Origin of the sequence: Pseudoalteromonas sp. SWYJZ12, assembly GCF_015864395.1 — a bacterium.
Lineage (GTDB): Bacteria > Pseudomonadota > Gammaproteobacteria > Enterobacterales > Alteromonadaceae > Pseudoalteromonas > Pseudoalteromonas arctica.
In genome coordinates, this window is record NZ_JADYXH010000018.1 from 1 (window position 1) to 85037 (window position 85037).

Below are 85037 nucleotides of genomic sequence, written 5' to 3' on the forward strand. Positions count from 1 at the left end.
TGAAGGTCTTCGTTTTGCTATCCGTGAAGGTGGTCGTACTGTAGGTGCTGGTGTTGTAGCAACTATCGTAGCGTAATAATTAACTTTAAAGTTAATTGTTAGAAAAAGGTCACTTAGGTGGCCTTTTTTAATGCCTGAAGAAAAGTGTCATATGAAGGTGGCGCTCTTACCTTAGGCGTAGGTGCTTTGTAGCAACGTTCAAAGCGTAATAATTAACTTTAAAGTTAATTGTTAGAAAAAGGTCACTCAGGTGGCCTTTTTTAATGCCTGAAGAAAAGTGATTTGCTCCTAGGTATAGCTTTATTGCCGTAGCTTGGGTTGAGTTTTACGAAACCCGAGGAAAAAGGTTGCTGAAAATAACTGAGCTCTTAGATATAAAAAAAGCACGGCTAGGCCGCGCTTATATTGAGTTAGCTCTTGGTCTTTTAGCCAATTACTAATATATGATAAAAGCTTTAATGCTTTTTCGCATACTCTTGCGCTTGTTTTAAAACTCTTAATAAATTACCGCTAAGAATCTTTTTAATATCTTTGTCGCTGTAATCTCTGTCCATTAAACCTTGAACAAGATTAGGGTAGCTAGATACATCTTTTAAACCGATAGGTAATGAATCACCAACTCCGTCATAATCAGAGCCAATACCTACATAATCAATACCAATTAGCTCAACTACGTGATCAATATGGTCAAGCACCTGCTCAAGACTTGCAAATGGATACGGGTTTTTAGCGCGGTACGCAGCATCAAAATCTTTGCTTAATTTAGTGCCGTCTTTTTTAACGGACTCTTTTGTGCTTTTTAACTGCTTGCCCCAACTGCCTGCTTTAGCGGTAACAAAGCTTGAGCCAAAGTTAATTTGAATAACGCCGCCATTTTCTTTAAGTGCCAATAGCATATCGTCATTCATATTACGCTCAAAGCCAGGCGTGTATTTACGAAGTGATGAATGTGAGGCAATTACGGGTGTTTTAGATAGATCCATAACCTGATAAAACGCATCATCAGAAATATGCGATACATCGATTAGCATACCAATATTATTCATTTCAGTGACAAGCTCTTTACCAAATGGGCTTAAGCCTTTCCATTTACGGCGTATATCGTAAGACGAATCCGAAATATGGTTGCTTTGCGAGTGCGCTAGCGTAATGTAGCGAATGCCACGGTCGTAAAAGTGCTGAAGGTTTTTCATATCCCCTTCAATAGGAGAGCCGTTTTCCATACCCATGGCTATAGAAAGCTTACCTTGTTTAAATTGCTCTTCTATATCAGTGCTTGAGCTAGCAATAGCAAACTTATCGGGTGCGCGCTGGGCTATGGCTTCCATACTATCAATCATTTGATTGGCTAGCTGGTAGCTTTTTCCTTTACCTTCAAATTCCAAATGCGCAGGAATATAAATCGACATAAATGGGGCATTTAAACCGCCTTTTACAGCGCGAGGGTAGTCAAAATCGCCATCAGTTGTCGCTTTAGTTACATCAACCCAGCTTTCGTGAATTCGATAAGGTACGTCGATATGGGTATCAATTAAAATGGTGTCTTTAGCGAGTTTAATTGCCTTGTCAGATGCTGTTATTGTTTGTTCTGCTTGGGCTTGGCTAGTTAAAGCTAGTGATATGGCTACCACTAGAGTGCTGAGCTTTATCATGTTTTGGCTCTTTGGGTAAAAAGCCATTGTGTACGTTCAATTCAAAAGTTACAAGTACTACACCTTAATCAAACGCCTCTGCTTGATGCTCTTCACTTTGCAGCGCTTTAAATTCGCCCTTAGAAATAATAGTAACTGACTCATGTAATTCAGAGAAAAACACCATCGCTTCACCATTTTTAAGCTGTAGCTTAACTTGGTTAACTTTAGATTCGATGCTTGCTTCTACTTCGCCATAATCGGTGCCTTCGCGCAGTACATAGCTTTCTATTAGGTTGTATAGTGTATCTTTATCGAGTTGTTCAAAAGGGATAATCATAATTACTCTTTGTTTGCGTTGCCTAAAACATGTTGCCCAAAATAGCATGGCACGGCTTTCTCTAACCAAAATATAGGCTTAAACGGATTTTTACCGCTAATAAAACCAACATGTCCGCCTTTGTCAGAGATGCGCAGCGTAACATGCTCACTTACGTCTTGCCTACTTGGTACGGCCTTAATTGAGAGCATAGGGTCGTCTTTGGCATGAATAATAAGTGTAGGTATAGCGATATCTTTTAAGTACGGCATTGCACTGGCTTTGCGATAGTAATCGTGTGCGTTTTCAAAACCATGCAGAGGGGCTGTTAACTGATTATCAAACTCTAATAAATCGTCAATTTTCATTAACTGTTTTGGTGTTAGTGAAATTTGCTGCTTAATTTGTGGCAGCTTTCGCTGCATTGATTTTTTCATGCGATCGAGCAGATATTTTTGGTAAATTTTACCTAAGCTTTTACGAATAACATCGCTTGATGACGACAAATCATAAGGAGCAGATACCACCGCTGCAGCACTTAGTGGGCATGCTTGTGATTGTTCACCTAAGTATTTGGCCAGTACGTTACCGCCTAACGAAAAACCTACAGCGACCATAGTGCGCTCAGGGAATTGCAGCTTTAAGTGATTTATAAAAAAGGCTAAATCGGCGGTGTCACCGCTGTGATAAGCGCGAGGTAGTCGATTGACTTCAGTTGAGCAATTTCTAAAGTGCATAAGCACAACTGCATAACCTTGCTTTTTTAACGCCTTCATCATGCCTTTGGCATAAAAGCTATTTATATTGCCTTCAAGGCCATGTAAAACAACGGCAAGTGGAGCGGTTTCGTTATGTGGAAGTGACCATGCGAGCTCAATAAAGTCACCATCAGGTGTATCAAGTTGCTCAAGTTCGTAGCGAGTGTGGTGAAATGGGCGGAAAAAACGCGGCATTATGGTTTGAACGTGACGATTGGTCATCCACCATGCTGGTTTGAACTGAGAGATCATGTTTGTACTACGCACTTTGTATTAAACGAAAAGCTAGTGTACCAAATTTTTCGCTTCAGAAAATAAAAAGCGCCTAACTAGTAAACTAATAAGGCGCTTTAGTGCGTCGTGCTTAATTTTGTTCGGGAATTTCTGCATCATGTATTTTTTTCAAAAAGAAAAAAGCAAAAAATATACACAAAGAAACAACGATGGTTAAAAACCCAAAAGACATAAATAAAACTGGATCTGTAAAAAAGTCTCTAAAGAATACGTTCATGAGTTGTTCCCCTCGTTGTTGATGGGTTAATCATAGGCAGTGTTTGCAGGTCGCAACGTGATCGAGATCAAGTTATTTACATAAGCAGATATAGGGGTGAAGCTAAGTTGATTTAGATCATGCTTTAAGGGCTACTAAGTTATTACCACTGAGAGCTAAGAGAGTTTTTCACTTTACCTAAAAGCGTAGCGCTTTAAACTTTTTTGAGTAAACCACTTAAAGACTTTTTGCACAAAGAGAAAAGAATGAGAAGTAAATGAGGGTAGAGCAACAAACTGCTCAATATTTATATCTAAGTAATTTAGTTTGTTTTCCTCTAAAAGCGAAGCGCCTCTTAACCTCTTTGTGAGTAAATTACTTAAAGGTCTTTGCGCAAAAAGAAGAAAAAGAGAAGAAAATTAGGGCAGGGTAATAAAATGCTGAGCTAAACAACCGCTCAATATTTATATTTTTATCTAAGTAATCTAGTTTGTTTTCCTCTAAAAGCGAAGCGCCTCTTAACCTCTTTGTGAATTATTTACTTAAAGGTTTTTTGCACAAAGAAAAGAGAATGAGCAGTAGAGGAGGGTATAAAAAGTCGCAGCCTAAGTGGCTTTCATATACAGCTCAATATTGTTTGGTTCTGCATGCTCGATTAATTCAAACTCATTTACTGCTTCAATCAACATATGTTGCTGTTGTTTTTCAAGCTTTAGCTCAGCGCTTAGTAACTCTGCGCGTATTGTGGTGTAATCACTTATCGTATTCTGATTAGCTTTTAAATAGCTACGGGCAGCGCGCAGAGGTTGTAATGCGTGAGTATCAAACTCACTAATTGCGTCTATTAACTCATTTAACTGTTGGGTATTAATACTTAAATTTAATGAGTCTAAATAAAGTAGCAATAAGCATAAATTAACGTTTTTTTCTTGCTGGTTTTGTAGTGCCAGCAAGGTTGTTTGTTGATCAGGCTTTGCGTACAAGGTGCACGCAAACTGCCAAAAATGGTCGCTATTGAGCAAGTTCATCGGCGAATGCCTGCTCTTTTTCTTCCATTTCTTCAAGTGCCATAAGTAGCTCTTCTTCAACGTCGTTAAGTTTAGGCGTAAGGGTTGCTTGCTTGGCTAATAACTCTTTAAGCTTGGCTTTGTTGTCGTCGTTGTACAGTTCGTTATCACCTAAGGTCACTTCAACTTCACTTAATTCGGCGGTAAATTTATCGAGTTGCTTTTCAAGCTTTTCAATTTGCTTTTTAAGTGGCTGAGTGGCTTTTCTAAACTCAGCCTCTAAACGCTTTTGTTCCTTACGGTTAACACCTGGGTTTGCTTTAGGCTCGTCGGTTTGCTGCGCTTTAACCGCTTCTTTATTCGCGTTAAGTAACCATTGATAATATGCATCTAAGTCGTAGCCAAACTGGGTTACTTTGCCGTCATCTACTAAGTAAAACTCATCGGCAGTATTTTTAAGCATATGGCGATCATGCGAAACGGTAACCATAGCGCCTTCAAAGCCTTGTAGTGCCATAACAAGTGCATGGCGCATCTCTAAATCAAGGTGGTTGGTTGGCTCATCCAGTAATAATAAGTTTGGCTTTTGATATACCAACATGGCAAGCACTAAACGTGCTTTTTCGCCGCCCGAAAATGGGGCTACAGGCTCAAGTGCCTTATCGCCAATGAAGGCAAAGCCGCCTAAAAAGTCACGTAGTGATTGCTCAGTGGCTTTTGGGTCTAGTCGTTGTATGTGCGTTATTGCACTGGCTTTTAAATCAAGAGATTCCAGCTGATGCTGCGCAAAGTAACCAATATTTAATCCGTGATGCTGAATAACTTCGCCCGCTTGCGGCTCTAAATCACCTGAAAGCAGTTTAATTAACGTTGATTTACCCGCGCCATTTCGACCAAGTAAAGCAATTCGGCTACCTGGTACAAGGTTTAGCTCTATATTATTTAAAATAGTGACGTCACCATAACCCGCTTTAGCTTTATCTATTGTCATTAGTGGGTTTGGTAATGCTTTTGGCTCTGCAAACTCAAAGTTAAATGGCGAGTCGGCATGTGCTGGCGCTAGTTTTTCCATGCGTTCAAGTGCTTTTACACGGCTTTGTGCTTGTTTAGCTTTACTGGCTTTTGCTTTAAAGCGCGTTATAAATTGCTCTAAGTGTGCAATTTGATCTTGCTGCTTATCAAACATCGCTTGTTGTTGTAGTAAACGCTCTGCTTTTTGGCGTTCAAACTGCGAGTAGTTACCTTTGTACACATTGATAAGTTGCTTATCTACATGCCAAATTTGGTCAACCACCGCATCTAAAAACTCACGGTCATGCGATATAAGTACAAGGGTGCCGGTATAAGCACGTAAAAAGCGTTCAAGCCAATAAACGGCATCTAAATCAAGGTGATTTGTTGGCTCATCAAGAAGTAGTAAATCGGCGTCGCGTATCAATGCTTGGGCAAGGTTTAAACGCATGCGCCAACCACCCGAAAACGAGCTTACAGGGTTTTCTATAAGGTTATTGGCAAAGCCTAAGCCGTGTAATAGCTCACCGGCGGTTGATTCAATGCTGTAGCCTTTAATGTTTTCAAGCTGAATATGTACTTTGGCTTGTGTGTCGCCATCGTTGTTTTTCTCGGCCTCACGCAGTGCTATGCGCATTGCGTAGTATTCTGGGTGGCCTTGAAGTACATAATCAATCGCGCTTATTTCAAGTGCAGGTGTCTCTTGCTTAACAGAGGCAATAGACCAATCTTTTGGAATGCTGCAGTTACCGGCATCTAATTGCAGTTCTGATTTTAGTAAACCAAATAACGTTGATTTTCCGCAGCCATTAGCGCCAACAAGGCCTACTTTGTGCTCTGGAAATAATGTAGCTGATGCGTTTTTTAATAAGGCTTTACCGCCACGAAGTAGTTCTATTTCTGAGATTTGGATCATGAATGCGTTACTTTGCTGTGCCCTTGTTAAGTTGGCGCTATCATAACATAGAACTTAATGCTCTTATCAAGCGTATCAACAAGTGAAGTTATACGATAAAATGACAGCAGTTCAAACCACAGGAAAAATGTTGTGAGACAAAAGAAGCGATTTATTGCTGGTGCATCGTGCCCTGACTGCAAAGCCATGGATACTATGATGCTATACAGAGAACATGATGTTGAAAAAGTAGAGTGTGTTGAGTGTGGTCATAAAATGGCGCAACCCGATAACGCTGTTCAGGCGTCTACTCGCCAATTTGAACAAGTAATTGGTGTATTTAAACCGGGCGACTAACCCGGTTTTTTATTGCCTAATTTTTACCGGTTTTAGTAATGCGGTGGAGGCGGCTCAGGTGCTTCAGACATCATAGACGATGATGACTGCGACTCTTTAATTTTTTCTGCTAGCAGCTCAGTTTGGCGTTTCATTTTTGCTAAAAGTTGCTGGTGCACTTTTATTTCATCATTTAAGACTTCAATCGTCTCATCTTGAAAAGCCACTTTGGCTTCAAGTTCCATTAAGCGATGTTCAATTGTGTTCATTATTCTCTCGTATAATAAATCGCTCTGCGATACCGCTGGAGCTTTCGGTTAACAACGACTTACCGTTATCTGTAAATGTCACATCTAGCACCACCGCCGATTTAGGCTTACTGCCTTCGCGCGGGGTAACCTGCCAAGTTTGAATTTTTTCACCGCTTGGTATTTGCCACAAATCTACGCGCTTATTTGGCGAGCCGGTTGCAAGCAAAGTGCCTTGTTCGTTAAAGCGCACAGCAGTAAAAATTTTCTGACGCGCAATATACTTCAGTTTACTCACAAGATCACCTGTAGTCAGCTTCCATACATTTGCTTGTGCCATACTATCGGCCGTAAACGCATAGCGACCTTGTGGATCGAGCGTTACTTGGGTAACACGCGTTGGGTGATTAAAACGATGAATTACTTGCCCTGTACGTGTATCCCAAAAGTAAGCAACATAATCGTTAGAACCACTTAAGGCGTAGCGTCCGTTAGGTGATAGGTCAACGGTGTTAACTTTATCTTGATGACCTAAAAACTCAATACGACGTCCGGTTTCTAGGTTTACAAATACGACAACGCCGTCGCTACGGCCGTATAAAACACTACGGCCTTGATTGCTAATAGCAATATCGCGAATACTGGCTTTTTGTATTTTGTAATAACCTTTATTTTTGCCTGTGGCTATATCCCACACAGCAAACGTGGTTTTTTCGGCGGTAACAGCCACGCTGTTATCAAAAGCAATAGCAACGGCGTATACCAAACTGTCTTGATCTTGCTGCTGAAACCATTGGTATTTTAGTACCTGCTGTTGATTATCCCACAGGGCGACCCCATGGTTGATAGAGGAGATCAAACTGTATTTACCATCGTTTGAAAGTGTTGATGAAAACGCACCTTGTGCAGCATGTTCGTAACTTGCTACAGCGTGTTGTTTTTTATCGGTACAGGCGATGGCTAAAAAACAGCTAAATACGATTAAAAAAGTACGAAATATCGACATATTACAGGTATTTCCCCTTAACTCTTAGTGACTGAGAGGTTAGACTAGGACGCGTTAAATGCCTAGGTTGTTTGTCTAATCACTGGATATGTTTTTAGTTTAGCTAACAATGTGGAATTTAGTCATTAAACAAGCAGCCTATCATGTGGGCCGTTAATCTTTAACTAGTAATAATACATTAAAATGACAACTGCAAAGTGTGTCGGAGATTTAAAATGAAAAAGACGATTAGATTGTCATTGATTGCAGCGTCAGTTTTAGCGCTTACAGCTTGTAATCAAGAAGCAAAAAAAGAACAAGCTGAAGTTAAATTAGACACTGTAGAACAGCAACAAGCATACGGTATTGGTGCATCTGTAGGTAACTTTTTAAATAAAGACCTAGCAGACAAAACAGAAATTGGTATTGAGCTAGACCAAGCACTTCTAATCCGTGGTTTTGAAGATGCACTTGCTGGTAATGCAAAAATTGACGAAGAAAAAATTCGCGAAGTGTTAACTGAACTAGATACATCAGTACGTACTAAGCAAGAAGAAAAAGCAAAAGTAGAGTCTGAAAAAAGCAAAGAAGCGGGTGTTAAATACCTAGCTGACAACGCTAAAAAAGAAGGCGTTACAGTAACTGAGTCTGGCCTACAGTATGAAGTACTTAGCGAAGGCGATGGCGAAAAGCCAGTAGCAACTGATGTAGTTAAAGTACACTACAAAGGTACTTTATTAGACGGTACTGAGTTTGACAGCTCATATGCACGTAACGAACCTACAACTTTCCCTCTTAACCGCGTAATTGCTGGTTGGACTGAAGGTTTACAACTTATGTCAGTGGGTTCTAAGTACAAGTTCACTATTCCTTCAGAACTTGCTTACGGCGACCGTGACTTAGGTAAGATTCCAGCTAATTCAACACTTGTATTTGAAGTTGAATTACTTGAAATTCAAAATGAAGAAGCACCAGCACAATAATAAGTTTATTGTGTAAATGCAAAAAGGGACCTTAGGTCCCTTTTTTAATATGCGTAAATAACATATTAGTTTGCGTGATTAGAAAACAAGTTATCAATAAGCTCATCTTCAAGTGCAAAGCGTGCTTCTAATGCCTCACCAATAACAGACAAGTCATCATCAAAACCCTTTAACAAGTCTTCTTTGTCTACTTCAGCGTACTTATCATTAAAATCTAACGCTATGTCGGTTGTACTGGAAATACGCGGGTAAATAGAGTTTGCAAGCTCTTGGCTCTGTAAGCCCTTTTTTTCACATGCTTTTGCTATATCGTCATACACTTCAAAATGGCCCGCAGATAGGTAATCCATTAAAAGTTGGCAAAATGATTCAATTAGTTTTGGCTCTGGCAATGCTTGATCTTGTTTTTCGTACGGCGTAAAACCTGCAATTTTGCAATAAAGTACAATAAGGTCTTGGCGTTCGTTTAGCCATTTATCAATTACTGTGTGGCTACCACCCCATTTTTGTTGAGCTTTTTCTACACGCGTCAGCATAACTGTTCTCCTAGCTGGGTTGGTCTTTCAATTAGAATATAATAAGTTTATGTACATCAAGATATATTTAATTTGCGCGTATATCAACAAGTAAAGTTGAGCTACTTTGAGGGGTGTACCTTTTTATATAATCTAAGGCGAGGGATTTTATTTTAGGCAAGAAAAAACCACCAGTTACGGTGGTCTAATTTCTTTCATTGACTTGTTATAACAAGCTTTCTTATTTTTATGAGATGATTTTTATTGTTATTATTTTAAAACATTTATTTTTATTGTTTTAAGATTTTTATTATTGTTTTTGTTAACGCGGGACAAACAATAACAAGGTTTTTGTAATGTTGCAAACATATTAATAAAAAGTTTTAAATGTTATTCTTTTTTTTGCTTATTTTATAGTCAAAATGGATTAAAGCACGCCATTATATTGATCTGCCTCTAGGTAAAGCTGTTTTCGTCCCTAAGCAATAGAGGGTCGGAGAATATGGTGGTACAATCTTGCACAATTTATACAAGTCTTAGGATCATTTACGCCATGAGCGAATTAAAAAACGACCGTTATTTACGTGCACTTGCAAAACAACCTGTTGATGTAACTCCGGTATGGATGATGCGCCAAGCAGGACGCTATTTACCAGAGTATCGCGCTACACGTGCACAAGCGGGCGATTTTATGAGCCTGTGCCGTAATGCTGAGCTTGCATGTGAAGTAACACTGCAGCCATTACGTCGCTACCCGTTAGATGCCGCTATATTATTTAGTGATATTTTAACGATTCCAGATGCGATGGGTTTAGGTCTTTACTTTGAAACTGGCGAAGGCCCTAAGTTTGAACGTCCTATTTCATCACTTGCTGATGTTAAAAAAATTCCAAAGTTAGATCCTACAGACGAGCTTGGCTACGTAATGAACGCAGTAAGCACTATTCGTCGTGAACTTAAAGGTGAAGTACCGCTTATTGGTTTTTCTGGTTCACCTTGGACGCTAGCAACTTATATGGTTGAAGGCGGTAGCAGCAAAGTATTTGGTAAAATCAAAAAAATGGCGTTTGCAGAGCCGCAAACACTTCATTTATTACTCGATAAGTTAGCTGACTCAGTTATTGATTATTTAAATGCTCAAATTAAAGCTGGCGCGCAATCGCTAATGGTATTTGACTCATGGGGTGGTGTATTAAGCCCGCGCGATTACAACGAATTTTCACTGCAATATATGCATAAAATTGTAGATGGCTTAATTCGTGAATACGATGGTCGTAAAGTACCGGTTACTTTGTTCACTAAAAATGGTGGTCAATGGATTGAAGCTATTGCAGCAACAGGTTGTGATGCAATTGGTCTTGATTGGACTATTAATATTAGCGACGCTAAACGCCGTGTGGGTGATAAAGTAGCTCTACAAGGTAATATGGACCCATCTATGTTACACGGTACACCAGAGCGTATTCGCCAAGAAGTAGGCACTATTTTAGAAGACTTCGGTACAGGCAATGGCCACGTGTTTAACTTAGGCCACGGTATTACACCAGATGTAGACCCTGAAAATGCTGGTGTATTCATTAATGCAGTACATGAGCTAAGTGCTAAGTACCATAAGTAATAGCTACTTAAATAAACTTTAAAACTGTTTAAAAGTAAAAAACCCGCTAAGTTGCGGGTTTTTTGTTACCTATTTATAAAGGCTTTTAAAACTTCTTAGTTAAGCAGTTATTTAAATAAGCGATTTAAACCATTTAATGCCGCAACACGGTAGGCTTCAGCCATGGTTGGGTAGTTAAATGTGGTATTTACAAAGTAGTCGATATTATTGCCACCATTTTTTTGTTCCATAATAGCTTGGCCAATGTGAACAATTTCAGAGGCACGTTCGCCAAAACAATGTACGCCAAGTACTTCTTTGGTTTCGGTGTGGAATAATATTTTTAAACTACCTACTTCAGTACCAGCAATTTGCGCGCGAGCCAAATGCTTAAACTGTGCACGGCCAACTTCATACGGTACTTTAGCGGCTGTAAGTTCTTGCTCTGTTTTACCTACTGAGCTCATTTCTGGGATGGTATAAATACCAGCCGGAATATCAACAATCAGGCGGTCGTCACAGTTACCACACGCAATTGCATCAGCAGCTATGCGACCTTGGTCAAACGCAGCACTAGCAAGGCTTGGATAGCCAATTACATCACCTACAGCGTAAACGTTATCAATTTCTGTTTGGTATGTTTCGTTAACTTTTAATTGGCCACGGCTATCGGCTTTTAAGCCAATGGCTTCAAGATTTAGTGTATCAGTGTTACCAGTACGACCATTAGCAAATAAAATACAGTCAGCTTTTACGCGTTTACCTGATTTTAAATGCATTATAACGCAGTCGTCACGCGTCTCAATTCGGTCAAACTCTTCGTTGTGACGTATCACAATGCCGCTATTCCAAAAGTGATAGCTAAGCGCATCAGATATTTCAGCATCCATAAAAGCAAGTAGTCGGTCGCGTGTATTAACTAAATCAACCTTTGCGCCTAGGCCTTTAAATATAGAAGCGTACTCACAACCAATTACACCAGCGCCGTATATAAGTACGCGGTGAGGGTCGTGTTTAAGACCTAAAATAGTGTCGCTCTCATAAATACGAGAATGCGTAAAATCGACTTCTGGTGGGCGATAAGGGCGTGAGCCGGTTGCTATAACAATTGTTTTAGCAGTCAGTCGCTCAATTGAACCATCATTTCTTTTTACTTCAATTGTGTGCTTATCTACAAAGCTCGCATCACCTTGAAACATATGAATGCGGTTACGATCGTAAAAGCTACTACGTAAATTAGATTGCTTAGAAATAACAGAACTTGCGTGACGTAAAATATCAGGAAATGTTAAGCGGCTAGGGCGCTCACCAACATTAAATAACGGATTTGCTTTGTATTCAATATAGCGGCTAACAGAGTGGCGAAGCGCTTTTGAAGGAATTGTTCCCCAATGTACACAACCGCCACCAACTGATTCTTGGCGTTCAATAACCGCTACTTTTTTGTCGTTTTTTGAAAGGTTCATGGCGGTACCTTCACCGCCAGGACCCGTGCCAATAATTATTGCATCATATTGGTATGTCACGGGTACTTTTTTTTGTTCTGGTTGTTTGGCCACAGCCACTCCTAAATTAATTAAAAGAGGCTTTTAATAACCTCGCATTAAGTGCTAGCCATGCCTGTTTTTGATTTTCCCAGGCGGCTTCCAACTCATGGTATTGTGCCATTAATGCTGAGCGTTCACACTGCTTTGCCATGTTATTTTTTTTAACTTCTAACACTTGTTTTTGTAGTGAACAATAATTTTGCAGTTTTTTCAGCAGTAAATCGTACTCTTGTTGTAATAATGTAATCTTATCTTGTGCTAAAGGCAATTTTGCAAGACGCGTTTGGGTTTTGCTCATTAGCGTTTCAGCCTTTGCTTTTTCGATACGTTCAACAGGTGTACGCTTTAGTTTATTAGCTAAACCAACAGCTGCTAAAGAGCGGATCATCCATTTTGTTGGATCGTAATGAAACCATTTAATACCATTACGGTAGTCGCTTGCAAAAATATGGTGGAAGTTGTGATACCCCTCACCGTATGTAAATAACGCTAAAAAGCCGTTATCGCGTGCCGTATTTTTTTCGGTGTATGGGCGAGAGCCCCAAATATGTGCAACCGAATTTATAAAAAAGGTAAAGTGTTGGCTTAGTACTAAGCGTAGTAAACCTGCAAGAATTAACATACCCCACACATCACCAACTAATAAACCAAGTGCAAGAGGCAAACCTACGTTCATAGCAATAGCTAGTTTCAAGTAGTGCTTATGTTGCCACATAACGACTTTATTTCGTTGTAAATCACGACAATTACTATAGTCGTTGTAGCTATCGCCTTGGTAGTCACGTAACATCCAGCCGATATGGCTATACCAAAAACCATTGGTAGCCGCGTAAGGGTCTTTTATTGGGTCGTCAACTTGACCGTGATGTATACGGTGATCGCTACTCCAATGCAAAGCACTGTTTTGTAGTGCAAAAGCACCGCCAAGCGCAAAAATAAATTCAACTGCAGGGTGTGCGTTATAGGTTTTATGTGCCCATAATCGATGGTAGCCGGCAGTAATTGATAAGCCCGCATAAAACATGCAGCCTACAAAAGCAATCCAATGCGCGCTGGTAAATCCGTAGCTAATGGCGTACCAAGGTACAAGTGTGGCAGCCGCCAAAAAGGTTAGGCTAAAAAATAGGACGTTTGTCCAAATAATCGGTGGTTTATTCATAATTCTCAATCTCAGCGTACAACTGTAAGCTAAAATAGTATTTCAAACTCTTGTCGTCAAGTATTAGACTGGACAATTGAGCTAATATCACTAAATATTCATATAAAATAATTCAGGGAGCTGTTGATGTCGGGTGTTAGAGCGCAACAGAAACAAAAAACACGACAGGCGTTAATTCAAGCGGCATTTAATCAGCTGAGTGCTGATCATAGTTTTTCGAATTTAAGTTTACGCGAAGTAGCACGAGAAGCCGGTATTGCCCCAACGTCTTTTTATCGTCATTTTAAAGACATGGATGAGCTAGGTTTAACCATGGTAGACGAAGCCGGTTTAACCCTTCGCCAACTAATGCGTCAAGCACGCAGACGAATAGCAAACGATGGCGGCAGTGTTATAAATACCTCAGTGGTTACTTTTATGGAGTTTATTGATAACTCAAGTAACCAATTTAGGTTGTTGCTGCGAGAACGCTCTGGGACTTCTAAAGCATTTAGAGCCGCTGTAGCCCGCGAGGTAAAACATTTTATTTTAGAGCTGGCTCATTATTTAGAAAGTGAAACTAAATGTAATGCTATGCATGCCTATATTCAGGCGGAATCTATGGTAACGCTCGTATTTAATGCGGGTGCAGAGGCGCTCGATATAGAAGGATTGCAACGCGACGAATTGATTGAGCGCGTTATTTGGCAGCTGCGTTATATTACTCGTGGAGCCGGGCATTACGTAAGAGAAACGAATAAAGAAGCATAGCTTAAAAAAATTGCAAAAAGTTAATATAAGCACGGTATATTGCAGTGCTTATTAATTTAAGCGCCACTAGTTACGTATTTGTTATTTTAATTCCCCATGTTGACCTATGTTGAATTAAAAAACCCAATTGAATCGTTTTTAAATCTATTATGTGGAATATTTATGCTTGCACCCGCTGCGCTGTAATGTTAAAAATAGGCTTCACTGAACACACACACAAGAAAACAAGATGCATATTATTCGTTTAATTACACTAAAACTTAACCTCTTACTGCTATGGCAAGTGAGCGGGGATTAGTGTGTTTGCATCGAGTTGAACACTAAAAACCCCGCAATTGCGGGGTTTTTTTTATCTCGCGGCTGGGATTAATTGAAATTTGGGTAACATAGGAATGAGGGGCAGTTATGCAAGAGCAAGATAAAGTATGGATTTTTGATACCACCTTACGTGATGGCGAACAGGCGCTTAAAGCAAGCCTTACTGAAGATGATAAAATTCAATTAGCACATACAATTAGCCGCTTGAATGTGGATGTGATGGAAGTGGGTTTTCCGGTTTCGAGCCCTGCTGATTTTCGCTCGGTGCAACGTATTGCAACCGAAGTAAAAGGCCCGATTATTTGTGGTTTAGCACGCTCAGTTGCTAAAGACATTGAAGCCTGTGGCGAAGCACTTCGCACAGCACAACAAAGCCGTATTCATACTTTTATTGCTACAAGCCCTTTGCACCTTGAACATAAATTACGTATGAGCTTAGACGATGCAACGGCAATGGCTGTTAAATCAATTAAATTGGCGCGTAACTATACTGATGATGTTGAGTTTTCGTGTGAAGATGCTGGTCGTACGCCGCATTGGGATTTATGTAAAATTGTTGAGCAGGCTATTAACGCCGGAGCTTCAACTATTAACTTGCCAGATACTGTTGGTTTTGTAACGCCAGACGAATACGCCGCGATGATCCGCCATTTAATGAATAACGTGCCAAATATTGATAAAGCGCGTTTAAGTGTGCATTGCCACAACGATTTAGGTTTAGCCGTAGCAAACTCGGTGGCTGCAGTGCAAGCCGGAGCACGTCAAATTGAGTGTACTATTAATGGCATTGGTGAGCGTGCTGGTAACTGCTCACTTGAAGAAGTGGCGATGATCATGAAAATGCGCCACGACCACTTAAAAGTATACACAGATATTAAAAGTGAAGAAATTTACCGCGCATCTCGCCAAGTGGCTAAAATTTGTAATATGCCAGTACAGCCAAATAAAGCGATTGTTGGCGAAAACGCCTTTGCACACAGCTCTGGCATTCACCAAGACGGTGTATTAAAAGCGCAAAATACTTATGAGATTATGTCGCCAGAAAGCGTGGGTGTGCCAAGCAACCAATTAAATATGACTTCGCGTTCGGGTCGTCATGTTATTGAGCATCGCTTAGAAGAGTTAGGCTATCAAAAATCTGATTACGATATGGATGGCTTATATAAAAGCTTTATCGAATTGGCTGACCAAAAAGGCACAGTATACGATTACGACCTTGAGGCGATGATTTACTTTAATCAAATTAACGACAAAGACGAAAAATACCAATTAGAATTTGTTAACTCAGCCTCTAACTCACAATCGGTAGCAAGCTCTACTATTGGAATGCGCATTGATGGCGAAGCTAAACAAGAAGCCGCGACAGGTAATGGCCCAGTTGAAGCTTCGTTTGCAGCTATTGAGCGCTTAACCGGTATGAGCGTTGAAATGATTGAATATAACTTAGAAGCGACAGGCCAAGGTGCAAGCTCATTAGGCCAAGTAAATATTATAGCTAAATACGATGGCCGACCTTACCACGGTGCGGGCATTGCAGCGGATGTGGTTGAAGCGTCGGTACGCGCCATGATCCGTGTTTATAACTTAATTTATCGTGCACAAAAAGTGTCTGATTTAAAACAACAAAGGAAAGCAGGATGAGTAAAACAAACTACAGCGTTGCAGTATTAGCTGGCGACGGTATTGGTCCAGAAGTAATGGCAGCAGCAGAGCAAGTACTTGATGCTGTGAGCAATAAGTTTGGTTTTACCCTAAACCGCGAGCATTATGCAATTGGCGGCGCAGCCATTGACGAATTTGGTAAAGCATTACCAGAGAGTACACTTACTGCGTGTGAAAACTCAGACGCTATTTTATTTGGTTCGGTAGGCGGTCCTAAATGGGAAAACTTACCACCAAACGAGCAGCCTGAGCGCGCATCGTTATTGCCGCTTCGTAAGCACTTTGGTTTGTTTTGTAATTTACGCCCTGCACAGTTATTACCTGCATTAAGTGCAGCGTCGCCACTTCGCGCTGATATCAGCGAAAAAGGGTTTGATATTTTATGTGTGCGCGAACTAACTGGCGGCATTTACTTTGGTGAAAAAGGCCGCAGTGGTGAAGGCGCAGAAGAGTTTGCATTTGATACGCAAACATACTCACGAAAAGAAATTGAACGTATTGCACGCTTTGCTTTTGAAGCTGCAAAACTACGTAGTAACCATGTTACCTCTGTTGATAAAGCCAATGTATTAGCATCAAGCGTATTATGGCGCGAAGTAGTAACCGAAGTAAGCAAAGACTACCCAGAAGTAAGCTTAGATTACATTTACGTAGATAACGCCGCTATGCAGTTAGTTAAGCAGCCTAGCCAATTTGATGTATTACTTTGCGATAACTTATTTGGCGATATTTTGTCAGATGAGTGCGCCATGATCACAGGCTCAATGGGCTTATTACCATCGGCAAGCTTGAATCAATCGGGTTTTGGATTGTACGAGCCAGCAGGCGGTTCAGCACCAGATATTGCAGGTAAAGGCGTTGCAAACCCAATAGCACAAATTTTAAGTGCCGCATTAATGCTACGTTACTCGCTAGGGCAAGACGAAGCTGCACGCACCATTGAAAAAGCAGTAGCAGAAGCCGTAGAAGCAGGCGTTGGCACACCAGATATATATCCAAATGCAGGTTACAGCACAAGCGATGTGGCAGCAGCCATCGTTTCACGCATTTAATAACATATTAAAGTTGCAGCACCGTTATGCTGCAACTCAAACAGATTAGGGAATTAGCAAGTGGCCCAAACGTTATACGAAAAAATTTGGCAATCACATACCGTTGCCAGCATAAACGAGCAAACCGACTTACTTTATATTGACCGCCATTTAGTGCATGAAGTTACTTCTCCGCAGGCTTTTGCAGGTCTACGTGAAAAAAACCGTACGGTACGTTGCCCAGAAAAAACCTTTGCAACGATGGATCACAACGTATCGACTAAGAGCCGATCACTTGATGCGGCAAGCGAAGTATCTAAAAACCAATTAATGGCGCTTGATAAAAACTGTAAAGAGTTTGGTATTGTGCTTTACGATTTAAACTCAATTAATCAAGGTATTGTGCACGTAATGGGCCCAGAGCAAGGTATTACTTTGCCTGGCACAACCATTGTATGTGGCGATAGCCATACCTCTACGCATGGTGCGTTTGGCGCATTAGCGCATGGTATTGGTACGTCTGAGGTTGAGCACGTATTAGCAACGCAAACGCTACAGCAAAAAAAGGCGAAATCGTTAAAAATTCAAATTAACGGTGTATTGCGTCCAACGGTTACGGCTAAAGATTTAATTATGGCGGTAATTGGCAAGTTAGGTACCGCTGGTGGCACAGGTTATGTAGCAGAGTTTTGTGGTGAAGGCATTGAAGCGCTTTCAATGGAAGCCCGTATGACGCTATGTAATATGAGCATAGAAATGGGTGCAAAAGCGGGTTTAATTGCATCTGACCAAATTACTTATGATTACTTAAAAGGTCGTCCGTTTGCACCAAAAGGCGCAGATTTTGATGCAGCCGTTGAATATTGGGAAACATTAAAAACAGATGAAGGCGCACACTTTGATTTAGTTGTTGAGCTAAATGCTGACGACATTCAACCGCAAATTACCTGGGGCACAAGCCCAGAGCAAGTAATTGGTGTTGATGAGTGCATACCCGATCCAGATCAAGAACCAGATTTAATTAAAGCGGACGCTATTCGCAGCGCACTTAAATACATGGATTTAAAAGCGGGCGATAAATTATCAAGCGCGAAAGTAGACACGGTATTTATTGGCTCATGTACAAATAGCCGCATTGAAGATTTACGCGCAGCTGCAAAAATTGTTGAAGGCAAACATGTGGTAGCCGGCATTGAAGCGTTAATTGTACCGGGCTCTGGCTTAGTTAAAAAACAAGCCGAAGACGAAGGCTTAGCCGATATTTTTAAAGCCGCTGGCTTTGAATGGCGCGAACCGGGTTGTTCTATGTGTTTAGCGATGAACGATGACCGCCTAGGAGCAGGCAAGCGTTGTGCATCTACTTCTAACCGTAACTTTGAGGGCCGCCAAGGTCGTGGCGGGCGTACCCATTTAGTTAGCCCTGCAATGGCTGCAGCCGCTGCAATACATGGTCACTTTGTTGATATTAGAGGAGAAGCCTAATGAGCGTATTTTTTAGTGGCTTAATGGCCCCACTTGATAAAAACAATGTAGATACTGACCAAATTATCCCTAAGCAGTTTTTAACATCAACTAGCCGCGAAGGCTTTGATGCGGCATTGTTTTATGATTGGCGTTACCTAGATAACGGTGAGCCAAACCCTGACTTTATTTTAAACCGCCCATGCTACCAAGGCGCGCAAATATTATTAACGCGCGACAACTTTGGTTGTGGCTCATCTCGTGAGCATGCTCCTTGGGCGCTGAAGCAATATGGTTTTGAAGTTATTTTGGCTGAAAGCTTTGCAGATATTTTCTTTAATAACTGTGGTAACAACCAAATGTTAGCCATAGCGTTACCTGCCGATACGCTTGAGCAATTGTTTGTACTTAGCGAGCAGCACGACGATATTAACATTGAAATCGACCTTGAAAATCAAACACTAACAAGCAGTAAGTTTGCACCAATTAGTTTTGATATTAGTAAAGAGGTAAAAGAGCGCTTATTAAGTGGCTTAGATTTTATTGGTGTAACCGAAACGCTAAACCCACAAATTGATGCGTTTGAAAAACAACTAGCGACTGAGCGTTCTTGGCAGTAATTGCTTAACCGTGTGTATTAAAAATCACGTATTAAAAAGCACGGCAATTGCCGTGCTTTTTTGTGGGTAAATATGAGATGTGGTAGCTAAAGGTTAATGCCTAAAGTCAGCCATTAACGCCGGTATACCAGGTAACATACCTACAATTGCCATTACAGTGGTAAGTAACACAAACATAATAAGTGGAATCACCCAGCGGCTCATTTTAGTTAACTCAGCGCTGCGCTCTTTACAGCCAATCAGCCCTAAGTTATCAAGTAACATAGTAAGCGACCAACCAAAAGCAGGATTAACCAAGGTCGAAGCAAACACCACAATAGCGGCTGATTGCGTCGTTTTACCTTCGCGCGTCATTTCCATGCCAGCTTCAAGTAGCGGGATAAATACCCCAACAATAAGCGCTACACACAATACAGGCTGCCAAATTGCTAAATCCATAGGGTAACCCCATAAACCAGCAATAATACAAAATAATGCCGTTAAAATAGCGCCAGCAGGGATAGGGCGTTTAGCAATAGCGGCAGGCACAATATAAGTACCCCAAGAGGAGGCAAAGTTAGCACCACCAGCAAGTGAGCCAAATGTTTGTCTAACCGATGCACTTAGCATGGTATCGTCGATATCCATTTGTACTTTTTCGGTGCGTTGCGGATAGCTTATTTTTTGAAATACTTGATGGCCTAAAAAATCAGGAGACCACATAGCAACGGCGAGCACTGCAAATGGGAGTACAACAACAAAGCTTTCAAGCGTTGGTAAACCTAGCATCCAACCCGTGTTTTCGCCCCACCAGTAAGCTGGGTTCATATTTGGTAAACCCGGTGCAGTATGAAACTCAAACGGTGCGCCTAAGGCAAAGGCAACCACGCCACCAATAAGGCAACTTAACGGCACGGCTAACCAACGCTTTTTAAAGTGCTCTAATAGCGCATACAATAAAATGGTGGCTAAAATAACAATAAACGCAATGTGTGCCATATCAATGGCTTCAGCCCAAGCAAACAGCTTTTTAACTTGCGAAATAGTACCAATAAAGCCTAAATAAATAAGTAGCCCGCCACATACACCTTTACTGGTTAGGCGCGCGAGCATACTTCCTCCCTTGGTTATGGCCAAAATAAAGCCAAAGGCACCAATGAGTAAGCCAAATGCCATAGGGTGACCGCCAGCAGCAACAACAATAGGAATTAACGGAATAAGTGGACCGTGAGTACCAGCCAAGTTGGCTGTTGGTAAAATAAAGCCTGAGAATAAGATGATAAAAATAGAAACAATGAGTAATTCGTAACGTACATTTTCTAAAACAAACGCATCACTTAAACCAAGAGGCGCTGCAAATGTAGCTGCAATAGCACCCACCATAACGACTTTACCAATAGTGCCCGCCATTGCAGGAATGGTGTCTTCAAATTCAAATCGGTAATCTCTAAACGGTAAATTAGGACGCCAGCGCTTAGGCTGCATAATTTGTAATTCATGTTCGAGATACTCGTCGCGAGTATTAAACTCTGAACTCGGCTTGTGAAGTTGCTCGTAGCTTTGAGCATCCTTGTGCGTGTTTGATGGTGCATCACCGGGTGGTGTAGTTTGCATGCGTTCTCCTGCAACATTGTTGCTTAATCAAATAAATACGGCTTTTGTTAAAGCAAATGAATATTGAACATGCAGGGTAAATCAGCTCTTAGGCTGGGATGTATAGGCAAAAGGTCGTGCATGGTTGTTTTTAATACAGTTAATCTGACAATCAGCTTTACGTTAAAAATTATAAAACTACACAAAATGATTTAAAATCATTATAAATCAATGGCTTGTTTTTATTTTTAAAGAATTTTATCACTGTTTATAGCGGGAAATAGTGTTAATGGCAGGTTATTATCCTTTAGTCTTAGTGGTTGTAAAAATCGCTTTGTTTGAAAAGCTTATTGGTAGCAGCCGTTAATTTCGTTTTATTTGTGGTGAAATAATACTTCTGTTACTTTCGGATTGTTAATAACAACAATAAAGAATAGAGATGCAACTCAACTCCCCTAAATCAATTGGTATTTTACTTGGTACGCTTTACGGCATATTTATGCGGCTGTTTGTAGAGCTAGTCAATGCTTATAATTTAGGTAGCTTAGTCTCTATATCATTTATGTTTTTAGTGCCTGTTGCTATTGGCTATATTCGTATTCACTTTGAGTACAACGAATCAAAAACATTAACTAAAAGGCAAATGATCACGATTGCTTGGCAGCCTATTTTTGTTTTTTTATTTGTAAGTGTAATTACTTTACTTGAAGGGAGCATTTGTGTGGCAATGGCTTTGCCTGCTTTTATGTTTTTTGCCAGCATTGGTGGGTTACTTGCGGGCTTTGTTAGAAAACGTAAAATAAAAAAAGCGAATAGTTCTTTATTATCAATCGCGTTGTTACCTATATTGCTCTCACCTATTGAAGTTAACTTTTTACATTTATCAAAAACATACGAAGTAACAAATTCAATAGCTATTAACGCGCCCATCAATGTTGTGTGGCAGCAGTTAGCTAATGTGAGTGACATAAAACCACAGGAAGTGCCTTTTTCACTCACTCAATTAATTGGTGTACCAAAGCCATTAAAGGCAAGTATGAATGCTAGCGGTATAGGCGCTGTTCGTACAAGTACTTGGCAAAAAGGCGTTGTGTTTAAAGAAGTAATAACCGACTGGCAACCAAATAAACAGATGCTTTATAGATTTGATATAGACCCAGATGCTATCCCCGATGACGCACTCGATAAACACGTAAAACTAGGCGGTGAATACTTTTCACCTCTTTACGGTGGATATGAGTTAAGTGAAGATAAAAGCGGCAATACGATTTTAACGTTAAAAACGACCGTGCAAGATAATACAAATTTTGGTGTTTATTCGCGAATATGGGGTGAGGTGATATTTCAAGATTTTCATTACACACTTTTAACGTTGATGAAAAACAGAGCTGAAAAATCACTTATCGCAGTTGCTTCTTATAATTAGCTTAAAGCATTGTGTTTATAAAAATATTACACGCTAAAAGGTAAAGCCTTTGCATTTGCAAAGGCTTTTGTTTTAACTGCTAACTTTTACCAGATCATTTCTACAAATTCAGGGTGGTCGATATACGGGTTACGATTACCTTGAAATTCAAACGCTGCTTGGTTACGGTCAAGTTCCATTTGGCTTACAGGATCGCTGTTATGCCAGTTAAGCAGCATGGCTACAACCCAGTTCTCGAATACTTGGTTGCTTGAACCATTAAGTACAGCATTACTTGAGGTCGTTTTTGTTTGCCAAGTGCCTATTACATTTTCGTAGCGCGTTGCCATGTAAAAATAAGCACGTGCAAAGTCACCTTTAAATTCGTCAATTGGCTCAAATACAGTACCTGAGTAATTTAATGAACCTGCGGCAGAACCTAATTTACTTCCGTTAGTTGATGTAAATGAAGCGCTTGCTACTTCACCAAATGGGAAGTTACTACGTTTTGAGTTTACATAACCGTCGGTTGCGTAAATATGATGCACATCTGAGTTCATTGGCTCAATAGTGCCGCCAAACCAGCTTTTAGGAAATGAATGCTCACGGTTGTAACAGCCGCCTTCTCCACTATAGTTACCACATTGATCGCTCACCGCAGCATAATTGTAGCTATCTGAGCCGTTTGGTTTTTCGCTATACATATCTAAAATGCTGTTATCGTTTTCAAAGTATGTATCACGTGCAGATGAGTCGTAAAAATTCCAAATAGCCGAGTAACCCTGTGCATTATGATCTTTAATAATATTATAAAGCTCAGTTTTTAGTGAATAGCCCGATAGCCCTTGAGCTGTAACATAGTAGCCAGTGGGTGTTGGGTTGATCCCGCCGCCATCACCAGAGCCACTGCCTAAAGTAAATGCCGTGCTGTCTGTATTATTAAAACTTGCACCGCTAGCAAGTGTGGTAGAGCCTTGCTTAAGCGCATAACTGCCATTACCTGTTGAACAACACATGCCATCGCCGTAGCTGTCGTTAATAACAAGTGTGTAAGTTCCATCAGTTAGGCATATTTGCTCATCATACTGAGTGTTTGATGCGTAACCACTGCCGTTAGCAACAGCACTACCTTGATTGTTATTAACGGCCCAGCTAGTTTCGCTACCGTAATTATCGGTATTAAGCGTTAGTGTAAGGCTATTGTCGGTACAACTTGTTGATGCGTTGCCATCAGCATTTGGTAAAAAGTTATCTACGTATACGGTTTCGCTGCCATCAAATCCACTTACATCATAAAACCTAAGCCCTACGCTAATTGTTTTATCACTATTTGCTGTATAGCTATGGCTAACTGTTTGCCATTGGTTAGTTTGTGCCTGATTTGAATAGCCTTGATAACCATCTACATACAAGCGAGCTTTAATTTTACCTTCGGTGTGGTAAACATCAGCCGAAAAGTTATAGATTTTACCCGCTTCTACAGCAACTTGTTGTAGTAAATCAGTGTTACTTTGCGATCCTGTAGTTACATTTACAGCAGCAGAGCTACTACCGCTTTTAACTGTACTGGTTGAGCGCGTTAAGCTGATTCCGCTATCAATAGTGCTCCAAGAACTAGGTGTATTACCTGACCATTGTTCAAAGCCGCCATTAGCTACATTGGCCATTACAGGTAATGAGCCAAGTAACAATGCGGTACTAAGTAGTTTATTTTTAGATTTCCCGTGTAACATAGTTGTTCCTATTTTTATTTTGAATGAGGAATATACCCTACATTAGTTAGGTTATAAAATTGTTAATTTAAAGTGCTGTAAAAAGCAATAATCGCCCTTTAATCTGTTTTTGAAGGTATTTTTATAAATTAATAACTAAATGGAATATCAAAGCAGATTCTATTCTTTTTTTATCTATGCAGAGCCCGTTATCCTACATACTTAGAAAACCTCAACAGATACGCTCTGGATGAGGTAAAACTCATTTTTAACAATACACAAAGTGTGTTGTGTTTAATTTTCAGGGTTATGGGGAATCGATTCATGTTGTTAGGTCAACTAAATGCTGCGGCAAGCCCGCTATCGCAAGATCAAGTACAAAAGCTGCAAGGTTTAGTGGCTGAACTTAATCCAATTCAACAAGCGTGGGTAAGCGGTTACTTAGCTGCAAATGCTAATTCGGCTGCGTTAGGTGCACCTACGGCAGGCGTACCGGCTGCGGGTGATGCAGCAGCGCTAACTATTTTATATGGTTCGCAAACAGGTAACGCAAAAGGTGTAGCTACCAAAATGAAAGAGCAGGCTGAGTCGCGAGGCTTAGCAGTTAAGCTTGTTAGCATGTCAGATTACAAACCAACAGCCCTGAAAAAAGAAAAGTTTTTAACTATCGTTGTATCTACTTACGGCGAAGGTGAGCCACCTGAAGACGCAGAAACACTTCACGAATTTTTAGCCACTAAAAAAGCGCCAAAACTAGACGATGTAAAAATAGCGGTTATTGGCTTAGGTGATTCTAGCTATGAGTTTTTCTGTCAAACAGCAAAAGATTTTGAAGAACGTTTAAATAAACTCGGTGCACAAACCATATATCAACGTGCTGATTTAGATGTAGATTACGAAGATGAAGCTGCAACATGGATTGCCGGTGCAGTTGATGCATTCGAACCTGATTTAAAAGCGCAGCAAGAAGCCGCTGGTGGTCAAGTTGTATCAATGCCATTTGGCGCACCAACGACCGCTTCAAGCCAATACACAAAGCAAAATCCATTTGAAGCAGAGCTATTAACAGTTCAAAAAATTACCGGTCGCGACTCAACTAAAGATGTACGCCACGTTGAAATTTCGCTTGAAGGTTCAGACATTACTTACACACCAGGTGATTCGTTAGGTGTGTACTTTTTAAATGATGATGTATTAGTTGATGAAGTACTTACACTTACTCAAATAGATGCAACAAGCATTGTAAAAGTAGGTGATGAAGAGCTAAGCGTACGCGGCGCACTTATTGAAAAACTAGAGCTGACTCAGTCATACCCAGGTTTTGTAGAAAAATACGCAATAGCAACTGGTACGCCTGAATTATTAAAGCTTGTAGAAGATAAAGCTGCAATGCGTGCGTATATTGAACCTCGTCAAATATTTGATGTGATTCGCCAAAACCCTGCAAACATTGATGCGCAAACATTAGTAGATTGCCTACGTAAACTACAAGCTCGTTTGTACTCAATTGCATCTAGCCAAGCTGAGGTTGAAGACGAAGTGCATTTAACACTAGGCCTAGTGCAATTTGATGCATTTGATAGCGAGCATTTAGGTGGCTGTACTGGTTACTTAACTCGTCGTGCAGAAGAAGGTTGTAAAGTTAAAGTATTTAGCGAACACAACGACAATTTCCGCCTACCCACTAACGATGATACACCTGTGATTATGGTTGGTCCTGGTACGGGTATTGCGCCGTTCCGTGCATTTTTACAAGAACGTGATTCGCGTGAAGCACAAGGCAAAAACTGGTTGTTTTTTGGTAACCCACATTTCACTCAAGACTTTTTATACCAAGTAGAAATACAGGGTTATTTAAAATCGGGTTTACTTAACAAAGTAGATGTTGCATTTAGCCGCGATCAAGCCGAAAAAGTATACGTACAAGATAAGTTACGCAGTAGCAGTAAAGACGTGTTTGAATGGTTAGAAGCTGGCGCTCACTTTTATATTTGTGGCGATGCAAATCGCATGGCAAAAGATGTACACAACGCCTTGCTTGATATTGTTAAAGAAAACACAGGCAAGAGCAATGAAGACGCAGAGCAATATTTAAAAGATTTGCGTAGCGCAAACCGCTATCAGAAAGACGTGTATTAACCACGTTTCTTATTTTATTTAGCAGCTAGCAGCCGTCACTGTAACAAATTTAGGATTTAAAATGAGCGAACAAGATAAAAACGTAAAACTTTCTGATAACGAACGTTTGAAAAGAGAAAGTAACTTTTTACGTGGCACCATAGAAAAAGATTTAACAGACGAAATTACCGGTGGCTTTACAGCCGATAACTTTCAGCTAATTCGTTTTCACGGTATGTATCAACAAGATGACCGCGATATACGTGGTGAGCGCGCTAAGCAAAAGCTAGAGCCGCTACATAATGTAATGTTACGTGCACGTATGCCTGGCGGTATTATTAAGCCAGAGCAGTGGTTAGCAATCGACAAGTTTGCAGATGACAAAACAAGCTACGGCAGTATTCGTTTAACAACGCGTCAAACGTTTCAGTTTCATGGTGTATTAAAGCCTAATATTAAAGGCATGCACCAAATGCTTGATAGCGTAGGTATAGACTCTATTGCTACAGCGGGTGACGTTAACCGTAACGTGCTTTGTACTACTAATCCCGTTGAGTCTGAGTTACACCAAGAAGCTTATGACTGGGCTGCAAAAATTTCTGAACATTTATTACCAAAAACGAAAGCGTATGCCGAAATTTGGTTAAATGGCGAAAAAGCAGAAACCACAGAAGAGCCAATTTTAGGATCTAACTACTTACCGCGTAAGTTTAAAACCACGGTGACTATTCCACCTAACAACGAAGTTGATGTGCACGCTAACGATTTAAACTTTGTGGCAATTGCTGATAACGGCAAACTTGTTGGTTTTAACGTATTAGTGGGCGGTGGCCTTGCCATGACGCATGGCGATACAGCAACTTATCCGCGCAAAGCCGATGACTTTGGCTTTATTACGCTAGAAGATACCTTAAAAATTGCAGAGCATGTTGTATCTGTGCAGCGCGATTGGGGTAATCGTTCAAACCGTAAAAATGCAAAAACTAAATACACATTAGACCGTGTAGGTGTTGATGTATTTAAAGCAGAAGTTGAAAAGCGCTCAGGCGTTACGTTTGCACCAAGCCGTCCGTTTGAGTTTACTCATCGTGGCGACCGCATTGGTTGGGTTGAAGGCATTGATGGTAAGCACCACTTAACGCTATTTATTCAAAGTGGTCGTATTTTAGACTACCCAGGCAAGCCGCTTAAAACAGGTTGTCGTAAAATCGCAGAAGTTCACCAAGGTGACATGCGTATGACGGCAAACCAAAACTTAATTATTGCTGGCGTACCTGCAGATCAAAAAGCCGTGATTGAAGAGATTGCACGTAGCCATGGCCTGATTGACGACACAGATTCGCAGCAGCGTAAAAATTCTATGGCGTGTGTTTCACTGCCAACGTGCCCACTTGCAATGGCCGAAGCAGAGCGTTACTTACCAAGCCTAGTAGAAAAAACTGAAGCATTACTTGCTAAGCACGGTATACCCGATGACAGCATTATTATGCGCGTTGTAGGTTGCCCGAACGGCTGTGGCCGCGCAATGCTTGCAGAAGCTGGTTTAGTGGGTAAAGGCCCAGGTAAGTACAACGTTTACTTAGGTGGTAATTTAGAAGGTACACGTATTCCTAAATTGTACCTTGAGAACGTAGGCGAAGACGTTTACCTAGAAGCATTCGATAAGCTCATTGGCCAATGGGCAAGCGAGCGCAATGACGGTGAGTGTTTTGGTGACTTTGTTATACGCAAAGGCATTGTTGCTGAAGTAAAAGTATCAGTAACCGATTTTCACGCTTAATTAAATACCAGCGCTTTGGCGCTGGTGAGGTTTGGAATTTACCATGAGTGAATTTAAAAACATTTTACAGCTAGATAAACAAAGCCAAACGGCTATGTTAGCTGATGCTAATGGTTTACTAGCGAATATGAGCGCAGAACAGCGTGTTGCATGGGCGCTTGATAACTTGCCTAATACGGCTTTTTTATCATCTAGCTTTGGTATTCAAGCGGCAGTAATGCTGCATTTAATGACCTCACAACGTCCAGATATTCCCGTTGTATTAACCGATACAGGCTATTTGTTTCCTGAAACGTATCAGTTTATTGAGCAAATGAGTGAGCGTTTATCACTTAACTTAAAGGTGTATAGAGCGCCGCTTAGCCCAGCATGGCAAGAGGCTAAATTTGGCAAACTATGGGAGAAAGGCGAAGACGGCATTAAGCAATATAATCAGCTTAATAAAGTAGAGCCGATGACCCGTGCGTTAAAAGAAATAGAAGCGGGCACGTGGTTTAGTGGTTTGCGTCGCGATCAATCATCTACACGTGCTGATAAACAGTTTGTAGAAATTAGCCGTGGTACCGTTAAAGTCTACCCAATTATTGAATGGTCTAACCGCGACGTGTATCAGTATCTTACTAAGCACGATTTACCTTACCACCCATTATGGGAGCAAGGTTATGTGTCTATGGGAGACGTACATACAACACGTAAGTTAGAACCAGGAATGACTGAGGAAGAAACTCGCTTTTTTGGTTTAAACCGAGAATGCGGACTACACATGGATGGTGACGGTATTTAACGCGACTACGGTGTAGTTAAATTGCAAATAAAAACGCAGCTTCGGCTGCGTTTTTATTTTCTTTTATTAGGGTACAAAAAATTGCCTAATTAAGTATTTTTTATTAGACTCAAGGCAATAAAGGATTAATTAAAGCAGGAACGCTATGAAATACTTTACCTACTTAGCTATATCAATCATGGCTATTGCAGTTATCTCTTTGTTTTATTTAAAAAAGCCCGATGGTCAAACATGGCTTTCTGCATCATCAATTAGCAGTGAATCTCAGCAAATTAAAGAAAAAATGGTTGCGCTATCTAGCAATACTTTGGACCAAGCAGTGCAGGGCGTTAAGCAAGCTGGCGATAAAATTGCGAGCAGTATTTCTGATGAACCAATGCCTGAAAGTACTACCTCAAGCAGCAAAATTTTTAAGTGGCAAGATGAAACAGGCCAATGGCACTTTTCTGATACACCTAACCCGCATGCAAAAAGTATTGAAGTAAAACTCGATCCTAAAGATATTACTGTTATTGCTGCAGAAGACACGTCTATTTTAAATACCTCTCCAAGTACAAATACAATGTCGGCTGCACCAAAGGGGATCAGTATTTTGAACCCAGACTCGGTTAAAAAGTTATTTAATGATGCCGAAAATGTAAAAGACAAACTAGAAAAACGTAATAAAGAAATTAATAATTTAAGTGCACTCTAATTATTTAGAGTGAGTGCTTTTATGGTTTTTTAAATAACGTTTTTCGGCTTCCATCAATAATACGGTTAAATATATTTTAGTGGGAAGCGACAGCAGTACACCTACAGCAATGCATGCCGCGGCTATAATTATTCCTTTAATACCATGATTAACAGTGAAGTAACTCGACACAATTAAAGTGTGGCCAGTCACGATAAGGCACAACCCAAGCACTATTGATGTTTTAAGCAGCCTAATTATCATTGTTTGCGACATAGTTACCTCACTAAGAGTAGCCCTAGGGCCTGTTTATCTTTCGAGGTTAAATTTGCAGCAGTGTGTTTGGTATTTAGGCAAGGCAGAGCCTATGTAGTGTGGTTATTCCCCATGAATAGGCGATAACGTGGAATAAATGCCAAACATGCGCTGCCCGAAGGGTTCTGCCTAGGGGCTATTTACTCTTTGTTGCTCGGTTTTTACTTAGCCCACTAGGTTACAAACCTCACGCCGCGATTAAATAGCCCCTAGGTTGAACAAATTTTAATCCTGAAAGGTCAACAGGCCCTAGTGTAGGCACGCTTTAAATGCTTAGCATTGATTTAAGACAACAAACAGCACACATAAAAAAGCCCAGCTTATTACTAAACTGGGCTTTTAAATGTATTAACTACTGTCTTTGTTAGTCGAGCATATTACGCAGTACATATTGTAAAATACCGCCGTGTTTGTAGTAATCCCACTCTTTAGGGGTATCAATACGTACATCAGCACTCAAGGTTACTTTTTTACCTTCGGCATTTGTAGCAATAACGGTTACTTCATCGGTTTTATCGTACAGGCCATCAATATCAAATTGTTCTTGCCCTGTTAACCCATGTGACTCGTAGCTTTCACCTTCTTTAAATTGCAGAGGTAATACACCCATACCAATTAAGTTAGAGCGATGAATACGTTCATAGCTTTGTGCTACAACGGCTTTAACGCCTAATAAAAGTGAGCCTTTAGCAGCCCAGTCACGAGATGAGCCCGTACCGTATTCCTTACCCGCTAAAATAATGAGTGGAGTATTATTTTTTTGATACTCCATTGCTGCATCATAAATGCTCTCTAGCGTATCGCCAGGCTGAGTACGTGTTACGCCACCTTCAGTACCTGGTGCTAGTAAGTTTTTAAGACGCACATTAGCAAACGTACCACGCATCATTACTTCGTGATTACCACGGCGTGAACCGTACGAGTTAAACTGCGCTTTATCTACGCCATTTTCTTGCAAGTATAAACCTGCTGGTGCATCTGCTTTAATAGCCCCTGCTGGAGAAATATGGTCAGTGGTTACTGAATCCCCAAGTTTAGCTAAACAACGTGCGCCTTCGATAGTAGGGATACCTGGTGGTTCTACTTTCATACCATCAAAAAAGGGTGCTTTTTTAATATAGGTAGATGCGTCATCCCAATCGTAAAGTTTGCCATCTGGTATTTTAATTTGCTGCCAACGGCTATCGCCTTCGTAAACGTTAGCGTAGCTTTTTTCGAACATTTCTTTAGTTACTGTTTCTTTAACTAGGTCACTTACTTCTTTAACGCTTGGCCAAATGTTTTTAAGGTAAATATCGTTACCGTTAGCATCTTGAGCAAGGGGTTCGTTGTATACGTCAATATCGGTTCTGCCCGCAATGGCGTAAGCAACAACAAGCGGGGGGGACGCTAAAAAGTTCATTTTAACATCTTGGTGAATACGACCTTCAAAGTTACGGTTACCCGATAAAATAGAGCTAACCACTAATTTATGCTTTTGAATCGCATCTGATATTTCAGTCGCTAGTGGGCCTGAGTTACCAATACAGGTAGTACAACCATAGCCAACTAAGTTAAAGCCTAAGCTTTCTAAGTCGTCCATTAAGCCGGCTTTTTCTAGGTAGTCTGTAACTACTTTAGAACCTGGAGCAAGTGATGTTTTAACCCAAGGTTTTACATTAATGCCTAACTGTTTTGCTTTTTTGGCAACCAAGCCAGCAGCTAAAATTACACTCGGATTAGAAGTATTAGTACAACTAGTAATTGCAGCAATAACACAAGCGCCATCGTTTAGTTCAAACTCTTGCCCTTTAAATTTAACCTTGGCGGCGCCCATAAACTGCGCTTCGTTGACTGGTTCATCTGGATTTGTTGTTGGCCCTTCACTTTCAATACGAGCTTGTTCTTCGTCGCTATTATCACGACGAGCCATACGTTCATCTTGAAAGTTTTTTAAATGCTGGCTAATCACTTCACCAGCCTTGTCTAGGGAAATTCTATCCTGTGGTCGTTTAGGGCCTGCAAGGCTTGGTACAACATCACCTAGTTTAAGCTCGAGTGTATCGGTATAGCTAGCTTCGTCACCATCGTTACGCCATAAACCTTGGTGTTTTGCGTAATCCTCAATTACCTTTAGGTGACTTTCGTCGCGGTTTGTTAAGCGAAGGTAGTTAATGGTCTCATCATCAATTGGGAAAATACCACACGTAGCGCCGTATTCAGGTGCCATATTCGCTATGGTTGCTCTATCGGCAAGTGGTAAGTCGGCAAGGCCATCACCATAAAACTCTACAAATTTACCCACTACACCATGGTTACGCAGTATTTCGGTTACCGTTAACACTAAATCTGTAGCGGTAGTACCTTCAGGTAAGCGGCCGCTTAGCTTCATACCGACTACTTGTGGAATGAGTAAGCTAATTGGCTGACCAAGCATGGCTGCTTCAGCTTCAATACCGCCTACACCCCAACCAAGCACACCTAAGCCATTAATCATGGTGGTGTGAGAGTCAGTCCCTACAAGCGTATCTGGGTAAGCGAATTTTTTGCCGTCGCGCTCTTCATTAAAAACAACGCGCGCTAAGTATTCTAAATTTACTTGGTGGACAATACCGGTTGCAGGTGGCACTACTTTTAAATTATCAAAAGCGGTTTGTCCCCAACGTAAAAATTCATAACGTTCTTTATTTCGGTCGTATTCAAGTTTTGCATTTAAATCAAATGCACCATCGTCTCCGTAGCCATCTACTTGTACCGAATGGTCAATAACAAGTTCAGCAGGTGATAACGGGTTTATTTTTGCAGGATCTCCACCTAGTTTTTCCATTGCGTCACGCATCGCGGCTAAATCTACAATAGCGGGTACACCGGTAAAATCTTGCATAACAACACGGGCGGGAGTAAAGGCAACTTCAGATGCAGGCTTTGCTTGAGGATCCCAATTAAGAAGGGCTTGAATGTCTTGTTCTTTTATATTTGCGCCATCTTCGTTACGAAGCAGGTTTTCAAGTAATACTTTTAAGGAAAAGGGCAGTCGTTTCGCTTTGTCGCCAAGTCCTTTTAGAGAATGAATATGATATTGCTCACCATTTATTGTGAGCTGATGTTGGGTATCGAAACTATTATTCATTATTTGCCCCTTTATGAATTAGAAAAATATTTTGAAGAGTGACCTCTGTAGTGTTCGAGCTGCAAAGTACATACCAGTGTAAAAAACCGTGTTTAGAGAACGAATTTTATACAGTTAATATAGTAGAGATGATGCTGAAAAGTTTAATTTCAAGAGATGATTTGAAAGAGGTAGGATCAAAAGTTATTTCGACCCTTATTAATTACTGTAACCAACCTTGTTGCTTACCTTTAATACTCAAACAAAGTAAAGCGATGGCAATAACGATTACAAAAATAGGCATAAATACAGCACTTGCGCCAAGTAGCTCAATACTGTTTATGACCACAAAATTATAATATTGCTGAATTAAAATAGCGCCGAGCGATAGCGCAAAAGTAGGTGTTGCCAGCGCGTTTTTAGCAAGTAAAAACAGACAACCAAAAGTGCTTCCAAATACAGCTATAGCAAATGCAATGGTTGACCAAATAGGAACGTTAGAGTAGGCAGCTTGTTGATCTAGCGGAAGTTTACCTATCATTTCGGGTGTCATCATCATGTGCATAGCAAATGCAATAACGCCAAGTAAGTTCCATACGAGTGCCGCCCATACAACGGGCTTAAACCAATTTTTAGGTGTTTTAACAGACATTTTATAACCTTGTTTTTATTATTATTAACTAGGTTATTAAAGAGTAAAAAGGCCAACTATACAAGTTGACCTTTTTATATAAAAAGAGGGCTTTTAAATGCTTAACCAAATGAAATAGGACGACGACCTGTTTTATCATCTACTTTTGGTTTTTTAGTTCGCTTGCGCTTACTTTTAGCTGGCTGATTTGTTGGTTGTGGTGCAGCTTGCTTTGACTCTGCTTGAGTTTGTACCGCAGGTTTTTCTGCAGGGGTTGCATCTTCACTTAGCGCAAGTTTAAAAAATTCGCCATCAAATTCTAATACATCGCCACTGTATAATTTTTTCCGCTTTATTGTACAAATTTCATGGTTAACACCCACATAGCCTTCGGTAATTAGGTTTTTAGCTTGGCCGCCACCTTCAACTAAGTTTAGTACTTTTAATAATTTACAAAGCTCAATCGGCTCTTCTTCTAATTCTATTTCTATGTATTCTTCGTTCATATTTGCTCTCGGTGGGGTAACGCACAAGCTGTAGTATAAAGGCTTGCAGCTACTTTTGCACCAAAGCAAGTGACTTTCGTTAATTGTAATACGTAAATAGTTATGAAATTTTTTATGTATTTTATCTGTCTTTAAAAAAACTGAAGCAATTGAAGAGTAACCTTTGCAGCAGTTAATTTTACGTATGGCCTGCTAATTGCTAAAACTTTGGCGGATTAAATAGTTTTCATTAAATGGAGTAGGAAATGGGCGTAAGATTAGCAATGAAAAAAGAGCTAATGGGATTAGACAATTCAGGTATGTTAACTGCTGACGATGTTAGAGAGCACCTTGCTAATTCTGTAAAAAAGCAAGCTGATCAAGATGAACGCGGTTTTTCTGTAATTTCAAAGTTCAATGATACCCATAGCCGTTTAGTTAGTGGTGATGCCACGAGAAAAACAAAACTCGAGTTTGAACGTCATCGTTTATTTAAAGAAGTTTTATATACTCGCAAAAGTGTTGATGCTTGGTTAGATAGCCAAACAAATTAAATTGCTATAAATAGTTACCTTTAATAGACTACAAGCGTAATCAAAAGGGGTAACTATGAAAAATGGAATTTTAATGTGTGTGTTGGCATTACCATTAGCTGCGTGCCAACAACCTACCGTGTATGTATTTAGTGAAAACTTGCAAGATGAACAGAGCAATCAGCTCGATGCTGCGCTAAAAGCACAATCGCTCCCTTATGAATATGTATCGCTGGCAATCCCATCAGAGTTTGGTGAGGCTACATTACTCTTATCAAGTGACAAAATTTACCCAAAAGAGACTGAGCAGTTAGCTACTATTATGCAGGGGCTAGGTTACGAGCCACAAGTTAACTATACAACGCGTTCAAATCATTTTTATGGTGATGGCAATATAGGCTTTTATCTAAAAAATGTAGTGGCGGGTACAACCTTTGTTATGCCTAAAAAGTTACGAACAACTCAATGCAGCGAAGACAAGTACAATGATTTACTCGTCACATTTACAGATAAATATGCTGACTTTACCTTACCCAGTGACGCTGTTGTAAGGTTAGGTTGGGAGTTTTTATACGGTTACGTTGTCATTTATTACAAAAATTATTCGCAAACATACAGTCACTCACAACCACTTATAAATACGCCCTTTGGCGCCAAACCATCCGATACTTACAGGTTTACAGCTCACGTTAATAACTCCAGCTGGCTTGACTGCTCACTACAAATTATTTATATGGACTGAACTAACCGTGAGTTTCTATATGCTCGCTTAGTTTGGCAATGCGCAGACTCATACCTTCTATAATTCGGTCTTTAATTTTTTCGCGGATAACATTAGGCAAATGGGTGAGGGCTTCAGGGGTAATAGCGAGGACTATACTGTCGGTTTTAGCGCGAGCACTGGTGCTGCGTTCTCGGTTATTTATAAAAGCGCCTTCACCTATAAATTCACCGGGCTCAATAGTACCTAGTTCTAGCAAATGATTATGTTTAAATACTAATAACGCGCCGCTAAGTACAATGTACAAACGTTTGTCGTTATCGTATTGCTTAAATAAAAATTGATGCTGGCTTACTAAATACAACAGGCCGAACGACTCCAATAAGACTTGGCGCTCGCTGAGCGTAAATTCTTTAAAAAAGTGCAGCCTGTTTATAATTTCCATTTGTTTGAATAATGGAATATGCTCGATTAGCTTCATCAATAACCAAATGTGTTAAAAGCGTTTAATCAGCTAATATTGCGCTCTTTTAATTTGCGGGTCAACGTGTTGCGCCCCCAACCAATTTTTATAGCAGCATCTTGCTTATGACCAGAGCAATTAGCCAGTGCGGTTTTAATTAAACGAGTTTCTAGCTGGGCTTGAATATCAGGCCAAATATTTTCTTTGCCTTGTTTAAGCTCTTGATTAAGCCATTGCTGAAACGCATCTAGCCAATCACCTTCTTCTTGGGTTGGCGAAGCATCCAGAATCTCCGGCGGTAAGTCTTGCTCGCTTACAAGCTCACCCGGTGCCATAACTGTAAGCCAGCGACAGGTGTTTTCTAATTGACGTACATTGCCTGGCCAATTAAATAAACGTAATTGCTCAGTTGCCTTAGGGCTCAACACTTTGCTTTCTACTTGTAGCTCTTTAGCGCTTTTATGTAAAAAGTGTTGCGATAAGCTTTCTATGTCCTCAGTACGCTCTCGAAGAGCAGGTAAACGTAGGCGCACAACATTAAGACGATGAAATAAATCATCCCTAAACTTGCCCTGTTTAACTAAATCTTCAAGGTTTTGGTGCGTAGCTGCAATAATACGCACATCTACTTTTATACTTTGATGGCCACCAACGCGATAAAACTCACCATCGGCAAGAACGCGTAATAAACGTGTTTGTACATCAAGTGGCATATCACCAATTTCATCTAAAAATAGTGTGCCGCCATTGGCTTGCTCAAAACGGCCTTTACGCACGCTATCGGCGCCCGTAAACGCGCCTTTTTCGTGGCCAAATAACTCTGACTCAACAAGCTCTTTAGGAATGGCTGCCATGTTAAGTGCAATAAATTGATTTTCTTTACGTGGGCTATGGTTGTGCAGGGCGCTGGCGACGAGTTCTTTACCCGTACCAGATTCACCATTTATTAATACGCTCATGCTTGAAGCCGATAGCTTACCTATCGCTCTAAACACCTCTTGCATAGCGGGTGCTTCACCAATTATGTGGGCACTTTTTGGTGGAGCTTGTTTACGCTTAGTTTTTTTAGTGGAATTTGCTCTGCATGCGCTTTCAACTAGGGCAACCGCTTCGTTTAAATCAAACGGCTTAGCTAGGTATTCAAAAGCCCCTTTTTGGAATGCGTTTACAGCTGAGTCTAAATCGGAGTGCGCAGTCATTATAATAACGGGCAGCCCAGGGTTTTGCTCTGCTATAAGCTCAAGCAACGCCATACCATCCATGCCAGGCATTCGTACGTCAGAAACTAAAACAGTAGGTTGGCTAAACTTTAGGGCGCTTAGTACATCTTGCGCATTAGCAAAGCTCTCTGTGTTAAACCCTGCACGGGTTAGTGCTTTTTCAAGTACAAATCGAATAGAAGCATCATCATCTACAAGCCAAACTGTTTTCATGCAAACTCCAAACATTAATCTGCAAAGGGCAGATAGATATTAAATTCAGTATGTCCAGGCCAGCTATCACATTCTATATAGCCATCATGTTGATCTATCAGTGTTTGCGCTATTGAGAGTCCTAACCCAGAGCCACCTTCTTTATTGGTGATCATAGGGTAGAACAGTGTTTCGCGTACACTGGGATCAATACCTGGTCCGTTATCAGATATTTGGATCAACAAGGCTTTTTTAGGTGCTTTACCTGGGCGACGATGCTGATGATTAATGCGGGTTTTTATTGTTATTTCACCGCCATCTACAAGCGCCTGTTGGGCATTTCGAACAATGTTTAATACCACTTGCTGAATTTTGCCTTGATCAATGTATACATCAGGAATACTTGGATCGTAATCTTTAACTAAGCTAATGTTAGAACAATTATCTAACGTACTTAGCCTTGCAACTGATTCAAGTGATTGATGTATATTGCCATACGATTTTTGCGGAAGTTGATTGGGCCCCAAAAGCCTATCTACTAGTTCGCGTAATCGGTCGGCTTGCTCAATGATGAGCTCAGCACATTGATCTCTTTCTTGTTGATCAACCTCATACTGCAATAACTGCGCCGCTCCGCGAATTCCACCTAAAGGATTTTTAATTTCGTGAGCTAACCCTCTAATTAGGTTTCGGGCAGCTTGATATTGATGCATTTGATTAGACGCTTGGTCGTGCTTAATTTCGTCATCGGTTTGGCGCCACTCAAATAAAATATAAAGCGAGCCATTAAACTTAATTTGTCGTGTACTTACGGTTACTTTTGCATGGCGAGAATCGCTAAAAACCACGTCAGCTCTATGCTGCTGGCAATCTACGCCTTCAACTAGTGAGTATTGTTCTATACGCTGTAAATCGATTGAATGGTAGTTAAAAAGGCTATCAAACGGTTGATCTAATAGGCGCTTATTACCAAGGCCAAGCAGCTCGCTGGTACTGGTATTGGCATATACAACGGTGAAGTTTTTATCAAGTAACATGATAGCGGTTGTTTGATTTTGCCAAATGGCATCGAGTAGCTCAGGGCTAAAGTTTTTATTATTAATCATAGCTGCACCATTTTAGTGCGTGGATGTTTGCAAGCAAGTTATATGGTTAAATACACTGCTGCACGTTTAGTAATGCCCCAATTTAGTTACCTGGGTTTAGCCCTTTTCGGTGCATAAAAAATATGCAGGGTTCGCTTGTAGCAATAACTTGGTTTTTACTATTAAAAAGCTTTAATTGTAGTGTGTGCTGACCACGTTCTACATCTCTAATTGCAAAGGTTGAGCTGTCACTGGCTGGGCCGTGTGCTTTACCATCAATAAAAAGTTGTATAGTAAAACCAGTTTCAAAGCGTGGTTTTATTCGGCTAGTTACATAAACAGTGCCGGTATTTTCACGAATAGTCTGGTTATGATCAGGTGAGGAAATAGCAATACTAAAGGCCGCTTGTTGAGGCTGAGGTTGCTCGTCAAAAATGTCAGTATTTGTTGCAGGCATATTAAGATCTTGGCTGGTGAGCTTTACCTCTTGGGCCCCTTTATGAGGGGTGTCTGAGAACACTAATACGCCATTTTTATCTTTCCAAGCGTATATTTTTGTTTCACCGGCATAACCATAATTACTTAATCCTAAAGTAATTAATAGTAATAAAATCTTGTTATTCACTCTGCAGCCCTGCATTTTTATCGGTAACTTAACTTTAGTGGAGATTGACTAATTTTACCATTAAAAAAGCCCGCAAAGCGGGCTTGAGAACACACATATTTTTTACAGCTTAATTAACAGCTGTAGTACATTTCAAACTCAACTGGGTGAGTTGTCATGTTAAGCTTTTCAACTTCTTGAGACTTAAGTGAGATGTAAGCATCGATTAAGTCATCAGTGAATACGCCACCTTGAGTTAAGAATTCACGGTCTGCGCTAAGTGCAGATAGTGCTTCGTCAAGTGATGCTGCAACAGTTGGAATTTCTGCTGCTTCTTCAGCTGGTAAGTCGTATAAATCTTTATCCATAGCATCGCCAGGATGGATCTTGTTTTTGATACCATCAAGGCCAGCCATAAGCATTGCTGAGAAAGCAAGGTATGGGTTAGCAGTTGGATCCGGGAAGCGTACTTCAATACGACGACCTTTTTCAGATGGAACCACTGGGATACGGATTGATGCAGAACGGTTACGTGCAGAGTATGCAAGCATAACGGGTGCTTCAAAACCTGGTACTAAACGTTTGTACGAGTTAGTAGACGCATTTGCGAAAGCGTTAATTGCTTTAGCATGCTTGATGATGCCGCCAATGTAGTAAAGTGCATCTTCAGAAAGACCGCCGTACTTATCGCCAGCAAAAAGGTTAACACCGTCTTTAGCTAAAGACTGGTGACAATGCATACCAGAACCGTTATCACCAACAACTGGCTTAGGCATAAACGTTGCTGTTTTACCGTATAAGTGAGCCATGTTATGGATAACATATTTCATTTCTTGAATTTCATCCGCTTTTAATACCATTGTATTAAAGCGAGTAGCGATTTCGTTTTGACCTGCTGTTGCTACTTCGTGGTGATGTGCTTCTACTACTTGGCCCATTTCTTCTAGAACTAGACACGTAGCTGAACGCCAATCTTGGAAGTCATCAACTGGAGCAACAGGGAAGTAACCGCCTTTAACACCTGGACGGTGACCAGTGTTGCCATCTGCATATTCTTTATCTGAGTTCCAAGCAGCTTGCTTAGAATCAATTTTGTACATAGAACCAGACATATCTGATTTGTATTTAACATCGTCAAATACGAAAAATTCTGGCTCAGGGCCAAATAAAACAGTGTCTGCAATGCCTGTAGAACGCATGTAATCTTCAGCACGCTTAGCAACAGAACGCGGGTCGCGCTCATAGCCTTGTAGTGTAGAAGGCTCTACTACGTCACAACGTAAAATTAATGTCGCTTCTTCAGTGAAAGGGTCTAGTTTGATTGACTCAGGAACTGGCATTAATACCATGTCTGATTCGTTTATGCCTTTCCAGCCTGCAATTGAAGAACCGTCGAACATTTTACCGTCTTCGAAAAAATCTTCATCAACTTGGTGATGAGGAATCGATACATGTTGCTCTTTACCCTTAGTGTCAGTAAAGCGTAAATCAATGAACTTGACGTCATTTTCTTTAATAAAATCTAAAACCGATTGTGACATGTGTCCTCCAACTATTGGGTTTTGTTATTGCTGCATAATTGCTTTGGTATTTACTAAGCTGATTTTGTGCCATTATTGTAACTGGCTGTTTATAAATTAAAAAAATATCATTGCATCAAAATGGAATATATAAATGCACCATGTTGGTGCGTAAATATTCCATTTTAGTGCAAAATTTACAGAGCGTAATTTGTTGTTAATTTAATCAGCTGAAATTAGCATAACCTAAATGTAAAAGAGTAACAAAAAGATCGGAAAAATAGCCAAAAAGACTGTTTTTCAAAAAAATATTGAAATTTAATTCATATAATTGTCATATATAAAACAGATACTTAGTAAAAGTATTGAGAAAGTTTTAAAATATGTATTGGATAAACTTTCATCCATGTCATTAATGAGGGATAATATGCGCCCTTTTAAATCCTATGCTGGGACATCTCGCGAAAGCGTGGATGAGTGCGTAGATCTTGCAGGATCATTGAGAATTTAATTTCTCTGAGTAAATATATGAGCATCGAAAAGTTAAGAAATATAGCGATTATCGCGCACGTTGACCACGGTAAAACAACTCTGGTTGACAAACTACTTGAGCAATCAGGTACATTAGAAACACGCGGCGGTAACGAAGAGCGCGTGATGGACTCAAACGACATTGAGAAAGAACGTGGTATTACCATTTTGGCTAAAAACACAGCCATCTCTTGGAACGACTACCATATCAATATCGTAGATACTCCGGGACACGCCGATTTCGGTGGTGAAGTTGAACGCGTACTTTCGATGGCTGACTCAGTATTATTACTTGTTGATGCTCAAGAAGGTCCAATGCCACAAACGCGTTTCGTTACGCAAAAGGCATTCGCGCAAGGCTTAAAGCCAATCGTAGTTATCAATAAAATTGATAAGCCAGGTTCACGTCCTGATTGGGTTATGGATCAAATCTTTGATTTATTCGACAACCTTGGCGCAACTGACGAACAGTTAGACTTTAAAGTAATCTACGCTTCAGCTATCAACGGCTGGGCAACACTAGATTTAGACGAGCCATCAGACAACATGGAACCTATGTTCAAGATGATCGTTGACGAAGTATCACCACCGGATGCAGATCCTGAAGGTGACTTCCAAATGCAAATTTCTCAACTAGATTACAACTCTTATGTTGGTGTAGTTGGTATTGGTCGTATTAAACGTGGTTCTGTTGCTCCTAACCAACAAGTTACTATTATCAGTGCTGATGGCACTACACGTAATGGTAAAATTGGTGCAGTACAAAGCTACCTAGGTCTTGAACGTATCGAAACTGATAGAGCTTACGCTGGTAACATCGTAACTGTAACAGGTATTGGTGAGCTTAAGATTTCTGATACAGTTTGTTTTCCAGGAAACGTTGAAGCATTACCACCATTAAGTGTTGATGAGCCAACTGTAACAATGACATTCTCTGTAAATAACTCACCTTTCTGTGGTAAAGAAGGTAAGTTTGTAACGTCACGTAATATCCGTGAACGTTTAGACAAAGAATTAGTACACAACGTAGCACTTCGCGTTGAAGATACTGGTAGCCCAGATAGCTTCCGTGTTTCTGGTCGTGGTGAATTACACCTAGGTATCTTAATCGAGAACATGCGTCGTGAAGGTTACGAGCTTTCAGTTTCTCGTCCAGAAGTTATCTTACGTACTGTAGATGGCGTTCTAGAAGAACCGTTTGAAACAGTTACTATTGACTGTCAAGACGAGCATCAGGGTTCTGTTATGGAACAAGTTGGCCTACGTAAAGGTGAACTTACTAACATGACTCCAGATGGCAAAGGCCGTATGCGTTTAGATTTCATGATCCCTAGCCGTGGTTTAATTGGTTTCCAAACTGATTTCATGACGCTTACTTCGGGTTCTGGTCTTATGTACCATACGTTCGATCATTACGGTCCTCACAAAGGTGGCGACATCGGTGTTCGTAAGAACGGCGTAATGATTGCAAACGCAACAGGTAAAGCACTTACTAACGCATTATTCAACTTACAAGAACGCGGCCGTTTATTCATCGGTCACGGTGTTGAAGTATACGAAGGTATGGTTATCGGTATTCATAACCGTGATAACGACCTTACAGTTAACGCCCTTAAAGGCAAGCAGTTAACTAACGTACGTGCATCTGGTACTGATGAAGCGCAAACGCTTTCTCCACACCTTAACTACTCACTTGAGCAAGCGCTTGAGTTCATCGATGATGACGAGCTAGTTGAAGTAACTCCACTAAACATTCGTATTCGTAAGCGTTACCTTACAGAAAACGAACGTAAACGTGCAGGTCGTGGACCTAAGTCATAATCTATTAATTTAGAATAATGATTTTAAAAGCCGCTGTATTGAAAAATACAGCGGCTTTTTTGTGGTAATAAGCTTAAGACTAAACTATAGAAAAGAGGTATTAGTCTCGACTTCAAATTTAAAAGTATTTAACCTATGCATCAAAGTATATTATGGAAGAAGAATATACTAAACATAAAAGAACTCTTGTAAAAATGACTGTGTATACAACTCGCAAATTATATTGCTCTTATCTGAAGGCTTAAAAATTGAATAAAAATCTTACACGATCACCAATTAGCTCCGTTAATGAAGATAACTGTAACTTACATTTAGGTGATGCAGTAAGCTGGTTAAAAACATTAGATGACGAAACGGTTGATTTATTTGTTACAGACCCTCCTTATGAATCGCTTGAGAAACATCGTAAAATAGGTACAACAACTAGACTAAAGAATAGTAAAGCTTCAAGCAATAAATGGTTTGAAATTTTTCCAAATTCTAGGTTTGAGGAATTATTAGTTGAGATATATCGAGTACTCAAAAAAAATAGTCATTTTTATTTATTATGTGATCAAGAAACAGCTTTTATAATTAAACCCATAGCCGAAAAAGTTGGTTTCAAGTTTTGGAAGCCTATTATTTGGGATAAAGTAAAGATAGGTATGGGGTATCATTATAGAGCAAGATATGAGTTCATATTATTTTTTGAAAAAGGTAAACGTAAGATTAAGGATTTATCTGTTCCTGATATATTAAGTGTACCACGAGTCTATCGGGGCTATCCTACTGAAAAACCAGTAGAGTTAATTGAGATATTAATAAAGCAAAGTAGTAATGAGGGTGAATTAGTATGTGACCCATTTATGGGGTCTTGTTCTTCTGGTAAGGCTGCATTAAACTTGGGTCGCAATTTCATTGGAAATGATTTATCTGAAGAAGCATATGAGATTTCAATAGAAAGGTTATTATTAAAATAAGGATGTTTATGACTTTCGATCACTGTACATGGCCAAAAGATTTCCCTAATGATGTTCCTCCTAGTGATGCTAGCGATGCCAATGGTGTTGCATTTAGACTAGTAAAAGGTAACCCACCTTCTGAATTGGACTTTGTTGGGCACAATAAAGAACCCCATAAAAAAAATAGTAAAAACCTTAAGGCGGCTGATTACGGTACGTCTATGTTTCGTAATTTAAGTAATATTGAGTTTGCAAGAAGCTCATTTAAACCGCAAAGAAATAAAAAAATTGCTGAGGGCGAACTTATTCCTATGCATGGAAAAATGTCAAAGGCAAATCAAAAAAGCCATTTTGAAGCTTGGTTAAGAGAAAAAACAGGTATAGAAGGTTGTTTTAGGGTGGTTAAATAAATATGTCTATATACTTTTTACCTGAGACTGAAGAGTTCGGGAAGTTATCAATAATAAAAGAGTATTATAGATATGATGTTCCTAGAGCTTTTGTTGTCCACTCTAGACAATTAAATAAAGATCTATTGGTCTACTGGGTTGACGAATTTGAGGATTCTGATACATGGTACTATGTTGATTTCTCTAAAATTGAGCAAGAAAGAGTTGAAAATGGATTTATTCAGCTAAGAGATGCTTTTCGATTTAAGAAAATATTTGAAATAAAAACTTATTTTGATATTGATTTAGCTCCTGAACTAAAATTATTAACATTAAATGAAGTTGATTACGAAGCTTTACCCCCTCATGGATTTGCAGTCAAAAGAGTATCTGATACTGAATATGAGTCATATAGCCGCCCATTGGATTCATTTGCATCGAATAAAGAATATCACGAAATTAGGTTAAGTCGAAACGAAAAAAATAAAAGAAAAAAAGATATCTCATGGAGCTCAGTTCAGGAAATATTTGGTGCTTGGGAGGCTGTTTACAGAACAATTGTCGACTCTTTAGATTTGAAACAACCTGCATTTCAGCCCGCTTTGTCAGGAGTCGGCTCATATAAAATGCAGTTTAAAGCCGCTCATAATAAAGAGTTAATATCAAAAGCATCAAAAATACTTAATGCTTTAATTGAATCAAACGGTTCCTTAGAGCAGCTGAGAAGTTTTGATATTGACTTGTCAACTATTGAGTCATTAGTGAATAATTTATCAACTTATAATTTAAAGTTTGAGTTCAGAACTAACTCTGGAAGTATATTAAGCTCTATAGATGCGGATAATCTTGAAAGCACGGCTCAGTCACTAAATGAGTATAATCAAAGTCGTGTAGGTAGTGAAGCAATTCCTCAAGCAGATGAAATATCTAGAATAATAACTTTTATAAAGAAAAAGTATGATGGTAAACCTTTCAATTCGCATACGGAAAATTTGGTTGAGCGACAGATTTCATACTATATTTCCGCTGCTAGAATGCTAGGTTTAACTAAATTGGGAGGGCAATTAACTCCTATTGGTCAAAAGCTTGCGGAAGCTGAAACATTGGAAGAGCAAGCAACTATTTTAATAGATCTTTTTGAAAGATCAGTATGTGGTTGGGCGTGGCTAAAATACTCAAATGTAAAATCTGTTTTTGAATTAAACCGTGAGAGTGCAGTTCCATTCTTATTGGAAAGATCGTCTGGTTTGAGTGAAAGTACAGCTAAGCGAAGAGCTGTAACTTTAAGAAAGTGGTTAGATTCATTTAAAAAATATCAAAACACATTCAATATACGAAAAAAGTTAAATTCATTCTAAGATATTTTAAATATCAGCAGTAGGCGAATTTAATGAGAATATCTAATAGTTGAAGCAGCTCTAGAACTGTCAGAGTTATCCCTGGCAGTTCTGGTTTATTTTTCGCTTTTTGAGATAAATCCCAATTTACTTTTTAGGAAGTAGGGTTATTTTGCCAAATACATCTGCATCTATAAACCCACGATTTCTGTCGCCATTTACTGGTTGTACTTCGTGTGAGCCCATAAAATGCTCGCGCACGTCACTGCCATCGTTATCACAGTACGCTAACATAAAGCCGATTACTTGCTTTTCGCTAAGTGTAATTGGGGTATTTTTAGCACCTTCTTTATAATCATTCGGGTAGAGTTTTATTGCTACTTCCCAGGTAATATTAAAGGGCGCGGTGGTGTTGCGCTTCCAGTTACTAACTAGGTGGTCGGTATACAAATGGGCTTTTTTATCAGGGCCGTAATCGGCAGCTTGGTTATCAAGGCCAATGTGGTACGCCAAAGCGGTGTGATTAAATTGGTGATTACCGCCTGATGCATCGCTATCAATAAATACTTCAAGCGCGTCGTCATCCCAATATTTATAGGTTGGATCGGCGTGCGTATCAATTAAAACATCATCCACAATATCGGCTTGTAGGTATAAATAGTTTTGATCCCACAGTAAGCGATAACGCCCTTTAAAGTCGGCATCGCTTGATGGCAGTGTGCCATCCATTAAATAAGGCATATCGTGCCAAGCGGCTTTATCCCATGCGCTTTCTGATACGCCATCAATAGTAATTGGAGTTGATGTATGTTCAACATCAATAGCCATTGCTGGCGTGCTTAATAAAAAGCTTAAGGCGAGTGCTAATTTTTTCATTAATTTCTCAATTTTATTGTGGATTTGTCTTAATGTAATAACAATCTTAAAACAGCTAAGTAAATAGTTATAGTGAAATACTTTCGCCTTCGTTTAAAATATACAACGGTGTTTTAGCATCCATTTTTTTAACCATATGTAATAAGCGCAGTAAGGCAGAGTGGCTAGTATGGTCGCCCATTTTCCAGCTAGAGTTACCGTATCCCCACGGTATCATTACTTTGCAGTTAAGCTCTTGTGCTGCGTTGAGCGCATCCTCTGGTGTGGTGTGGACGTAACGATAAAATTTACCACTTTCTTTACTGTAGTAAGATGCGATTGGTATTAAGCACACATCTATATCGCCATATTTTTGCTGTATGTCTTTAAAGTGTTTTGAGTAGCCTGTATCGCCTGCAAAAAATAAGGTACTGCCGTTTTGTTCAAGCAGCCAGCCATTCCATAAGTCTTTATTGTTATCTTCGTAAATAAAGGGCACCAATACACGAGCGCTAAAATGATGAGCTGGCACGGCATTAATAACTAAGTCGTCAATGTTGGTTGTTGAATACCACGGCATTTCGCTAATATTAAAACCGCCGGTAGGGAAGTTGTCGGCCATACCGAGTGGTGTTAAATAGCGAGGTTTATTGCCAATGCTTTGTATGTCGGCTTTATTAAAGTGATCGTAATGAATATGCGAATACATTACCGCATCAATATTTTCCAGTTCTTGCTCACTAGGCCAAGCGCCTGCTTTACGATAAATACCACCGCCGAGTTTAAAGCCAAGTGCGACTGGAGAATCAAACTGATTTTTTACCGGATCAAACAGCACACTTTGACCATTTGGGGTGTTAATTACAAAACTAGCGTGGCCAAGCCAGCGTACGGTATAGCCGGTGCTAAGTTGTGGCTTAGTTTGCTGGCCTTGGTACTGGCAGTTTTCGCTGCCGGTTTTGCATAGTAAGTCTGGGTGGGCTGGGTAGCAGTTTTCAGTACAGGTAGTGGGATATGTTTTTTCACCTGCGTATAAATTTTTATAACGACCGTTCTTATCATTAATAACAATAACTGAGTCGGGGCTGGTAATACGATTAATATTATTAGGTGCGGCGCAGGCAGTTAGTAAGCATAAAAGCGTTGTTGCGGTTAAAAAGCGTTTCATTGTAAATCCCTTTTAGCATTCCCTTTAACATAAAAAAGCCTGCAATTAAGCAGGCTTGTTAAAGTAACAAATGATTAGCCAGCGCTATTCATTTGTTCAATAAATTTGTTTGAGTCGGCAATCGATTTGTTCATGTCGTTCATCAACAATTGAATATCGCGCTTAAGGTTAGTGAACTCACCTTTAATAGCCGATACCGCTTGTGCATTTAAGTTATGCTTTAAGTATAAAACGTTATCATGAAGCGAGGTTAATACTGGCTCCATTTTACTCTCTGCGCTGCGCATTGAGCGTAATAGCTGATCAAATTGACGCTTAGTCGCGGCTAGCTTTTTGCTGCTTTCACGCTTAAGTGATGCGCTTTTGTATTGCTCTAACTCATCGCCCCACTCATCAAATAGCGCTTCTGCCACGTCTTCTACTTTATTGATGTTAGTTGAGACTTCGTTAGCGGCATTTAAGCTCGACTCGTAATCATCGTTTAGTTGATTGTAAGTGTCTTGTAGTTCGCCACCATTAAAATCGATTAGAGTAGTTAAGCGCTCTAGTGCCGATTTAAATTCTTCTTGTGACTCTTGCTGCGAGTCTTTGGTTTCTTCTACGCGATCAATAAGAATATCGCGTTTGTGAACACCCACTTTTTCCATCGCAGAATAATAAGCTGATTGGCAGCCAGTTAAAGTAAGTGTTACTACAAGCATTGAAACACTGAGTAATGTTTGTTTTTTCATTTGAATTCCTGTTTACGAGCGTTAGTGCTGTAAATTATGGCGCTGATTGTTATTATAATCAAAACTATATAAGCACAAGTCAATTGTATGAATGATAAGCTCTCACATTACAAACAGCAAGTTAAGTCCTTTATACGCCAGCAACCTGGTTGGTGGATGCAGTATTTTAATCGGTGTATAGACGATCAAATAACGGTTAATGCAGGTTACCTTGCTTACGTGACACTTCTTTCTTTAGTGCCATTAATTGCGGTGGGTGTTGCTATATTTTCAGCCTTTCCGGGCTTTGAATCTACTCGCATGGAAATTGAGAGCTTTTTGTTTACTAATTTTGTCCCTACCTCTACCGATGTTATTAGAGAGCATATTAGCTCCTTTGCCGGTAACGCTAATCAAATGACGGCAGTAGGTATTGGCTTTTTAGCTGCAATTGCATTGCTGTTAATACGTAATGTAGATGCCACATTGAACCGAATTTGGCGCATAAAGAAAAAGCGCCCAATGATGATCTCATTTGCTGTGTACTGGATGGTTTTGAGCTTAGGGCCTATGTTGCTCGGTGCCAGTATTGGTGTTACCTCTTATATTGTATCTTTGGTGTCGTTTGCTGATCAGGGGATTCCTGGGTTTAGCGGGTTTTTGTTAAAGCTATTGCCGTATGGAATTTCGATGGTGGGCTTTATTATGCTCTACACCTTAGTGCCTAATACACGGGTGTCGTTTAGAGCGGCAATACCGGGCGCTTTTTTTGCGGCACTTTTATTTGAGCTGACTAAAAAGGGGTTTGCTCTTTATATTAGCCATTTCCCGTCGTACGAAGTTATTTATGGCGCAGTAGCAACCATTCCTATTTTATTTGTATGGGTGTATTTGTCGTGGGTCGTTGTTTTGCTTGGCGCTGAATTTACTGCGTGCATTAGCCCAAATGATATTCCAGAAACACCAGAGCTTGAACTAGAAGATGATGAACCAGCAGTAAAGGACACAGTTTAAATGCAAGGTTTAATACAACGTGTAAAGCATGCCAAAGTAGAAATTAACAACCACGTGGTAGGCGAAATTAGCCAAGGTATATTGTTGTTGCTGGGCGTTGAAAAACACGACGACAAACAAACGGCCGATAAGCTTTTACACAAGGTAAGTAATTATCGTATTTTTACTGACGAAAACGACAAAATGAACTTAAGCCTTAAAGATATTAAAGGTGAGTTACTTGTTGTTTCGCAATTTACGCTAGCGGCTGATACTAAAAAGGGTATGCGCCCTAGTTTTTCATCTGCGGCAACGCCAAGCCAAGCTAACGAGCTTTACGAATACTTTGTAGCTCAAGCTAAAGAGTTGGGGCTTACAATAGCCACAGGTGAGTTTGGTGCCGATATGCAAGTAAGCTTGTGTAACGATGGGCCCGTTACGTTTAACTTATCTGTTTAAGTTTTTGGTTACCACGACAATATGATTTACATAGCCCGTAATTTTTTGCGGGCTAACATTACAACCAAATACATCGAGTAATAGCTGCTGAAGTTGCTTTAATTGCGACTCATGCTGCGATAAAAAGTTAATAAATAGCACGCCGTTGTTATTTAAAGCCGAGTAGATTTTTTTATAAAATGCCTCTTCAAATAAAAATCGAGGCGCGTCTATTTGGCTAAATAAATCTAGAATAATCCAATCAATATTTTGCACACTTTCTAAAATCTGTTGCGCATCGGCGCACAGCAGTTGCTCATTCTTATTTGACGAAAAAAACTGGGTATAGCAATCAATAATATCGGCGTTTTTTTCAACCGATGTTATTTGTGCTTTAGGGTATTTGTGTTGTAAATAATTACGAATTGCACCGCCGCCAAGGCCGAGTTCTAACACTTTTTGTGGCGGCTTAAGAGCTTGCCAATGCTTATCTAGGTACAATAAGTGTGGAAAAAGTAATAAATCCGGGTTATTTAAATCAATAACAGATTGAAGAGTGTCGTTAATAAGTAACCAGCGTAACTGCTCGTGCTCACGTACTTGAATGTGATCGCCACTGCATTTATGCCAATAGATTAACTGACCAATGCTGTGGCTATTTTCAATAAATTGATCGCTCAGCAAACCCGTCAGTGAATTTATATAATTGATTTTTTCAGTCATATTCTCAGCATAAACTAGCAACGTTAAAGCGCAATGGCCTTTGTCATTATTTTTTTACGTTATTTTACAGCCATCACCAAAGTCGTATTTGCAGTTTTTTTAAGATGGAGTATGGTATTTGCCATAATAATGCCAATCAATTTAATTATTTTATTTTTTTAGCTTGGTAGATAACCAATACTATTAGTATAGCGCCGTAGCCTTTTTTTGACTTTTATTTACGGCTTATATAACAACAGGAGTATGTATGTTTCAGGTAAGCACCCCACAAAGTAGCGAAGATTGGCAAGCGTATTACCAATTGCGTTGGCAGGTATTACGCGCGCCTTGGGGCGAGCCTCGAGGCTCTGAACAAGACGATATGGAACAAGACTCTGAGCACCGCTTTATAAAAAATAAAGAAGGCGAAGTGCTAGGTGTAGCACGTTTGCACTTTAACAGTCATGAGCAAGCACAAGTGCGCTACATGGCAGTTGCAGAGGGGAACCGTAATCAGCATATTGGTAGTCGTTTGCTTCATGAGCTTGAAAAAATAGCATGGACACAAAATGCCGATGAGCTGGTTTTGTTTGCACGCGAACGAGCGCTTGAGTTTTATAAACGCCACGGTTACGAACTAAAAGAAAAAGCACATTTAGCGTATGGCGATGTACAGCATTTTAAAATGATAAAGCAAAAACCGTCTGAGCCAGGCTGGTTTCGTCATCCTAATTGGACGCAAGTACTACAAAATACGTGGCGTGAGTCTATTCCAATTAGTGACGCGATGGGTATTAAGGTAGAAAGCTATACCGATTGGCAATTTACAACCAGTGCCGACCTAGACGCTAACTTAAACCTACATAACACCATGTTTGCAGGCTCTATTTATAGCTTGGCCACGCTAACAGGTTGGGGCGCTACGTACTTAGCGCTTAAAGAAGCTGGGCTTGAAGGTAATATTGTATTAGCCGATGCTAACATTAAGTACTTAAAGCCGCTTACTACCGACCCACGTGGTTGTGTTGATATACAAACCTGTAAGGGCAAGTTAAGCGATTTAGAAACCGACGGTAAAGCAAGTTACGTAGTGCCTGTAACTATTTACGATGGTGATAACGTGGTTGCAGAATTTGAAGGGCAGTTTGTAGTAAAAAAATAACTGTTTAGCTGTTCAAAACACAAAAAAGCCAAGCGATGCTTGGCTTTTTTGTGTGTAAAACTTAGAGAAGTATCACAGCAGATCGGTTAATAATATACCTACACCAATACGTTCTACATCCGCATTGTAATCAATTAAGCTTTCGCCATAACCGTTAAAGTATTGTGCATAACCACGAACTCGGCCCCATAAAGGAAACGACCAGTCGAGTTGAATTGCACCACGATTATCTGAATTTAAATTGTTACGTGTCATAAAGCTAAATTCATGGTCATGAAAACGATACGCGCCGCTAAACTCAAAGTAACCCATGTATTTATATATGTCTGGGTTGTCGTCGCCATTGGCTTCTAAAATATCTTCTTTTTCGTCCTCAGCTATTCGGTACCAAGGTTTAAAGCTAAAAACAAAGCCTCTATTTTCCCAGATAAAGTCTGCATAAATACGGTTCCACGAACGTGAGTTTGGTTGGCTTCGACCATTTGATTGATGCGAAATACCTAATGCGATTGCCATTTCGTCGCCCCATAATACGTTTTCTGGGTCGAGGTAATTTATCCAAAATATCTCTGGTTCGTAGTTGGTCTCACGAAATGGAGAAGAAATTTCTGAGTTATAAATCTGCCAATATGATTGCAGTGTAAAGCCAAAAAATATGGCTTGGTCTTTATCCGAAAAATCATCGTAAAGAGGCACTTTTATCGATAGCTGGTATTTTGCTTCTAAGTTGTCGAGCGGTTCACCGTCGTTATCGTCTGTTAGTGCATCAAAGCCATCAAATGGGCGATCGTTTGGGTGTGATACGTACGAAAGCGGTAAAATATAGTTACGCTTATGTGGCGTAATTACATTTCTATTTTTTTTACCTACTTCTTCACGAGCTTGGCGTTTATCAAGCGCGGTAAGTTGTTTGTTTTCTTCAAGAGCTGAACACTTTTTACGAAGATCGTCTAATGTTTGTTTACCATCCCCGCCAATTACTTCATTTAAAATACACTGCTTTACAAGTTCGATGTCGTTGTCTTGCTCATTTGTAGCAACTTCTTCTTGTGCGAAGGTAGCTGTACTTATTAAGGCAGAAAGTGTGATCCAGTGGCGCCAGCTCATTGTAATTCCTTGTGGGTTCGGGTTGTGTTGTATGCGTTAATTTAATTATAACGTCTTTTTACATATGTAACGGTGAACTTTTACTGAATTTGTATTTATAACAAGGTCTATACGTATAAAAAGTAAATATAGATCAGAAAAAAAGCGGCCTAGGCCGCTTTTTTAATGCACATTAACTATGTGCTCTCACGCAATGAGAAGGGTGAGCTAAAGCTCAAATATGTTAGTAAAAAACTTATAAAGTTCGGTGCCTTGGTTAACACTCGCTGAGGCAAAGTGCAAAATGGCAATTGCATCGCAATCGAGAGTAAGTGTTTGCAGTGGTTGCTCGCTTAAGTAGCGCTCCATGCGTAAAATATTAGCAATAGGCTCACCGGCTTTAATGTGCCCACCAAGTGGGGCTAAGTATTCAACCATGCCGCCAATGGGGGCGTAATAAGCAAAGTAGTCATCTAAATTACATGCATAGCGAGTCATATTGGCTGGCGTATGCGGTGCGTTTTGTAATACGCCTTTGTGATTTAAGTAACTTAAAATGCTGTTAGCATCGTTTAGTGCTTCTTTTAAGTCTATTTTTTCTTGGCTGCCTAGCTCTACAGTAAATGCTTCTACAGGTATTGATAATTCACGACCTTGCTCGCTAAGTGCATCACTCAAATGCCACCATGGGCAAAAGTTAGCTTCATCCATAGCGCCGTCAAAATCACTAGGAATAAGCAATACATGCTCAATATTAAAGTAACGTGCGCTGTCGGTTGCATAGGTTGGGCAGTACAAATGCTTGCTTGAAATAGGACCTGTGTGTAAATCGAGTACTATATCAGCCTGATGAGCGAGCTTTTGTAGGTTAAGTGCAATGCGTTTACCCGTATTAAGTAAATAAGCAGGGCCGTTAAGTTTGCTGTCTACTTCGTCAATAAGCGCCTGTTTGAAGTTACTTTTTAATGTAGCGTCGTCATATTGGGTATGATTTTGTGCAAACTGTGCCACTAAATTTTTATTGTAGTGATACATGCGATTCCAATTAGTGCCCGTAATCGGATCGAACCTGCCAAGGGTAAACTCGCCAGATTTTTGATTACAACCAATTGGGTTAGCATAAGGTACTAATGTAATATCGCCATTAAGGTTTAGGTGTTTTAATTGCTCAAGTAGCTGAAAAATAACTGCGTTACCTTGCACTTCAGCGCCATGCATATTGGCCTGAACATAAACACTAGGCCCTGTGCCATCGCCTTTTAAGCTATAAACAGGAATTGTAAGCGGTAAGCCGTTTGCAACTTCCCCTACTACAATGTTCTCTTGGCTGATGTGTGTTGTATTACTCATGCTTATTACCTTAAGTAGTGGCTGGCATTTTCGGCTTGGCGAACACAGGTAAGTTTACCGTTTTGCAATGTGTACTCGCCGGCGAGCTCATGGCATAAAAAATACGGCATACTTTCGGTAAAGCCGTAAGCACCGCATTGGCTAAACACTAGCCAGTCGTGCTCATTTAAATCGCTTGGCAGGTTATGTTCACCCAAGCAATCAAGCGCTGTACAAAGTGGGCCGTATAAAGTGACCGCTTGAGTTTTAGCACTGGATTCACGCAGTAACGCAGCAGGAAAATCTTGGCTGGTAACAGCAGGGCGTAATAAGTGATTTATACCGCCGTTTAAAATGACTTGCTGTTGATTATAGTTTTGTTTGCGCTCTATTACTGGGTTTGCGTAATGACCACATTCGCCAACGGCATAACGACCAAGTTCCATCCATAATTCCTCTACACCCGCATCATTTTTAATTTTAGCGAGCGCAGCTATTAAGTCATCCCAATCAAGCGTTGCTTCATTTTGTGTATAAGGAATACCTAAACCGCCACCTAAATCGAGAATTTTAAGGCTAATATTTAAATCGCTGGCAAGTTGGCTAAGTGGTGCAATCATTTGTGACCACAAGTCGCTTAGTTTTTGCGTGCTAAGCATGTTGCCCCACTGAAAAATATGTAAGCCGTCAAACTTAAGTGCAGGGTAGTCGGTTACATTGAGTGCTTGCCACTCATCACAACCTAAACCAAACGGCGTAAGGCTGTCGCCGCCCAGTGGGTTTTTTTCACCCTCAGGCCAGCGTAATTGTACTCGCAGTAATACTTGTAACTGCGTATTTTGTAGTTGCGCTTGTTGGTTTAACCAACGTACTTGATTGAGGCTTTCGGCTACGAATATACGTACTCCGCGCTCAATAAAGTGTTTAATTTGTTTAGGGCTTTTTGCAGGCCCTGTGTTGAGCACGCGCTGTGAGCTAATACCTTGTGCTAGCACTTGCTCAAGCTCACCTTTACTTGCTACGTCAAAATTAAAGCCAGCACTGTCTAAGCTTTGAATAATTTTAGACAGTGGATTTGCTTTTACCGCGTACCACAGTTTTACATCGGTTTGCGCAACTAAACGTGCAAGATGCGTGTTTAGTTGATCTAGGTCGTAAACAAAAAAAGGTGTATCAAGTTGTTGTGTAATTGTATTTACAGCGGTTTTGATAGGCGTGCTCAAAAAGCTCATTATCGTAAAACCTCTTCAAGCAATAACGATGCATCGCTTTTCTCGTCGCGGTATTTAACAATTAACGCACACGACATGCTTAAGCCTTGCTCGCGCGCCCACTCGTTTGACGCAGGGCGAGAGCCTGGTATTACAATCGCGTATTCTGGGATTGGCTCGCCTTTATCTAGTTGGCGCTCGTTTACGCAGTCGTATACCGGAATAGTTGCTGATAAACGCACGCCTGGGGCAAGTACTGCGCCTTTTTTAATGACTACGCCTTCAACAATAATACAGCCAGCGCCAATAAAGGCGTCGTCTTCTACAACTACTGGGCTTGCACCAATTGGCTCAAGTACACCACCAAGCTGAACTGCAGCACTTAAATGTACGTTTTTACCTACTTGTGCGCACGAGCCAACTAATGCGTGGCTATCTACCATTGTGCCTTCGTCGATGTATGCACCAATGTTTACATACGCTGGTGGCATAATAATCGTGCCTTTAGCAACATAAGCACCACGGCGAACACTAGAGCCACCCGGCACCATACGTACGCCATCGTCAGTACTAAATTCTTGTGGAGCTAAGTTATGTTTATCAACAAAGCCGCCTGCAAACTCAGTATTAGTGCCATTTTTGAAGGCATCCAAAATGCCTTGTTTTACTTCTACGTTAGCTTGCCATTGGCCGCTTTCGTTTTGTGATGCTGCGCGTACTGCGCCCGATTCTAAATTATTTAATAGTTCTAACCAGCTCATTATAAAAACCTGTATTTAATGCCAAGATAAAATGGTGTTGTTTGCAGTTGTGATGCAATCGGTTTGAGTTAACTCAAGGTGTGTTAAAGGTGGACGAAGTTGCGGGCTGCTTAAGCGACCTTGCAAATGCATCAATACTTTTACGGGAATAGGGTTTGCAACAGCAAATAGGCTATTAATAGCGCTTGACCACTGGGCAAATAAATTAGGGTGTTGACCACTTAAGCTGCGTTTAACAAACTCGTGAGTTTGTGCGGGCCATGCATTTGCAGCTACTGACACCAAACCTTTTGCGCCAGCTTGAGCAAAATAAGGCATTAGCGCATCGTCGCCACTAAAAATAGCTAAATTAGGCGCAGCTTGGCGATAAGCTTCAAACTGAGCAATGCTGCCGCTCGCTTCTTTTAACGCCCATAAATTTTTATTATTTTGTAAGTTTTGAATTGTTGCCGTTGGAATGCTAACAGCACTTCGACCCGGTACGTTATAAAGCATACACGGGTGAACACTTGCATTAAGTAGGCTTTCAAACCAATGAGTTTGACCTATAGCGCCAGGCTTTGCATAAAGCGGTGAGCCAAGTAAAAAGCTATGAATTGGGAGTGTATTACAGTAGTTAACCCACTCAATTTGTTGCTTTAAGTTACTACCGCCCACAGCAACCATGAGTGGTACTGCTGGTTTTAGCTGGCATACGTGTTCAACAATGGCTTGTTGCTCTTTTAGCGTTAGTGCTAAACCTTCGCCCGTGCTGCCAAGTAGTAAAATACCGTTATGCGCTGCTTCTTGATCGCTAACCAGTTTAGTTAACGTGTTGTAGTCAACATCGCCGTGTTGATCAAATGGCGTTACGAGCGCGGTCCACAATGAGTAGTCGTTTAAATTGAAGTTGTTGATCATCTCTCACGAACTTATAATTTGTACCAACTTTATTAAAAACGTGATCATTTTAGCGATAACTAATTTAATGCAATTGGTATTATTCGAAGAGTTAAAAAGCTTTATGGAAGGAGCCGCATTAACGTCGTTCGAACTAATAATTCGAAGAGCGAATGGGCTTAAAATAATAGGGCGCACGGCCTTAATATTTAAGACCAGAAGCTCTCCACCAAACTAATAAGCTGCTTTTATAAGCAGCTATTGGTGACAGTCGCTAGGGTTCAACCTAGTCGCCCGAAATAAACACCTCGCAAAAGTGGTTACTTCTCGGCGTTAATTCCCCTCACGTATGCTCACTGGAGTTTGCGCTCCTAACATACGCTACCTGAATAACGCACCTCTTCTAGCCCTTTACACCTGTTTGTAGAGTAAAAACTTACAAACCTGTGCAATTTAAATAGGGTAATTACGGCGATTAAAGCATTTTAGCCGTCTAGGTGTCAAGCGACTAAATGCATATTCATTCATCCATAATGGGAGTGGTTACGTATTGGGTGCTTTTCTCGTACACTAGCAATATAAGTAGTGAGGTATTTAATTAGTATGGAAAAATTTAGCGATATTTATAAGCGAGCGGTAGAGCGAAAAGGCTCCGAAAAAATGCTTAAGTTATTACTTGCAAAACCGCTATCTAAAAAACAACTAAGCACGTTAAGTGACGACGATTGGCTTGAGGAATTTACTCGAAAAGTATTTCAAAGCGGCTTTTACTGGTCAGTCATTAATAATAAGTGGCCAGGCTTTAGAGAGGTTTTTTGGGATTTTAGCGTTGATAAGTTATTAATGATGCCACCTGATATGCTGGAACAAAAAGCAACGGATGAGCGAATTGTTCGTAACTATAAAAAAGTAAAAACAATTACCGAAAATGCTTACATGATCCACGAAATAGCAGGGGAACATGGCAGTTTTAGTCAGTTCATCGCTAATTGGCCAACAGACGATATTATTGGTTTATGGGCGTATTTAAAAAAACATGGTTCGCGTTTAGGCGGAAATACAGGACCTTATGCGCTACGAGCACTTGGTAAAGATACTTTTTTACTATCACGCGATGTAGTCACACCTTCATAATTAAAGTGTTAACCACACCTTTGTAAAACCTTCAACTTGTTACTATAGTTTCATTTAATATGTGAATCGCATTCTCCAAGTATTAAGGGTTCTTATGGTTTCTATAGTAAAAGCAGATATAAATATGGGAGCACTGCCATTCTTTGATGGTGAACTAATAAATATCTCTGAAAGCCAACAGATACGCTCAATTAAATATCAACGCGAGTATATTACTGAAAATTTTTCGTTATTAGGTAGTGAAACTAGGCTAAAAGATTGTTTAGAGATAAATCTTTTTTTTGAATATCGATATAAAGGAAAATTCCTGCGTCCCAAAAAAGGAGGGCAACAAAACCTTTTGGGAGGAGTAACAGTAAAAACAATTAAGAGCATTGCCAATTCATTAAAACTATTTCTTAATTGGCTTGAAAGTCAAGGTATTGGGTGGAAAGATCTATATGCTGTATCAGAGTCTGAGAAAGCTAAAGAGTGGCTACCACCTTACCAGTTCCGAGCTCACTTGATTGATCGAGTGAGGCGTAGTGAGCTTTCTCTCAATACTGCTAACCTCTATATTTCACACGTTCGTCAATTCTATGAATGGGCTTGGCAAACAAATCGTATTAAAAAACTACCATTCACATATAGCGACAAAGTAATCAAGAAGAAATATTCTCGATCTGAATTTGATTTGATATTTACATCCTTTAATCATGATCGAGGTATTGTTGTTCAAACTAATAATTTAACTATTCCAAAAAAACACCAACAGAAGAAAATGATTTTAAACGATGGATTATCCCCTCTTGGTCCAAAAGAACTACTCAGCTTCTATTCATCTAATTATATGCAATCACAAACACGGAAGTTGTGGGCAGACTTAGCTTTATTATGCGGTTTAAGGGCTTTTGAAGTTACTTTACTTAACGAGTCTGAAATTATTGATACTACTCTTGATGAAACTAAGGTGTATGCTGTCGATATTATTGGTAAGTTTAATAAAAGCAGAAAGATACTGATTCCAAAGACCTTAATGACACGTCTGTGGGTTCATAAAAACTCTGGTGAACGGTTAAATCGTTCTGCAAAATGGGATAACGACAATAATTCGATTCGTAAACCACTATTTATTAATCGTTCAGGCAAGCGTTTAAATGAAGGCTCTATTAGCAATATAACTTCGAGAGTAGCAAAAGAGCTTTTAAACAATAAAGTTAAATTTACTTATTCGTTTCATGATTTACGCTCTACGTTTGCAACATCATTAGCCCGCTTTTTATTAGAGAATGATTTACCTCTTGGTTTTATTCAATACAAACTTATGTCGCTATTGGGTCATACCAACTTTTCAACTACACAAAAGTATATAGATTTGGCACGCATCGTTACTTACGATAAACGTATGAAATCCTGGGTTCTAGAAGTTTTTGGTGACCTGGAACAAGCATTGAGCATTGAAGCAATGGCATTAGAGTTAGGTGATTAATGAGATGCGATTAATTTTTACTGATACGGATGGTAATATAAAGCTTGATAAAATATTAAAGCACAGTGAGTGTTTGGCCAAAGATATTTACACTTGCTATCAACGTTATATGAATAACAAAGGTAAGTGGAAAAAGACAGAAAAAACCATTTCCTGTCAAATTAGGTATATCACAACTCGGTTTGATGAGCTGCTTGAAATACTTAATCCAGATTCTAAGCATAAACTTTTAAGCACAGGTCTTGTAGCGTTAAATGAGTCACAGGTATGGAATCATCTTGAATATGCATCACTAAATACATGTCTACGCACAGGAAAAGGGATTAAAAATGCTTTTATTACGTTAGTTAGATTATTTAACGATGATCTTTATTTACATCCCCCAAGCAGAGTAAATCTCAAAGGTTATATCACCGATATTTCCAAATTATATGAAGCCTCTGAATTACTTTTTGAACAATATAAAAATTTTTTAGTATACATTGTAGACAGTGACAGAGATCAACATAGGTTACGTCGTATTAAGGCATCCACTCATGCCACGTTAGTTCAGTTAATTCAAAATAAAGAATTTCAAAGTTCCCTTGGCGAATACGGTTTAAGAGCTTTCGCTGTAAATTCTGAATTAATCAAAGTAGCTAGTAAAGCAGATAGATACAACCCAATCCACTTTCAGCTAATGCTAGCACATTTCGATAGTAAAACTTTCTCACAAAAAATGATAAATATAAGGGGGCAATTCCAAATAGATTTTACGGACATACACAATATCTCTTCAAGACTTTATAACGATATCGAGTGTTATTCAAAGATTATAGGCAACACTGTTGATTCTCATCTAAAGGATAACAGTGTGAGAGATAAATTTTCAGGCTTTAAGCGCGCATTACCTGTGCTTCAATCCGCATTATCAACCCTACATAATAAAGAGCTAATTGATAAAGGAATAGCTACCCTTACTGATACTGAAGGTTTACTTAAACAATTGCATGATGATATAACGCTGCCCCGCTGGATATTCTTCTTATTTTATGAAATCAGTCAGTGTATTTATCCACAAAAAACTCCAAAGTTATCTCTATTTAGAGAAAACCTGCTTTTATTCCCTGGTATTGATAAAAATAGATACATCCAATGCGACTTTACTTCGATAAAATCTATTTCTGAGCGTGTTTATGATGACTTTGTTCTGTTGTTAAATGACTTCAAAGCGAATATAGATCAAAAGAATATTGCAATGATTTCGGTATATCATAACTATCAGCAGTTAAAGGCTTTGTTAAACAAGTATAGTGATTCCTTCACACAGGCACATCTTGATGTATTGATTTTGCATGGTATTAAAGGTTTTGCTACTAACAATGGATTCATTCAAAAACATTTACTTGCAGAGTTACAATCAAGTGCTAATGACAATTCATTAGCTCGCAAAACTGCATTAACTTACCGCTCTAGCTTAGTCTGGTTAATGCGGGAGTTCGACATTCCGTTCAATGATATTTATCCCATCAAAGTAACCAAAATGGCTAAGCATAATCAGCGGCTTAATAGTGATAGTTTCTATTCTGAGACGGAATGTAGAGAGTTAGCTTTTTACATTGAGAAGCTATTACGTGATGAAAATACTAGTGTTTATCGGAAGATTTTATTGTGTTTTGGTAAGGTGATATTAAAAACAGGTTGGAATATTAACCCTTTGCTCAATTTGGAATGCGAGGATATTATTGAAACAGTATCTCCCATATCTAATAAAACTGAGTATGCCGTGGTACTTCAAAAAGCACGAGGAGGCTATCGGAATGATACATATTCATTTGATAAAAGAGATTTAAAAAACGATACCATAAAAAGTGCTATTTCAGATCTGTTGATTGTCCGAGATGAATTAACCGCAGATATAAGGTTACAAACACGGCACGGTAAATATTTATTTATCTATCCTCAGCGTGGTCAAGTCTTCAAACTAGAATATTCATCTGTTAATCAATTATCGAGCATATTAAGAAAATCAGGCTGTCGTATCAATTTTGTCGCACAAAAAATACGTAAAGGTGGAGTTAATCATATATACCGAGAGGTAAATAAAAACATCAAGAAATATACAGATACGGTAAAGCATTCATTTGACGTATTTGAATCATATTACCTTCGTATTGATCCCGACCAGTCACGCTATTCACTTAATCAAGCAACAAAAATAATGGGGGATTATTTTACGGGCAAAGAAATATCATCTGAAATTCATATAATTACCGACGAGTCTGCAAATCAGCACCAAGTAGTACCATCAGGTACTTGTGCAGCTAAAGCTGATAACAAAGAAGCAAATCGTTACGAGAAAGAGCATCGCAAACTTCGCCAAATCACAGGTGATAAAGGTAGCAACGTATGCGCAGATTTTTTAAGTTGTGTGTGGTGTAAATACTTTCGGGTGGTTGTTGATGCTGAACATATTTGGAAACTTTTGAGTTATAGAAATTATATCTTGTTGGGCATGGAGATGTCAGTCGAAAATCCTAATGATAGTAACGATCAGATTATAAACATTAATATTTTAAAACAACGTGTAGATGACATTATCGAAAACCTAAGACAAAGAAATAGTAAAGCTGTTAAAGATGGATTTATGCTATTAAAAGAACAAGGATTACATCCTGATTGGGAGTTTGCTTGCCCATCTATGGCAATGTTCAGAGAGGAAAACAATCTTGGCTGATATTCACGATATAATTACACGGGCGATTACAGTTGATTGCAGCATTTCAATCAAACCACTATCAAAGGTAGAAATTGAAAGATTATCAAAGTTAGTCGTATGGGATATGAAGGCACCTCATAACAAACCAATGTACTTCGGGGGTAATTACTTTAAGCGAGTTGATACAGATAAAAGTGCTATCTTAATTGATACTGGCTTAATGGAGTTTGATTTTGAGCTCAAAGCAATAATGATCGCTGCATTACATTTAGGTACTGTTGAGGGGAGCATACCGTATAAATGGTTTTCAGTAGCTACACGGGTGCGCGCATTAAGAACATTTTGTGTTTTTCTTCAATCTAAAAAATACAAAAGCTTTCGAGAGCTAAATAATGTAGAAGAGCTAAAACTAAGGAATATTCTTCAAGATTTCCTATACCTTCCTAAACTACAAGGAGGTATGCATGTAGGTAAATACACGTCTGCAGCTAAGTCACTTCGTGAAGCACTCACTTTTCTATATGTCTATGGTCTAGTCAATAAAGAGCCTTTATCAGCATTAATCGATGAACTTACTTTATCCAAAATTACGAAGCATGAGACAGAAAACCGATTAAAGCACTCGATAATTCCAACGAGTATTATGAAGTCAATCATTTCTACTTCAACAGAATACATTCAAAAGGCAAAAGACGATTCTAAAAAGTTTATTGATATTCATTCAAAAGCCAATAGCAGAATAAAGTTCAGTAAAGCAAAAAGGTTATGCCATATCTCAATTAAACAAAATAAAGATTTGATGAATGATTTAAGAGAGATAAAAAAGCGTATAAAAGACCTAAACCTCCATGTCTATACTCTAGTGGTAGCGTTTACTGGGATGCGTGACAATGAAGCATACGCACTGAAAAACCACAGTCATGCAAAAAGAGTTGAGACTGGAGAGCTTGTATATACGATAAGCAGTCATTTATCTAAGACAACAGAGGGCTTAGTAAAGCTCGACTGGGTAGCCAATCAAATCATTTATGATGCTGTTAATTTATTGAGTAGAGTTAACGAAGTTTATTTGGAAAGAGCAAGACTAATACTCAAATATCATAAGAACATCTTATCTGAACAAGATACTCGCAAACTGCTACGAGGTATTGAAAATAATCGTCTATTTGGGATTCAACATACGAGTCACACAGTTAGATTTATCCATGCAGCTAGAGGATCAGATACAGGAGGTTCAGTTTCATTAGAACGCCACAAAATTAAAGTGACCGCTCAGGATATAGAACAGCTTGAAAAGATGGGCTGTAATTATCAATCTGTTAGTCAAAATAGTGGTAAACGCGGCTTAAAATATAAAGTTGGTGATTTTTTTAATTTAACTGCTCACCAGTTTAGACACACCTTTGCATGGTTTATTATTGCGAATCGTTTAGGCGATCTGGATGATATTAAATATCAATTCAAGCATATCAAACGAGTGATGTCATTGATTTATTCTGAGCGTGGTTACGAATCGTTAAATGAATTACGTACAGTGATTGAATACTTTGAAAAACTAGTCAATAAACAGGCTATTGAAGATATTGTTGGTTCAGCAAAGAAAGCTCAAATTACAGGAGGCGGAGGTGATAGACTTTCTAAACTTCTTACAAAGCTTAATTCAAATGAAGATCACGTAATTTACACTTCAGCACAGCAGCCTCACTTTAATAATACTCAAGAGTTAATAGACTTTGCGACTAAAAATAGTGACAGCGTTAGGGGATTGCCACATGGCTATTGCACAAAGGGATTAGGGTGCAAGATAAAAAATGTATCAGATCCTTCCCATTGTTTATATTGTGATACTTACTATGTAACCCCAAAACATTTACATTATTGGAAAGCAATCAAACACAGCTGTGAAGGAAAAATAGAGCGTATTCAATTATTACCCGATATAGCGCGTTATCAGTCACTTCTTACTGGATTAAAAGATAACCTAAATGCAGCAAATGAAGTTATTGATAAGTTAGTACTAGCTCATAATTTAAAATCAAATATCGAGAACTAATATGCCTACTCGAGAACTATTATTATCTTGTGTAAGAGAATTTAAACAAAGTAATGAGCGGATCACTATTAAAAAAGTAGCTGATAAATGCGGAGTTTCTCACTCTTTAATATATAACCGCCATCCAGATATTAAAGAAATGATCAACAACCTAAAAAAAGAACAAAAAAAACAAGAGTTAGTGGAACAACAAAAATCTCAGACGGAGGTGTTACTTAGGCGCAATGAAAACCTTAAAAATAAACTATTCCAAGCAAAAAAAAATGATGATAAAGAGACCATTGCTATGTTGATGATCCATATTCAAGAGTTATATTCAATGTACGATTCCCTATTGGAGGAACGCAATGCCTTTGCTAATAGGCTTTTTGATTTAGAAAATAGCTAATTTCTAAATGAGTATTCTAAAGTTAAGGCAATATGGGGAAGCTAATATTTGAGTTTACATTTTGAAGATTAAGTTTGAGCTAGTGCACTTAATTAGTATCTTAGTTAATAAGAAGCCTGTTTACTTACTATATTAGTAAAGACTAATTTACTTTAGGTTTCAAAAGGCTGTTTGGGCTTCCCAGTTTCTACCAGATAGTTTTACCTTGTTATATATCTTTGGAGTATTAGTGTTTAACTTTCAATTTCTTATTGGTTCTATTGTTGGTTTTTTTATTGCCTTTGTGTTATTTGTTTCTCTTCTTTTAACTGACGTTAATCTTAATCTTAATCTTGATGTTGGGGTTGCAACAAATATATTTATTGCTTTAGCTACAGCAGTTGCAACTGCTATTCATTACAGCTCAATTCAAAAACAAAGAAAAGATCGTATTTGGGAAATGAACAAAACTGTTTTGTTAGATTTAAGTCATTCATTATCGTTAGTAATACAGGCATCATACTATTATCAACAATTAGAGTATGCAAAGCACAAAGTTGAAGATGAATCTACCGAGATGGATAGACCTAATCCAAATGTATTTAAGGACTTCAAAGAAAAACAAGAGTATGCGATTAATGTTTATAAAACACTTATGGACAAGAAATTAATTAGTAGTATTCAAAAAGCTAAAGAAGTTAATGAAAATATCGATAAAGCAGTTAATGAAAATGTTATTGATTACATTCCTGCTTATGACCGCTCAATTAGAGCCAACAAAGAGCTTCAAAAAAAACTTGAGGAATTTATGGCTGAAATGTCTGGTGTAAATGATATATAACGCCAAAAAATAAACTCAAAATAAAACAGTAGGTTATATCTCTATTTGCTACACATTATGACCCAGCATTTTAGTCCGCTTATTGCGGCGTTATGATTAAAGGAAAGTTATGCGTAATATTATATTTATATTATTTTTTCTACCAGCATTTGCTTTTTCTATGCAAGGTAATGAAATAATCCAACAACTAGACAATATATTCGAATCTGAAAGCTTTAAGTCTAAGAATAGAGAAGTTCAAAAAATAGCTAATTGCATTGCTGTTAATCATTTTGTTAAGAGTGATGGAGCAAAATTATCTACCCAAGATTCATTAGTATATTCAATCAGAATGTCAGATTACGTCAAATCAGAGGGGCTTGAGTTAATGGTTCTTCAAAATGCTTACACTCATACTTTAAGCCATAATTACGCAATGTTATGGAGTATGAAGCGAGTCGGTCAAACCAAAATGTTAAAAGCTATGATGTCAGTGGTTAGCGATGAATGTCCAAAGTATCCAGCAATTTAATCATAACAAGTGGCTATGTTGCCACCGACCGCTCATGGCACTTAGCTGAACTTCGCCAAAGAGCTACAAGCAAACATTGAGTTATTGGTTTTAATAATTAGCTTTTAACTAAATTTAAATAAACTTTAAAGCTGGTAGTTTGATTATTTGAACTGACCTCTATATCTCCACCGTTTGCTTGCGCTAGAGCTTTAACTATTGCAAGCCCTAAACCTGCTCCGTCGCTGTGTCGTTGCCGCGACTTATCAGGTCGATAAAAACGGTCAAATAAATAAGGTAAATGCTCAGAAGGTATTCTCTCCCCTGTATTAATCACTGAAATGCATATTTTTTCAGCGGTGGTCATTTCACTGTTTACAGTGATTGATGAGCCTTTTGGGGCGTACCTAATTGCATTGGATAGTAAGTTTGATAATAATTGGCGAAAGTGTAATTTGTCACAATAAAAACAAAGGTTTTCACCTTTTTTATCAAATGCAATCAATAAGTCTTCAGCCAAAGCGTCAAAATACTCAAATAACACTTCAATTTCATCATGGCTTTTTAGAGTGTTTTGAACGGGTTTAATTAGCCCATTTTGAGTTTTTGCGAGCCAAAGCATATCACTAACCATTTTAGTTAATCGCTCAAGTTCTTCTAAGTTAGAAAACAATAATTCTTGATACTCTTCCAACTGCCTTTTTTTAGATAATCCAACCTGTGTTTGAGTAATTATATTTGTTAGTGGAGTTCGTAGTTCATGAGCAATATCACTAGAAAAATTTGATAAGCGAATAAATTCACCCTGGAGCCTGTCGAGCATTGAGTTAAACGACTGCACCATATTAACAAGCTCAATAGGCACTTTATTTTCATCGAGCCTTACATCCATTTTATTAGTTTGGATATCGTGTATTTTCTGACTTAAACCTCGTAAAGGGTTTAATCCTTGATGTATAGCAAACCAAGCCACCAATAAAATGAGTACCGCTGAGCCAAACATAATGGCCCAAAGGCTTTGCTGAAATTGATTGAGAAAGTGTAAATGAAAGCTCATGTCTATCGCTGTAGTAATTTTGTATTGCTGTTGCCCAGTACTTAAATTACTCACCAGAGCTCGGTAGGTGTGGGTATCATTTTGCCATGAGGTAATGTTGTTACGGTTAAAGCCAGTTGAAGCCTTAGCACTCATTACAAAATCACTAAAATCTCGTTCAGAGCTTTGAAAAATGAGATCTCCTTTTGCGGTATTTACCTGATAGTAAACACCGTGATGACCCGCTACAGCGTTAGATAATTCATTTTTAAGTTTCAGGTTTGATTTATAGTGTTGTGTTAAAACTAATTCAATAGATTGATTAATAACATGCAGTTCACTACTATCTTGCTGGAAAAAATGATGTTTTATCGAACTATTTATTAAGGTGGCAACTAAAGTTAAGCACGCAATAACGGTTACAGCCACAAACAACACAACACGCATCGTAAGTGATAAAGGCCGTGACTTAATAGCCATCAGTTTCAACCTCTAATTTATAGCCCATACCGCGAACTGTATGAATTAATTTAATAGTAAAGTCATCATCAACTTTTGCTCTTAGCCTACGAATGGCAACATCAATCACATTGGTGTCGCTATCAAAATTCATATCCCATACTTGAGAAGCAATTAACGAACGTGGCAGTACTTCACCTTCGCGCCGTAACAATAGTTCAAGTAAGCTAAACTCTTTATTACTCAATAAAATACGCTTGCCTGCACGTTGTATTTTTCGCTTTGGAATATCCATTTCTAAATCAGCAACGATCAGTATATCGTCAACTGTTTGTACTGCACCACGGCGAATAAGAGTGCGTACTCTTGCTAAAACTTCAGCAAAAGCAAAAGGCTTTATTAAATAGTCATCAGCACCAAGTTCGAGCCCCTTTACTCTATCGTCTATGCTATCGCGAGCAGATAAAAATAGTACTGGGGTTTTGTTATCTGCTTCACGTAGCGACTGTAAAATTTTCCAACCGGATACGTCAGGTAACATGACATCAAGTATTATTACATCAAATAATTCGGTCATTGCTAGGTGATGACCGTCAAGACCATTGCGCGCCAAAGAAACCTGAAAACCAGCTTCACTTAGTCCCTGTTTTAAATAATCTCCCGTTTTTGCTTCATCTTCAACAACTAATAAGCGCATACAATTCCTTCATTAAAGTCCTAACAACTACCTCTGCAAATATTATGCAGTATCTGTCACTACAGCAACATGACACCAAGATTACAACTTTGTAATGTTCGCGTCATGTTGAAGACAGGTCTATTTTCTATACTCAATACATATTCTGCTATGAAGGAGTAAGGAAATGGGGTTTAAAAAGTCATCACAACAGGTTAGCACACCACGAAGACGATTTGTTCAAGGCTTAATTGCAGGAGGTGTACTTGCTGCTTTTCCGAGTGTATTACATGCTGCATCATCTTTAGTAGCAGGAACAATAACAGGCACTGTGCCCGAACTTAGCGGCGAAGTAATTGATCTGGTTATAGATGAATCGCCGGTTAACTTTACTGGCGTAGTACGTATGGCGACAACTATCAATGGATCTATACCCGCTCCTACCTTGCGCCTCAAAGAAGGCGATGACGTTACTATTAGAGTAACAAATAAGTTATCAGTACCGAGTTCAATTCATTGGCATGGCATTATTTTACCGTATCAAATGGATGGCGTACCAGGTATCAGCTTTAAAGGCATTATGCCGGGCGAAACCTTTGTTTATAAATTTAAACTGCAACAAAGCGGTACATATTGGTATCACTCACATAGTGGCTTTCAAGAAATGACAGGCATGTACGGTGCATTAATTATTGAACCGCGAGAAAACGATATTATTAGTGCAGATAACGAGCATGTTATTCAATTATCTGATTGGACTGATGATGACCCAATGGCGCTGTTCCGTAAATTAAAAGTACAGAGTGATGTATTTAACTTCAATCAACCCACTGTCCCAGAGTTTTTCGATGACGTTTCAAGCAGCAGTATTTCAAATGCTCTACAGCGCCGAAAAATGTGGAATCAGATGCGAATGAATCCTACAGATTTAGCTGACTTATCAGCATCAGCAATGACTTTTTTAATGAACGGCAGTACTCCAATGGCAAACTGGCGTGGATTATTTAAAGCCGGTGAAAAGCTTAGGTTAAGGTTTATTAATGGTTCTAGTAATAGCTTTTTTGACGTGCGTATCCCCGAGCTAAAGCTCACGGTTGTACAAGCAGATGGGCAAAACGTTGAACCAGTGACAGTTGATGAATTTAGATTCGGCCCTGGTGAAACCTACGACGTAATTGTTGAGCCTAAAAATGATGCCTATACGATTTTTGCTCAAAGTATGGATCGCTCTGGTTACGCAAAAGGAACTTTATCAAGCTCGCCTAATATTGATGCGCCAGTACCTGCACTTGACCCTGTTGAATGGTTAACGATGACCGATATGATGGGCAATATGACCCACGGCGGTGAGCATTCTGCAATGGCTGGTATGGCTGGCATGTCAGGTATGAACTCTAAAGAAATGGATCATAGCGCTATGGGGCACGGTGCAATGGCGATGGATCATAGCAAACATGGTATGTCTGAAAACCCGTTGGCGGTTGCCAGCTCTAAAGTGCGTCATGCAAAAACGGAGTATGGAGCTTCAGTTGATATGCGCGTTGATATGCCTAGAACAAATCTTGATGATCCTGGTATTGGTTTACGTAAAAATGGTCGTCGTGTTTTAACACTTGCAGATTTACACTCACTTGAAGGGATCACTAACCAGCAAGAGCCAGAAGCTGAAATTGAGCTGCATTTAACCGGAAACATGGAGCGTTATAGCTGGTCATTTGATGGCTTAGAATTTGGTAAAAGCACGCCAGTGCATATGAAGCATAACCAACGTTTAAGAGTTATTTTACAAAACGATACCATGATGACACACCCTATGCATTTGCATGGTATGTGGAGTGATTTAGAAAACGAGCAAGGTGATGTGCAAGTACGACGTCATACGATTCCTGTTCAACCCGCACAAAGAATCAGCTTTTTAACCACCCCTCATGATGTAGGTCGCTGGGCTTGGCATTGCCATTTATTATTCCATATGGATGCCGGTATGTTTAGAGAGGTAGTCGTATCATGAAACAATTAAAACTATCTAAATCATTAGGTTTATTAATATTAACTGGGGCTTCATTAATTAGTTTCCCTTTATTAGCGCAAAGTGAAATGGCACAAATGAATAGCGCTAAGATGCAACCACAAGGAGGAAGTGCACCTAAAGATGCAAGAGACCCTCATGCTTACTCTGCGGGAACAACTTTAACAGAAGGCCCATATGCGCTTGAGGGCAATGAGCGATTAACACTCGCTGATGAGCATCCATTTTACGCATTACTAGGCGATCGTCTTGAATATAACGAGCAAGCAAACGCAGGTGTGTTTGACTTACAAGCATGGTACGGCACTACCTTTGATCGATTGGTAATTAAAACCGAGGGTGATTTCAGCGAAGGAAGTATTGAAGAAAACCAAACCGATATTTTATGGGGGCACGCCGTATCAGCATATTGGGATACTCAAGCAGGTGTTCGTCTTGATTACAATAAAGAAGGTGAAAATCGGCAATGGTTGGCTTTTGGCTTACAAGGTTTAGCCCCTTACTGGTTTGAAATTGATATGACAGCGTACGTGGGTGAGCGAGGCAATACCGCATTTACGTTAGAGGCAGAGTACGAACTATTACTCACGCAAAAGCTAATTATACAACCGCGAGCCGAAATTACACTTTATGGCAAAAACGATAAACAAAACGAACTTGGAAGTGGCCTATCAAGCAGCGCGATTGGCTTTAGGGTTCGTTATGAGTTTACACGCCAGTTTGCGCCCTATATTGGCGTTGAATGGAGCAATAAATTTGGCAATACCGCCGACTATGCCACATCAAGTGGACAAAGTAGCAACAACACCGCATTTGTTGCGGGTATTAAATTTTGGTTTTAATCATTTTAAATAAGAGGTAATTATGAAGTTTTTTAATTCTGCAGTAGCTATTTTAGGTTTAGTACTTACATTTTCCGCATCAGCGCATATATCACTCAAGCAATCAACACCTGCGCAAGAAGCCATGTTAATGAAAAGTCCAGAGCAACTTTCGTTAACTTTTGGTGGTGAAGTAAGGCTAGCAAAAGTCATCATCAAAGATGAAAAAAATAAATCAATAAACTTTGATTTCAAACCCAGCTCCACCCCAAGCACAGACTTTAGTTGGTCATTGCCGAGCTTAGCCCAAGGCACTTACACGGTTAAATGGACAGCACTCGGTGGTGATGGACATAAAATGACCGATACGTTTAGATTTATGGTACACAAAAGTGAATCGCATAAAATGATGCAGGAACAATCTAATACCCACAGTAAACATAATCATTAAGTAGCAACATAATGCAATTAAGTGAATGGTCAGTACTCTTACTATTATTAAAACTAGCAAGCTATATCGCAATTGCAGGGCTTGCGGGCACTTTATTAATGCGCTTTATGTGTGGCAACAGCAATGTTGCAGGGCATCACTTAATTAGCTTTTATCAGTTCTTAAAACGTTGGCAAATTACGTGTGTAGTTACAGGTAGTATTGCTGCACTTTTACAAGTACCAATAGAAGCTGGAGCAATGGCTGAATCAGGCTTTATGGGAATGTTTGACCCCTTTATGCTTGAAATTGTTTGGCAATCAGTCATAGGTGACCAAGCAACGTTTAGAATACCAGCGCTTATTATTGCTCTAATTAGCGCATGTATGTGGAGTGTGGAATCAGATGATAACGTAGCAGGTTATAAAAACGGTGCCGTTATACTAATCATGCTTGGGTTTATCGCTTATAGCTTCACTTTTACTGGGCACAGTGCAAATGAAAATGGGTTAGTGAAAAGTATTTTAACCTTTCACCTTATTGCCATTGCGAGCTGGTTAGGGTCATTGTGGCCGCTTTACAAAAGCTGCACTTTACTACCTACCAGTGAAGTAAAGCGGTTAATGCATTACTTTGGTCAACTCGCTATTGTTATTGTATTTGTACTACTTATTTCGGGCTTAACTCTGCTCCTGCAGTACCTAGAGTCATTTTCTGCATTGTTTACATCAAATTATGGGCAACTAATTTTATTAAAGCTGTTACTCGTCTGCGCGATGCTGTTACTAGGTGCATGGCATAAGCTTTTTTTAGTCCCGCAAATCACTCAACAACACCATATAAGTATATTAAAACGCTCGATCACTGTTGAAATATTAATTGCCCTATTTGTACTTATTACAACAAGTGTATTTACAACACTTGTTGGTCCGCCTATTTAACGATTAATAAAAAAGGAAAATGTATGTTAATTAAATCCTCTAATTTAAAAATTTTATTGCTACTAATCTTTAGCGCTGTTAGTTCTTTTGCTGTGAACGCACACACCCATGAAGAGCACACAAAAAAAGGCTGGGTCTTTGTTAATGTTGATAGCGAAGCTGCAAAGGCAGTTAGCTTATTTCATGCATCCCTAAAACAAGGCGATGCCAAAGGTGCCCGTAAATTACTGGCCGACGATGTCGTCATTTTTGAAGGCGGAATTGTTGAGCGTTCTGCAGATGAATACGCGAACCATCATATGATAGCGGATATGAAATTCTTAAGTGCAGTTGATAGTGAACTGCTAGAGCATCAAGTTCACACAAATGGAAACATAGCTTACTCAATTTCAAGAAGTAAAACTCAAGGAAAGTATAAAGGGAAAGATATTAAGTCTACGGGAATGGAATCAATCACATTAAAAAACACCGATAAAGGTTGGAAAATCACTCATATTCACTGGTCTAATTAAGGAGTTAACAATGCGAGTAATCTACATTACCTCAGCGTTTTTTTTATCATTAACTATGTCATTTTCTACAATGAGTATCGAAAAACAGCATAAAACATCAATAATCTATGAAAATTCAGAAAAACCTGAAATTGAGCTTACCGTTTATAAAAGTAAAAATTGTGGATGTTGTAATAAGTGGATTGCTCATTTGAGTGAAAACAATATTCAAACAAAAGCAATTAACGTTAATGACATGGGGTCGATTAAATCTCAGTATCAAATAAAACCTAATATGCGCTCATGCCATACAGCCGTGTCAGCCGATGGATTTGTATTTGAAGGTCATGTTCCCGCTAAACATATAAAACAGTTTTTATCTGGGCAACACGCTCCGCACATTACAGGCTTAAGTGTACCAGCCATGCCTATTGGCACTCCCGGAATGGAAATGGAGGGTATATTTCACAAATATAATATTGAACTACTCACTGACAACTCAAATGAAGAAACCTACAGATACATAAGTAAATCCAGCGAGCAATTTTAGCCTAACGGCATAATTCTTGAGTTAATTGTTAAATACCCATTTTACACAACAGGAAACACTGATTTGTGAGCTTAATAGTGTAAATATTACTCACGTGTAAAAACAAAATACAAAACTTTTAAGGAGCAATACAATGTCACACTATTCAAAATTTTTTTTAATGATAGCAACATCCACAATAACCATGTTTGTATTGATGTATTTGAACACCTATCAACTTAGTCATGTTTATTTTAGTGAAACTCGTACTTATATGGCGCTTTATATGGGAGCCACGATGGCAGTGATAATGCTACTTTTCATGCTTAATATGTATAAAGATAAAAAGAAAAATATAACAGTACTCATTGCTAGTGTTGCCGTATTTGCAGGTAGTTTATTTTTAGTTCGCTCACAAGCGACTGTTGATGATAGCTCATGGATGTCGGCGATGATCCCACATCATTCAATTGCCATACTCACCAGTGACAGGGCAAAAATCAAAGATAAACGCGTTCAAAAGCTAGCTACAAATATAATTGAAGCCCAAGAGCGAGAAATAAAAGAAATGCAATGGCTCCTAAAAGATATAGAGCAAAACGGCATTACACAAACCAATGCTCAAGCACAATTAAGAGCTGTTCCAGATTTCAATTCAAATAAATAAACCGCATAACATAAGGAGTAAAGCATGAGTAAATCAGCCCAGCTTTTTAGAATGGCAACAGATGAGCATATTTGTCCGTTTGGTTTAAAATCAAAAGACCTACTAGAGCGAGAGGGATATACAGTTGATGATCAGCTTTTAACTTCTCGAGAGCAAACAGATGAATTTAAAAAACAACACAGCGTAGAAACTACACCTCAAACATTTATTGATAATAAACGTATAGGTGGCTACGACGATTTACGTAATTACTTTAATAAGCCACAAGCAGCCCAAGAAGGTACAACTTACACGCCCGTGATTGCGATTTTTTCGGTTAGTTTTTTGCTTAGTGTGGCATTTAGTTTTGCATCGGCTAATAGCTTATTATCAATGCAAACCGCTGAACTGTTTGTAGCCCTAACAATGGCAGTGTTAGCAATACAAAAGCTTCAAGACTTATTTAGCTTTACTAATTCATTTATAACCTATGACTTAGTCGCTATGAAAATAGTCAGGTACGCTTATGTTTACCCATTTTTAGAAGCATTTGTTGGCATTGGAATGATAGCCGGATTACCAGCCTATATTATTGCCCCTATTTCATTATTCATAGGTGGGGTTGGTGCTGTTTCAGTGATAAAAGCAGTCTATATAGATAAACGAGAGTTAAAATGTGCGTGTGTAGGCGGTGACAGTAACGTACCACTAGGGTTTATCTCCCTAACAGAAAACTTATTTATGATAGCTGCCGGTATTTGGATGTTTGTTAGGTAAATAACAGCTTTAATTTAAAAATATGATGACGAGCTTATTTATAGCACGAACCAGACTCAGTAGTTGAGTCTGGCTCTGCCTGAACTTAAAACCCCATCAATTTGCTCTGGCTTCACTAAGGTATCTTGAAGTTACAACGAGACTAAAGTTTTTTATCAATTGCATGATTTAAAAAAGCACTAGCCCTCTAACTTTATCTTAAATAGATCTAATCTAAATTTGATTCCAGGATTCTTTTGGCAATAAATTTTTAATCATCCTAGTGTTTAAGAGTTTATAAATTTAATTAATAAATTTTGTGAAATTTTTTCTAGTCCGCTTAGAGCGAAAAGCAGACATTGACCGTTAATCGTTTCAACGACGGCAATTAGCCATACGTTGCATGTTTGCTCCCTTACTGGTTTTACGATATCCAAAACCGACATAACGACCATTAAGCAAATACCAAAGTAAAATAGGTATGTGCTCCAATCATATAGCCAAAGAGGATAAAGCGTTAATAGCACTGCTACAGGCCCTAGAATGCTGAAGACAGCTCTGGTATGGTTTTTATTTTTGTGCCAGTTGTATAAGTTTACCAATAGTTCCAAAGATGCAAAAATAGGTAAAAGCGTATTTACAGCTATTCCTTCGAAGTGAGAGAAGAAGCCTAGTCCTAATGCCGATGCAAGTGACCTTAATGCAGGGAGGCAGGCCGTGCCGCTAGCCAAACGCCACTAGAGCCTACTCTGTCTAATATTTTATTTATCATTTGAAAGTCTATTGGTTGATATTACCATCATTCTAAACTCCGTATACAAGTACGGAGTCAATCATTTTAATGAGTCAATTATGGGGCAATGTGTTGGATCTTCGTTTTGCATACAGGTATTTGTCATACCCACAATTACTTTCTCTAAACGTTGAAGGTCATTAATTTTGTCTCGAATGATTGCTAACTTTTGTCGGTTTAATAGCTCAACTTGAGCGCAGTTGCTGTCCATAGACATTAGCGATTTTATTTCTCTTAACGTAAAGCCGAGCGCTTTGGCTTTTGTGATAAACCTAAGTTGTCCTGCTATTGATTCGTCATATTGTCTATAACCAGATATTGGTTTTTCAGGTTGTGTAATCAGTCCTTCTCGTTCATAAAAACGAATGGTTTCTACATTTAAATTTAATGATTGTGCTAATTTGCCAATGGTTTTCATTATTGCCTTTGTGAATACTACTAATCTAAAGTTATATTTAGTTCAACTATCTAATGACTTGATAATGCCACAGACTTCAATTGTACCGTCAGACCCGCAAGAGCTTGCCATTAGTTTTAACTCTTTTTTGAGTGCATTCAATTCCTTCATTCGTTGATTAACTAAAGTTAGTTGCCGATCAATTAATGCATTTACACTAGAGCAACTCTCCTCTGGCTTGTTTTTTAATTCAATGAGTCGCTTAATATCATTAAGCGGAATATCTAAACTTCGACAATGCTTTACGAACTCTAGCTCTTTAAATGCCTTATTAGAATACAACCTGAAATTCCCTTCAGTGCGATCAGGATCTGACAGCAAGCCCTCCTTTTCATAATATCGGATGGTTTGTACTGAATACCCCGATGTTTTCGATAACTCACCAATTTTCATAAAATTTCCAAATAAACTTGACCCTATAGTCACTATAGGATTTATAGTTAGAGCATACAAGTTAATCGGAGATGAAAATGAGCGATTGTGGGTGTGAAGTTGAGCTAAAAGATAACCAGCAAAAAACGGTGCTTTATTGGCTTCTGGCTATCAATGCCTCGATGTTTGTTTTTGAAATTGGCTTTGGTTGGTTATCAGAATCAACGGCTTTAATTGCAGATTCGTTAGACATGCTAGCGGATGCAATCGTCTATGCAATTGCACTATACGCGGTGGGAAAGTCAATCCAACATAAGGCTAATGCTGCTTTAGTGAGTGGCTATTTCCAACTGGGGTTAGGCGTGCTAATTCTAATGGATATTGCTAGAAGGCTGTATGGTGAAAGTGAGCCTCACTCTTGGTTTATGATTGGCGTAGGCATGGTTGCTTTAGTTGCAAATGTGATTTGTCTCATCCTTATTCGAAAGCACAACAACGATGAAGTACATATGAGAGCTAGCTGGATATTTTCAGCGAATGATGTAATTGCAAATCTTGGTGTCGTTATCGCAGGCATACTCGTTATGGTGCTGAAACAGCGTTGGCCTGATATCGTCATTGGTAGCATCATTTCAATGTTAATTCTTCGAGGCGCTTACCGAATACTAAGCGATGCTAAACAAGAATTAGCTGTTGCTGAGAAAACACGTTAAACACCAAATGAAGATAAACAATCAACCTTTGGTTGTTCAAAGTAAGGAAACATCAATGAATAGCAAATATCTAGAAAAAACCCAAGATAGTAAATTTTGAACACTCTACAATTCAATCATTAATTTCTGAGCGTAATTGGCAAGAACTCGATGACTTCAACAAAATTGGTGCAGCCTACCAATTTGTTAAAGATGAAATATTATTTGGTTACAATGAGAGTGATGATATTTCAGCAAGCAGTGTTTTAGCCGATGGTTACGGACAATGCAATACCAAGGGTAACTTGCTGATGGCTTTGTTACGAGGATTAGGTATTCAATGTCGTTTTCACGGCTTTACTATTGAGCAGCGATTACAAAAAGGAGCTATTCCAACTTATGTATTTTGGTTAGCACCTAAATATATCATTCATAGTTGGATTGAAGTTTATTTCAAGGATCGTTGGATAAACTTAGAAGGCTTTATATTAGATGAACAATATTTAAGTTCACTACAGCACAAATTTAGTCAAATAAAAAACGAATTTTGTGGTTATGGTGTTGCAACAAAGTGTTTCTCTTCGCCAGATACAGATTGGCGTGGTCAAGATACCTATATACAAAAAGAAGGTATTCATGATGATTTTGGTGTTTATAATTCCCCTGATGAGTTTTATCTCGAAAAAGGAACTAACTTATCAGGAATCAAACGTTGGATGTATCAACGAGTGATCCGTCACTTTATCAATTTTAACGTAGTCAATGTAAGAAATTTAAAAGTTCTTGAGGTGGAAAATGCACAATCATAGCCATAGCCATTCGCATGGAAAAGACGACCGTATAGGTTGGACATTTTTCCTTAATGTTTCATTTACTATTATCGAATTTATTGGTGGTTGGCTAACCAACAGTACCGCTATTATGGCTGATGCTGTACATGACCTGGGTGACAGTTTATCTATAGGATTCGCTTGGATACTGAGTCGTTTCTCGGATAAAGAAGCATCCGATAGATTTAGCTATGGCTATCGTCGTCTTACCCTGTTTGGCGCATTAATTAACAGTATTGTATTAGTTATTGGTTCTGTCTGGGTGCTATTTGAAGCAATACCAAGATTATCTAATCCTGAAATGCCAATGGCTGAAGGAATGTTGGGTCTTGCATTACTTGGGGTTGCTGTTAATGGGTATGCAGTATTTAAACTAAAAGCGGGTAAAACGCTGAACGAAAAAGTACTTACGTGGCATTTGCTTGAAGACGTACTTGGCTGGGTTGCAGTCCTAATTGTTTCTATCGTGCTGCTTTTTGTAGATCTACCAATATTAGATCCTTTGCTTTCTATAGGCTTTACACTGTTTATATTGTTTAACGTTTTGAAAAACCTGAAAACAACATTGGCACTATTTCTTCAAGCTACACCTGATGAAGAAGTGCAGAATAATATTGAAAAAGCGATAAAGGCTATACCTGAAATTAATGGGATTCATCATATGCACTTTTGGTCATTAGACGGGGAAAGTCACGTATTAACTGCTCACCTAGAGTTAGCCCATAACTTTGAGGTTGATAAATTAATTAGGCTAAAACAACAAGTGGCTAAGGAACTTTCTTCTTATAATTTATCTCATACAACCATTGAGTTTGAGTTTCCTCAAGAAACTTGCCGTGACGAGCATGAAAAACATGCGCATGGCTAGTTTAGAAAACCTTTTTTTGATATTATAATTTTTCATATTTAAGTAGGTGTTTATTTTGAAATTCAATGTTGCGTTAAAAATACTATTAGTCGTTTCGATTGTTTTGCAATCGTTAACTGCTGTTGTATCCGCAACACCTGAGAATCACCAAATAGATATAGAGCACCTTCAAATTCAACATGATCATGCAGATGATCGAAATGTCTCAAATGATAATGTAGGTGATGAGCAGCATAATGAAAAAGATTGTCATCACTGCGGACATTGCAGTGGCAGCCACTTATCTTGGATTTTAGTCAGTAATTCAAATACCACGGGCAAACTAAACATTATCAATAAAACGCCTTATCAAATTGATCAAACAAGTACCTTTCTTGAAGCGATACTTCGTCCGCCCATTTCTTAATTAGATTAATTTTTAATGACCTATTTATCCTTTAATAATGGATAAAGGTTTCGTGTTTATTAATTTTAAAATTAAGAATTTTTATGTATATATATTTAAAAAATGCAGGTTTAGTCCTGTCTTTATGTATGGCTGTGAGTTTTTCAGTTGCCACTTATGCCAAACAGAAAAGTATTTCATGGCTAGATAGTCAAATAAATAAAGATCCCGAAGTTGTTGCGGCTAAAGAGTTACTTAATGCAAGTAATCATAGAGCCAAGAGCTTAACTAAAGCCGTATATAACCCAGAGCTTGAAGCAAGCTATGAAAAAGAGGGTGATTTTGATAATTATTCTATTGGTATCAGTCAAACGATTGATTTTTGGGATAAGCAATCAGCAAATAAAAGCATTGGTGAAATTGGTGTTTATGCAAACCAGCAACAATTGTTATCTCTACTCGATTCTAAAAAGGCTAACGCTTTAACTGCAATAGTTAATTGGCAAGCAGCAAAAAAGGTGGCTCAGTTACTTTCAGTAAGAGAAAATCAATTACAAACGCTCGTTGGAATTATTGAAGATAAGCGAAAAGCAGGACTTTTAGAGCCACTTGACGCTGAACTGGTTTATTTAAACTTGTCCCAAGTTTTCAGTGAAATATCTGAGTCGCAAATTGCTTTGAAAAATGCAGAGGTAAATGTTCAGGAGTTATTGCCTGATTGGACGCCTAATACTACCAATTTGTTTTCATTTACTTTTGGAGCAACAAACTATTCATTTAACTCTCAGTGGGTTGAGGAACATCCAAAAGTTAAACTCGCTAGAGCGCAATGGAAGATAAAACAATCTAAAGCTCAACTAACCACTATGGAATCTAAAGCCAATCCAACCATTGGAGTTAACGCAGGGAAAAGTGGAGATGAAGACTTGATTGGCGTGACTTTCTCAATGCCTTTAAATATCAGAAATAACTATTCAGATACTGTTAAAGCCGCTTATTCAGAAGCAATTGCAGCAGAGGCTAACTTTCGGTCGGTTTATCGAAAGCAGTCATTTGAAGCAAAAGCTAATTATGAATCGCTTATTGTCAGTAAAAAATATTATGAGCAATGGCAAAAACTGACAAAAGGCAGATTAGATAGCAGCGAAAACTTATTAAATAAGCGCTGGGAAGCTGGTGACATTAATACTTCTGACTACTTACTTGCATTAAATCAACGTGCGGAAGGGCTTCATGCAGGAATACGTTTGGAAAATCAATTCAAGCTTGCAGAAATATCCTTCATTTTAAGTATGGGTCAGTTATCCAAATTTGAGATTTGAGCGCTTTGTTTTTTCAGTAGCGAAAAACGAAATCTTAAATTTATTAAAAATATAGGTTACAAAAATGAATACAGTAATTAGTAAAAAATTTTTAGCCGTAGTAATTAGCTGCCTGTTAGTTGGGTTTACTACAAATCATGATGCTTTTGCACAGTCGTCAGATGGAACTGGTTCTGTCACAAACGTTTCGAAACAAGAAGAAAAAGAACATCAAGATGAGCATGAACACGAAAAGGGACATGAAGAAGATAAAGGTGACCATGACGAGCACGGCCATGAAGGTGGTAATAAAGAGGGAGAAGAAGGACATGAAGAAGGTATCACTATTGATCCAAAGAAGATGTCGCTTGCTAACATTAAAGTGGAAAGTGTTAAGCCTGAATATCAATTTAGCTCCGTATATGCACCTGGCGAAATAAAAGCTAATGGCTATAAAAGTTATGTGGTATCACCACGTACAGAGTCAGTCATTATCAGTCGCCATGCAGCGCTTGGCGAGTATGTAGAAATAGGTCAGAAGTTAGTTACATTATTTAGTGAAGCAATGGCACAAGCACAAGCTGACTATTTAATCGCTTCAACCGAATGGCAACGTGTAAAAAAGCTGGGTAATAAGACGGTGAGTGAAAGTCGATTATTACAAGCTGAAACAACATACAATGCGAGCTATGGCAAGCTCATTGCTTTAGGGTTAACTGAAAAAGCAATAAATGGTATTTCTAACAAAGACATTAAAGCATTTGGACAATATGCATTAACGGCGCACCGTGAAGGTGTCGTGCTTCAAGACGACTTTATCCAAGGGCAACGTGTTGATGCTGGGGATTCAGTCATGTTGTTAGCTGATGAAAAACAACTATGGGTTGAAGCAAAAGTTTCTCCAAATAAAAAGCTAAATTTATCAATTGATTCTCCTGCGGTACTTAAATTAGAAGGCCAGAGTTACAATGCCAAAGTTATCCAAGAAGCCCATACAATTGATCCCGTAACTCGTACAAGAATTATTAGATTGGGGGTACAGAATGCTGATGATAACCTTCATTCAGGTATGTTTGTAAAAGTTTACTTTCAGTTTGCCACAAAGCAGAAAGTGATGGCTGTGCCAGAAGAAGCATTGATCCGCAGCGCAGATGGTGATTGGACCGTATTTGTCGAAGACCACCCTGGAGAATTTAAAGCTGTAGAAGTAGAACTAGGCCGAGCCTTAGGTGATTTTAGGGAAATCATTGGCCTTGATAGTGGGACGCGAATTGTAACCAAAGGCGCATTTTTTGTTGCTTCTGAAATCGCTAAAGGCGGATTTGATCCGCATAACCACTAAGGAGCAAGACTATGTTTAATAAAATAATAGATTGGTCTGTTAATAATAGACTCCTGATTTTGATTGCGCTGTTTGCCACAATTGTCGGCGCAATTATGGTTATACCAAAACTAAATTTAGATGCCTTTCCTGATGTTACTAATGTTCAAGTTGCTGTAAATACTGAAGCGCCAGGACTAGCTGCTGAAGAAGTTGAACAACTCATTACGTACCCCATTGAAGCGGTCATGTATGCCTTACCTGATGTAGAACAAGTGCGCTCAATTTCTAAAACAGGCTTGTCTGGCGTCACGGTTGTTTTCAAAGAAGGCACCGACATTTACTTTGCAAGACAACTTGTATTTGAGCGTCTTCAAGCCGCAAAAGAACTGATACCAGAAGGTGTCGGCACACCCGAAATGGGGCCAAACACCTCAGGGCTAGGCCAAGTATTTCAGTACCTTCTTATTTCAGATAAAGATGCAGGCTATGATGCTATGGCACTCAGGAGTCTCAATGATTGGGTAGTAAAATTACTCGTTATGCCTGTCGATGGTGTTACTGATGTACTCTCCTTTGGAGGTATTGTTAGGCAGTACCAAGTAAATGTAGATCCATCTAAGCTTCTTTCTTATAACCTAACGCAAGAAGACGTTGTTGGTGCCCTAGATAACAACAATGCCAATGTTGGCGGATGGTATATGAACCGTGGGCAAGAGCAGCTTGTTATTAGAGGTGCAGGTTGGTTTGAAAGTGGTGACGCTGGTATTAGTAATATCAAACAAGTTCCCGTCAAAACAGTTGATGGGACAGTTGTGACGGTTTCGGATATTGCTAAAGTTGAAATGGGCAGTGAAATTCGTCAAGGTGCTGTCACAATGACGCGCAAAACCGAAGACGGTAAAGTCGAAAATTTAGGTGAAGTTGTCTCTGGCATTGTCTTAAAACGCATGGGGTCTAATACTAAAGCCACCATTGATGGTATCAATGCAAGAATCCCATTGATTAATCAAGCATTGCCTAAAGGTGTTCGCTTTGAACCATTTTATGATCAGGCTGATTTGATTGAAAAAGCCGTTGATACAGTAGTTGATGCACTATTACTAGCATTTATTTTCATCTGTATTGTATTAGCACTATTTTTAATGAATATACGTGCAACCTTCCTTGTCCTAATATCTATTCCAATTTCAATTGGTATCGCGTTAATGATCATGGCTTGGTGGGGCATTTCTGCAAACCTTATGTCATTGGGTGGCATTGCCGTAGCCATTGGTATGCTAGTTGATGGTTCAGTCGTGATGGTTGAAAACATGTTTAAGCATTTAAATAGACCAGACTCTACCCATTTAAAAACTGTAAAAGAAAGAGTGCCTAGTGCTGATACTGATCCACATGATGTAGAACAAGATGAGCATGGTATTAAGTTACGTCTTCAAAATGCGGGTAAAGAAGTGGCTCGTCCCGTATTTTTTGCAGCTTCTATTATTTTAGTCGTATTTACGCCTTTATTTAGCTTTGAAGGTGTTGAGGCAAAGTTATTTCAACCTATGGCAATAAGCATCATTTTAGCTGTTATATCTGCTATTGTGGTTGCGTTGTTTGTTGTACCCGCTTTAGCTACTTATTTATTTAAGTCAGGTGTAAAAGAGAGGGAAAGCTTTGTTCTTAGGCCATTAGACAAACTCTACAGAAAAGGGCTTACATTCGCACTAAAACGCACCAAATTAGTCATTTCAGCCGCACTTATATTAGTTTTCTCTGCCTTTGCATTAGTTCCATTAATTGGTACTGAATTTGTACCTGAGTTAGAAGAAGGGACGATAAACTTAAGAGCAACGCTTGCACCTTCTTCCAGTTTAGATACCGCGCTCACTGTGGCACCAATTCTAGAAGAAAAACTAATGGCTTTCCCTGAAGTAACCTATGCATTAAGCCGAATTGGTCGAGCAGAAATAGGTGGAGACCCAGAGCCTGTGAATAACATCGAAATTTACATAGGGTTGAAGCCTGTTTCTGAGTGGACCAGTGCATCTAATCGATATGAACTTCAAGGAAAAATGGAGAGATCTTTAGAAGAATTCCCTGGGTTGCTACTCAACTTTTCTCAACCTATTGCGACTCGTGTCGATGAGCTACTATCTGGTGTTAAGGCTCAGTTGGCGATAAAGTTGTTTGGGCCTGAACTTGAGGTACTGGCGGCTAAAGGTCAAGAAATAGAAACAGCAATTAAAAACATTGAAGGTGCAAGGGATGTTGCATTGGAGCAAATTGCTGGTGAAGCGCAATTGGTGATAAGTCCTAACAGGCAAGAACTATCACGCTTTGGATTGTCTGTGAGTGACATAATGGAGGTTGTGCGTGATGGTATTGGTGGTGTTGAAGCCGGACAAATAATCAATGGTAATGAACGTTATGATATTTACGTTCGCATAGAGGAAGAGTACCGAAGTAACAAAGAAGCTATTGCTGATATTCGGCTTCAATCACCTACTGGTGCTTGGGTGCGGCTGGGTGACGTAGCCTCAGTCTCATTTGAGTCAGGCCCACCACAAGTTAGACGCGATGATGTACAACGAAGAGTCGTTATCCAAGCAAATGTACAAAATCGAGATATGGGAAGCGTGGTTGCCGATATCAGAACGGTAATTGCTGAAAAGGTTGACTTACCTTCAGGTTATTCTGTTTCGATTGGCGGCCAGTTCGAAAGTCAAAAACGTGCTCAAAATAGGTTAGCTATAGTTGTACCTTTATCGTTAGCACTAATCGCACTACTACTTTACTTTGCCTTTGGTTCTGTTGGTCAAGCTATGCTGATATTGGTCAACGTGCCGCTTGCTGTAATTGGCGGAGTTTTCTCCTTATATTTATCTGGACAATACTTGTCTGTACCAAGCTCCGTTGGCTTTATTACCTTATTTGGTGTAGCGGTATTGAATGGGGTCGTTATGGTAGAAAGTATCAACCAACGTATTAAAGACGGTCTAGAAGCATCTAAAGCCGTTTTTGAAGGCGCTACTTCAAGATTAAGACCTGTACTTATGACTGCTATAACATCAGCTTTAGGTTTGATACCGATGTTAATGTCTAATGGTGTTGGTGCAGAAATACAGCGCCCATTAGCGAGTGTTATTGTTGGCGGCTTGGTAACTGCAACACTGTTAACATTATTTGTTTTACCTGTTTTATATCGCTGGTTTTCAGAGAAAAAAATAAAAGAGCTATCCAGATAAAATTACTGTGAACTCTAACCCCACGCTAAAGTCACGTTTAGCGTGGGGTTATTGAGTAGATGAACGAAAAGAAAGATTAGATTTAACAATAAACTAATAGTCATGACTGCTTTGTCGGAATATTTGTCGTTAAACAGGCCAAAGCTAACTTCCGCTTTCGTATCTTTGCAGTCTTAATCTCTATGTGTCTCAAGGTCGGATTATGGCACGTGCCAGACTCTAACTTCGAGTCTGGCTTAGGTTCAAATTTAAGCATCGATCTGTTCTGATACTTCTAACGCATCATCAACTTCTATTCCCAAGTACCTGACAGTGCTCTCTAGTTTTCTATGGCCAAGTAGAAGCTGACAGGCTCTTAAATTTTTAGTTTTTTTGTAAATTAG

General features: G+C 39.2%; 77 protein-coding genes, 4 pseudogenes and 1 riboswitch. Of the genes and pseudogenes, 45 read left to right on the forward strand and 36 right to left on the reverse strand.

Features of this window, described 5'->3' with window-relative positions:
* Positions 1 to 76: pseudogene (locus I6F42_RS15930) on the forward strand (elongation factor Tu); the annotation flags it as partial.
* A 379-nt stretch (positions 77 to 455) separates the two neighbouring features.
* On the opposite strand, the gene I6F42_RS15935 reads toward I6F42_RS15930, so the two are convergent.
* From I6F42_RS15935 to I6F42_RS15955, 5 genes are all read right to left on the reverse strand, one after another.
* The gene (locus I6F42_RS15935; protein WP_197152779.1) at positions 456 to 1652 is read right to left on the reverse strand and encodes a dipeptidase; all 1197 of its coding nucleotides are present in this window, start codon (positions 1650 to 1652) and stop codon (positions 456 to 458) included.
* A 64-nt stretch (positions 1653 to 1716) separates the two neighbouring features.
* Positions 1717 to 1971, reverse strand: coding sequence for a YheU family protein (locus tag I6F42_RS15940; protein WP_007582257.1), 255 nt, complete (start codon positions 1969 to 1971; stop codon positions 1717 to 1719).
* 2 nt (positions 1972 to 1973) lie between these two features.
* Positions 1974 to 2960: a hydrolase gene (locus tag I6F42_RS15945; protein WP_197152780.1), complete on the reverse strand. Its 987-nt coding sequence runs from the start codon at positions 2958 to 2960 to the stop codon at positions 1974 to 1976.
* Between the two features lie 843 nt (positions 2961 to 3803).
* On the reverse strand, positions 3804 to 4226 hold the full coding sequence (locus I6F42_RS15950; RefSeq protein WP_197152781.1) for a TIGR02444 family protein: 423 nt from the start codon (positions 4224 to 4226) through the stop codon (positions 3804 to 3806).
* A complete protein-coding gene (locus I6F42_RS15955) occupies positions 4210 to 6132 on the reverse strand; it encodes an ATP-binding cassette domain-containing protein (protein ID WP_024589507.1) in 1923 nt (640 codons plus the stop codon). The genes I6F42_RS15950 and I6F42_RS15955 overlap by 17 nt, the downstream gene beginning before the upstream one ends.
* Before the next feature lie 132 nt (positions 6133 to 6264).
* Here I6F42_RS15955 and I6F42_RS15960 point away from each other — a divergent pair, with 132 nt between their 5' ends.
* Positions 6265 to 6468 (forward strand): YheV family putative zinc ribbon protein, encoded by a 204-nt coding sequence (locus I6F42_RS15960; protein WP_007378899.1) that lies wholly within the window; start codon positions 6265 to 6267, stop codon positions 6466 to 6468.
* Between the two features lie 32 nt (positions 6469 to 6500).
* Here I6F42_RS15960 and I6F42_RS15965 read toward each other — a convergent pair whose 3' ends face one another.
* Together I6F42_RS15965 and I6F42_RS15970 are read right to left on the reverse strand one after the other, a co-directional pair.
* Positions 6501 to 6716: a SlyX family protein gene (locus I6F42_RS15965; protein ID WP_007378900.1), complete on the reverse strand. Its 216-nt coding sequence runs from the start codon at positions 6714 to 6716 to the stop codon at positions 6501 to 6503.
* Positions 6703 to 7701, reverse strand: a complete 999-nt coding sequence (locus I6F42_RS15970) for a WD40 repeat domain-containing protein (RefSeq protein ID WP_101162983.1) — start codon at positions 7699 to 7701, stop codon at positions 6703 to 6705. The genes I6F42_RS15965 and I6F42_RS15970 overlap by 14 nt, the downstream gene beginning before the upstream one ends.
* Positions 7702 to 7916: 215 nt before the next feature.
* Here I6F42_RS15970 and fkpA point away from each other — a divergent pair, with 215 nt between their 5' ends.
* The gene (gene fkpA, locus I6F42_RS15975) at positions 7917 to 8663 is read left to right on the forward strand and encodes an FKBP-type peptidyl-prolyl cis-trans isomerase (protein WP_007582243.1); all 747 of its coding nucleotides are present in this window, start codon (positions 7917 to 7919) and stop codon (positions 8661 to 8663) included.
* 65 nt (positions 8664 to 8728) lie between these two features.
* Here the strand turns inward: fkpA and I6F42_RS15980 are convergent, their stop codons facing one another.
* Positions 8729 to 9199, reverse strand: coding sequence for an Rsd/AlgQ family anti-sigma factor (locus I6F42_RS15980; protein ID WP_007582240.1), 471 nt, complete (start codon positions 9197 to 9199; stop codon positions 8729 to 8731).
* A gap of 532 nt (positions 9200 to 9731) precedes the next feature.
* On the opposite strand from I6F42_RS15980, the gene hemE reads away from it, so the two are divergent.
* Positions 9732 to 10796 carry a uroporphyrinogen decarboxylase gene (hemE, locus tag I6F42_RS15985; RefSeq protein ID WP_002961084.1) on the forward strand — a complete coding sequence of 355 codons (1065 nt, stop codon included), beginning with the start codon at positions 9732 to 9734 and terminating at the stop codon, positions 10794 to 10796.
* Between the two features lie 107 nt (positions 10797 to 10903).
* On the opposite strand, the gene sthA is transcribed toward hemE, so the two are convergent.
* Positions 10904 to 12334 (reverse strand): Si-specific NAD(P)(+) transhydrogenase, encoded by a 1431-nt coding sequence (gene sthA, locus I6F42_RS15990; RefSeq protein ID WP_197152783.1) that lies wholly within the window; start codon positions 12332 to 12334, stop codon positions 10904 to 10906.
* Positions 12335 to 12347: 13 nt separating this feature from the next.
* Positions 12348 to 13481: a fatty acid desaturase gene (locus I6F42_RS15995; RefSeq protein ID WP_024589509.1), complete on the reverse strand. Its 1134-nt coding sequence runs from the start codon at positions 13479 to 13481 to the stop codon at positions 12348 to 12350.
* A 126-nt stretch (positions 13482 to 13607) separates the two neighbouring features.
* Between I6F42_RS15995 and fabR the strand changes: the two genes are divergently transcribed.
* The 5 genes from fabR (at position 13608) to leuD (ending at position 19323) form a co-directional block, all read left to right on the forward strand.
* Entirely contained in the window at positions 13608 to 14231 is a 624-nt protein-coding gene (gene fabR, locus I6F42_RS16000) for an HTH-type transcriptional repressor FabR (protein ID WP_010555448.1), read from the forward strand.
* Between the two features lie 405 nt (positions 14232 to 14636).
* A complete protein-coding gene (gene leuA / locus I6F42_RS16005) occupies positions 14637 to 16190 on the forward strand; it encodes a 2-isopropylmalate synthase (RefSeq protein WP_008171909.1) in 1554 nt (517 codons plus the stop codon).
* On the forward strand, positions 16187 to 17263 hold the full coding sequence (gene leuB / locus I6F42_RS16010; protein WP_007582207.1) for a 3-isopropylmalate dehydrogenase: 1077 nt from the start codon (positions 16187 to 16189) through the stop codon (positions 17261 to 17263). The genes leuA and leuB overlap by 4 nt, the downstream gene beginning before the upstream one ends.
* Before the next feature lie 60 nt (positions 17264 to 17323).
* Positions 17324 to 18724, forward strand: coding sequence for a 3-isopropylmalate dehydratase large subunit (leuC, locus tag I6F42_RS16015; protein ID WP_121954607.1), 1401 nt, complete (start codon positions 17324 to 17326; stop codon positions 18722 to 18724).
* Positions 18724 to 19323: a 3-isopropylmalate dehydratase small subunit gene (leuD, locus tag I6F42_RS16020; RefSeq protein WP_193226786.1), complete on the forward strand. Its 600-nt coding sequence runs from the start codon at positions 18724 to 18726 to the stop codon at positions 19321 to 19323. Before leuC ends, leuD begins: the two co-directional genes overlap by 1 nt.
* A 93-nt stretch (positions 19324 to 19416) precedes the next feature.
* Here leuD and I6F42_RS16025 read toward each other — a convergent pair whose 3' ends face one another.
* A complete protein-coding gene (locus I6F42_RS16025) occupies positions 19417 to 20916 on the reverse strand; it encodes a DUF3360 family protein (protein WP_197152784.1) in 1500 nt (499 codons plus the stop codon).
* Between the two features lie 418 nt (positions 20917 to 21334).
* Between I6F42_RS16025 and I6F42_RS16030 the strand changes: the two genes are divergently transcribed.
* Positions 21335 to 22321 (forward strand): hypothetical protein, encoded by a 987-nt coding sequence (locus tag I6F42_RS16030; protein ID WP_197152785.1) that lies wholly within the window; start codon positions 21335 to 21337, stop codon positions 22319 to 22321.
* An 86-nt stretch (positions 22322 to 22407) separates the two neighbouring features.
* On the opposite strand, the gene I6F42_RS16035 is transcribed toward I6F42_RS16030, so the two are convergent.
* On the reverse strand, positions 22408 to 24033 hold the full coding sequence (locus I6F42_RS16035) for an endonuclease (protein WP_197152795.1): 1626 nt from the start codon (positions 24031 to 24033) through the stop codon (positions 22408 to 22410).
* Positions 24034 to 24336: 303 nt separating this feature from the next.
* Here I6F42_RS16035 and I6F42_RS16040 point away from each other — a divergent pair, with 303 nt between their 5' ends.
* From I6F42_RS16040 to I6F42_RS16055, 4 genes are all read left to right on the forward strand, one after another.
* On the forward strand, positions 24337 to 26151 hold the full coding sequence (locus I6F42_RS16040) for an assimilatory sulfite reductase (NADPH) flavoprotein subunit (protein WP_197152797.1): 1815 nt from the start codon (positions 24337 to 24339) through the stop codon (positions 26149 to 26151).
* A gap of 61 nt (positions 26152 to 26212) precedes the next feature.
* Complete coding sequence (cysI, locus tag I6F42_RS16045) at positions 26213 to 27910, forward strand: assimilatory sulfite reductase (NADPH) hemoprotein subunit (RefSeq protein ID WP_007582193.1); 1698 nt, start codon at positions 26213 to 26215, stop codon at positions 27908 to 27910.
* 43 nt (positions 27911 to 27953) lie between these two features.
* Positions 27954 to 28694: a phosphoadenylyl-sulfate reductase gene (locus I6F42_RS16050; protein WP_007582191.1), complete on the forward strand. Its 741-nt coding sequence runs from the start codon at positions 27954 to 27956 to the stop codon at positions 28692 to 28694.
* 145 nt (positions 28695 to 28839) lie between these two features.
* Positions 28840 to 29388, forward strand: coding sequence for a DUF4124 domain-containing protein (locus tag I6F42_RS16055; RefSeq protein WP_197152799.1), 549 nt, complete (start codon positions 28840 to 28842; stop codon positions 29386 to 29388).
* On the opposite strand, the gene I6F42_RS16060 is transcribed toward I6F42_RS16055, so the two are convergent.
* The 4 genes from I6F42_RS16060 to I6F42_RS16075 form a co-directional block, all read right to left on the reverse strand.
* Entirely contained in the window at positions 29389 to 29643 is a 255-nt protein-coding gene (locus tag I6F42_RS16060; protein WP_007582187.1) for a hypothetical protein, read from the reverse strand.
* 403 nt (positions 29644 to 30046) lie between these two features.
* A complete protein-coding gene (gene acnA, locus I6F42_RS16065; protein ID WP_197152801.1) occupies positions 30047 to 32791 on the reverse strand; it encodes an aconitate hydratase AcnA in 2745 nt (914 codons plus the stop codon).
* Positions 32792 to 32993: 202 nt separating this feature from the next.
* The gene (locus I6F42_RS16070) at positions 32994 to 33422 is read right to left on the reverse strand and encodes a hypothetical protein (RefSeq protein WP_197152802.1); all 429 of its coding nucleotides are present in this window, start codon (positions 33420 to 33422) and stop codon (positions 32994 to 32996) included.
* 101 nt (positions 33423 to 33523) lie between these two features.
* A complete protein-coding gene (locus I6F42_RS16075) occupies positions 33524 to 33907 on the reverse strand; it encodes an RNA-binding S4 domain-containing protein (protein ID WP_010554787.1) in 384 nt (127 codons plus the stop codon).
* Positions 33908 to 34152: 245 nt separating this feature from the next.
* On the opposite strand from I6F42_RS16075, the gene I6F42_RS16080 reads away from it, so the two are divergent.
* Positions 34153 to 34440 carry a hypothetical protein gene (locus I6F42_RS16080; protein WP_007582180.1) on the forward strand — a complete coding sequence of 96 codons (288 nt, stop codon included), beginning with the start codon at positions 34153 to 34155 and terminating at the stop codon, positions 34438 to 34440.
* A gap of 55 nt (positions 34441 to 34495) precedes the next feature.
* The gene (locus I6F42_RS16085; protein ID WP_197152803.1) at positions 34496 to 35161 is read left to right on the forward strand and encodes a hypothetical protein; all 666 of its coding nucleotides are present in this window, start codon (positions 34496 to 34498) and stop codon (positions 35159 to 35161) included.
* A 1-nt stretch (position 35162) separates the two neighbouring features.
* On the opposite strand, the gene I6F42_RS16090 is transcribed toward I6F42_RS16085, so the two are convergent.
* From I6F42_RS16090 to glnA, 5 genes are all read right to left on the reverse strand, one after another.
* On the reverse strand, positions 35163 to 35621 hold the full coding sequence (locus I6F42_RS16090) for a cyclic nucleotide-binding domain-containing protein (protein WP_197152804.1): 459 nt from the start codon (positions 35619 to 35621) through the stop codon (positions 35163 to 35165).
* Between the two features lie 29 nt (positions 35622 to 35650).
* Complete coding sequence (gene ntrC / locus I6F42_RS16095) at positions 35651 to 37036, reverse strand: nitrogen regulation protein NR(I) (protein WP_007582175.1); 1386 nt, start codon at positions 37034 to 37036, stop codon at positions 35651 to 35653.
* A 14-nt stretch (positions 37037 to 37050) separates the two neighbouring features.
* On the reverse strand, positions 37051 to 38121 hold the full coding sequence (gene glnL / locus I6F42_RS16100) for a nitrogen regulation protein NR(II) (protein WP_197152805.1): 1071 nt from the start codon (positions 38119 to 38121) through the stop codon (positions 37051 to 37053).
* An 82-nt stretch (positions 38122 to 38203) separates the two neighbouring features.
* Positions 38204 to 38725 (reverse strand): DUF4124 domain-containing protein, encoded by a 522-nt coding sequence (locus tag I6F42_RS16105; RefSeq protein ID WP_197152806.1) that lies wholly within the window; start codon positions 38723 to 38725, stop codon positions 38204 to 38206.
* Between the two features lie 113 nt (positions 38726 to 38838).
* A complete protein-coding gene (glnA, locus tag I6F42_RS16110) occupies positions 38839 to 40245 on the reverse strand; it encodes a glutamate--ammonia ligase (RefSeq protein ID WP_024594310.1) in 1407 nt (468 codons plus the stop codon).
* A 507-nt stretch (positions 40246 to 40752) separates the two neighbouring features.
* On the opposite strand from glnA, the gene typA reads away from it, so the two are divergent.
* From typA to I6F42_RS16130, 4 genes are all read left to right on the forward strand, one after another.
* Entirely contained in the window at positions 40753 to 42576 is a 1824-nt protein-coding gene (typA, locus tag I6F42_RS16115; protein WP_010554793.1) for a translational GTPase TypA, read from the forward strand.
* A 275-nt stretch (positions 42577 to 42851) separates the two neighbouring features.
* Complete coding sequence (locus tag I6F42_RS16120; protein ID WP_197152823.1) at positions 42852 to 43535, forward strand: site-specific DNA-methyltransferase; 684 nt, start codon at positions 42852 to 42854, stop codon at positions 43533 to 43535.
* 8 nt (positions 43536 to 43543) lie between these two features.
* The gene (locus tag I6F42_RS16125) at positions 43544 to 43927 is read left to right on the forward strand and encodes a hypothetical protein (RefSeq protein ID WP_197152807.1); all 384 of its coding nucleotides are present in this window, start codon (positions 43544 to 43546) and stop codon (positions 43925 to 43927) included.
* 2 nt (positions 43928 to 43929) lie between these two features.
* A complete protein-coding gene (locus I6F42_RS16130; protein ID WP_197152809.1) occupies positions 43930 to 45264 on the forward strand; it encodes a DUF6575 domain-containing protein in 1335 nt (444 codons plus the stop codon).
* A gap of 126 nt (positions 45265 to 45390) precedes the next feature.
* Here the strand turns inward: I6F42_RS16130 and I6F42_RS16135 are convergent, their stop codons facing one another.
* From I6F42_RS16135 to I6F42_RS16145, 3 genes are all read right to left on the reverse strand, one after another.
* Complete coding sequence (locus tag I6F42_RS16135; RefSeq protein WP_024593452.1) at positions 45391 to 46119, reverse strand: CBM9 family sugar-binding protein; 729 nt, start codon at positions 46117 to 46119, stop codon at positions 45391 to 45393.
* A 67-nt stretch (positions 46120 to 46186) separates the two neighbouring features.
* Positions 46187 to 47266 carry an MBL fold metallo-hydrolase gene (locus tag I6F42_RS16140; protein WP_197152811.1) on the reverse strand — a complete coding sequence of 360 codons (1080 nt, stop codon included), beginning with the start codon at positions 47264 to 47266 and terminating at the stop codon, positions 46187 to 46189.
* Between the two features lie 74 nt (positions 47267 to 47340).
* Positions 47341 to 47997 carry a DUF2959 domain-containing protein gene (locus tag I6F42_RS16145; protein WP_010554796.1) on the reverse strand — a complete coding sequence of 219 codons (657 nt, stop codon included), beginning with the start codon at positions 47995 to 47997 and terminating at the stop codon, positions 47341 to 47343.
* Positions 47998 to 48084: 87 nt separating this feature from the next.
* Between I6F42_RS16145 and I6F42_RS16150 the strand changes: the two genes are divergently transcribed.
* A complete protein-coding gene (locus I6F42_RS16150) occupies positions 48085 to 48990 on the forward strand; it encodes a virulence factor BrkB family protein (protein ID WP_007582159.1) in 906 nt (301 codons plus the stop codon).
* Entirely contained in the window at positions 48991 to 49428 is a 438-nt protein-coding gene (gene dtd, locus I6F42_RS16155) for a D-aminoacyl-tRNA deacylase (RefSeq protein ID WP_007582156.1), read from the forward strand.
* On the opposite strand, the gene I6F42_RS16160 is transcribed toward dtd, so the two are convergent.
* On the reverse strand, positions 49417 to 50130 hold the full coding sequence (locus I6F42_RS16160; protein ID WP_007582154.1) for a spermidine synthase: 714 nt from the start codon (positions 50128 to 50130) through the stop codon (positions 49417 to 49419). The two genes, dtd and I6F42_RS16160, sit on opposite strands and share 12 nt — an antisense overlap.
* A gap of 247 nt (positions 50131 to 50377) precedes the next feature.
* On the opposite strand from I6F42_RS16160, the gene I6F42_RS16165 reads away from it, so the two are divergent.
* Positions 50378 to 51271, forward strand: a complete 894-nt coding sequence (locus I6F42_RS16165) for a bifunctional GNAT family N-acetyltransferase/hotdog fold thioesterase (protein WP_010554800.1) — start codon at positions 50378 to 50380, stop codon at positions 51269 to 51271.
* A gap of 72 nt (positions 51272 to 51343) precedes the next feature.
* On the opposite strand, the gene I6F42_RS16170 is transcribed toward I6F42_RS16165, so the two are convergent.
* The 5 genes from I6F42_RS16170 to dapA all read right to left on the reverse strand — a co-directional run bounded on the left by I6F42_RS16170 (position 51344) and on the right by dapA (position 56558).
* A complete protein-coding gene (locus tag I6F42_RS16170) occupies positions 51344 to 52378 on the reverse strand; it encodes a phospholipase A (protein ID WP_002958796.1) in 1035 nt (344 codons plus the stop codon).
* A gap of 207 nt (positions 52379 to 52585) precedes the next feature.
* Complete coding sequence (locus tag I6F42_RS16175; RefSeq protein ID WP_197152813.1) at positions 52586 to 53707, reverse strand: succinylglutamate desuccinylase/aspartoacylase family protein; 1122 nt, start codon at positions 53705 to 53707, stop codon at positions 52586 to 52588.
* A 5-nt stretch (positions 53708 to 53712) separates the two neighbouring features.
* Positions 53713 to 54918, reverse strand: coding sequence for a PLP-dependent decarboxylase (locus tag I6F42_RS16180; protein ID WP_197152815.1), 1206 nt, complete (start codon positions 54916 to 54918; stop codon positions 53713 to 53715).
* A complete protein-coding gene (locus I6F42_RS16185) occupies positions 54918 to 55658 on the reverse strand; it encodes a 2,3,4,5-tetrahydropyridine-2,6-dicarboxylate N-succinyltransferase (RefSeq protein ID WP_007376223.1) in 741 nt (246 codons plus the stop codon). The genes I6F42_RS16180 and I6F42_RS16185 overlap by 1 nt, the downstream gene beginning before the upstream one ends.
* Before the next feature lie 15 nt (positions 55659 to 55673).
* Positions 55674 to 56558, reverse strand: a complete 885-nt coding sequence (dapA, locus tag I6F42_RS16190) for a 4-hydroxy-tetrahydrodipicolinate synthase (protein WP_007579977.1) — start codon at positions 56556 to 56558, stop codon at positions 55674 to 55676.
* Positions 56559 to 56748: 190 nt separating this feature from the next.
* Positions 56749 to 56948, reverse strand: a riboswitch (Lysine riboswitch).
* A 192-nt stretch (positions 56949 to 57140) separates the two neighbouring features.
* Between dapA and I6F42_RS16195 the strand changes: the two are divergent.
* The 7 genes and pseudogenes from I6F42_RS16195 to I6F42_RS16225 all read left to right on the forward strand — a co-directional run.
* Positions 57141 to 57656 (forward strand): annotated as a pseudogene (locus I6F42_RS16195) (DNA-3-methyladenine glycosylase I); the annotation flags it as partial.
* Positions 57657 to 57765: 109 nt separating this feature from the next.
* Complete coding sequence (locus I6F42_RS16200) at positions 57766 to 59139, forward strand: tyrosine-type recombinase/integrase (protein ID WP_182674053.1); 1374 nt, start codon at positions 57766 to 57768, stop codon at positions 59137 to 59139.
* A gap of 4 nt (positions 59140 to 59143) precedes the next feature.
* A complete protein-coding gene (locus I6F42_RS16205) occupies positions 59144 to 61855 on the forward strand; it encodes a hypothetical protein (RefSeq protein WP_182674054.1) in 2712 nt (903 codons plus the stop codon).
* Positions 61848 to 63890, forward strand: a complete 2043-nt coding sequence (locus I6F42_RS16210; protein ID WP_182674055.1) for an integrase — start codon at positions 61848 to 61850, stop codon at positions 63888 to 63890. The genes I6F42_RS16205 and I6F42_RS16210 overlap by 8 nt, the downstream gene beginning before the upstream one ends.
* A gap of 1 nt (position 63891) precedes the next feature.
* Positions 63892 to 64278, forward strand: coding sequence for a DUF6262 family protein (locus I6F42_RS16215; RefSeq protein WP_182674056.1), 387 nt, complete (start codon positions 63892 to 63894; stop codon positions 64276 to 64278).
* 229 nt (positions 64279 to 64507) lie between these two features.
* Positions 64508 to 65098, forward strand: coding sequence for a hypothetical protein (locus I6F42_RS16220; RefSeq protein ID WP_197152817.1), 591 nt, complete (start codon positions 64508 to 64510; stop codon positions 65096 to 65098).
* Between the two features lie 109 nt (positions 65099 to 65207).
* On the forward strand, positions 65208 to 65609 hold the full coding sequence (locus I6F42_RS16225) for a hypothetical protein (protein ID WP_182674058.1): 402 nt from the start codon (positions 65208 to 65210) through the stop codon (positions 65607 to 65609).
* Positions 65610 to 65706: 97 nt separating this feature from the next.
* On the opposite strand, the gene I6F42_RS16230 is transcribed toward I6F42_RS16225, so the two are convergent.
* Together I6F42_RS16230 and I6F42_RS16235 are read right to left on the reverse strand one after the other, a co-directional pair.
* Positions 65707 to 67104: a heavy metal sensor histidine kinase gene (locus tag I6F42_RS16230; RefSeq protein ID WP_182674059.1), complete on the reverse strand. Its 1398-nt coding sequence runs from the start codon at positions 67102 to 67104 to the stop codon at positions 65707 to 65709.
* Positions 67094 to 67780, reverse strand: coding sequence for a heavy metal response regulator transcription factor (locus tag I6F42_RS16235; protein ID WP_010388408.1), 687 nt, complete (start codon positions 67778 to 67780; stop codon positions 67094 to 67096). Before I6F42_RS16235 ends, I6F42_RS16230 begins: the two co-directional genes overlap by 11 nt.
* Before the next feature lie 166 nt (positions 67781 to 67946).
* Here I6F42_RS16235 and I6F42_RS16240 point away from each other — a divergent pair, with 166 nt between their 5' ends.
* The 8 genes from I6F42_RS16240 (at position 67947) to I6F42_RS16275 (ending at position 74423) form a co-directional block, all read left to right on the forward strand.
* The gene (locus tag I6F42_RS16240) at positions 67947 to 69770 is read left to right on the forward strand and encodes a copper resistance system multicopper oxidase (RefSeq protein WP_197152819.1); all 1824 of its coding nucleotides are present in this window, start codon (positions 67947 to 67949) and stop codon (positions 69768 to 69770) included.
* Positions 69767 to 70630 (forward strand): copper resistance protein B, encoded by an 864-nt coding sequence (locus I6F42_RS16245; RefSeq protein ID WP_197152821.1) that lies wholly within the window; start codon positions 69767 to 69769, stop codon positions 70628 to 70630. Before I6F42_RS16240 ends, I6F42_RS16245 begins: the two co-directional genes overlap by 4 nt.
* A 22-nt stretch (positions 70631 to 70652) precedes the next feature.
* A complete protein-coding gene (locus tag I6F42_RS16250; RefSeq protein WP_010554094.1) occupies positions 70653 to 71060 on the forward strand; it encodes a copper resistance CopC family protein in 408 nt (135 codons plus the stop codon).
* Positions 71061 to 71071: 11 nt separating this feature from the next.
* Positions 71072 to 71980 (forward strand): copper resistance D family protein, encoded by a 909-nt coding sequence (locus I6F42_RS16255; RefSeq protein WP_182674062.1) that lies wholly within the window; start codon positions 71072 to 71074, stop codon positions 71978 to 71980.
* Positions 71981 to 72003: 23 nt separating this feature from the next.
* Complete coding sequence (locus tag I6F42_RS16260) at positions 72004 to 72492, forward strand: DUF4440 domain-containing protein (protein ID WP_165740856.1); 489 nt, start codon at positions 72004 to 72006, stop codon at positions 72490 to 72492.
* Between the two features lie 10 nt (positions 72493 to 72502).
* The gene (locus I6F42_RS16265; RefSeq protein ID WP_165725484.1) at positions 72503 to 73021 is read left to right on the forward strand and encodes a DUF411 domain-containing protein; all 519 of its coding nucleotides are present in this window, start codon (positions 72503 to 72505) and stop codon (positions 73019 to 73021) included.
* Positions 73022 to 73154: 133 nt separating this feature from the next.
* A complete protein-coding gene (locus I6F42_RS16270; protein WP_165725483.1) occupies positions 73155 to 73667 on the forward strand; it encodes a DUF305 domain-containing protein in 513 nt (170 codons plus the stop codon).
* Positions 73668 to 73691: 24 nt separating this feature from the next.
* Complete coding sequence (locus tag I6F42_RS16275) at positions 73692 to 74423, forward strand: MauE/DoxX family redox-associated membrane protein (protein ID WP_165740858.1); 732 nt, start codon at positions 73692 to 73694, stop codon at positions 74421 to 74423.
* A gap of 266 nt (positions 74424 to 74689) precedes the next feature.
* Here the strand turns inward: I6F42_RS16275 and I6F42_RS16280 are convergent, their stop codons facing one another.
* The 3 genes from I6F42_RS16280 to I6F42_RS16290 all read right to left on the reverse strand — a co-directional run bounded on the left by I6F42_RS16280 (position 74690) and on the right by I6F42_RS16290 (position 76045).
* A complete protein-coding gene (locus I6F42_RS16280; protein ID WP_231616384.1) occupies positions 74690 to 75133 on the reverse strand; it encodes a MerC family mercury resistance protein in 444 nt (147 codons plus the stop codon).
* A 102-nt stretch (positions 75134 to 75235) separates the two neighbouring features.
* Entirely contained in the window at positions 75236 to 75613 is a 378-nt protein-coding gene (locus tag I6F42_RS16285; RefSeq protein ID WP_004588890.1) for a MerR family transcriptional regulator, read from the reverse strand.
* A gap of 42 nt (positions 75614 to 75655) precedes the next feature.
* Positions 75656 to 76045 (reverse strand): Cd(II)/Pb(II)-responsive transcriptional regulator, encoded by a 390-nt coding sequence (locus I6F42_RS16290; RefSeq protein WP_004588889.1) that lies wholly within the window; start codon positions 76043 to 76045, stop codon positions 75656 to 75658.
* Positions 76046 to 76122: 77 nt separating this feature from the next.
* Between I6F42_RS16290 and I6F42_RS16295 the strand changes: the two genes are divergently transcribed.
* From I6F42_RS16295 to I6F42_RS16325, 7 genes and pseudogenes are all read left to right on the forward strand, one after another.
* Positions 76123 to 76737, forward strand: a complete 615-nt coding sequence (locus tag I6F42_RS16295; RefSeq protein ID WP_004588888.1) for a cation transporter — start codon at positions 76123 to 76125, stop codon at positions 76735 to 76737.
* A 55-nt stretch (positions 76738 to 76792) separates the two neighbouring features.
* Positions 76793 to 77525 (forward strand): annotated as a pseudogene (locus I6F42_RS16300) (transglutaminase family protein).
* Positions 77512 to 78414, forward strand: a complete 903-nt coding sequence (locus I6F42_RS16305) for a cation diffusion facilitator family transporter (protein ID WP_004588886.1) — start codon at positions 77512 to 77514, stop codon at positions 78412 to 78414. Before I6F42_RS16300 ends, I6F42_RS16305 begins: the two are co-directional and overlap by 14 nt.
* A 55-nt stretch (positions 78415 to 78469) precedes the next feature.
* Positions 78470 to 78820, forward strand: a complete 351-nt coding sequence (locus I6F42_RS16310; RefSeq protein WP_004588885.1) for a hypothetical protein — start codon at positions 78470 to 78472, stop codon at positions 78818 to 78820.
* A gap of 83 nt (positions 78821 to 78903) precedes the next feature.
* Positions 78904 to 80121 carry a TolC family protein gene (locus I6F42_RS16315; protein WP_008468875.1) on the forward strand — a complete coding sequence of 406 codons (1218 nt, stop codon included), beginning with the start codon at positions 78904 to 78906 and terminating at the stop codon, positions 80119 to 80121.
* A gap of 64 nt (positions 80122 to 80185) precedes the next feature.
* Entirely contained in the window at positions 80186 to 81442 is a 1257-nt protein-coding gene (locus I6F42_RS16320; RefSeq protein ID WP_002962258.1) for an efflux RND transporter periplasmic adaptor subunit, read from the forward strand.
* Between the two features lie 11 nt (positions 81443 to 81453).
* Positions 81454 to 84654: an efflux RND transporter permease subunit gene (locus I6F42_RS16325; protein ID WP_004588883.1), complete on the forward strand. Its 3201-nt coding sequence runs from the start codon at positions 81454 to 81456 to the stop codon at positions 84652 to 84654.
* Between the two features lie 248 nt (positions 84655 to 84902).
* Here I6F42_RS16325 and I6F42_RS16330 read toward each other — a convergent pair.
* Positions 84903 to 85037: pseudogene (locus I6F42_RS16330) on the reverse strand (integrase); the annotation flags it as partial.

Bases quoted from the DNA above. Each gene is read 5' to 3' on its own strand.
- I6F42_RS15935 (WP_197152779.1), bottom strand. From the start codon at position 1,652: ATGATAAAGCTCAGCACTCTAGTGGTAGCCATATCACTAGCTTTAACT.
- I6F42_RS15940 (WP_007582257.1), bottom strand. From the start codon at position 1,971: ATGATTATCCCTTTTGAACAACTCGATAAAGATACACTATACAACCTA.
- I6F42_RS15945 (WP_197152780.1), bottom strand. From the start codon at position 2,960: ATGATCTCTCAGTTCAAACCAGCATGGTGGATGACCAATCGTCACGTT.
- I6F42_RS15950 (WP_197152781.1), bottom strand. From the start codon at position 4,226: ATGAACTTGCTCAATAGCGACCATTTTTGGCAGTTTGCGTGCACCTTG.
- I6F42_RS15955 (WP_024589507.1), bottom strand. From the start codon at position 6,132: ATGATCCAAATCTCAGAAATAGAACTACTTCGTGGCGGTAAAGCCTTA.
- I6F42_RS15965 (WP_007378900.1), bottom strand. From the start codon at position 6,716: ATGAACACAATTGAACATCGCTTAATGGAACTTGAAGCCAAAGTGGCT.
- I6F42_RS15970 (WP_101162983.1), bottom strand. From the start codon at position 7,701: ATGTCGATATTTCGTACTTTTTTAATCGTATTTAGCTGTTTTTTAGCC.
- fkpA (WP_007582243.1), top strand. From the start codon at position 7,917: ATGAAAAAGACGATTAGATTGTCATTGATTGCAGCGTCAGTTTTAGCG.
- I6F42_RS15980 (WP_007582240.1), bottom strand. From the start codon at position 9,199: ATGCTGACGCGTGTAGAAAAAGCTCAACAAAAATGGGGTGGTAGCCAC.
- hemE (WP_002961084.1), top strand. From the start codon at position 9,732: ATGAGCGAATTAAAAAACGACCGTTATTTACGTGCACTTGCAAAACAA.
- I6F42_RS15995 (WP_024589509.1), bottom strand. From the start codon at position 13,481: ATGAATAAACCACCGATTATTTGGACAAACGTCCTATTTTTTAGCCTA.
- fabR (WP_010555448.1), top strand. From the start codon at position 13,608: ATGTCGGGTGTTAGAGCGCAACAGAAACAAAAAACACGACAGGCGTTA.
- leuA (WP_008171909.1), top strand. From the start codon at position 14,637: ATGCAAGAGCAAGATAAAGTATGGATTTTTGATACCACCTTACGTGAT.
- leuB (WP_007582207.1), top strand. From the start codon at position 16,187: ATGAGTAAAACAAACTACAGCGTTGCAGTATTAGCTGGCGACGGTATT.
- leuD (WP_193226786.1), top strand. From the start codon at position 18,724: ATGAGCGTATTTTTTAGTGGCTTAATGGCCCCACTTGATAAAAACAAT.
- I6F42_RS16025 (WP_197152784.1), bottom strand. From the start codon at position 20,916: ATGCAAACTACACCACCCGGTGATGCACCATCAAACACGCACAAGGAT.
- I6F42_RS16030 (WP_197152785.1), top strand. From the start codon at position 21,335: ATGCAACTCAACTCCCCTAAATCAATTGGTATTTTACTTGGTACGCTT.
- I6F42_RS16035 (WP_197152795.1), bottom strand. From the start codon at position 24,033: ATGTTACACGGGAAATCTAAAAATAAACTACTTAGTACCGCATTGTTA.
- I6F42_RS16040 (WP_197152797.1), top strand. From the start codon at position 24,337: ATGTTGTTAGGTCAACTAAATGCTGCGGCAAGCCCGCTATCGCAAGAT.
- cysI (WP_007582193.1), top strand. From the start codon at position 26,213: ATGAGCGAACAAGATAAAAACGTAAAACTTTCTGATAACGAACGTTTG.
- I6F42_RS16050 (WP_007582191.1), top strand. From the start codon at position 27,954: ATGAGTGAATTTAAAAACATTTTACAGCTAGATAAACAAAGCCAAACG.
- I6F42_RS16055 (WP_197152799.1), top strand. From the start codon at position 28,840: ATGAAATACTTTACCTACTTAGCTATATCAATCATGGCTATTGCAGTT.
- I6F42_RS16060 (WP_007582187.1), bottom strand. From the start codon at position 29,643: ATGTCGCAAACAATGATAATTAGGCTGCTTAAAACATCAATAGTGCTT.
- acnA (WP_197152801.1), bottom strand. From the start codon at position 32,791: ATGAATAATAGTTTCGATACCCAACATCAGCTCACAATAAATGGTGAG.
- I6F42_RS16070 (WP_197152802.1), bottom strand. From the start codon at position 33,422: ATGTCTGTTAAAACACCTAAAAATTGGTTTAAGCCCGTTGTATGGGCG.
- I6F42_RS16075 (WP_010554787.1), bottom strand. From the start codon at position 33,907: ATGAACGAAGAATACATAGAAATAGAATTAGAAGAAGAGCCGATTGAG.
- I6F42_RS16080 (WP_007582180.1), top strand. From the start codon at position 34,153: ATGGGCGTAAGATTAGCAATGAAAAAAGAGCTAATGGGATTAGACAAT.
- I6F42_RS16085 (WP_197152803.1), top strand. From the start codon at position 34,496: ATGAAAAATGGAATTTTAATGTGTGTGTTGGCATTACCATTAGCTGCG.
- I6F42_RS16090 (WP_197152804.1), bottom strand. From the start codon at position 35,621: ATGAAGCTAATCGAGCATATTCCATTATTCAAACAAATGGAAATTATA.
- ntrC (WP_007582175.1), bottom strand. From the start codon at position 37,036: ATGAAAACAGTTTGGCTTGTAGATGATGATGCTTCTATTCGATTTGTA.
- glnL (WP_197152805.1), bottom strand. From the start codon at position 38,121: ATGATTAATAATAAAAACTTTAGCCCTGAGCTACTCGATGCCATTTGG.
- glnA (WP_024594310.1), bottom strand. From the start codon at position 40,245: ATGTCACAATCGGTTTTAGATTTTATTAAAGAAAATGACGTCAAGTTC.
- typA (WP_010554793.1), top strand. From the start codon at position 40,753: ATGAGCATCGAAAAGTTAAGAAATATAGCGATTATCGCGCACGTTGAC.
- I6F42_RS16125 (WP_197152807.1), top strand. From the start codon at position 43,544: ATGACTTTCGATCACTGTACATGGCCAAAAGATTTCCCTAATGATGTT.
- I6F42_RS16130 (WP_197152809.1), top strand. From the start codon at position 43,930: ATGTCTATATACTTTTTACCTGAGACTGAAGAGTTCGGGAAGTTATCA.
- I6F42_RS16135 (WP_024593452.1), bottom strand. From the start codon at position 46,119: ATGAAAAAATTAGCACTCGCCTTAAGCTTTTTATTAAGCACGCCAGCA.
- I6F42_RS16140 (WP_197152811.1), bottom strand. From the start codon at position 47,266: ATGAAACGCTTTTTAACCGCAACAACGCTTTTATGCTTACTAACTGCC.
- I6F42_RS16145 (WP_010554796.1), bottom strand. From the start codon at position 47,997: ATGAAAAAACAAACATTACTCAGTGTTTCAATGCTTGTAGTAACACTT.
- I6F42_RS16150 (WP_007582159.1), top strand. From the start codon at position 48,085: ATGAATGATAAGCTCTCACATTACAAACAGCAAGTTAAGTCCTTTATA.
- dtd (WP_007582156.1), top strand. From the start codon at position 48,991: ATGCAAGGTTTAATACAACGTGTAAAGCATGCCAAAGTAGAAATTAAC.
- I6F42_RS16160 (WP_007582154.1), bottom strand. From the start codon at position 50,130: ATGACTGAAAAAATCAATTATATAAATTCACTGACGGGTTTGCTGAGC.
- I6F42_RS16165 (WP_010554800.1), top strand. From the start codon at position 50,378: ATGTTTCAGGTAAGCACCCCACAAAGTAGCGAAGATTGGCAAGCGTAT.
- I6F42_RS16170 (WP_002958796.1), bottom strand. From the start codon at position 52,378: ATGAGCTGGCGCCACTGGATCACACTTTCTGCCTTAATAAGTACAGCT.
- I6F42_RS16175 (WP_197152813.1), bottom strand. From the start codon at position 53,707: ATGAGTAATACAACACACATCAGCCAAGAGAACATTGTAGTAGGGGAA.
- I6F42_RS16180 (WP_197152815.1), bottom strand. From the start codon at position 54,918: ATGAGCTTTTTGAGCACGCCTATCAAAACCGCTGTAAATACAATTACA.
- I6F42_RS16185 (WP_007376223.1), bottom strand. From the start codon at position 55,658: ATGAGCTGGTTAGAACTATTAAATAATTTAGAATCGGGCGCAGTACGC.
- dapA (WP_007579977.1), bottom strand. From the start codon at position 56,558: ATGATCAACAACTTCAATTTAAACGACTACTCATTGTGGACCGCGCTC.
- I6F42_RS16200 (WP_182674053.1), top strand. From the start codon at position 57,766: ATGGTTTCTATAGTAAAAGCAGATATAAATATGGGAGCACTGCCATTC.
- I6F42_RS16205 (WP_182674054.1), top strand. From the start codon at position 59,144: ATGCGATTAATTTTTACTGATACGGATGGTAATATAAAGCTTGATAAA.
- I6F42_RS16215 (WP_182674056.1), top strand. From the start codon at position 63,892: ATGCCTACTCGAGAACTATTATTATCTTGTGTAAGAGAATTTAAACAA.
- I6F42_RS16225 (WP_182674058.1), top strand. From the start codon at position 65,208: ATGCGTAATATTATATTTATATTATTTTTTCTACCAGCATTTGCTTTT.
- I6F42_RS16230 (WP_182674059.1), bottom strand. From the start codon at position 67,104: ATGGCTATTAAGTCACGGCCTTTATCACTTACGATGCGTGTTGTGTTG.
- I6F42_RS16235 (WP_010388408.1), bottom strand. From the start codon at position 67,780: ATGCGCTTATTAGTTGTTGAAGATGAAGCAAAAACGGGAGATTATTTA.
- I6F42_RS16240 (WP_197152819.1), top strand. From the start codon at position 67,947: ATGGGGTTTAAAAAGTCATCACAACAGGTTAGCACACCACGAAGACGA.
- I6F42_RS16245 (WP_197152821.1), top strand. From the start codon at position 69,767: ATGAAACAATTAAAACTATCTAAATCATTAGGTTTATTAATATTAACT.
- I6F42_RS16250 (WP_010554094.1), top strand. From the start codon at position 70,653: ATGAAGTTTTTTAATTCTGCAGTAGCTATTTTAGGTTTAGTACTTACA.
- I6F42_RS16255 (WP_182674062.1), top strand. From the start codon at position 71,072: ATGCAATTAAGTGAATGGTCAGTACTCTTACTATTATTAAAACTAGCA.
- I6F42_RS16260 (WP_165740856.1), top strand. From the start codon at position 72,004: ATGTTAATTAAATCCTCTAATTTAAAAATTTTATTGCTACTAATCTTT.
- I6F42_RS16265 (WP_165725484.1), top strand. From the start codon at position 72,503: ATGCGAGTAATCTACATTACCTCAGCGTTTTTTTTATCATTAACTATG.
- I6F42_RS16270 (WP_165725483.1), top strand. From the start codon at position 73,155: ATGTCACACTATTCAAAATTTTTTTTAATGATAGCAACATCCACAATA.
- I6F42_RS16275 (WP_165740858.1), top strand. From the start codon at position 73,692: ATGAGTAAATCAGCCCAGCTTTTTAGAATGGCAACAGATGAGCATATT.
- I6F42_RS16285 (WP_004588890.1), bottom strand. From the start codon at position 75,613: ATGAAAACCATTGGCAAATTAGCACAATCATTAAATTTAAATGTAGAA.
- I6F42_RS16290 (WP_004588889.1), bottom strand. From the start codon at position 76,045: ATGAAAATTGGTGAGTTATCGAAAACATCGGGGTATTCAGTACAAACC.
- I6F42_RS16295 (WP_004588888.1), top strand. From the start codon at position 76,123: ATGAGCGATTGTGGGTGTGAAGTTGAGCTAAAAGATAACCAGCAAAAA.
- I6F42_RS16305 (WP_004588886.1), top strand. From the start codon at position 77,512: ATGCACAATCATAGCCATAGCCATTCGCATGGAAAAGACGACCGTATA.
- I6F42_RS16315 (WP_008468875.1), top strand. From the start codon at position 78,904: ATGTATATATATTTAAAAAATGCAGGTTTAGTCCTGTCTTTATGTATG.
- I6F42_RS16320 (WP_002962258.1), top strand. From the start codon at position 80,186: ATGAATACAGTAATTAGTAAAAAATTTTTAGCCGTAGTAATTAGCTGC.
- I6F42_RS16325 (WP_004588883.1), top strand. From the start codon at position 81,454: ATGTTTAATAAAATAATAGATTGGTCTGTTAATAATAGACTCCTGATT.